Source organism: Mixta tenebrionis (genome assembly GCF_006517625.1).
GTDB classification, from domain to species: Bacteria; Pseudomonadota; Gammaproteobacteria; order Enterobacterales; family Enterobacteriaceae; genus Mixta; species Mixta tenebrionis.
Map to the genome: position 1 here is coordinate 1 of NZ_VHQI01000007.1, position 115343 is coordinate 115343.

A 115343-nucleotide genomic window follows, 5' to 3' on the forward strand; every position below is an offset into this window, starting at 1 on the left:
GGAGTAATTCGGGCCTGACAAGCACTAATTATAAAAAATCACGCAACCGTTCAAATTTCAGCCTGAACGACGATAAACCAGACATTTTTCAGCCTTAAAACAAAAAATGGGCCTTACGGCCCATTTTCTGCGTTTTACTGGTGCGCAACGATAGTCCCATCATGCACGTCGATTTCGATAGTTTTGCCCGGCACCAGGGCGCCGGAGAGTATCTGCTGCGCCAGCGGGTTTTCCACCTGCTGCTGAATCGCGCGTTTTAACGGACGCGCGCCATATACCGGGTCATAGCCATTCTGGCCCAGCAGCGTGAGCGCCTCTTCCGACATATGAACGCTGTAACCGCGTTCTTCCAGCCGTTTATACAACCGCTGCAGCTGGATATTGGCAATTGAGGCAATATGTTTTTCACCCAACGGATGGAACACCACGACTTCATCGATACGGTTGATAAATTCCGGACGAAAATGATGGCCGACAACCGTCATAACCACATCTTTCATCGCTCCGTAATCCAGCTCGCCGAAGCGTTCCTGAATCAGATCGGAACCCAGGTTCGACGTCATGATCACCACGCTGTTGCGAAAATCGACAGTTCGTCCCTGCCCATCGGTCAGGCGTCCATCATCCAGCACCTGTAGCAGAATGTTGAACACATCCGGGTGCGCCTTCTCTACTTCATCCAGCAGGATGACGGAATAAGGCCGACGACGCACCGCTTCGGTAAGGTAGCCGCCCTCTTCATAGCCAACGTAGCCCGGAGGCGCCCCCACCAGCCGCGAAACGGAATGTTTCTCCATAAATTCCGACATATCGATACGCACCATCGCATCGTCGCTGTCGAACAGGAAGTTAGCCAGCGCCTTACACAGCTCGGTTTTACCGACGCCGGTCGGCCCGAGGAACAGGAAAGAGCCAATAGGACGATTCGGATCGGACAGACCGGCGCGGCTACGGCGAATCGCATTGGAAACCGCTTCGACCGCTTCATCCTGCCCGATAACGCGACGATGCAGATCCTGCTCCATGCGCAGCAGTTTCTCACGTTCGCCTTCCATCATGCGCGCGACTGGTATTCCGGTCCAGCGCGCCAGCACATCAGCGATTTCCACATCGGTAACGCGGTTACGCAGCAGGCGCATGGTTTTTCCTTCCGACTGCGTTGCCGCCGCCAGCTGTTTCTCCAGCTCAGGAATCTGCCCGTATTGCAGTTCAGACATACGCGCCAGATCGCCGGAGCGCCGCGCCTGCTCCAGCGCGATTTTCGCCTGCTCCAGCTCCGCTTTTATTGTCTGAGTGCCGGAGAGCGAGGCTTTTTCCGCCTTCCATTCTTCTTCCAGCTCGGCATATTCGCGCTCTTTCTGGTTGAGTTCATCCTCCAGCATCTCCAGGCGTTTCTGGCTGGCTTCGTCGGACTCTTTTTTCAGCGCCTGCTGTTCCAGCTTCAGCTGAATAACGCGCCGCTCCAGGCGATCCAGCGGCTCCGGCTTAGAGTCGATCTGCAGACGAATGCTGGACGCCGCCTCGTCAATCAGGTCGATTGCTTTATCCGGCAGCTGACGATCGGCAATATAACGATGCGACAGCGTTGCTGCGGCAACAATGGCCGGATCGGTAATCTGTACGTGATGATGCAGCTCATAACGCTCTTTCAAACCGCGCAGGATAGCGATGGTATCCTCTACGCTCGGCTCTGCGACGAACACTTTCTGGAAACGACGTTCTAGCGCTGCATCCTTTTCAATGTACTGGCGATATTCATCCAGCGTCGTTGCGCCAACGCAGTGCAGCTCGCCGCGCGCCAGCGCAGGCTTCAGCATATTGCCGGCATCCATCGCGCCATCGGCTTTACCCGCGCCGACCATGGTATGCAGTTCGTCAATAAACAGGATAACGTTGCCTTCCTGTTTGGCCAGATCGGTCAGGACGCCTTTCAGACGTTCTTCAAACTCGCCGCGATATTTAGCGCCCGCCACCAGCGCGCCCATATCCAGCGCCAGTACGCGACGGCCTTTTAGCCCTTCCGGTACTTCGCCGTTGACGATACGCTGCGCCAGGCCTTCGACGATCGCAGTTTTACCTACCCCCGGCTCACCAATCAGCACCGGGTTATTTTTAGTACGGCGCTGCAGCACCTGAATGGTGCGGCGGATCTCTTCATCACGCCCGATAACCGGGTCCAGCTTGCCCTGTTCGGCGCGCTCGGTAAGATCGATGGTATATTTTTTCAATGCCTGGCGCTGATCTTCAGCCCCCTGATCGTTCACGTTTTCCCCTCCCCGCATTTGTTCGATAGCTTTGGTCAGCTTGTCATTAGTCGCGCCGGCGGATTTCAGTAAATCGGCCAGCGAACCGCGCGAGTCGAGGGCGGCCAGGACAAATAATTCAGATGATATAAAGTTATCGCCGCGCTTCTGCGCCAGCTTGTCGCACAGGTTAAGCACCCGTACCAAATCGGCGGAAGGCTGGACGTCGCCATCGGCCCCTTCTACCTGCGGCAGACGACTGATAGCCTGCTCTACGCTGTTACGTAATCCTGCAACATCCACGCCTGCGGTAGTCAGTAACGGGCGAACGGTGCCGCCCTCCTGACCGAGCAGCGCGCTCATCAAGTGAAGAGGTTCTATGAACTGGTTATCGCGCCCAAGGGCGAGGGATTGAGCATCGGCGAGCGCAAGCTGGAATTTGTTAGTAAGACGATCCAGACGCATGTTTCCTCCCAATACAGGTCAAAATGCTACTGGAGATAAAATGAGGTCTGCCCTCAGAATTTCAAGATGTTCAACCTCTATTATGGTGAAAAAAAGCGCACCCTGGATCGTCTTGTTGCGTAAGGTTATATCAGCCAAATCAAACTTGCCATACGACCGGTAGTACCGCTGCGTCGCCAGGAGAAAAAATGCGCGGAATCGCGCCAGGTGCAGCGCCCGCCGCCGCTAATCGAGACAACGCCCTGCGCGCTCAAACGCTGACGCGCCAGTAGCCAGAGATCGGCATAAAACTTCTCTCCGCTGTCGCGGAAAGCGAGATCGGCCGCCGGATCGCGGGCGATAAACGCCGCCCTGACTTCCGCGCCGACTTCAAATGCTTCTGGCCCTATCGCCGGCCCCAGCCAGGCATGGATTTCCTGCGGCGGCGCGGAAAACTGCTGCAGCGTATTCTCCAGCACGCCGGCGCACAGGCCACGCCAGCCCGCATGGGCGGCGGCGACCTGTTTGCCATCGAACGAGCAGAACAGCACCGGCAGGCAATCCGCCGTCATTACCGCACAGACGGTTTCAGCCTGATTGCTCCAGACGGCATCGGCACGGCGCTCCGTTGAGGTCGCCCCATCGAGACGTACTACGTCAGTGCCGTGCACCTGCTCCAGCCAGTAAGGCATGGCGGGTAAACCAGCAAGGGTGATTAACCGCTGGCGGTTGGCCGCGACGTCTTCGGGCCGATCGCCTACGTGATCGCCCAGATTAAGCGAGTCCCAGGGCGCCGCGCTGACGCCGCCGCGACGTGTAGTGCTGCAGGCGCGCACCGACGCCGGCGCGGGCCAGTCAGGAACAATCAATTCGCTCATAGCCAGTCCAGCTGATCTTTAAAGGCTTCGGTATCCGCCTTCAGCGCTTCGATCAGATCGACCATATCCTGCGGCAGCGGCGCGTGCCATTCCATCTCAATACCGGTAATCGGATGGTAGAGACGCAGCATGGTAGCGTGCAGCGCCTGACGATCGAAACCGCGCAGCGTGGCGATAAACGCATCGGAGGCGCCCTTCGGCGGACGCGGACGTCCGCCATAGAGCGGATCGCCCACCAGCGGATGGTTAATATGCGCCATATGTACGCGAATCTGGTGGGTGCGTCCGGTTTCCAGACGCAGACGCAGGCGGGTATGCGCGCGGAAGTGTTCCATTACCCGATAGTGCGTTACCGCATGTTTTCCCATCGGATGGACGGCCATGTGGGTACGCTTGGTTGAGTGACGGCTAATCGGTTCATCAACGATACCGCCGGCGGTCATATTGCCGATCGCTACCGCTTCATACTCACGGGTGATTTCCCGCAGCTGTAGCGACTCAACCAGATGGGTTTGCGCCGGTACGGTTTTCGCCACCACCATCAGCCCGGTAGTGTCTTTATCAAGACGATGCACAATACCGGCACGCGGCACGTCGGCAATTTCCGGATAGTGGTGCAACAGCGCGTTAAGCACCGTACCGTCGGGATTGCCGGCGCCGGGATGCACCACCAGATCGCGCGGCTTGTTGATTACCAGAATGTCTGCATCTTCATAGACGATATTCAGCGGGATATCCTGCGCTTCCCAGCGCATCTCTTCTTCTATCTCAGCCTGTATTGCCACGGCTTCGCCGCCCAACACTTTTTCCTTCGGCTTATCAACGATATTACCGTTGACGCTCACCCGGCGGTCGAGAATCCACTCTTTTATGCGCGAACGCGAATAATCAGGGAACAATTCCGCTAAAGACTGATCTAAGCGTTGTCCGAGTTGCGATTCGGAAACCGTTGCGGTGAGTTTTACTTGTTGTGCCATAAACAGCTTCTTCGTTAACGTTGGGTTTTCACGGCGGTGCCGTTTAATATAATGTGCTATCGTACCTGGTCACTATTGGAAGCTTAATGGACAGCTTTCGCAATAACACACTCTGAGGATAATCAAATCGTCATGACGCGTATGAAATATCTGGTGGCTGCAGCCACGTTGAGCCTGGCTCTTGCGGGTTGTTCAAGCTCTAAGGATCAAGTGCCTGACAGTCCGCCTTCTGAGCTTTATGCCACGGCTCAGCAAAAACTGCAGGACGGTAACTTTAAAGGCGCAATAACGCAACTGGAAGCGCTGGATAACCGCTATCCATTTGGTCCTTACGCCCAACAAGTTCAGCTGGATCTGATCTACGCCTACTATAAAAATGCCGATCTGCCGATGGCGCAGGCCGCCATTGACCGTTTTATGCGCCTGAACCCAACCCATCAGAACATCGATTACGTTCTGTATATGAAGGGCCTGACGGATATGGCGTTAGACGATTCCGCGCTGCAGGGCTTTTTCGGCATCGATCGTTCCGATCGCGATCCGGAGCATGCCCGTGTCGCCTTCCGCGATTTTTCCCAGCTGCTGCGCAACTATCCAAACAGCCAGTATGCGGCCGATGCGCGTAAGCGCCTGGTCTATCTGAAAGATCGCCTGGCGAAATATGAACTCTCCGTGGCGCAATTCTACACGAAACGTGAAGCTTATGTCGCGGTCGTCAATCGTGTGGAGCAGATGTTGAAAGATTATCCCGATACACAGGCCGCGCGTACGGCTCTGCCGCTGATGGAAAATGCCTACCGCAAACTGCAGCTGAATGCCCAGGCGGATAAAGTAGCGCAGATCATCGCCGCGAATCAGGCCTGATCCAGTACGGCTCAGCCCCTGCGGCTGAACATTAAAAAAGCAGCCTTCAGGCTGCTTTTTTGATGATAAAATCGACGAAATTCGCACTTTCGTGCCGTGTTAACCTGTCGAGTGTGACGCCTGAAGCGTCATCCGACAAGCTGATTCAGCACATTTACCGTGGCCCCTCACAGATTTCATTTCCTTGACAAAAAGTGACAATTTAATGTGACAACGATCACAAAAATAAGCTAGTTTCAAGGTATGCTGAAGTTACTACGACGGAAATGACAGTGAGGTAAACATGATGATTGTGAATATTACCAGCAAACAAATGGAAATCACCCCGGCTATCCGCCAGCATGTCGAAGACCGTCTCTCTAAGTTAGAAAAGTGGCAAACTCACCTGATTAATCCCCATATCGTTCTGTCAAAAGAGCCGAAAGATTATGTCGTCGATGCGACTATCAGCACGCCTAACGGTCCGCTGGTCGCCAGCGCCAGACATGAAGATATGTATGCCGCGATTAATGAGCTGCTAAATAAACTGGAGCGCCAGCTGAATAAAGTTCAGCACAAAGGTGAAGCGCGCCGCGCCGCCGTCAGCGTGAAAGATTTAGCGCCGCTTAGCGAAGAATAATTCCCGGCGCCCGTTTTATTACGGGCGTCACCGCCGTACTGACGCGCCAGCCGGCGCGTTTTTTATTGACAGTGGCAAAACGCTACGGTTACTTTAACCGCATCAGCGCAAAACAGGCACCGCTATGAACCCGACGTTTTTCTTCGCTTTCTTTTTTACCTTCCCCTGACCAGGGAGGCGTTTCGTCGTAGAAAAAGAAAGCGAAGACGAACTACAAAGCCTCCCCCGACGGGAGGCTTTTTTATTATGGACATCTGACAGGTAAAGTTATGACACCAGAAAATCCGTTACTGACCCTGCGCGATAAGATCAGCGCTATTGATGAAAAATTGCTGGGGCTGCTTTCTGAGCGGCGCATGCTGGCTATCGAAGTAGCGCAAGCGAAAATGGCTACCCATCGTCCCGTGCGTGATATCGATCGTGAACGCGATCTGCTGGAACGTCTGATTACCTTAGGACAGGCCCACCAGCTGGACGCTCATTTTATTACCCGCCTGTTCCAGCTGATTATTGAAGATTCCGTCCTGACGCAGCAGGCGCTGCTGCAAAAACACCTTAATCAAACCGATCAACAGTCGGCGCGCATCGCCTTTCTCGGTCCGAAAGGATCGTATTCCCATCTGGCGGCGCGTAAGTATGGCGCCCGTCATTTTGCTCACGTTATCGAAAGCGGATGTCAGAAGTTTCAGGACATCATTAATGAGGTGGAAAGCGGCCAGGCGGACTACGCCGTGTTGCCGATTGAAAACACCAGTTCCGGTTCGATCAATGAAGTTTACGATCTGCTGCAGCAAACCAGCCTCTCTATCGTCGGCGAGATGACGGTGCCCATCGATCACTGCGTGCTGGTAGCCGGCGCTACCGATCTACAGCAAATCGAGACGGTTTACAGCCATCCGCAGCCTTTCCAGCAGTGCAGTCAGTTTATTAATCGCTTCCCTCAGTGGAAAATTATCTACACCGAAAGCACCGCGGCGGCAATGGAAAAAGTCGCGGCGCTTAACTCGCCAAAAGCGGCGGCGCTGGGCAGCGAAGCAGGCGGCGCGCTCTATCAGCTTCAGGTGCTGGAACGTAACCTGGCGAACCAGCAGCAGAATATTACTCGCTTTATTATTCTGGCGCGTAAGCCGGTTGACGTTTCCGAACAGGTGCCGGCGAAAACCACGCTGATCATGGCTACCGGCCAGCAGTCGGGCGCGCTGGTAGAGGCGCTGCTGGTGCTGCGCCAGCATAATCTGATTATGAGCAAGCTGGAATCGCGACCTATCAACGGCAACCCCTGGGAAGAGATGTTCTATCTCGACGTACAGGGCAATCTGCGTACTCAGCAGATGCAGCAGGCCCTGCAGGAATTACGCGCTATTACCCGCTCGCTAAAAGTGCTGGGCTGCTATCCCGGCGAGAATGTGGTGCCGGTAGAGCCATAACAGACCGATCCGCCAGCTTTTTCGGCTGGCGCCGATAGTTACCTGCGCCGGGTTATTTTTGCCGCCCGATCGTTATATACTAAAAAACATAACGATTTAATGAGGCTCACCATGCGCAAACTTACTCCTCTGCTTTTCTGCCTTTCACTTTTTTCTCTGCATGTTTATGCCGGGCGACAGGTTGTCGATCAGCTGGGCCGCCGGGTGACTATTCCCGATCGCGTCGATCGCGTGGTAGTTCTACAACACCAGACGCTTAATCTGCTGGTGCAGCTGGGCGCTACCGACAAAATCGTCGGCGTTCTCAGCAACTGGAAACAGCAGCTCGGCGAAAACTATCAGCGGCTGGCGCCAGCGCTGGCCAGTATTCCCGCCCCAGGCGATCTGGCCCATGTCGATCCTGAAGCGCTGGTCGCGCTTCATCCACAGGTAGTGTTTGTGACCAACTATGCGCCTCTCAGTATGATCGAACATATCCAGAGTCTGGGCATCCCTGTTATCGCCATTTCGCTACGTAGCGGCAGGCCTGAACAGCTGGCAAAGCTGAATCCGGTGCTGGAAGATGAGGAACAGGCCTACGATCGTGGATTAAAAGAAGGGATCCGGCTGATCGGCAATATTATTAATCGTCCTGAACAGGCAGAGGAGCTGATTAACGCCGCTTTCAGCCAGCGGCAGCTGGTGCAGGCGCGCCTGCGCGCAATTCCAGCCGGTCAGCGCGTACGGGTTTACATAGCTAACCCGGAGTTGACCACCTACGGTTCCGGTAAATATACCGGCCTGATGATGGCCCATGCGGGCGCGCTTAATGTCGCGGCGGCGGTGAACGGCTATAAGCAGGTATCAATGGAGCAGATAATCGCATGGAATCCGCAGGTTATTCTGGTGCAAAACCGCTATCCGCAGGTAATTAACGAAATTAAGACACAGCCCGCCTGGCGCGTGATCGATGCGGTACAGCATCAGCGGGTATGGCTGATGCCGGAATATGCCAAAGCCTGGGGCTATCCGATGCCTGAAGCAACCGGCCTCGGTGAGCTCTGGCTGGCTAAAAAACTCTACCCGAAAAAATTCAAAGATATTGATATGCAGCAGCAGGCAGATAACTGGTATATGCGTTTCTATCATACCCATTATGACGGCGGTAACTAATGTCGCGCTATCGTTCCATTGCGCTCATTAATATTTTTTAAAACTTAAAATCACCATATAAACAATAAGTTATATTAAGCACTGCGGTTTACCGCCGCCTTCCGCCACGGTTATGCCAGGCTTAACGGGCTGCTAATCATCGGGGTTAGCGAGCGGCAATAAGGAGGCGAAATGGAACGTTTCAGTAACAAAGTGGTTATCGTTACCGGTGCGGGTTCAGGTATTGGCGCAGCAAGCGCGCAGCGTTTTGCTGAAGAAGGAGCCAGCGTAGTGCTGGTTGGCCGTACCAGGGAGAAACTGAACAATACTTTCTCCCGGTTGAAAGCGGGCGACCATCTGGTTGTGGTAGCCGATGTCTCTAAACGCGAAGAGGTTGAAGCGCTGGCCGGCCAGGTAGAACAGCACTACGGGCGTGTTGACGTGCTGCTTAATAATGCCGGAGTGAATACCTCAGGGAAAATTCATCAGGCCAGTGACGAAGACTGGAAAAAGGTGATGTCCACCGATCTGGATGGCGTGTTTTATTGCACGCGCGCCTTTTTGCCGGCCCTGCTGCAAAACGGCGGCAACATTGTAAATATCTCTTCCGTTTCCGGGCTTGGCGGCGACTGGGGCATGAGTATTTACAATGCTGCCAAAGGCGCCATCACTAACTTTACCCGCGCGCTGGCGCTGGATTACGGTAAGGACGGCGTGCGGGTGAACGCTATTTGTCCGGGGCTGACGCTTACCGACATGACGGAAGAGATGAAGCAAAACGATCGGCTGATGGCAAAATTTAATGAGCGCATCGCGCTGGGAAGAATGGGCGCAGCGGAAGAAGTTGCAGCGGCGATCGCCTTTCTCGCCAGCGACGATGCCCGCTATATTACCGGCGTCAATCTGCCGGTTGACGGCGGCATCACCGCCTCGAACGGACAGCCGCCGCAGGCCTGACAGCAAACGGCCCGCCCTGTGGCGGGCCATCCTTCACCTCAAACCCGGTTATCGTTGGCGGAACGCAGCAGCGAACGGCTCTCGCGCATAAAGCGCGGCGCGTAATCGCCAAACCAGCGTTCAACTTTGCGGAAGCTTTCAATAAATCCCGGCTTATCGTTTTGCTCCAGCAGAGCTATCGCCTCGCCAAAGCGCTGATAGTAACGCTTAATCAGCGCCAGATTGCTTTCAGAAGACATAATAATATCGGCATACAGCTGTGGATCCTGAGCAAACAGCCGTCCTACCATCGCCAGCTCCAGGCGATAGATCGGCGACGACAGCGCCAGCAGCTGCTCAAGCTGCACATTTTCCTCCGCCAGATGCAGGCCATAAGCAAAGGTAGCGAAATGGCGCAGCGCCTGAATAAACGCCATATTCTGATCGTGCTCAACGGCGCTGATACGATGCAGGCGGGCGCCCCATACCTGTATCTGTTCCAGAAACCATTGATAGGCTTCCGGCTGACGGCCATCGCACCAGACTACAACCTGCTTCGCCAGGCTACCGCTATCCGGACCAAACATTGGATGCAGGCCTAATACCGGGCCGGAATGCGCTGCCAGCATCGCCTGTAGCGGACGATTTTTCACCGAGGCGATATCAACCAGAATACATTCTTCAGGCAGCGGCGGCAGCTGCGCGATCACCTGCTCGGTAAGATGTATCGGCACGCTGACAATCACCATTCCGGCATCCGCCAGCAGCGCCGGCGCCTGCGCCCACTCCTCTTTATCGAGAATTTTCACCTGATAGCCGGAGAGCGTCAGCATCCTGGCAAACAGCTGCCCCATGCGCCCTTTACCGCCGACGATTACAATCGGGCGCATTTCCGGGCAGAGCGTTTTAAAGCCTTTATCATTTTCGCTGGAGTAGGATTCGCGCATCACGCGACGCAATATATCCTCAATCAAATCGGGCGGTACGCCCAGCGCCTCTGCCTCCTGGCGCCGCGAAGCCAGCATCGACGCTTCGCGCTCCGGCACATAAATCGGCAGGCCATAGCGGCTTTTTACTTCGCCAACCTCAGCGACCAGCGCCAGCCGCTGCGCCAGCAGATCCAGCAGCGCCTTATCGACTTCATCAATTTTATCGCGCAGCGCGGTTAATTCAGCCACCATCGGGGTTACTTCTCCTGTGACAAACGCGCCGTCAGCACGCCGCTTAAATCCTGATGTATCCGACGCAGCAGCTGCCCGGTGCTCTCCCAGTTAATACAGGCATCGGTTACCGACACGCCGTAGCGCATTTCGCTGCGCGGCTGCTCGGAAGACTGGTTGCCCTCATGCAGATGGCTCTCCAGCATCAGCCCGATAATAGAGCGGTTGCCGTCCCTGATTTGCGCCACGGCGGATTCAGCCACGCCGGGCTGACGGCGGTAATCTTTGTTTGAATTACCATGGCTGCAATCTATCATCAGCGCCGGACGGAGTCCCGCTTTCGCCATCTCTTTTTCGCACTGCGCCACATCTTCCGGACTGTAGTTAGGCGCTTTACCGCCGCGTAAAATCACATGTCCGTTAGGGTTGCCCTGCGTCTGTAACAGACAGACCTGGCCGCCCTGATTAATGCCGACAAAACGGTGCGGCATGGCGGCGGCGCGCATTGCATTAATCGCCGTACCAAGGCTGCCGTCGGTGCCGTTTTTGAATCCTACCGGCATGGAAAGGCCCGATGCCATTTCGCGATGGGTCTGCGATTCGGTGGTGCGGGCGCCAATGGCGGCCCAGCTAAACAGATCGCCCAGATACTGCGGGGTATTAGGATCGAGCGCTTCCGTCGCTAACGGCAGCCCCATTTCCACCAGGCTCACCAGCAGCTGACGCGCGATATGCAGACCGGCTTCCACATCAAATGAGTTATCCATATAAGGATCGTTGATTAGCCCTTTCCAGCCGACGGTGGTGCGGGGTTTTTCAAAATAGACGCGCATGACGATATAGAGCTGATCCTTCAGCTGTTCAGAGAGATCTTTCAGTTGACGGGCATAAACAAGGGCCGCTTCCGGATCGTGAATAGAACAGGGGCCGCAAACAATTAGCAGGCGAGGATCTCTGCCGGCAATAATGTCGGCAATGGTTTGCCGCGCGGCGGAGACCTGCGCTTCAAGCTGCGCGTTAAGCGGAAATTTTTCTTTCAGCTGCGCCGGCGTAATCAAAACCTGTTCTTCTGCGATATGCACATTGTTCAGCGCGTCTTTCTGCATTTTACGATCCTCATCTCATCCTGGGCATGTTCGTCATAGCGATGTGTCGACTAATGTAACATGTAAAGTACAGCCAGACACCATATCGTACATATTTTTTACCAGTAAAATTTTCCAAAAAAGCATATTCAATATAATTTATTGATTTTATTTATAAAATATAAAACCAAACACCACCGCCACACAGGCGTAATGTAAACTAAAAATTACACCAGGCTGTAAAGCGCGATAAGCATGACCGGCCTCGCAACCATGCCGGCAAAAATAAGCGACACTAGCCTTTACTCATTTATCATGCGGCAGCAGCCATTGCCGCCCCATGTCCGCTGGAGAAACTATGAATATTTATCTGCGCCCTCTGCTGGCTTCCGACGCGCAGGAGTATGCCGATGCCGTACATGAAACCTTGCCGCAGCTGCAGTCGTGGATGGCGTGGGCGCATAAAGATTATTCGGCGCAGGAAGCGGCAGCGTGGTTCAGCTGGCTCGATCGACAGCGCGAAAAAGGCGAAGCAAACGAGATGGGTATTTTTTCTGTGGAGGATAACCGCTTGCTTGGCGCTGCAGGTATTCGCTACGCGCACGATGACGTGGAGCTGAGCGCTATTGGTTACTGGGTACGAGCGAAAGAACAGCGTAAAGGCGTGGCGCGTAACGCGGTATTGCTGCTGGCTCAGGAAGGTTTCCGTCACCCCGATATCAATACGATTGAAATTCTTGTGGCGGAAAACAATGTTGCCAGCCGCGCCGTAGCGCGCAGCTGCGGCGCCCATTTAAGCGAAATGCGCTATGGGCTGATCGTGCTGGCGGATGGGCCGGTGATGACCGCTATCTATCACTTACGCCGCGAAGATATGCCCGGCGACTAAATCCCTCCGCTCAAAACGGAGGGACTTAATTACATTTTCGAGCGCAGCCACCAGCTGGTTAAAATAAAAATTATCACTGCCAGAAAGATTTCTATTTCCCGATCCCATTTATCAGCAGCGAATAGCCTGAGATAAAGCAAACAGCATAAAAATTGAACTGCACATAACAGAATAAGGGTCAACCAATATGGCGATTTGTTCCCATTGATATTTATTATATTTATTGGATACTTAAAATAACACACTACAAACCATTATTTGAATATCTGTTCAAATCCATTTACTATATTTTATATAAACATAGGCAACAACCAAAATCCAAAGTATAACAAAAAACACAGTATAAAATGGGGTAAGAAGAATGATAATATATATTCCTGCTATAGTAATTATAACAGGAACCAGATAGAAGAAAGACTGTAATAGCCATAACACCAGTCGCTTCACTTTTTCAATATCTCATATAAAGCATCTGAAACCACATCTGGGTTATTATCACCAGATCTTATCTGATAAATGATTTTAGTCATGGATGGCTCAATGAGAAAGTATAACATTTCAATACCCTCTTCATATAGCAAATGGTAATATTCACTATCCTGGTACTTAAGCTTGTTTACTGCCAGCGAGGCCAGCTGAGCTTTGCCGTAGTAGCTAAGACTGGTAACAAACCACGATGAAAATTTATTTACTCTTGCAACATGAGAAGCTTTGAATTCGGCAGAATTCACTATCAGCTTTGCAATAGTAGCTGCCAGAGCCATCTTACTGATTTTATTCGCTGCAGTGTGAGCGGCTAATCCAAATGTTTCCTGAATAAAAGCCACCAATTTGTTAGCATTATTGGTATCAATTCTTTTCAAGGTTTTTTGAAAATAAATCTGCACCATATCTAGTACAACATCTTCACGCCGATAAATTTCCATTACCGAAAGAAGCAAGCGATAGTCTTCCTTTCCCATGTTCTGGCAAACATTACGATAGTCTTCATCAGGTATAAGGCATGACCCATAATTAATGACTCTCTCTCCTCCCATTTTTACATTGTTAATTGTAGATATCAGATTTTTATTGACTTGTGCCATTCCTCTTGTTAAAGCTAAAGCAAAGCGTTTCTTGGCTTGCATTTGTAACTGAAGGTAGGTTTGTGGCATATTCACTGCCTTCCGAAAAATTAGTATTGTTCAATAATTTATCATTACAGGATTAAAGGGCAAGTATCATCATGGCAAAAAGAAAGAAAATATTAATTTACTCATTAATAATCATTATTTATATTCTAATAATACCAGAATTTATTATTCGCACGATTAAATCGGATTATATTTTATGGCTGAGCCATATAATAAGTTTAGGAGGGGTGCTAAATCCACTTATGTCAGTAACAATTTTTATGATATGTATTTCAATTTTGCTGGCTATTTTAACCTTATTTATTGCAAAAAGATTTTTTCGGGCTAGATCACCCTCTAATAATGAATAAAATTTTCTCCTAAGCGGCTTGATGTAGCGCTGACAGTAAGCGTTCTGTACGGCAGTGGTGCAAGTAATAGTCCCCCTTCTCGCACCGCTTCTGATACTACGACGACTGGTTTTGACCATAAGATTTTCTTTTTCTCATTCGACCTATAGTTTCTGAACCATCCCCATTACCCATAAAAAAGGGGCTGGCATCACGCCAACCCCTTGTTTGCTATTAACTTTAAGATGTCGCTTACGCGAGCCCTTAGTTAAGACGCTCTTTGATACGAGCTGCTTTACCAGTACGCTCACGCAGATAGTACAGTTTCGCTTTACGCACGGCACCACGACGTTTCACGGTGATGCTGTCAACGACCGGAGAGTGAGTCTGGAATACACGCTCAACGCCTTCGCCGTTGGAAATTTTGCGAACAGTGAATGCAGAGTGCAGACCGCGGTTACGAATAGCGATAACCACGCCCTCGAATGCCTGCAGACGCTTTTTAGAACCTTCAACGACCCATACTTTCACTTCCACCGAGTCACCCGGACGGAAAGAAGGTACGTCCTGCTTCATCTGCTCTTGTTCAAGTTGCTTGATAATGTTGCTCATAATTAAATCTCTTATCCTGGGTAAACTGATCGTACCGGAAGATTAACCTTCCGCATCATCGTTTTGTTGCGCGTTGAATTCCCGCTGGAATTCGCTGAGCAACTTTGCTTGCTCTTCAGTCAGAGCCAGGTTTTCCAGAAGTTCAGGTCTTCTAAGCCAGGTACGGCCAAGCGACTGTTTCAGGCGCCAGCGGCGAATTTCAGCATGGTTGCCCGACAGCAATACTGACGGAACCTCCAGCCCTTCCAACACTTCAGGGCGGGTATAGTGCGGACAATCCAGCAAACCATCAGAAAACGAATCTTCATCGGCTGACGCCTGCTTGCCCAGCACGCCGGGTATAAACCGGGCGACCGAATCAATCAACGTCATTGCTGGCAGTTCGCCACCGCTGAGAACGTAATCCCCAATCGACCATTCTTCATCGATCTCGGTTTGGATCACGCGCTCATCGATCCCTTCATAGCGTCCGCATACCAGAATTAACTTCTGCTGCGTCGCCAGTTCGCAAACCCCATTCTGATCGAGTTTGCGCCCCTGAGGTGACAGATAAATCACCTTAGCGCCCTCTCCCGCCGCCGCTTTCGCTGCGTGGATGGCGTCCCGTAAGGGTTGCACCATCATCAGCATTCCCGGTCCGCCGCCGTAAGGACGATCGTCTACGGTACGGTGCCGGTCATAAGTGAAGTCACGTGGACTCCAGCTCTGAATGCTGAGCAGGCCATTTTTTACTGCCCGGCCAGTTACCCCGTAATCGGTAATCGCGCGAAACATCTCTGGAAAAAGGCTGATAACACCGATCCACATAGCGCTCGCCGTTGCATTACCGTTTTGTTCGGAGGTCAAAAACCAGGATCCCAATCTACTTCAATGGTGCCGGTAGTGAGATCGACTTTCTTGATAACCTGTTCATCAAGAAACGGAATTAACCGCTCTTTCACACCGAACGCATCTTTCAGGTTTGCCTTAACGACCAGTACGTCGTTCGAGCCGGTTTCCATCAAATCAATGACTTTACCCATTTCGTAGCCGTCGATGGTAACTACCTGGCAACCCATAAGGTCTTTCCAGTAGTAATCACCCTCTTCCAGCGCCGGCAACTGCGAGGAGTCGACCAGAATTTCACAATTGGTCAACTGAGCCGCCGCATCACGATCGTCAACGCCTTTGACTTTGATGATCATGTCCTGATTGTGGTGCTTCCAGCCTTCCAGTTCAATCTGCTGCCATTTTCCGGCGCGCTGAATAAACCACGGCTGGTAGTCAAAGATGCTGTCGGCATCTTCGGTGGAAGAAAACACTTTGAGCCAACCCCGGATGCCGTATGCGGCTCCCATCTTACCCAGCGTAACTGGATTAACGGGAGGCTGTGTGGCGAGTTGTTTGCTCATGCTAACCACCGTGACAGATTAAGCTGCTTTTTTAGCTTCTTTGATCAGCGCGTTAACGCGATCTGACAGCGTTGCGCCCTGGCCAACCCAGTGCTCAATGCGGTCCAGGTCCAGACGCAGCGCTTCAGCCTGACCAGATGCGATCGGGTTGAAGAAGCCTACGCGCTCAATGAAACGACCATTGCGTGCGTTGCGGCTGTCAGTAACGACAACCTGATAGAACGGACGCTTTTTCGCGCCGTGACGTGCCAAACGAATTGTTACCATAACATCCTCTTCAGTTAATAAAACAACCGGGCCCCATCGAGGAACGGGGCCCGGGTGTCGTATATAAAAAGCCCGAAAATTTTACTCATTTTGGCGCAAAAAGCAATCTAAACTGAGCAAGCTTGCGGACTTTTCTGTAAAGCGCCTTAACGCCCAGGGAAGCCTGGCGGCATCATCCCCTTCATACCGCGCAGCATTTTCGCCATGCCGCCCTTTTTCATTTTTTTCATCATGCGCTGCATATCATCGAACTGCTTCAGCAAACGGTTTACATCCTGCACCTGCATGCCGGAGCCGGCGGCGATACGGCGCTTGCGCGAGCCTTTGATAATTTCCGGTTTTTCACGCTCTTTGCGCGTCATGGAGTTAATCATCGCCTCCATGCGCACCAGCACCTTGTCATCCATCTGCGACTTTACGTTGTCCGGCAGCTGACCCATGCCGGGCAGCTTGCCCATCAGGCTGGCCATACCGCCCATGTTGCGCATCTGCTTTAGCTGCTCAAGGAAATCGTTCAGATCGAAGCCGTCGCCTTTCTTCAGCTTGTTCGCCAGCTTCTCAGCCTGCGCGCGATCGACTTTGCTCTCGATATCCTCAATCAGCGACAGTACGTCGCCCATGCCGAGAATACGCGAAGCAAGACGGTCCGGATAAAACGGCTCCAGCGCTTCGGTTTTCTCGCCCACGCCCATAAACTTAATCGGCTTGCCGGTGATATGACGAATCGAGAGCGCCGCGCCGCCGCGGGCATCGCCGTCGACCTTGGTCAGAATCACGCCGGTTAACGGCAGCGCTTCATTAAACGCTTTAGCGGTATTCGCCGCATCCTGACCGGTCATGGCATCGACGACAAACAGAGTTTCCACCGGGTTAATCGCGGCGTGTACCTGTTTGATTTCGTCCATCATCGCTTCATCAACGTGCAGACGACCGGCGGTATCCACCAGCAGCACGTCATAAAACTTCAGTTTCGCTTCTTTCAGCGCATGGTTAACGATATCGACCGGCTTCTGGCTGACGTCGGACGGGCAGAAATCAACGCCTACCTGCTGCGCCAGCGTCTCCAGCTGTTTAATCGCCGCCGGGCGATAGACGTCCGCCGACACCACCAGCACTTTTTTCTTATGCTTTTCGCGCAAAAATTTGCCGAGCTTGCCGACGCTGGTGGTTTTACCGGCGCCCTGCAGACCAGCCATCAGCACTACCGCCGGCGGCTGAGCGGCAAGGTTCAGCGCGTGATTTTCCGAACCCATCGCCTCAACCAGCTCGTTACGCACGATCTTAACGAACTCCTGGCCCGGCGTCAGGCTCTTGTTCACCTCATGCCCAACCGCGCTCTCTTTCACGCGATTAATAAAGTCGCGAACTACCGGCAGCGCCACATCCGCTTCCAGCAGCGCCATGCGCACTTCACGCAGGGTTTCTTTGATGTTTTCTTCGGTCAGCCTTCCGCGGCCGCTGATATTGCGCAGGGTTTGCGACAATCGATCGGTTAAGTTATCAAACATTGTCTCTCGCTCACGATAAAACAGAGCCGCCTGGGCGACATAGAATGCGGCGGATTATAACACGAAGCCTTGCCGATCTCTGCTATCGACAATGAGAACGTTTGGAGCAAACTCCGGCTGGCGCTATACTGCTTTTTTCTTCATCTTCCCGATATTTGACCACATTCTATGTCTGCTTTTGCGATTCTGGCGCTTTTTGCCTACTCATTTAGCCTCGCGCTGATTGTGCCCAGCCTGCTGAGGAATAACGGCGCCTGGCGACGCATGGCCGTGCTGTGCGCGACGCTGGCGCTGATCGCCCACGCGGTAGCGCTGCAGCAGCGCATCTTCGTTAATGGCGGTCAGAACCTCAGCCTGCTTAACATCGGCTCGCTGGTCAGCCTGCTGATCGGCATCATTATGACCATCGTGGCGGCGCGCAATCGCGGCTGGCTGCTGCTGCCGATTGTGTACAGCTTCGCGCTGATCAATCTGGCGTTCGCCACCTTTGTGCCCAACGCCTTTATTACCCATCTGGAAGCCACGCCGGGCATGATGATTCACATCGGTCTGGCGCTGTTTGCCTATGCCACGCTGATGATCGCCGCGCTCTATGCGCTACAGCTGGCGTGGATCGACTACCAGCTGAAAAATAAGCGCCTGGCCTTCAGTAACGATATGCCGCCGCTGATGACCATTGAACGAAAAATGTTTCATATCACCCAGGTTGGCGTGGTGCTGCTGACGCTGGTGCTTTGTACCGGCCTGTTTTATATGGATAAACTGTTCGCGCCGGAAAACGTCGATAAGGCGGTGCTGTCGATTATCGCCTGGTTTGTTTATGTGGTTCTGCTGTGGGGACACTATCATGAAGGCTGGCGCGGTCGTCGCGTCGTCTGGTTTAACTGCGGCGGCGCGCTGCTGTTAACCATGTCCTATTTCGGCAGCCGCGTATTACAGCATCTGCTTACCCACTGACTGGCAATTACAAGGATCCCGCGTTGGAGCACATTTCAACCACTACTCTGATTATTACCCTGGTTGTGATGATTCTGGTCTCTGCCTACTTTTCCGCTTCCGAAACCGGCATGATGACCCTGAATCGCTATCGGCTACGCCATAAGGCCCGCAGCGGCAATCGCGGCGCGCGGCGCGTCGAAAAACTGCTGCGCCGCCCCGATCGGCTAATAAGTCTTGTACTTATCGGCAACAACCTGGTGAACATTCTCGCCTCTGCGCTGGCTACCATCGTCGGCATGCGCCTGTACGGCGATGCAGGCGTGGCTATCGCCACCGGCATACTGACCTTTGCGGTACTGATTTTCGCTGAGGTGCTGCCGAAAACGATCGCGGCGCTCTATCCGGAAAAAGTGGCCTGGCCAAGCAGCCTGCTGCTGGGGCCGCTGCAGGTCGTTATGATGCCGCTGGTATGGCTGTTGAATACCATTACCCGTCTGCTGATGCGCCTGATGGGCATCAAGGCCGACGGCTCGATCAGCGCCGCGCTAAGTAAAGATGAGCTGCGTACCATCGTCTATGAATCGCGTTCGCTGATGTCGCGCCGCCACCAGGATATGCTGCTGTCAGTGCTCGATCTGGAGAAAGTCAACGTTGACGATATCATGGTGCCGCGCAATGAGATTGTCGGCATCAATATCAATGATGACTGGAAATCGATCGAACGGCAGGTATCCCATTCACCGCATGGCCGCATCGTACTGTTTCGCGATTCGCTGGATGATGCCGTCGCCATGCTGCGGGTACGTGAAGCCTGGCGCATGATGACGGAAAAGCGCGAGTTCACCAAAGAGAACCTGCTGCGCGCCGCCGATGAGATCTATTACGTGCCGGAAGGGACGCCGCTTAACGTGCAGCTGGTGAAATTCCAGCGCAACAAGAAGAAAGTGGGCCTGGTGGTAGATGAATATGGCGATATTAAAGGCCTGGTGACTATCGAGGATATTCTCGAAGAGATCGTCGGCGACTTTACTACCTCCATGTCTCCGTCACTGGCGGAAGAGGTGATGCCGCAGAGCGACGGCTCGGTGCTTATTGAGGGCAGCGCTAACGTGCGGGAAATCAATAAGGCCTTTAACTGGCGGCTGCCGCAGGAAGAAGCGCGCACCGTTAACGGCATGCTGCTGGAAGAGCTGGAGGAGATCCCGCAGCCCGGCACCCGAGTTCAGATAGAAAACTACGATATTGATATTCTCGACGTGCAGGACAATATGGTGAAGCAGGTGCGGGTTACGCCGCAGCAGCCGCTGAAATCCACCATCGGCTCCTGAAGGAAAAGGCCGCGTCAGCGGCCTTTTTTCTGCTGCATCAGCATCAGTGAATTTCCAGCTCTTTCAGCTTATCCTGCGCCAGCGCCAGCTCGTCATTGTGGTTAACGCGCACGTCATGCTCAATGATATGCCGGGCGATATCTTTCGCCTCGTCCAGCGAGTGCATCTGATAAGTGCCGCACTGATATTCATTCAGTTCCGGGATCTGATTTTGATCCTGCACCTTGAGCACGTCATTCATCGCCGCTTTCCAGGCGTCAGCGACGCGCTGCTCGGCTGGGGTGCCAATCAGGCTCATATAGAAACCGGTGCGGCAGCCCATCGGGGAAATATCGATAATTTCCACGCCATCGCCGTTCAGGTGATTACGCATAAAGCCAGCAAACAGATGTTCCAGCGTATGGATGCCACGCTCCGGCATCACCTCTTTATTCGGCACGCAGAAGCGCAGATCGAAAACGGTGATGGCATCGCCATGGGGCGTATTCATAGTTTTCGCAACGCGTACCGCCGGTGCGGCCATGCGCGTATGGTCGACGGTAAAACTGTCCAGCAATGGCATATTGTTACCTCAGCTAAAAAATTTTTTATGAACGATGAAACTTTTCCATTCGGCGTGCGTCTGAATATATGAAAGACGCGCATTTGTTATCATCATCCCTGACAACAGAGATGTTAATTTGGCCACAGCGATGTGGCCTTTTTCTTTTCTACCCTTTTTTCCCCGCCAGGAACGCCTCAAAGCTTAACGTATCCGCCGCTTCCAGCTGCTGTTGCGCACTGCGCGAACGCAACGCCTCCTGGGTAAAATCTTCCGGCTTCAGCACTTCCAGCGGTTCTTCCTTCAGCATCTGACGATACTGCTCGGAAAGCGCCAGTCCGGTGCCGCTGATGCCGTTATCCAGCATTGCCTGCAGAATACGAGCGGAATAGGTTAGCGAAGGATCGTCAAAAGAGGCCGCCAGCCGATCGCAAACCTGCTGATACTCCGGCGTATCGGACTGACGATCGAGCACTTCCGCCACGCGGCTGAGATCGGCAAACAGCGCCTTGCCCACTTCCGTTAGCGGCTGGCGCGCGTCTTCGCAGCCTATGCCGATTGTCTGTCCCGGCTTGCGTCCTTCCAGAATCACGCGATTCCAGTTTTTACGCGTGCACAGCAGCTCGGCGCTGCTCATTTCCGGCGCATCAGCAAGGGTACACCAAATCAGGAAGAGATCGAGGAAGCGCACCTGGGTTTCATCCACGCCGACCGGTGAAAACGGGTTGATATCAAGCGAACGTACTTCGATATATTCAATGCCGCCGCGCGCCAGCGCATCAGAGGGCGCTTCACCCGCGCGGGTCACGCGTTTAGGGCGAATTGGCGCATAAAGCTCATTTTCGATTTGCAGCACGTTGGTATTAAGCTGCAGCCAGTTACCCTCTTCATCCTTCACGCCCAGGCGCGCATACTCTTCAGAAGGGGTTTTGATCGCCTTTTTCAGCGCATCGACATAGCCTTCCAGCGTATTAAAAGTAATGCCCAGACCGCTTTGCGACTTGTTGGTATAGCCGAGATCGCTTAAGCGCAGCGAAGTGGCATAGGGCAGCCAAAGCATGCCGCGCTCGTTGCGCTCAAAGGGCAGATTGCTCTCTTTGCCCTGCAGAAAGGTAGAACAGATGGCAGGCGAGGCGCCGAACAGATAGGGGATCACCCAGCCAAAGCGGTAATAGTTGCGGATCAGGCGTAAATAGCCGGCGGAAATCACCGCCCTGCCGCTTTCCTCATCCTGCACGCCAGCCCAGGCCTGCCAGAAAGAGAGCGGCAGTGAGAAGTTATAGTGCACGCCGGAGATAGTCTGCATCAGCGCGCCATAGCGATTTTTCAGGCCTTCGCGATACAGCGTTTTCATCCGCCCAATATTGGAGCTGCCATATTGCGCCAGCTGGATATCATCGCTGTTTTCGATAATGCAGGGCATACTGAAAGGCCACATGCGCTCCTCGCCCAGCTCACGCGCCACGTGACGATGGATATCGCGCAGGAAAGCCAGCAGGTGATCGATATCCCGATCGACCGGGGTGATGAATTCCAGCAGCGATTCAGCGAAGTCTGTGGTAATCCATTTGTGGGTCAGCGCTGCGCCAAGATGCGCCGGGTGGCCCGTTGTGGCAAGTTTACCGTCTGGCCTGACACGCAGCGTTTCACGCTCAATGCCGCGGCCAATACCTTTCAGGGCGTCAGGGTGAGCTTCCAGCCAGGAAAGCGCCTGTGATACGTCCGGGATCAAAATGACCTCCCGCTCAGAGAATAATTTATTTTTGTTCAGCATAATGTTTAACCGTAGCCCCGATTTCGAGTGAATCAATGCCACCACGCCATGCCCTGTAAAGTTGCGGTCGCAACCACCACGTAACGCAGGGTTTTCCCGATAGCCAGAAACAGCACTACCGGCAGCCATGAGAAACGCAACCATCCCGCCAGAACGCACAGCAGATCGCCAATCAGCGGTAACCAGCTGAAGAGCAGCGCTGCAGGACCCAACCGACGCAACCACGCTATTGCCGTGTCATGCCATCGCCCACGCCGTAACGGCAGCAGGCGTCCAAGAATCACGTTTGTTAATCCGCCGAGCGTGTTCCCTACGGCTGCGGCAAAAACCAGCCCTGATACCGGGGTTGTTCCATTCAGTAACAGGGTTGCCAGCAGCAGCTCAGAGCTGCCCGGAAGCAGCGTAGCGCTCAAAAAGCTGCTGGCGAATAACGAGCCGTAGCTCAGCATCTCGTTCACAGCAGGCGCACGTCTACCGCATCCATACCGGCGGCCTGCGCGGCCTGCAAACCAAAATCGGCATCCTCGAATACTACGCATTTTTCCGGCGCCACGTTCAGCAACGCGGCGCAGCGCAAAAAGGTATCAGGTTCAGGCTTGTGGCGCTGAACGTCATCCGCGCCGACGATAGCGGCAAAATAGTGATGCAGGTTCAGATGCTTTAGTAACGCATCCGCCATCTTATGTTCGCTGCCGGTCCCCACCGCCATCGGTTTACGGCCGTGATACGCCTTAACCACCTCAATCAACGGCAGCGGGCGTACGCTGTCAAACAGCATAATCTCCACCGCCGCGGTTTTTTCCGCCGCCAGCTGGTAAGGATCAAGATCCGCCTGATGGCTGTCGATAATAAACTGCGCCACGCGCCACGTTGGCGAGCCGTTTAAGCCGATAACGACGTTTTCGTCAAAGGACAGGCCATAGCCAGCCAGCACATGCGCCCAGGCCTGTCGATGCGTCTGTTCGGTATCCAGGATAGTACCGTCCATATCGAAAATCAGTCCGTCATAGCAATCGTACATACCCTCTCCCGCAATGGATTAGTGCTCCAATACTTTAACGCAAAGTCCGCAGGTTGTCGCCGGTAGCTATGAACAGCAAATGCTTTGAATCTATTGAGAAATTCAGAAATCAGAAAAAGGTCAGAGGGTTAGCGGGCCTGAATAAAGCACAAACGGGAACATGGCGATCAGGAAAACGGCAGTCTGAAGAGAATAAATTAATAAATCAGTAGCTGAGGAAACGCTACAGGAAAAGAGAAAAACAGCAGGAGAATTTCAGAGGATAGCGTGGTTAACAGGGAAGATGGTGCATCCGGGAGGATTCGAACCTCCGACCGCTCGGTTCGTAGCCGAGTACTCTATCCAGCTGAGCTACGGATGCATCGGAAAAACAAGAGGGAACTGCAACTACCTGAGGAAATACGCGAGAAGATAATCCGTTCTTCTGAGAAGATGGTGCATCCGGGAGGATTCGAACCTCCGACCGCTCGGTTCGTAGCCGAGTACTCTATCCAGCTGAGCTACGGATGCATCACAAATTCTTGTATAACGCAGGGTGCTAACAACTCACCGTGATACAGGCTGCTAATACTGTATCTGATACTACCACAACCTTGAGATGGTGCATCCGGGAGGATTCGAACCTCCGACCGCTCGGTTCGTAGCCGAGTACTCTATCCAGCTGAGCTACGGATGCATCATTAAATGGCGGTGAGAGAGGGATTCGAACCCTCGATGCAGCTTTTGACCGCATACTCCCTTAGCAGGGGAGCGCCTTCAGCCTCTCGGCCATCTCACCTAACGCGTTCTTGCGAACTGTGCTGCTGAACTTTGTTTCCGCTCATCGGCACTGCGTGGCGCACATATTACTTTCCCGGACTTATAAGTCAAACAATTTTTCCCAACAAATGTTTGTTTGCACAAAAGCCACGCAATTCGCATATTTTGCCGACAAAAGGGGTGATTTATCAACAGCGAAACAAGGAAAAATTCAACAAACAAAGATAAACGGGGAAGAAAAAACAGGAGGGGCAAAGTGACATTGCGCCTCACTGCCCATGCGGGAGTGAGGCGCGCGATTCGCTATGGCTGGCTTTATTGCGGCTGGCTCTTTTCAGCTTGTATGCGCTGATAGATCTCTTCGCGGTGTACGGAAACTTCTTTCGGCGCATTCACACCGATGCGCACCTGGTTACCTTTAACGCCCAGTACCGTTACCGTCACCTCATCACCAATCATGAGGGTTTCACCAACTCGACGAGTTAGAATAAGCATTCTTTGCTCCTTGAAAGATTAAAAGAGTCGGGCCTGTCGGGTCCCCGGCATTATCCATCATATAGCGCTAAACGTAGATGATGACAAACAGATCAAAGCATCCTGTCACGCCAGTACATTCTGCTGATAGTTAGTTTAGCCGAAATCATAACCCTCATCCTGACTTTGTTATTACAGAGTACGGATTGCATTAAAAAGCGCCAGCGGAACGGGTCCACGGCGCTTCCGTACTGCTTTTTTATTGCTTATAGCCTGGCGCTGACCCAGGATTCAACGCTGGCTAATGCTGCAGGCAGCGCCTGCGCATCGGTACCGCCCGCCTGCGCCATATCCGGGCGTCCGCCGCCCTTGCCGCCGACCTGCTGAGCTACGGAGCCAATCAGCTCACCCGCTTTCACGCGATCGGTAAGATCCTTCGTCACCCCGGCAATCAGAGAGACTTTCCCCTCCGCCACCGTGGCCAGCACAATCACCGCTGAGCCCAGCTGGTTTTTCAAATCATCAACCATGGTACGCAACAGTTTCGGTTCAACGTTGCTCAGCTCGCTAACCAGCAGCTTAACGCCGTTAATATCGCGTGCTTTACTGCTCAGCGAAGCGCTTTCCTGCACCGCCTGCTGATCTTTTAACTGCTGCAGTTCTTTTTCCAGCGCGCGCGCATGTTCAATCGTCGCCCGCACTTTCTCGTTCAGATTGCTGCTGTTAGCCTTCACCAGCTGGGCAATATCCTGCAATTGTTCCGCCTGCGCGTGAACCTGCGCCAGCGCCGCCTCGCCGGTTATCGCTTCGATACGGCGCACGCCTGCCGCGGTACCGGATTCAGAAGTGATACGGAACAGGCCGATGTCGCCGGTGCGGCTGGCATGCGTACCGCCGCAAAGCTCGGTAGAGAAATCGCCCATGCTGAGCACGCGCACGCGCGCATCATATTTCTCGCCAAACAGCGCCATCGCGCCCTTCGCTTTCGCCGCCTCCAGATCCATGATGCTGGTTTCAACGGGAAGGTTGCGGCGAATCTGCGCGTTGACGATATCCTCAACCTGACGAATTTCCTGCGCTTTCATCGCTTCGGTATGCGAGAAATCAAATCGCAGGTATTTATCGTTCACCAGCGAACCTTTCTGCGCGACATGATCGCCCAAAACCTGACGCAGCGCCGCATGCAACAGGTGCGTAGCAGAGTGGTTAAGGCGAATGCGGGCGCGACGCGCCTCGTCAACCTGCGCATCAAGGCGATCGCCGATACGCAGATGACCAGAGGTCAGCCTGCCGATATGCCCGATAGCCTGACCATATTTCTGCGTATCGCTGACGCTGAACTCGGCATTATGACCTTTTAACCAGCCGGTGTCGCCAACCTGACCGCCGGACTCGCCGTAAAAGGGCGTCTCATCCAGCACAATCACCCCTTCCTGACCGGCGGCAATCTCTTCAGCGGGCTGACCGTTAACGTAGATCGCGGTAATCGCCGCCTTCAGCGCCAGGCTGTCATAGCCTTTAAACGCAGAGGCCGCGTCGATGCTGATAACATTGCTGTAATCAACGCCGAAGCCGCTGGCTTCGCGAGCGCGCTGGCGCTGCTGCTCCATCGCGGCTTCAAAGCCCTGCTCATCGATCTTCAGGTTGCGTTCACGGCAAACGTCAGCGGTTAAATCCGCCGGGAAACCAAAGGTATCATACAGACGGAATACGGTTTCGCCGCTCAGCGTATCGCCCTGCAGGTTCGCCAGTTCTTCATCCAGCAGCGCCAGGCCGCGCTCAAGCGTTCGGGCAAACTGCTCTTCTTCGCTTTTCAGAATTTGCTCAACGTGCGCCTGCTGACGTTGCAGATCTTCGCTGGCGCTGCCCATCACTTCGATCAGCGGTCCTACCAGCTTATAGAAAAAGCTGCCTTTCGCGCCCAGCATGTTGCCGTGGCGCACTGCGCGACGGATGATGCGGCGCAGCACGTAGCCGCGGTTTTCGTTAGACGGGATAACGCCGTCGGCAACCAGAAAGGCGCAGGAGCGAATATGGTCAGCGATAACGCGCAGCGATTTATTGCTGAGATCGGTAGCGCCAGTCACGTCGGCAACGGCCTTAATCAGCGTCTGGAACAGATCGATTTCGTAGTTGGAGTTCACATGCTGCAGAACCGCGGCGATACGCTCCAGCCCCATGCCGGTATCAACCGAAGGCTTCGGCAGCGGCAGCATAGTGCCGTCAGGCTGACGGTTAAACTGCATAAAGACGATGTTCCAGATCTCAATATAGCGATCGCCATCCTCTTCAGGGCTGCCTGGAGGGCCGCCCTGAATATGATCGCCGTGATCGTAAAAAATCTCAGTGCAGGGACCGCACGGGCCGGTATCGCCCATCTGCCAGAAGTTATCTGACGCGTAAGCGCTGCCCTTATTATCGCCGATACGGATAATACGCTCCGGCGGCACGCCGATTTCTTTAGCCCAGATATCATAAGCTTCGTCATCGGTTGCATATACGGTTACCCACAGGCGCTCTTTCGGCAGGTTGAACCAGGACGCAGAGGTCAGCAGTTCCCATGCAAAGTTGATGGCCTCTTTTTTGAAATAGTCGCCGAAGCTAAAGTTGCCCAGCATTTCAAAGAAGGTGTGATGACGAGCGGTATAACCTACGTTTTCCAGATCGTTATGCTTACCACCGGCGCGCACGCAGCGCTGCGAAGTGGTGGCGCGCGAGTAGCTGCGCTTATCCTGACCAAGGAAAACGTCTTTAAACTGGTTCATCCCGGCGTTGGTAAACAGCAACGTCGGGTCGTTATTAGGTACGAGGGAGCTGCTGGCAACAACCTGGTGTCCCTTGCTATGGAAAAAATCGAGAAACGTTTGACGGATCTCAGCAGTACTCTTGCTCATAAATATCCTGGAATACGCTAACGAAGGTTCTTCCCTTTGCACCGGGCGGGCGTTCGTTCCACACGGCAGCGTGAAGAGTTACCAACAAAAAGTGGGAATAAGATAAATTTTCTTCCGTGGGAAGTAAAATCCCATCTCGACTCAATCGCTATAATTTCGAAAAATTGCCTGAATATCTTCCATGAAGAAGCCCTTAGCCTGCAAATAACGTTGTACTTTAGCCTTTTCCTTCCATTCCTGCGGCAGCGGCAAACCGAACTTACGTTCGGCCACCTCGAAAGCCTGTGCGGCCCAGTCAATTTCCGCTTCGGCCAGCGCGCTCGCTGCCAGCTCACGCCCGATGCCTTTCTGCGCCAGCTCCATTCGGATACGCTGCGGCCCATAGCCTTTGCGGCTGCGGCTGGCGACAAAACGTTGGGCGAAGCGCGCATCGTCGAGCCACTGATGTTCATAACACCAGGCGATAACCTGCTCCAGCAGCTCCGCAGGAATTTCTTCATCCTGCTCGCCGGGGCGGAAGGCTGCCGCGCGCGCCACAGACTGCGTAATTTTACGACGAAACTCCGCTTCGCTGTGATCGCGCTGCGCCAGAATACGCGTGGCGCGGTCCAGCAGGCGAGCGAAAGTAACCGGAGGTGCGGGTTTCTCAGTCATGATGCTTCCGTCAGGTCTGAAATTCAGGATGAGAGGTAACGAGTGAGGGTAACGAGAATTGAAGCGGGATACAAAGGATAAGAGAAAAAACCCCGGTCAGTTTGCGCTGACCGGGGTTGTGATTAGAAATCTTCGTTAGTTTCGGCGGCGTCTTCACGATCGTCCGCAGAGAAATCCGCTTTCCCTTCATCAGGGTTGTTCAGCAGCATTTCGCGCAGCTTCTGCTCGATTTCATTCGCCACGGCGCTGTTCTCTTTCAGGTAGTTGCTGGCATTCGCTTTACCCTGACCAATCTTGTCGCCATTGTAGCTATACCAGGCGCCCGCTTTTTCGATCAGCTTGTGCTTCACGCCCAGATCCACCAGCTCACCGTAGACGTTAATCCCTTCACCATACATGATCTGGAATTCCGCCTGCCTGAACGGCGCTGCGATTTTGTTCTTCACAACCTTCACGCGGGTTTCGCTACCCACCACATTATCGCCCTCTTTGATAGCGCCAATGCGGCGGATATCAAGACGAACGGAGGCGTAGAACTTCAGCGCGTTACCGCCGGTAGTGGTTTCCGGGTTACCGAACATCACGCCAATCTTCATACGGATCTGGTTGATAAAGATCAGCAGCGTATTGGACTGCTTCAGGTTACCGGCCAGCTTACGCATCGCCTGGCTCATCATACGAGCGGCCAGACCCATGTGCGAATCACCGATTTCGCCTTCGATCTCCGCTTTCGGCGTCAGTGCCGCAACGGAGTCGACGATGATAACGTCGACCGCGCCGGAACGCGCCAGCGCATCACAGATTTCCAGCGCCTGCTCGCCGGTATCCGGCTGCGAACAGAGCAGGTTATCGATATCCACGCCCAGTTTTTTAGCGTAAACCGGATCCAGCGCATGTTCAGCATCGATAAAGGCGCAGGTTTTGCCCTTACGCTGTGCGGCGGCGATCACCTGCAGCGTCAGCGTGGTTTTACCGGAAGATTCCGGACCATAAATTTCAACAATACGGCCCATCGGCAGGCCGCCTGCGCCAAGGGCGATATCAAGCGAAAGCGAACCGGTAGAGATGGTTTCCACATCCATGGTGCGGTCTTCACCCAGGCGCATGATGGAGCCTTTACCAAATTGTTTCTCAATTTGGCCCAGCGCTGCAGCCAGAGCCTTTTGCTTGTTTTCGTCAATAGCCATTTCTACTCCTAATCATGCTGGGGTAAAGCACGCCACGATGGTGGACAATGCTCTCGTTCGTTGGACAGTAATTATACTGTATAATCATACAGTATCAAGTCAAATTTTAAGAAAATCGTCATGTAATATTTGTAACGCCATCGCCACGGCCTGGCGGCGAACCGCGTCACGATCCCCCTGAAATATATGGCGTTTTGCCACTACCTGGCCGGCAGCGCTGGCGAAGCCGAACCAGACGGTGCCCACCGGTTTTTCAGCGCTGCCGCCGTCCGGCCCGGCGATGCCGCTCACCGCGACAGCGAAGTCGGCACTGGCCTCTTTCAGCGCGCCGGCGGCCATCTCTTTTACCACCTGCTCGCTTACCGCGCCCCACTGTTGCAGGCTGGCTGCCGTAACGCCTACCATCTGCTGCTTCGCATCATTACTGTAGGTAATAAAGGCGCGTTCGAACCAGGCGGAGCTGCCCGCCACGTCGGTTAATACTTTTGCAATCCAGCCGCCGGTACAGGATTCGGCGGTAGTTACCGTCGCTCCGCGCTGCCGTAGCCGCTGGCCGGTAAGAATACTTAACTGCTTTAGCCGATCGTCATTCATAGTTTTATCCGTTCTGGCACTCTCTCAACGTTAGCAATAAACCGGACGTCAGGCGTACCGTTTTTCTATTTTAGCGCAGCCGGAAGCGCAATTTTGCGAGACAGCTTCCTGCGTTATATAGGGGCTAAAAGCGGGTTAACAAGGCGCTAAAAAATATTATCAAGCCGGCGGCCGCCTTGTAGCGCAGCCCGCGGTCGAATCGGCGCTGCGCTATTCTCCGTCGCGCATTCAGCTAAAAACGAAAATTGCGATCGTGGTTCGATTATTGTGCTGTCCGCTGTGACACTTTTTAGCCATAAAGTTTAGGTTAAAACATCGTTTCATTTTATAAGGTGGAGAAACATATGGAGTCACAGCCTCAATTCTCAGGCGTCTGGTGCCCTTCGGTTACGCCTTTTACCCGCGACAATCAGCTGGATTTAGCGGCGCTGGGCGCCCATTTTGCCCGGCTGGACGCCTCCGGCATCGATACCATTTTGCTGATGGGCAGCATCGGTGAATTCGCCTCATTAACCCAGGCGGAGCGCAGGCTACTGTTGAAAGAAGCGCGCGCTATGTCGCGGCTGCGCATGGTGGCGAATGTATCCAGCCTCTGCCGCGCCGATATGCTGGAGCTGGCGCGCCTGGCCTGGGAGTGCGGCTACGACGCCGTTATGGTGCTGCCGCCGTGGTATTACGGGCAAACCCGTCAGCAGCTGCTGAGCTACTATCGCCAGCTGGATGCCGAACTGGGCGGCAAATGGTTCGCCTATAATTTTCCGGCGCGCACCGGCTGCGATTTAGATGCGGCGCTGATTAGCGAGCTGGCCGCCGAACTGCCGCAGTTCATTGGGATAAAGGATACGACGGATTGCCTCTCCCACAATCGCGCATTAATAGAAGAAACGAAAAAGGTGCGATCGGATTTCGCGGTGCTCTCCGGCTATGATGAATACCTGCTGCCTAACCTGCTGGCCGGCGGGGCGGGCGTCATCAGCGGCCTGAACAATCTGGTGCCGGCGATGTTTGCTGGGGCGATGCGCGCATGGCAGGCAGGCGATCTTGCTGCGCTTACCCAATTCCAGCAGCGTATCGGCAAGCTGATGGCTATTTACACCGTAGGCGACGATTTTGTTACCACCATTAAAACCGCAGTGGCGCGTAAGTTCGGTTATATGACGCCGCTTTCGCGCAATAGCGGCGGCGCGCTCAATAACGCGCAGTGCGAGGCCATCGACATGCTGTTTAGCTGATAACGCAGCAGGCAGCGAGGCGGGCCATGCTTGCTGTCAACGCAGCGCCCGCTCTCACCGGCTAATAGCTTAGATCTTTTTCACAAACTCAGATTTAAGCTTCATTGCGCCAAAGCCGTCGATCTTACAGTCGATATTATGATCGCCCTCAACCAGACGAATTCCTTTCACTTTCGTACCGATCTTCAACGCTGATGAGCTGCCTTTCACCTTAAGATCTTTAATCACCGTAACGCTGTCGCCATCCGCCAGCAGCGTACCGTTCGCATCGCGCACAATCAGCCCATCATCCTGCGCCGCATCCAGCGCCTGCTGCGACCAGATATGCCCACATTCGGGACAGTTCAGGGCATCGCCATCCTGCCAGGTATATTCAGAGTGGCATTCAGGACAAGAAGGTAAAGTCTGCATTACAACCTCATAAAGTCAGTACCCGGACGGGTAAACAAAAAAAGGCGGCTATTCTATAACCTTATCTTTGCTGGGGGTAGTTTTTATTACTGTTGAGGCGCTCCGCCGCTTTTAACGGTCCAGCAAGCGCATATCACAATACGACAGCCAGCTGGCTGATAACAGGGGAAATTATTTCCGTCACGATAATAAAGCGCGCCTGTAAAAATATTATTTTTCATTGCCTTACTTAAAAAATCTCCATTAATCAGCGCTATGTTAATACAAAACGGCAATATTTGTTAAAAAAGATAACTAATTTCAAATTAAATAAAACCATGTTTTATCTACTTACATCACAATTTTACGCAGATCCCTTTGTTAATATTGAACGCCTCAGAACAAACCAGGGATGTCATTCGTATGGCATATCTTAAATAACAGCGACTAAGTAAATAACTTAAGTGAAAACAGAATAATTAGTCTGTTGCCTTATTGGCTGCAGGTATCGTTGTGCCTGATGCCGCATAAAAACGAGGCGGCACGATAGCAGCCTTTTATTTTCATTAAATATAAAATTAATAATTTAACAGGGAGCAAATATGGATCATATTATCAACTTATTAGGTACGCCGGCGATTATTATCGCTTTAATTGCTTTTCTGGGTTTGGTTCTGCAAAAAAGTTCGCTTACCGATATTATTAAAGGCACGCTGCTTGCCTTTATCGGTTTTGTATTAATTAAAACCGGCGGCGGCATTCTTGGCGGCGTGTTGACCATGTTCAGCGATATATTCACTAATGCTTTCGGCCTGCAGGGCGTGGTGCCCAGCAACGAAGCCATTATGGCATTAACCATTGATACCCTGGGCAGGCCGGCCGCGTTTATTCTGTTCTTCGCCATGGTAATAAACGTACTGTTGGCGCGCTTCACCCGCTTCAAATCCATTTATCTCTCACTGCACCTGATTGTTTTTATGTCTTTCTCCGTTACCGCGGCGCTGGTCGGGCTGGGCTACAGCGAACAGTTCGCCATCATTTTTGGTTCGGTAGTTATCGGCGCATATATGGCGGTTTTCCCGACCATCCTGTCACGCTTTAGCCGTAATATTATTGGCCATAATGATTACTGTATCGCTCATGCCGCCTCCAGTTCCTATATTATTGGTTCATACCTGGGGAAATGGTTCGGCAATCGCGCCATCAACGTAGAAGAAGTAAAAGTTAGCGGCAAACTCAGTTTTCTGAAAAACCCTGACGTAGCGACTTTTATTACCATGTTTTTCCTGCTGGGCGTCTCTTCCATTTTCGCTGAACCGGAATTTCTTAATAAGGTGCTGGCGAATAAGCCTTATATCGTCTGGCTGCTGGAAAAATCAGCCACTTTCGCGGGCGGGCTGTATATCGCCAAAAAAGGCGTGGTTATGTTTACCGAAGAGATCGTACCGGCGTTCAAAGGCTTCTCGCAGGCGGTGGCTCCCGGCTCTGTTCCGGCGGTAGATCCAATGGTTCTGTTTGACAAATCTCCGAACGCTGTGCTGATCGGCTTTATCGTCAGCTTTGTCGCCGAGCTGTTTTGCGTCGCACTCTTCCCGTTTATCGGTCTGCCGATCATTGTTCCGGGCATTATGGCCAGTTTTATTACCGGCGGCAGCGCGGCCATCTTCGGCAACGCGACGGGCGGCCTGCGCGGCGCGTTAATCGCCAGCTTCGTTAATGGCCTGCTGCTCTGTATTCTCCCGGCGCTGGTGCTGCCGCTGTTCAGCCATCTGGGCGTTAACGGCGTGACCTTCGCTGACCAGGACTTCACCTTCCTCTCCGCTATCATTAAATATACTTTTGGTCTGGCGCATTAATCATCCGTCCCTGTCTCAGACAGACGTAGCGCCGGCTGCGTCTGTCGTTTCTTTGCCGGCTGGCGCCGGCTGCCTGTTTGATTTTCCCGCTCCTGTCCGCATCGCCGCCGGGCGTCATAGCAGAAAATCTGCTGAAAATGCTTTCAGGCCACAGGATCACACAACAGATAAACTTTGCGGCAGGCCTCCAGATTTTACCTGTGACAGCCCGTTAGTCGCTGGGCTAGTATAGCGCTGAAAAAGATTCTGATATCCGCAGCGCCGCCGGTTAACCGTAAACTCCCCGGTTTTCATCAGCATCGTCTTTTAATCTTGCTCGCTGGCTGCCATGATTGCGGCCGCTTCGCATCACCCGGATTCGCCTGCTGGTTTAACCAGCCGTCAGGATCGGCATTCCGACTCAGCAGGCAGGGTAAACCGGCGGCTTTCAGCAACGGCGGCGGGCAGGATAGTTTACCCACAGCGGCCATTCAGGTTTCGCCGGCGACGAAAGGCAATGATTGAATCTCAGGCAATGTGATACTTAATAAACATAACTAAAATCACAATATTTTTTAAATTCAATGGATTAATTACACTATGTCGACAATTGAGAATAAAAATCTGGATTCACATACGCCGATGATGCAGCAGTATCTGCGTCTGAAGGCGCAGCATCCTGACATCCTGCTGTTCTATCGCATGGGCGATTTCTACGAGCTGTTCTACGACGATGCGAAACGCGCCTCGCAGCTGCTGGATATATCCCTCACCAAACGCGGCGCATCTGCCGGCGAGCCGATTCCGATGGCGGGCGTGCCCTACCATGCGGTAGAAAACTATCTGGCAAAGCTGGTGCAGCTGGGCGAATCGGTGGCGATCTGCGAACAGATCGGCGATCCGGCGCAGAGCAAAGGCCCGGTGGAGCGCAAAGTGGTACGCATCGTAACGCCCGGCACTATCAGCGACGAAGCGCTGCTCAACGAGCGGCAGGATAACCTGCTGGCGGCCATCTGGCAGGATGCGCGCGGCTTCGGCTACGCCACGCTGGATATCAGCTCCGGACGCTTCCGCCTCACCGAGCCGGCCGATCGCGAGGCGATGGCGGCCGAGCTGCAGCGCACCAACCCCGCCGAACTGCTCTATCCTGAAGATTTCGCCGCGCCGGAGCTGATTGAAAATCGTCGCGGCATGCGACGGCGTCCGCTATGGGAATATGAACTGGATACCGCGCGCCAGCAGCTTAACCTGCAGTTCGGCACGCGCGATCTGAACGGCTTCGGCGTTGAGAATGCGCAGCTGGCGCTGCGCGCCGCCGGCTGCCTGCTGCAATATGTTAAAGATACCCAGCGTACCTCCCTGCCCCATATCCGTTCCCTGACGATGGAGCGCCAGCAGGACAGCATCATTATGGATGCGGCTACACGCCGCAACCTGGAGATCACCCAGAATCTGGCGGGCGGCGTCGATAACACCCTGGCGGCAGTGCTGGATAAAACGGTCACGCCGATGGGCAGCCGCATGCTGAAACGCTGGCTGCATACGCCGGTCAGAGATCGCAAGGTAATAACCCAGCGACAGGAAAGCATCGCCGCGCTACAGGAGTTAAGCGGCGAGCTGCAGCCGGTACTGCGTCAGGTCGGCGATCTGGAGCGTATTCTCGCGCGTCTGGCGCTGCGTACCGCCCGCCCGCGCGATCTGGCGCGTATGCGTCACGCTTTCCAGCAGCTTCCCGCACTGCACGCGCTGCTGGAAAACAGCGATGCCGGACATCTGCCCGTACTGCGCGAGCAGATGGGCCGATTTGACGAGCTGCGCGATCTGCTGGAGCGCGCGGTGATTGAGGCGCCGCCGGTGCTGGTACGCGACGGCGGCGTAATCGCGCCGGGTTATAACGCCGAACTGGATGAGTGGCGCGCGCTGGCCGATGGCGCAACCGACTATCTCGATCGGCTGGAGATTCGTGAACGTGAAAAGCTGGGGCTGGATACGCTGAAGGTTGGCTTTAACGCGGTGCATGGCTATTACATTCAGGTCAGCCGCGGGCAGAGCCACCTGGTGCCGATGCACTACGTGCGTCGCCAGACGCTGAAGAACGCCGAACGCTATATTATCCCTGAGCTGAAAGAGTATGAAGATAAGGTGCTCACCTCTAAGGGCAAAGCGCTGGCGCTGGAGAAGGCGCTCTACGATGAGCTGTTCGATCTGCTGCTGCCGCATCTGGAGGCGCTGCTGCAAAGCGCTGCAGCGCTGGCGGAGCTGGATGTATTAACCAACCTGGCGGAGCGCGCCTGGACCTTAAACTATACGCGTCCAGCCTTAAGCGATAAGCCCGGCGTGAAGTTGATCGGCGGGCGTCATCCGGTGGTTGAACAGGTATTAAAGGAGCCGTTTATCGCCAATCCGCTGTCGCTGTCGCCGCAGCGCCGGATGCTGGTAATAACCGGGCCTAATATGGGCGGTAAAAGCACCTATATGCGTCAGACGGCGCTGATTGTGCTGCTGGCCTGCATCGGCAGCTTTGTGCCCGCCGAGCAGGCGACCATCGGGCCGGTCGATCGCATCTTTACCCGCGTCGGCGCGGCGGACGACCTCGCCTCCGGACGCTCTACCTTTATGGTGGAAATGACCGAAACCGCTAATATCCTGCATAACGCCACCGAACAGAGCCTGGTGCTGATGGATGAGATCGGACGCGGCACCTCCACCTACGATGGCCTGTCGCTGGCCTGGGCCTGCGCCGAAAGCCTCGCCAGCCGCATTAAAGCGATGACTCTGTTCGCCACGCACTACTTTGAGCTGACCACGCTGGCGGAAAAAATGGAAGGCGTCGCTAACGTGCACCTGGACGCGGTGGAGCACGGCGATACCATCGCCTTTATGCACAGCGTACAGGAAGGAGCGGCCAGTAAAAGTTACGGTCTGGCGGTCGCCGCGCTGGCCGGAGTGCCAAAGGAAGTAATTAAACGCGCGCGTCAGAAACTTAAAGAGCTGGAAGCGCTCTCCGGCAGCGCGGCGGCCGGCAATGCCGACGGCCCGCAGCTGCCGCTGCTGGTAGAGGAAACCTCGCCGGCGGTTGAAGCGCTGGAGGCGCTGGACCCCGATACGCTTTCGCCGCGCCAGGCGCTGGAGTGGATCTACCGGCTGAAATCGCTGCTCTGAGCGGCGACTACTGCTGGCGTAGGCAGCCCGCTGTAGCCGCGCAGAATAGCGAGCTATAGCGGGCCTGTTTAAACCATGACCGGCTTCTCCGGCGAACCTGGCGTCGTGGTTTGAGCGGCGGATTAGCGAGGGAGTAGCGTATGGCGCAGCAGATAGTTTGTTGAATCTTCGCTTTTCGGGCGCAGCTTTGCCGGCGCGGCCATGATCGACAGGCAATAAAAAAGCGGTGGCTTATCGCCACCGCTTTTCGCATCACCTTAGGGCTTCACACCATTACTCGCGGAACAGTGCTTCAATGCTCAGACCCTGCGCCTGCAGAATTTCACGCAGACGACGCAGGCCTTCAACCTGAATCTGGCGTACACGCTCGCGGGTCAGACCGATTTCGCGGCCCACATCCTCAAGCGTCGCCGCTTCATAGCCCAGCAGGCCGAAACGACGCGCCAGCACTTCACGCTGCTTGGCGTTCAGTTCAAACAGCCACTTGACGATGCTCTGTTTCATATCATCGTCCTGGGTGGTGTCTTCCGGACCGTTGTCTTTCTCATCGGCCAAGATATCCAGCAGCGCTTTCTCAGAATCACCGCCCAGCGGCGTATCAACTGAGGTAATGCGTTCGTTGAGACGCAACATACGGCTTACGTCATCAACCGGTTTATCCAGCTGCTCGGCGATCTCTTCCGCACTCGGCTCATGATCGAGCTTGTGCGACAGTTCACGCGCGGTGCGCAGATAAACATTCAGCTCCTTAACAATGTGAATCGGCAGGCGAATGGTACGGGTTTGGTTCATAATTGCCCGTTCAATCGTCTGACGAATCCACCACGTGGCGTATGTTGAAAAACGGAACCCGCGTTCCGGATCGAATTTCTCAACGGCACGTATTAAGCCAAGGTTGCCCTCTTCAATCAGGTCCAATAGCGCCAGACCACGATTGCTGTAACGACGAGCAATCTTCACCACCAGTCGCAAGTTACTTTCGATCATACGGCGGCGAGAAGGTACATCTCCTTTCAGCGCACGGCGAGCGAAGAACACCTCTTCCTCTGCCGTTAACAGTGGTGAATAACCAATCTCGCCGAGATACAGCTGCGTCGCATCTAAAACGCGTTGCGTCGCACCCTGTGACAACAACTCTTCTTCAGCCAGTTCATTATCACCAGGTTCATTTTCAACAAGAGCCTTCTCGTCAAAAATCTCAGCTCCGTTCTCGTCGAATTCCGCGTCTTCGTGTAACTCGTTAACTTTCAGCGTATTCTGGCTCATAAGCGGCTCCTACCCGTGATCCCTGGGCAGAACTTCAAGGCTCTGCCCGTTTATCGCTGCGGTAAATAACGCAACGGGTTGACGGATTTCCCCTTGTAACGAATTTCAAAATGCAATCTAACTGAACTGGTTCCGGTGCTACCCATAGTAGCTATCTTCTGCCCCGCCTTAACTTCTTGTTGTTCCCGGACCAGCATCGTGTCGTTATGGGCGTAGGCGCTCAGGTAGTCATCATTATGTTTGATGATAATCAGGTTACCGTAACCACGCAGCGCATTACCTGCATACACTACGCGTCCGGAAGCCGTGGAAACCACAGGTTGTCCACGTGAACCGGCGATATCAATACCTTTATTACCGCCTTCAGCGGCAGAGAAGTTATCAATAATCTTACCGTCGGTAGGCCAACGCCAGCCCGCCACCGGAGTGGAACTGGATGTCGTACTGCTTACCGTCGGCGGCGCGGTAACCGGGGCTGTCGTCGTTGCAACAGTTGTTGTCCCCGTTGAAGGCAGCATTTTGCCCCCGCCTGATTTTCCTGAATCATCAGAATACGTAATAACAGGTTGCTGCGCAACTGTAGGAGATTTTATTTGTGAAGAACCAGGAGAATTCGGAACGCCGCCCTGGGTAGCATCGGCTACGGTAATCGCATTGCCGCCGGTAATTGGCGAGCCGGAACCGTTGCCAACTTGTAAAGTCTGACCTACGTTAAGGCTATAAGGCGCTGCGATACTATTTCGCTGCGCCAGATCGCGGAAATCATTGCCGGTAATCCAGGCAATATAAAACAGCGTATCGCCGCGTTTTACTGTATAAGTATCACCGCTATAGCTACCTTTGGGAATATTCTCATAACTGCGGTTATATATAATGCGACCGTTTTGCGTAATTACATTAGCATTATTGCTGTTAGCGCCTGAGGCAAATACAGGTCTGGCTGGTACTGAACCATTCGGCATTCCGCCGGAAGGCACGGCGCCGCTGCCTGCCGGCGCACGGCTGCCGACGGTGCTAATCGGGGCTTGAGTGTTATCATCAGAAGTACAGCCCGCCAGCCAAAATCCAACCAGTGAAACGGCCGCAATGCGGCTTAATGTAAAAAGTGGGCTTCCCGTGCTCATTTATCCCCCGTGATAACAAACCTGTGACGAGCTCTGAAACTCCGGACGCAGCCTGCTGCGCCCGACCATCTGCTGCTGGCCGCTGAAAAGGCTGATACTAACAACAACCTAAGCGCGGTGCCATGCGTCAGTTGTGAAGAAGTGCGTAGTTCGCCGCGGCCGGCCTCAGGCTAAATCGCCTTTTACCAGCGGCACAAAACGTACCGGCTCAATGGTATCGACGACAAATTCGCCGCCCTTACGCCGAATACGCTTCAGCTGCTGCAGCTCTTCTCCTACCGGCAGCACCATGATGCCGCCCTCATCCAGCTGCGACATCAGGGCGGTTGGGATCTCCGGCGGCGCCGCGGTAACAATAATAGCGTCAAACGGCGCGCGTGCAGGCCATCCCTCCCAGCCATCGCCGTGACGTGTGGAAACGTTGTGCAGATCAAGCTGCTTCAGGCGGCGCTTCGCCTGCCACTGCAGCCCTTTAATACGCTCAACGGAACAGACATGATCGACCAGATGCGCCAGAATAGCGGTCTGATAGCCGGAACCGGTGCCGATCTCCAGCACGCGTGACGCGGGCTTCAACTCCAGCAGGGCGGTCATTTTCGCCACCATATAGGGCTGCGAAATGGTCTGCCCTGAACCGATAGGCAGCGACATATTCTCCCACGCCTTATGCTCCAGCGCCTCATCAACAAAGCGCTCGCGCGGCACCTCGCCGATCGCTTTGAGCAACAGCTCATCCTCAATGCCCTGCTGACGCAGCTGCTCCAACAGAGCTTCGATGCGTTTGCTTACCATAGCGCCTCGACTCCGGCTTTCACTAACCAACCGGCGACTACCTCCTGCGCCGGATGCGCGGTCAGGTCAACATGCAGAGCGGTAACGGAAACGTAGCCTTCATCAACCGCGGCAAAATCGGTATCCGGTCCGGCGTCATGTTTTTCTCCCGGCGGGCCGATCCAGTAAAGGGTGTTGCCGCGCGGGTCCTGCTGCGGGATCACTTTATCGGCGGGATGGCGGCTGCCGCAGCGGGTCACGCGAATTCCCTTAATCTGCTCAAGCGGCAGATCGGGAACATTAATATTGAGTATGCGTCCGGTACGCAGCGGTTCACGCTGCAGCCCGCGCAGTATGGCGCAGGTCACCGCCGCGGCGGTGTCATAATGCTGCTGACCATCGAGAGATACCGCCAGCGCCGGCAGACCGAGATGACGCCCTTCCATCGCCGCCGCTACCGTTCCGGAGTAGATAACGTCATCGCCAAGGTTAGGGCCGGCATTAATGCCTGAAACCACGATATCTGGTCCCGGACGCATAAGCGCATTCACACCGAGATAAACACAGTCGGTCGGCGTGCCCATCTGGACCGCAATGTCCCCGTTGGGATAGGCAAAGGTGCGCAGCGGCGTTTCCAGCGTCAGGGAATTAGAGGCGCCGCTTCGGTTACGGTCGGGCGCCACGATCTGCACGTCGGCAAATTCGCGCAGCGCTTTCGCCAGCGCCTGAATACCCGGCGCATGGATTCCGTCATCGTTACTCAGCAATATCCGCATCGTTACCTTCCTGTTCGAAAAGTTCCCGCACGATGCTGGTGGCGAAGCTGCCTGCCGGTAGCCAGAAGCTCAGTTCCAGCGTGGCGTCATCACGCCAGCTCCAGCGCATATCGCGCGGGATCACCAACATTGCCCGCCGGGCAGCCTCAACGCGCTCGCGCTCCAGCAGGGCGATTAAATCCGCATCGTCGGCCAGGCTCTGCTGTTCCAGCTCCAGCGCCGCATCCCGGCTTCCCCACTCCCCGCGTCCAGGCAGCGGCGCGGTAATGCGCAGCTCATTATTATCGATGCGCTGCTGTAGCTGCGGCAGTTCTTCTGCTACCGCTACAAACCAGCTGCCGCGCCCGGTAAGCTGTAGGGCATCGCCGGGCAGCGCCTGCGTCAGGCTACCCTGCTGCGCCAGCCGATCGCTAACCACCTGATTGAACAGCGCGCTGCGCGCGGCGGAGAGCAGAAAACTGCGCTTGCTGCGTTCACGAATGCGGATGGCATCGCTCGCCCAGCGTTTGGCCTGATCGAGGTTGTTGCCCTGAATACCAAAGCGTTGCTGGCCGAAATAGTTCGGCACGCCGCCGCTGGCAATACGTTGCAAACGCTCTTCCAGCGCGGCGCGATCGCTGATATGACGCAGCACCAGCTGGAAAGCGTTGCCTGCCAGCGCGCCGGTGCGCAGCTTACGCTTGTGGCGCGCCTGCTGCAAAATTTCACAGCCTGCGAGCGAAAAAGTAGAGAAGTCGGGCGTCTCTTTGCCCGGCAGGCGCAGGCAGAACGTCTGCTCGGTTACCGCGTGACGATCTTTCATCCCGGCAAAGCTCACCTCGCGCGGCGGAATAGCGGCGAATTTCGCCAGCGCATCCGCGACAAAACGGGTATTGCAGCCGGTTTTACGCAGGCGCACCAGCAGATGTTCGCCTTCGCCATCGGCCTGGTAGCCTAAATCTTCGATCACCACGAAATCTTCCGGACTGGCCTTAAGCTGCCCCTGGATTGCCGGCCTGCCGTACAGCCACTGCCATTCTGGTAGAGTCATTACGCCTCCGCCTTAATCAGCAGCGCCACCGCCTCGCAGGCGATGCCTTCGCCGCGCCCGGTAAAGCCCAGCTTTTCCGTGGTAGTCGCTTTTACATTGACCTCGTCCATATGGCAGCCTAAATCTTCAGCGATATGGATGCGCATCTGCGGCACGTGCGGCAGCATCTTCGGCGCCTGGGCAATGATGGTGACGTCGACATTGCCGATGCGATAGCCTTTCGCCTGAATACGGCGCCACGCCTCACGCAGCAGTCCGCGGCTGTCCGCGCCCTTAAAGGCGGGATCGCTATCGGGAAACAGCTTGCCGATATCGCCCATCGCGGCAGCGCCCAACAGCGCATCCGTCAGCGCATGCAGCGCCACGTCGCCGTCTGAGTGGGCGATAAAACCTTTATCGAACGGAATCCGCACGCCGCCAATAATCAACGGGCCTTCGCCACCGAACGCATGGACGTCAAAACCGTGACCAATACGCATCATGCGTACTCCTTGTTATTTAATTGAGTGAGATAAAACGCCGCCAGCGCCAGATCCTCCGGGCGAGTGACCTTAATATTATCGCTGCGGCCGGCTACCAGTTCGGGATGATAGCCGCAATATTCCAGCGCCGAGGCCTCATCGGTAACGGTGGCGCCCTCGTGCAGCGCGCGCGTCAGACACTGGCGCAACAGCGCCAGCGGAAACAGCTGCGGCGTCAGCGCATGCCAGAGCGCTTCGCGTTCAACGGTATGGGCTATCGCATCTTTGCCCGGTTCGCTGCGCTTCATGGTATCGCGCACCGGCGCGGCGAGAATGCCGCCGACGCGGCTGTGTCGGCAGATGGCCAGCAGGCGGTTTAAATCCTCCGCCGCCAGGCAGGGACGGGCCGCATCATGCACCAGCGCCCACGCCGCGTTGCCAGCCGCCGCCAGGCCAGCCAGCACCGAATCGGCGCGCTGTTTACCGCCGGTAACCGTCTCAATACGGCTATCGCTGGCGAGCGGCAGCTGTTGAAAATAGTCGTCATCCGGGCCGAGCGCCACTATCACCCGGTTAATCGCCGGATGCGCCAGCAGGCTGGCGATGCTGTGTTCCAGAATGGTGGCGTGACCAATAGTCAGGTACTGCTTGGGGCGCCCGGACTGCATACGGCTGCCGATGCCGGCAGCGGGCACCACGGCGATAATATCCGGCCAGGCGTCAGTTAGTGTGGTCATTGCTATCGTTGTTGGTTCGGCAGGATCCGCTGCCCGTTACGTTTATTTTGATCCGACACCAGGCGATAGAAAGTCTCGCCGGGCCTAATCATTCCCAGCTCATTGCGCGCGCGCTCTTCAATCGCTTCGGAACCGCCGTTAAGATCGTCGATTTCAGCAAACAATTGATCGTTGCGCGCTTTTAATTTGGCATTACTCGCCTGTTGTACCGCAACGTCATCGCTGACGCGGGTGTAATCATGAATCCCATTCTTGCCCAGCCACAGCGAATACTGTAGCCAGACCAGCAATGCAAGTAACAGCAGCGTCAGTTTTCCCATCCCCGCCCCCTGAAAAACGGCTCAATCATCCCATAACTTTTCGCCGGACTCCACTGTGCAGGCGAAATTGCGCCGCTTTCTCTCCAGGGTGCCTGAAAAAGCCGCAGCGGGTAAAATTTTGTAACGCGCGGTCGCGTTTGATCATCGGTTGACGCCGCTTAGCCGCCGTCGATCGCGCAGCGGCAGCGCACGCCAGAAAACCATGACGGACGTTACCAGCCGGTAAGCCAGGAGAAAAGCATCCAGAATAAACAAACCACAGTCGCCAGCGTTAACAGCAGCGTCCAGATGAGCTGGCCGCGCAGCAGCAGCCCATAGGCGATGCCCGTCAGCACCGCAACCGGCAGCAGCGCCAGGAAGAAAGGCCAGGTATAGAGCAGAAAAAACAGCGTGTTGGAACCGTACATTACGAAGGGAATAGCCAGGGCGCACCAGTAAGAAACGAAACCGATAACGCCGCCGGGCAACGACCAGGCGCGATCGTCCTGGTGGTGTTCATTTTTACCGGCCAGCAGGGGCGTAACATTATGCATAGGTATCCTGTTGTTGCGCGTAGCGGCCCGCTATCAGGCGGTTCGCCGCTGCAATCTCAGGCTTTGATAATATCGCGCCCGCGTAGCAGATCTAACAGTTGCGCCGTTAATATTGTTACCAATTGTTCGCCGTCAAGCTGAATTTCCGGCCGCGCCGGCGCTTCGTAATCCGCATCGATACCGGTAAAATCAGGCAGCTCGCCGGCACGCGCTTTTTTATACAGTCCTTTGGGATCGCGCGCCTCGCAAACGGCCAGCGGCGTATCAACAAATACCTCGATAAACTGGCCCGGCGCCAGCAGCTCGCGCACCATCTGGCGCTCGGCGCGATGGGGCGAGATAAAAGCGGTCAGCACTACCAGCCCGGCATCTACCATCAGCCGCGCTACCTCGCCGACGCGGCGGATATTCTCCCGACGATCGGCGTCGCTAAAGCCTAAATCACGGCAAAGCCCGTGGCGCACATTGTCGCCGTCGAGCAGGTAGGTGCTGACGCCCAGCTGATGCAGCGCCTGCTCCAGCGCCCCCGCTACCGTCGATTTGCCGGAGCCGGAAAGCCCGGTAAACCAGAGCACCGCGCCCTGGTGACCGTGCTGCCGCTCGCGATCGGCCTGCGCTACCGCATGGGCGTGCCAGACCACATTTTCATCATGCCCCGCCATCTTATTTCTCCAGACTACGCAGATCGCGCGCTTCCCAGTGCGGGAAGTGACGACGGATCAGGGCGTTCAGCTCCAGCTCAAAGGCGGAGAAATCACCGCGTCCGCTGCCGGCAATATCCTGCCGCGGCTGGCGGATCATGCCCGCGCCGACGGTAACGTTGGTCAGACGATCGATAAAGATCAGCCCGCCGGTCACCGGATGTTGCTGATAGGGATCGATCGCTAAGGGTTCATCAAAGGTTATATTGACCAGCCCGATGCCGTTCAGCGGCAGCGCTTCAACTTCACGGTTATGGGTCAGGTTGTTGATATCGACCTGGTAGTCGATGCTCTCAACGCGCGCGCGCGTTTTCTTGCCGGCGATTTTCACGTCAAAGCTCTGCCCTGGCGTCAGCGCCTGCTCCGCCATCCAGACCACATCCAGCGAGGCGCCCTGCACGGCGGTCAGCGTCTCTTCCGCCGCCACCAGCAGATCGCCGCGGCTGATATCGATCTCATCGCTCAGTACGATGGTTATCGCTTCGCCCGCTCCCGCTTCCGGCAGATCGCCATCGAAAGTCACGATACGCGCCACGGTCGATTCCACGCCAGACGGCAGCGCCTTTACGCGCTGTCCGACGCGCAGGAGGCCGGAAGCCAGCGTGCCCGCATAGCCGCGAAAATCGAGATTAGGACGGTTAACGTACTGTACCGGAAAGCGCATCGGCTGGCTTGCCACCACGCGGTTCACCTCTACCGTTTCCAGCACGTCCAGCAATGTTGGGCCGCTGTACCAGCTCATCGCCGCGCTCTGCGTCGCCACGTTGTCGCCTTCCAGCGCCGACATCGGTACAAAGCGGATATCCAGATCGCCCGGCAGCTGCGCGGCAAAATCGAAATAGTCCTGCTTAATCTGCTCAAAGCGCTGCTGGCTGTACGCCACCAGATCCATCTTATTGATCGCCACCACCAGATGTTTAATCCCCAGCAGCGTGGAGATAAAGCTGTGGCGGCGCGTCTGATCCAGCACGCCCTTGCGCGCATCAATCAGCAGGATCGCCAGATCGCAGGTTGAGGCGCCGGTCGCCATATTGCGCGTGTACTGTTCATGTCCCGGCGTGTCGGCGATAATAAATTTGCGCTTTTCGGTAGAGAAGTAGCGATAGGCGACATCGATGGTGATGCCCTGCTCGCGCTCCGCCTGCAGGCCATCCACCAGCAGCGCCAGATCGAGCTTCTCGCCCTGGGTGCCGTGACGCTTGCTGTCATTATGCAGCGAGAAGAGCTGATCTTCATAGATCTGACGCGTATCGTGCAATAATCGCCCGATCAGCGTACTTTTGCCGTCGTCCACGCTGCCGCAGGTAAGAAAACGCAGCAGGCTTTTGTGCTGCTGCGCATGCAGCCAGGCTTCTACCCCGCCCTGATCGGCGATCTGTTGTGCAATAACGGTATTCATCCGGCCTCTCCTCAGAAATAACCCTGACGTTTTTTCAGCTCCATTGAGCCAGCCTGGTCGCGGTCAATAACGCGCCCCTGTCGCTCGCTGGTGGTGGAAACCAGCATCTCTTCAATAATTTCCGGCAGCGTCCGCGCCGAGGATTCCACCGCGCCGGTCAGCGGCCAGCAGCCCAGGGTGCGGAAGCGCACCATGCGCGGCGCCACCTCTTCGCCCGGCTGCAGATCGATACGCTCATCATCGATCATCATCAGCATGCCGTCGCGCTCCAGCACCGGACGCTCCGCCGCCAGATAAAGCGGCACGATGTCGATATTTTCCAGGAAGATGTACTGCCAGATATCGAGCTCGGTCCAGTTGGAGAGCGGAAAAACGCGAATGCTTTCGCCTTTATTAATCTGGCCGTTGTAGTTGTGCCACAGCTCAGGACGCTGGTTTTTCGGGTCCCAGCGGTGAAAGCGATCGCGAAAGGAGTAAATACGCTCTTTCGCGCGTGACTTCTCTTCGTCGCGCCGCGCGCCGCCAAAGGCAGCGTCAAAGCCATATTTATTCAGCGCCTGTTTCAGCCCCTCGGTTTTCATGATATCGGTATGTTTGGCGCTGCCGTGCACAAAGGGGTTAATGCCCATCGCCACCCCTTCCGGATTGCGGTGCACGATCAGCTCGGCGCCGATCTCTTTTACCGTGCGGTCGCGGAACGCATACATCTCTTTGAATTTCCAGCCGGTATCCACATGCAGCAGCGGAAACGGCAGCGTGCCGGGCCAGAACGCCTTACGCGCCAGATGCAGCATCACTGAGGAATCTTTGCCGATGGAGTACATCATTACCGGGTTGCTGAATTCAGCCGCCACTTCGCGGATAATATGGATGCTTTCCGCCTCCAGTTGACGCAGGTGAGTCAGTCGTTTTTGATCCATAATTGTTCCTTAAGCCAAATTCACAACGGCGGCGTCACGTCCCGCCTGCTGCGCTGAATGTTGAAACCAGGCCAGCTGCGCGTGGAGGTTTACCACCTCGCCAATCACCAGCAGCGCGGGCGTCGGCGCCTGCTGCGCCAGCCGCTCCAGTTCGGCCAGCGTACCGGTCAGCACCTGCTGATCCTGGCGCGTGCCGCGCCCGATTACCGCCGCCGGGGTGGTTGCCGCCCGTCCGTGGGCGATCAGCTGCTGAGCGATTTCCGCCGCCTTGACCGTTCCCATATAGATCGCCAGCGTCTGACGCGCGCGCGCCAGCGAGGCCCAGTCAATGGCGTCGCCGTCGGCGCGGCAGTGGCCGGTAATAAACAGCACGCTCTGCGCGTAATCGCGGTGGGTGAGCGGAATGCCGGCATAGGCGGTGGCGCCGGCGGCGGCGGTCACGCCCGGCACCACCTGAAAGGAGATGCCCGCCTCCTGCGCCGCCTGTAGCTCTTCGCCGCCGCGCCCGAAGATAAAGGGATCGCCTCCTTTCAGACGCACCACGCGTTTTCCCTGCTGCGCCAGCTCAACCAGCAGGCGATTGGTCTCTTCCTGCGCCACCGAATGGGCGCCGGCACGCTTGCCGACGCACAGGCGATCGGCGTCGCGCCGAACCAGATCGAGAATCTCGTCGCTTACCAGATGGTCATACAGCACCACATCCGCCTGCTGCATTACCTGTAGCGCGCGCAGCGTCAGCAGCCCGGCGTCGCCCGGTCCGGCGCCCACCAGAATAATTTCGCCCTGCTGCGTCGCCGTTTCCGTTAGCTGCGCATCCAGCGTTTGTTTAGCGCCCTGCACGTTGCCCGCCGCCATCTGGCTGGCGAACAGGCCGTTAAAGGCGCGCTCCCAGAAGCGACGGCGATCGGACATCTTGCTGAAGCGCTGTTTAACCTTATCGCGCCACGCTCCCGCTACCTGCGCCATCTGCCCCAGATTAGCGGGCAGCAACGCCTCCAGCTTTTCACGCAGCAGGCGCGCCAGCACCGGCGCGGTGCCGCTGGAGGAGATCGCCACCACCAGCGGCGAACGATCGACGATCGACGGGAAGATAAAGGTGCATTTCGGCTGGTCATCCACCACGTTGACCAGCAGCCTACGCTGCTGTGCGGCTTCAAAGATGCGGGCGTTCAGTTCACTGTCGTCGGTAGCGGCGATCGCCAGGTAGACGCCATCAAGCTGCGAAACGTCAAACTGCCGCGCCAGCCAGGCGACCTGCTGATTCTCCGCCAGCGCCTGCAGCTCAGCGCAGAGTTCGAGCGCGGCGATGCGCACTTCGGCGCCGGCGCGCCGCAGCAGCTCAATTTTGCGCGCCGCCACGTCGCCGCCGCCCACCACCAGCACCGGTTTCGCGTTGAGATCGGCAAATATAGGGAGATAGTCCACGTCGGCCTTACATTGAATAACAAAAAGTTAACGCGACTATACGACTGCTGCTTCAGGCAGATGAAATTACGAATTGGAATGAGTAGTTACTGAATGGAATAACGCCGCGGCAAAGCTTCGCACAAAAGATGCTTAAACAACGAGATTCCGGGCATTTAAGAACGAATGAAATTGTCTAATACGCATCACAATTTCATACTAGCGGGGCAAAATTTTTTTCTCTTCAGCGTCATCGGATGACGTTTAAGGATACTGGTATGTTTTCCCTACTCCGCCTGACTGCGCTTGCCACGCTGCTCAGCTGCGGTATCAGCCTGCCGGCCGCTGCCCATTCGCCGGCCCCCGGACAGTTCGCCGAACAGCAGTTACGCCACATCGCCGTTTTATTCCCCGGCCGTATGGCAGGCAGCCCGGCGGAACTGCTCACCGCCGATTATCTTCAGCAGCAGTTTCTCGCCCTGGGTTACAAAAGCGATAAGCGCGATTTCAAAACCAAAGCGCCCTGGCGCGGCAATGATGGCCAGATGCAATGGCGCAACCTGACCGCCACCTCCGTTATTGCCGCGCGCGCCGGTAAGGCGCCGCAGGAAATTCTGGTTGTTGCTCATCTTGATACCTGGCGCCCGCTTAGCGAAGCCGAAGCTGAAAACAACCTCGGCGGTCTGCGCCTGCAGGGCGCGGACGATAACGCTTCCGGCCTCGGCGTAATGCTGGAGTTGGCGCAGCAGTTAAGCAAGCGGCCGCTGCATTATGGCGTGCGTTTTGTTGCGCTGAGCGCCTCGCAGCACGAGCTGCACGGCAGCGAAGATTATATCGCGCGCATGAAACCTGCCGAGCGCAAAAATACGCTGCTGGTGATCGATCTCAATAGCCTGATCGTCGGCGATAAGCTCTATTTCAACAGCGGCGAACATACCGCTTCCGCGGTCATCAAACAGACCCGCGATCGGGCGCTGAATATCGCCTGGCGCGCCGGGATTAACGCCGCCACGCGTCCGGCGCGCAGCGCCGTCGGGCCTGAGCCGAACGCCTTCGATCGGGCGGATTTTCCACTGTTGACGGTGGAGGCCGCCAACTGGGCGCTGGGAAAGAAAGATGGCAGTCAGCAGCGCGCCGTATCGCCGCACTTCCCGCAGGGCACCAGCCATCATCAAACCGAACTGGATAATCTGGACTATCTTGATCGATGGCTGCCGGGACGCATTACCGCGCGTACCCGCGACAGCGTGCGCATTCTGCTGCCCTTGCTTAGCGAGCTGGCTAATCCCCCCCAGGCCAAAAAGGAAACCTGATGTACATTATCAGTCTGAGCTACCATCGTCCGATCGAAGAAGTTGAAGCGCTGCACGATGCGCATATTGCGTGGCTGAAGCGTTATTTCGCCGCGGAGGTGTTTATCGCCGCCGGCCGTAAAGATCCGCGCAGCGGCGGCGTGATCATGGCGAAAGATATCGATCGCGCCCGGCTGGATACCATTCTGGGCGAAGATCCCTTTGTCGCGGTCGCGCATTATGAGGTGACGAAAGTCAATATCACCCTCACCGCAGAGGCGTTGCAGGCGCTCAGGGATAGCTGAAGCGCGGCATAAAAAAAGCGGCATCGCTGCCGCTTATTACTGTTGTCAAAGCCGTAAAACGCTTATTCATGCAGGCCGCATTCACGCTTCAGGCCGAAGAAGCGCGTCTCTTCTTCCGCCATACCCGGCTCCCACTTGCGCGTGGTGTGGGTATCGCCAACGGAAAGGTAGCCCTCTTCCCACAGCGGATGATAGTGCAGGCCGTGCTGTTGCAGATAGCGGTAAACCTGCCGGTTATCCCAGTCGATTATCGGCAGGATCTTAAACACCCCGCGCTGTACCGCCAGCACCGGCAGATGAGCGCGGCTGCCGGACTGCTCGCGCCGCAGGCCGGCGAACCAGCTCTGCGCGCCCAGCGTTTGCAGCGCCCGGTTCATCGGCTCCACCTTGTTGATCTCGTTATAGCGCTCAATGCCTTCCACGCCCTGCTCCCACAGTTTTCCATAGCGCGCTTCCTGCCACGCCGGCGACTGCACGGCGCGGAATACCTGCAAATTCAGGCCCAGCTTTTCCGTCAGCTCGTCGATAAAGCGGTAGGTTTCCGGAAACAGATAGCCGGTATCGGTCAAAATAACCGGAATATCTGGCCGCTGGCGCGTAACCAGATGTAGCGATACCGCCGCCTGAATGCCGAAGCTGGAGGAGAGCACAAACTCACCCGGCAAATTTTCCAGCGCCCAGGCCACGCGATCTTCGGCGCAGAGCGCTTCCAGCTGCGTGTTCACTGCGGCTAACGCCATGATACGTTCCGGCTTCGGCAACGCATTCAAGGCTGCAAGATCGAGTTCAGACATCGTCTCCTCCGTTTATTCCCAGAAATCCCGCGCCGGATCGACAATCGGTTTGATGATGCCGGCACGAATAGTGAAATCACCGAAGCCTTCCCCCGGCGCGCGCTCCAGCGCCCAGCGTCCGACCAGCTCATCAATATGCGCCAGGATCTCCTCTTCGGTAATATTTTCGCGATACATGCGCGGAATACGCGTGCCGATGCGGTCGCCGCCGAGGTGCAGGTTGTACCGCCCCGGCGCCTTGCCCACCAGCCCCAGCTCCGCCAGCATCGCACGCCCGCAGCCGTTCGGACAGCCGGTGACGCGCAGGACGATATGCTCATCGCCGACGCCGTGTCGCGCCATAATCGCCTCCACGCGGGTAACAAAGGCGGGCAGAAAACGCTCCGCCTCCGCCATCGCCAGCGGACAGGTAGGAAACGCCACGCAGGCCATGGAATTTTCACGCTGCGCAGTAACGGTTTCCATCAGCGCGTGCGCACGGGCAATCTCTTCAATGCGTGCTTTTTCACTTTCCGGCACGCCCGCCACGATCAGATTCTGGTTGGCGGTAAGGCGGAAATCGCCCTGGTGCACCTTCGCTATTTCAGCGACGCCGCTCTTCAGCGGACGGCCCGGATAATCAAGCAGGCGTCCGTTCTCAATAAACAGCGTCAGGTGCCATTTATTGTCGATGCCTTTGACCCAGCCGAAGCGGTCGCCGCGCGTGGTGAACTCATAAGGTCGAATCGGGCCGAAAGTGATGCCGGCGCGCCTCTCCACTTCCGCCTTAAAGGTCTCAACGCCGACGCGCTCCAGGGTATATTTGGTTTTGGCGTTTTTACGGTTGGTGCGGTTGCCCCAGTCGCGCTGGGTAGTCAGCACCGCTTCCGCTACCGCCAGGGTTTTATCCAGCGGCAGGAAGCCGAATTCGCTGGCGGTGCGGGCGTAAGTCTCTTTATTGCCGTGCTCAACGGAAAGCCCGCCGCCGACCAGCAGGTTAAAGCCGATCAGCCGACCATTTTCCGCAATGGCGATGAAGTTCATGTCATTGGCGTGCAGATCGACATCGTTATGCGGCGGCACCACCACCGTGGTTTTAAACTTGCGCGGCAGATAGGTGGCGCCGAGGATCGGCTCCTCTTCGGTAGTCGCAACCTTCTCTTCATCCAGCCAGATTTCCGCATAGGCGCGGGTGCGCGGCAGCAGATGCTCGGAAATTTTCTTCGCCCATTCCCAGGCTTCCTGATGCAGCGCCGACTCGATCGGGTTCGAGCTGCACAGTACGTTACGATTCATATCGTTAGCGGTGCCGATGGCGTCCAGCCCTGCCTCATGCAGCATCTGGTGCGCCGGCTTAACGTTTTTCTTCAGGATGCCGTGGAACTGGAAGGTCTGGCGATTGGTCAGACGCACGCTGCCGTACAGCGTATTTTCCGTGGCGAACTTTTCAATCGCCAGCCACTGCTGCGGCGTGATGATGCCGCCCGGCAGGCGGCAGCGCAGCATCATGGCATGACGCGGCTCCAGCTTCTGCGCGGCGCGCTCGGCGCGTATATCGCGGTCATCCTGCTGATACATGCCGTGAAAGCGGATCAGCAGAAAGTTATCGCCGCTAAAGCCGCCGGTCAGGCCATTCTGTAAATCTTCCGCAATGGTGCCGCGCAGAAAACGGCTCTCTTTTTTCATGCGCTCCGCATCGGAGAGTTTTCCTTCGACGACCAGCGGCCCAGGATATTTTTCGCTCATTAGTAGACGTCTCGCTGATAACGGCGCTCAATGCGCAGCTCACTTAAAAATTCATCGGCGGATTCAGGATCCATACCGCCCTGCTCCGCCACCACCTCCAGCAGCGCCTGCTCGACATCTTTCGCCATGCGGGCGGCGTCGCCGCACACATAAATATGGGCGCCCTCCTGCAGCCAGCGCCAGAGTTCCGCGCCTTTTTCGCGAATCTTGTCCTGTACGTAGACTTTATGCTGCTGATCGCGTGACCAGGCCAGATCGATGTTGGTCAGCAGGCCATCTTTGACATACTTCTGCCACTCCACCTGATAGAGAAAATCTTCGGTAAAGTGCGGGTTGCCGAAAAACAGCCAGTTTTTGCCGCTGGCGCCGTCGTTTTCGCGCTGCTGCATAAAGGCGCGAAACGGCGCGATGCCGGTGCCCGGCCCAATCATTATTAGCGGCGCGCTGGGATCGGCGGGCAGGCGGAAGTTATCGTTATGCTCGATAAAAACGCGCACTTCGCCCTCTTCCGCCAGCCGATCGGCCAGATAGCTGGAAGCGCCGCCGGCGCGCGGGCGTCCGTCAATGTCATAGCGCACCGCGCCGACGGTAATATGCACCTCGTTTTCCGTTTCCGCCTGCGACGAGGCGATGGAATAAAGGCGCGGCGTCAGCGGGCGCAGCAGCGACAGCAGCTGCTCCGGGTTCAGCTCGCCGGGCGCGTGGCGCACCATGTCGACGATCGGCATCGTCTGCGCATAGTGCTGTAGCTGCGCTTTATCCGCCGCCAGCGCCAGCAGCGCCTCATTACGTACCAGCTTCGCGTACTGCTCGACAATCTGCGGCGTATTGACCGTCAGTTCAAAATGCTGCTGCAGCGCCAGCGCCAGGGGCAGCGTCTGCCCTTTCACCTCAACGCTCTCGTCGCCGCGCAGCCAGAGCAGCCCGGTCAGCTCTTTGACCAGCGCCGGATCGTTTTCATACCAGACGCCAAGCGCATCGCCCGGCTGATAGCGCAGCCCGGCAGCGCCCAGATCGATTTCAATATGGCGAACATCTTTATCGGAGTGGCGCCCGGTAATTTTCTGATTGACCGCCAGCGTGGCGACCAGCGGCTCGTCACGGGTGTAGGGCGTAGAAAATACGTCGTTAACGCTGCCGCTTGCCGTTGCCGCCGCCTGCGCAGGGGTTTGTGCCGGCAGACGCTGCTGCAGCAGCGCGACTACCGCCTGGCGCCACTGCGCTGCATCGGCGGCGTACTCCACATCCGCATCAACGCGATCCAGCAGGCGCTCGCCGCCCAGCTCGCCGAGGCGGCGGTCGAAATCTTTGCCCGCCTTGCTGAAAAATTCATAGGAGGTATCGCCAAGACCAAATACCGCAAACGCCGTATCGCTCAGCTGCGGCGCTTTTTTCGACATCAGGTACTTATGCAGCGCTACCGCCTCTTCCGGCGGATCGCCTTCGCCCTGCGTCGAGGTGACGATCAGCAGCAGCTTTTCCTGCGCAATCTGCTTGAATTTGTAGTCGCCGGCGTTAACCAGCTTCACGTTAAGCTTCGCCGCCAGCAGATCGTCGCGCAGCTGTTCCGCCACCCGCCGGGCATTACCGGTTTGCGAGGCGGAAAGCAGCGTAATGGCGGGCGCTTCAGCAGGAACGGCGGCTGGCTGAGCGGAAGCCGCGGCGGCTTCAGGGGTCTGGTTGACCCGCCCCCAGAAATAGCCGGAAATCCATGCCAGCTGCGTAGTTGATAAATCATTGGTCGCCGCCTGCAAGCGGGCGAGCTGCTCCGCATTCAGCGGGAGCAAAGAACCTGGGGGGGCCTGAGTCGTCATTGCTTTGAAATTTCCAGTATCAAAGGTTCCAAACCGTTCCAAGACGGGAGAGAAGACAGGTTACCGAGTCACCTGATAAGCGGTAAATAAAGGTTGGCAATAATAAATAACAAAAATGACTAAACACTTTTAGCGATATAGCTTACTGTTTTAACCGTTTTTAAATGATCATAGTTATCAACACATTAGCTAAGCTGGCGGATCTAACGGTTGCTGAAGGCGGTTAAAGAGGGCGAAACGGATGCGAAAAAACTCATTTTCCGGTAGACTTCGCCGGTTTTTGCTACAGTTGAGACCGCGATCATGGCCACCACGCTTTTTAAAGATTTCCAGTTCGAAGCCGCACACCATCTGCCGCACGTACCTGAGGGCCACAAATGTGGACGTTTACACGGGCACTCCTTTCTGGTGCGTCTTGAAATTACCGGCGATGTCGATCCCCATACCGGCTGGATTATGGATTTCGCCGAGCTGAAGGCCGCCTTCAAACCGGTGTACGATCGCCTCGATCACTACTATCTGAACGATATTCCGGGGCTGGAAAACCCCACCAGCGAAGTGCTGGCGGCGTGGATCTGGCAGCAAATGAAGCCGGTTGTGCCGCTGCTAAGCGCGGTAACGGTCAAAGAAACCTGCACTGCCGGCTGCGTGTATCGCGGCGAATAGTCCCTTATTCGCCCGGCCGTTAACACTCCTTGCGGCCAAGCCAGCGCTCTTTTTGCAGCGCGGCTTCAATGGCGATATCCAGTACCGGCGAAGGGGGAAGCCAGTTGGCTTTGCCCAGCGACTGCATCTCAGCCAGCAGCGGGTTATCCTCGCCGGAAACGGAATCCGCCAGCAGCTCTCCGGCAATGGTCTGCTTGGTAATGCCCGCGCCGTTACAGCCGCCCGCCGTATAAAGAAAATTATTTATCTTGCCCCATAGCGGCGCGCCGTTGCGGGTGACGCTAATGGTGCCGGACCAGCAGTGGCTGAAGCTGACGTCACTTAGCTGCGGATAGACTTTAGCGAAAAACTGGCGATGTGAACGGATGGCGCGCTCGGTTTGAGCAGCGGTTACGCGCCCGCGCAGGGCGGGAACCACATGCTGACGCAGCAGGAAGCGGCGATCCGCAGTAAACCTCAGCGTAGCGCCCGCGATGGCGTTAACCGGCGTCAGGCCCCAGCTTTCCATTTGCGGCAGCCGGGCCAGCTGCTGCTCGCTAAGCGGCGGCGTCAGGCTGGCGAAGGTCGCCATCGCCGCCTGGCGTCTGATGCCGGGCAGCAGGTTCGCCGAGAGCGCATTGGTCGCCAGCATTATCTTCGGCGCCCGCACCAGTCCCGTTGGCGTATAAACCGTGGCGAGACGATCGTAGCTGATATCCAGCGCCGGGCTGTGGTAGTAAAGACTGACGTTTTCCGGCAGCGTCTGCGCCAGGCCCGCTACCAGCAGCGCTGGATTCACCAGCACCGTATCCGGAGTAAAGATGCCCTGCTGATAGAATTGCGTTCCCAGCCGATCGCGCAGCGCCTGCGCATCCAGCCGCTGATAGCTTTCGCCCATCTGCTCCAGGCTGGCGCAGTAGTCCTGCAGTATCCGCTCCTGCCCGCTTGCCGCCTGGCAATGATATTTACCGGCCTCTTCCCAGTCACAGGCGATATGGTGCTCATCCACCAGCTTTTTCAGGCGCGCCTTGCCCGCCTGCAGCAGCTTGCGCCAGGCGTGCGCCTTTTGCAGTTCTGCGGTTGAGCTGCCGATATTGTGCGGAAGGCCGATGATAAAGCCGGAGTTCCTGCCGGAGGCGCCTTCATAGGCCGTACCGGCCTCCAGTACTACGATTTTCTTTTCAGGATGCAGCGTTGCCAGCCGCCGGGCAAAAGCCAGGCCGGCAAAACCCGCGCCGATAACCACCCAGTCGGCGTCAACCGCGGTAGTCAGTGCAGGAAACAGCGCAGGCTGCGGATGCTGGCTCAGCCAGCCGGATATATTCTGATTAAGCGGTATCGCGTTCATAGCCCTTCCTTTGGTGAGGTTACTCCAGAACTGGAGTGTACCACCCGCAGGCAGGGGCGTTAATCAGGCGATATTAAGGTATTTATGCGTTTGCATTGAGAGGCGCCAGTTGCGGGCGATACAGGTAGCAATACAAAGCCGCGTGGCATCCTCTTTCTGGCTGATCGGCTGCAGCGCGACGATACGCGTCTTACTGTCCGACAAACCGGCCAGCAGCGCATCCAGCGCATCGATATCGCGCTGGCGGGCAACCGGATGTTTAATCTCATCGGCGCGCAGCAGCGCCTGCTCCAGCACGTCGTAGCCGCCGCGCATATTCACTTTAGGCGAGACAGTGACCCAGGTTTGCGACGTGCAGCGCACCGGATGGGTGCCGCTGGTTTCAATCTGGCAGCTGAAGCCCGCCTGCTGTAGCGCTTCGGTCAGCGGGGTGAGATCGTGAATGCAGGGTTCGCCGCCGGTAATTACCACGTGGCGGGCGGTCCACTGCTGCTCAGCGATGGTTCGCAGCAGCGCATCGGCATCGGCGGCGCCCCAGGCATCGCTTTCCACGGTTTTAATCAGAATATCGCCCAGCGAAGTTTCCCGATCGGCCAGTTTGTCCCAGGTATGTTTGGTATCGCACCAGCTGCAGCCCACCGGGCAGCCCTGCAGGCGGATAAAGATTGCCGGAACGCCGGTGTAATAACCTTCGCCCTGCAACGTCTGGAACATTTCATTAATCGGGTACTGCATGATGGCCTCGCGCTGGACAATAAGGCCGCAGATTATGGCAGATGAAAGGAGGGACGCCAAACGCCATTGACCAAAAAGACACAAACTGAAAACAAAAAAGCCCCGTCAAAACGGGGCCTGCAGGCACAGCGGCGAATCTCTTCACCGCTTAGCGGGTCAATTACTGACCTTTGATTTCTTTAAGACCGTTGAACGGCGCTTTCGCACCCAGCGCTTCTTCGATACGAATCAGCTGGTTGTATTTAGCAACGCGGTCAGAACGGCTCATAGAACCGGTTTTGATCTGGCCAGCCGCAGTACCTACCGCCAGGTCAGCGATGGTAGCGTCTTCGGTTTCGCCTGAACGGTGAGAGATAACGGCGGTGTAGCCGGCATCTTTCGCCATTTTGATGGCAGCCAGGGTTTCGCTCAGGGAGCCAATCTGGTTGAATTTAATCAGAATGGAGTTAGCGATACCTTTTTCGATACCTTCTTTCAGGATTTTGGTGTTGGTTACGAACAGGTCGTCGCCCACCAGCTGGATTTTGTCGCCCAGCACTTTGGTCTGGTAAGCGAAGCCTTCCCAGTCAGATTCGTCCAGGCCATCTTCGATGGAAACGATCGGATACTGTTTGGTCAGATCTTCCAGGAAGTGAGTGAACTCTTCAGAGGTGAACGCTTTGTTGCCTTCGCCAGCCAGCACGTATTTACCATCTTTGTAGAACTCAGAAGCCGCGCAGTCCATCGCCAGGGTAATGTCTTTGCCCAGCTCGTAGCCTGCTGCTTTTACCGCTTCAGCGATAACCGCCAGCGCTTCGGCGTTGGAACCCAGGTTCGGCGCGTAGCCGCCTTCGTCGCCAACAGCGGTGTTCATGCCTTTGCCTTTCAGCACTTTTGCCAGGTGATGGAAGACTTCAGAACCCATACGGATAGCTTCTTTAACGCTGGAAGCGCCAACCGGCTGGATCATGAATTCCTGGATGTCGACGTTGTTGTCGGCATGTTCACCACCGTTGATGATGTTCATCATCGGCAGCGGCATAGAGAATTTGCCCGGCGTACCGTTCAGTTCAGCAATGTGCTCATACAGCGGCATGCCTTTTGCTGCGGCTGCAGCTTTGGCGTTAGCCAGGGAAACCGCCAGAATCGCGTTAGCACCGAAGTTAGATTTGTTTTCAGTACCGTCCAGGTCGATCATGATTTTATCGATGTTCGCCTGATCTTTGGCATCTTTGCCCAGAATGGCTTCAGCGATCGGACCGTTTACTGCCGCAACTGCTTTAGTGACGCCTTTGCCCAGGAAGCGTGATTTGTCGCCGTCACGCAGTTCCAGCGCTTCGCGAGAACCGGTAGAAGCGCCTGACGGCGCGGCAGCCATACCGACAAAACCGCCTTCCAGATGAACTTCAGCTTCAACAGTCGGGTTACCACGTGAGTCGATGATTTCGCGACCGATGACTTTAACGATTTTGGACATTAGTTTTTCCTCAGTACAAGTTAAGCTAAAACTCAGACAAACAGCGCGCGAACCTGCGCGCGCCGTTATGAAACTCTTACTTCACTTGATGCTTCTGGTACTCGCTTGCCGCCTTCACAAAGCCGGCAAAGAGCGGGTGACCATCGCGCGGCGTTGAGGTGAATTCCGGGTGGAACTGACACGCAACAAACCACGGGTGGTTCGGATTTTCAATAATTTCAACCAGCTGGTTATCGCCAGAGCGCCCTGCGATACGCAGGCCGGCCGCTTCAATAGGTTTCAGCAGCATGTTGTTGACTTCATAACGATGACGATGACGTTCAACAATGGTTTCGGAGCCGTAAAGCTGGCGCACCAGGCTGTTTTCCGTCAGCTGGCACTGCTGGCTGCCGAGACGCATGGTGCCGCCCAGATCGCTCTGTTCGCTGCGTACTTCCACATTGCCGTTTTCGTCACGCCATTCGGTGATTAACGCCACCACCGGATATTTACAGTCTGGCACAAATTCAGTGGAGTTGGCGTCCGCCATACCGACGACGTTACGAGCGAACTCCATCAGCGCCACCTGCATGCCCAGGCAGATGCCCAGATAGGGAATGTTGTTTTCACGCGCATACTGGGCAGTCAAAATTTTGCCTTCAATACCGCGCGGGCCGAAGCCGCCAGGCACCAGGATCGCATCCAGGCCTTTCAATACTTCCACACCGCGAGATTCTACATCCTGCGAGTCGATTAGCTTGATGTTTACCGTAACGCGATTTTTCAGGCCGCCATGTTTCAGCGCTTCGATGACCGATTTATACGCATCCGGCAGTTCAACATATTTGCCCACCATACCGATGGTGACTTCGCCGCCAGGATTGGCCTCTTCGTAGACGACCTGTTCCCATTCAGCGAGATTCGCTTCCGGCACGTTCAGGCTGAATCGTTTACAAATATAATCGTCCAGCCCCTGTGATTTCAACAGGGCAGGAATTTTATAGATGGAATCAACATCTTTCAGCGAGATAACCGCTTTTTCCGGTACGTTACAGAACAGCGCGATTTTGGCGCGTTCGTTGGCCGGTACGGCGCGATCGGAGCGGCAAATCAGCACATCCGGCTGGATACCGATAGAGAGCAGCTCTTTTACCGAGTGCTGAGTAGGCTTGGTTTTTACTTCGCCCGCCGCGGCCATGTAGGGGACCAGCGTCAGGTGCAGATAAAGGGTGTGTTCGCGTCCTACATCAACCGCCATCTGGCGGATAGCCTCAAGGAACGGCAGCGATTCGATATCACCGACGGTACCGCCGATTTCTACCAGCACCACGTCATGGCCTTCGCCGCCTTCAATGATGCGTTCTTTGATGGCATTGGTGATATGCGGAATGACCTGAATGGTAGCGCCAAGGTAGTCGCCGCGGCGTTCTTTGCGCAACACCTCAGAATAGATGCGGCCAGTGGTAAAGTTATTGCGACGCGTCATTTTGGTGCGAATGAAGCGTTCGTAGTGGCCTAAATCGAGATCGGTTTCAGCGCCATCATCGGTGACGAATACTTCACCGTGCTGAGTGGGGCTCATGGTACCCGGATCGACGTTGATGTACGGGTCCAGCTTCATGATGGTCACGTTCAGGCCACGCGCCTCAAGAATGGCTGCGAGGGAGGCTGCGGCAATGCCTTTACCCAGAGAGGATACGACCCCGCCGGTCACAAAAATATAGTTCGTTGTCATGCTGAACCTGAGAGTTGAGGTTTAAAGACGGTGGAATAACCAGGACGGGAAAACAGTATACCGGATTCACCTCCCCCCTACAATTGATCATTCTCCGCCGCCGCGACTGCTCGTGACGGCATACCTTAACGAAGCCGATCGCAAAAAGGGTTGATTTGCGTCATGAGCGATACGCATTTTCCACCAAAAGCTGAAACGAGTAAGCGAAAAGCTGTTTTGCCAGGCTGATGCAGTATTTTATGCTGGCAAATCGGGGGATTAACTCAGGTTAGCGGTCAGTCGGGGCCGGGCGAGCTGATGGCATTAAAAACTATCCTGAGCGGATTAGACAAAGAGCGGTTCAGCGACAGAATGGATGGTGTTAAAAACTAACCGGGGCCGGTCAGGCAAAGCGCGGGTCACGGCGGGATAGATGGTGTTAAAAACCGCCCGGAGCCGGTCAGGCAAAGCGCGGGCCAACGGCAGAATAGATAATGTTAAAAACCGCCCGGAGTCGGTCAGGCAAAGCGCGGGCCAACGGCAGAATAGATAGTGTTAAAAACCACCCGGAGCCGGTCAGGCGAAGAGCGGGCCAGCGGCGGAACGGCATGAATCCATCCTGGAGCCTCCGCCCGCGCCGTCCATGGCGCGGGAGGTCCGCCTTATGTCCCGCGCTTCGCCCTCCCTTAAGATCGGACTAGCGAAACCTGACCTCAGGAAAACATCATAAAATGGTTATAACTAGCTCCCTGTGCAGACAAACCTTCAACATCTATCTTTGTTTAGCTCCGGCAAATTATCACCTGAAGTCAGGGAAGCGGGGAAAGGCCGCAAAGTAAAGCCTCCGCGTCAGGGATGACGCGGCGGAGTCTCCAGGGATGGATTGACGACGTCTTTACGTCGCGGCCTTTCTCCCGCTGACGGCTGCGGAGCGGTTTTAATGAGTATCAAAAGATCTCCCGACGGATGACATAAACGCGCGAATTCCATCACGGGCAAAACTCAACAATCCATCGCCTGAAGTCTGGGAAGCGGGGAAAGGCCGCAAAGTAAAGCCTCCGCGTCAGGGATGACGCGGCGAAGACTCCAGGGATGGATTGACGACGTCTTTACGTCGCGGCCTTTCTCCCGCTGACGGCTGCGGAGCGGTTTTTAAAACCCACCGCCTCTACCGGCTGGACGCCTTCTCACCGGCTTTCACCTGCTGCCAGGCGGCCTCCATCTGATCCAGCGACGCCTCGCTCATCACCATCCCCTGCGCGGCTATAATTTGCTCAACCTGACGAAAACGACGCTCAAACTTCACGTTCGCCTTCTGCAAAGCCGTCTCCGCCTTCGTGCCCAAATGCCGCGCCAGATTTACAGTGGCGAACAGCAAATCGCCGACTTCCTCCTCCAGCTTCGCTTCATCCACCACTGCCTGCTGCGCCTCGTGCATCACCTCATCAATCTCTTCATGCACCTTATCCACCACCGGCCCCAGCGACGTCCAGTCGAAACCGACATTATGACAGCGCTTCTGGATCTTCTGGGCGCGCATCAGCGCGGGCAGCGCCTGCGGAATATCGTCCAGCGCCGAATGCTGCTCCTTCTTCGCCCGCTCCTGCTGCTTAATCTGCTCCCAGTTACGCAACGCCTCCTCGCTTCCCGCCACCTGCGCATCGGCAAAAATATGTGGATGACGCCGCTCCAGCTTATCGGCGATGCCGCGACAGATATCCTCAAAGCTAAAACGCCCTTCTTCCTGCGCCAACTGCGCATAGAACACCACCTGAAACAGCAGATCGCCTAACTCAGCGCGCAGATCTTCATAATCCTCGCGCTGAATAGCATCCAGCACCTCATAGGTCTCTTCCAGCGTATAGGGAGCAATGGTGGCGTAAGTTTGCTGACGATCCCAGGGGCAGCCGTGTTGCGGATCGCGCAGGGTCTGCATAATAGCCAGCAGACGATCAAGAGCAGTCATAATAAAACCTTAGGTAATAAGCGGATACCGGCATGAACGTAACAGGCGCGTTCATGCCGGTCAATTAATGCAGACGTCGGGCGTCGATGATATCAGGCACCTGATTCAGGCGCGCCAGCACGCGCCCCAGTACCTGCTGATTGTAAATCTCAATATCCATATCAATAGTTGCCAGCTGCTTACGCGTATCGCTGCGGCTCGATACGCCCAGCACATTAACCTTCTCATTGGCGAGAATAGTGGTAATGTCGCGCAGCAGCCCGCTACGATCGTTAGCCGTTACGCGCACCACCAGCGAATAGCCGCTGGAGTAGCTCTCGCCCCATACCGCGTCAACTATACGCTCCGGCGCGTGGGACATCAGCTCCGCCAGCTGATCGCAATCGGCACGATGAATGGAAATACCGCGCCCCTGGGTAATAAAGCCCACGATATCGTCGCCCGGAATCGGCTGACAGCAGCGGGCAATATGGTGCATCAGATTGCCTACGCCCTCGACCACCACGCGCCCGCTCTCTTTACCGGAGCGCGGCGGCGTATGAGATTTTTGCGTCAGCTGGCGCAGCGCTTCGCGATCTTCCTCCTCGGCGCTCGGCTTATTCAGCTTCGCCTGCAGAAAATTCACCATCTGATTAAGACGAATATCGCCGCCGCCAATCGCCGCCAGCAGCTCATCAAGCGTGGTGACGTTATAGCGCGGCAGCAGCAGCTTCTCCGCCTCTTTCAGACTGATATCCAGATGGCTCAGCTCGTTATCGAGAATCTGCCGCCCCGCCGCAATATTCTTATCGCGATCCTGTTTACGGAACCAGGCATGAATTTTCGAGCGCCCGCGGCTGGTAGTCACATAGCCGAGATTGGGATTCAGCCAGTCGCGGCTGGGATTCGGCTGCTTCTGGGTAATGATTTCAATCTGATCGCCCATCTGCAGCTGATAGGTAAAGGGCACGATGCGTCCGCCGATTTTAGCGCCGATACAGCGGTGGCCGATATCGCTGTGGATATGGTAGGCAAAATCAAGCGGCGTAGAGCCAGCCGGCAGATCGACCACGTCGCCTTTCGGCGTAAACACATAAACGCGATCGTCAAACACCTGGCTGCGCACCTCTTCCAGCAGCTCGCCGGTGTCCGCCATCTCTTCCTGCCAGGCGATCAGCTTACGCAGCCAGGCTATCCGCTCCTCATGGCCCTGCGCGCCGCGCGTCTGGCCGCCGGCTCCCTCTTTATACTTCCAGTGCGCGGCAACGCCCAGTTCCGCATCTTCATGCATCTGTCGCGTACGGATCTGAATCTCTACCGTTTTGCCGCCCGGCCCCAACACCACGGTGTGGATCGACTGATAGCCGTTTGGCTTCGGATTCGCTACGTAATCATCAAACTCATCCGGCAGATGGCGATAGAGCGTGTGTACAATGCCCAGCGCGCCGTAGCAGTCCTGCAGACGTTCGGCAACAATACGCACCGCGCGCACGTCAAACAGCTCATCAAACGCCAGCGACTTTTTCTGCATCTTGCGCCAGATGCTGTAGATATGCTTCGGACGCCCGTAAACCTCCGCCTTCACCCCCTCGCGCGCCATCTCCGCGCGCAGGTTCTCGACAAAGGATTCAATATACTGCTCGCGATCGATGCGGCGCTCGTGCAGCAGCCGGGCGATGCGCTTATATTCATCGGGATGGAGATAACGGAAGCAAAAATCCTCCAGCTCCCACTTCAGCTGGCCGATGCCGAGGCGGTTAGCCAGCGGCGCATAGATATTGGTACACTCCTTGGCCGCCAGCACGCGCTCATCTTCCGGCGCATCCTTCATTTCACGCAGATGGGCGATACGTTCCGCCAGCTTAATTACCACGCAGCGGAAATCCTCTACCATCGCCAGCAGCATCCGGCGCACGTTATCTACCTGCTCTGAGGCCATCGAATCGTTATGGATGGCTTTCAGCTGGCGAATGGCGTCCATATCGCGCACGCCGTGCACCAGCGAAACGATCGCTTTGCCGAAGGTTTCCTCCAGCGTCTCCTCGGAAACTACGTTGGCATCCGCCAGCGGGAACACCAGCGCAGCGCGCAGGGTATCGTTATCCATGCTGAGCATCGAGAGAATTTCCACCATCTCAATGCCGCGCCACAGCAGCAGCGACTGTTCGGGATGCGCCTGCGTGGCGGCCTCGCAGTAGCGCCAGGTATCGGCCAGACGTTCACTTGATTGCGGATTAACGATCCCCAGGCTGGTGATCCATTGATCGAGCGCGAACTCGCCAGCCGTATTCAAATGTGCGCTTCTTACCGCAACCATAACCTCTCCTGGCAACCTGTAAAGATACTTACGTTTTACTGAATAACACCATGGATTCAAGGTGGCTCGTCTGCGGGAACATATCGAGCATCGCCACCCTTTCCAGGCGATAACCGGCCGACAGCAGCACCTGGCTGTCCCGGGCAAGTGTAGTTGGGTTACAGGAAACATAAACCACGCGTTGCGGCGCGAGTTTAGCGATATGCTGCATTACGCCGCCCGCACCGGCACGCGCGGGGTCCAGTAACACCTTATCAAAACCGTGCGCCGCCCAGGGCTGACGCGTTACATCTTCTTCCAGGTTCTCATGAAAAAAAGTGATGTTTTCCAGACCATTCAGCCTGGCATTATACGCACCTCGCGCCGTTAAAGCTGCTACACCCTCCACACCCACGACATTTCCTGCAATTTTTGCGGCTGGAATTGTGAAATTTCCCATGCCGCAAAACAGATCCAGCAGGCGATCCTGCGGCTGCAAATCGAGCCATGCCAGCGCCTTCGCCACCATTTTTTGATTTACCGCGTCGTTCACCTGAATAAAATCGCGCGGGTTAAAAGTTAACCTCAGCTGATGAGACTGATAACAGGGCCAATCGCCGCTTACCTGCTCCGTCTGTTCGCTATCCGCCGCCAGAAACAGCGCCAGCCCGTGCTGATACGAAAACCGTTCCAGCTTTTGCCGATCCGCGGCGCTTAGCGGATCGAGATGGCGCAGCACCATCAGCGGGCCGTTGTCCGCCCGCACCAGCTCAACGTGCCCCAGCCGCCGCACCGCCTGTAGCGATGCCAGACATTCTCTTAGCGGCAGCAACAGGCTTTCCAGTTCAGGCTGCAAAATGGGGCAACAGTCGATCGAAACCAGCTCACTGGAAGCGACCTTGCGAAAGCCCATCTGCAGGGTCTGCGTTTTGGCCTGATACTGCAGGCCAAGGCGGGCGCGGCGGCGATAGCCGTAGGCCGCGTCGCCGATAATCTCATCCACCGTCGTCTGTCGCCCGGTCTCGCGCGTCAAAAGATGAGCCAGCGCGTCGGCCTTGCTCTGCTGCTGCAGCGTCTGGGAGGCGTGCTGCTGCTGGCAGCCGCCGCAGGTGCCGAACCAGCGGCAGCGCGGCGCGACCCGCTCCGGGCTGGGCTGCAAAATACGCTGCGCTCGTCCGCGGGCGTAGTGGCGTTTATCCTCCAGCAGCGCCACCTCTACCTGCTCGCCCGGCAGCGCGCCGCTGACAAACAGCGTTTTACCCTGATGACGCGCCACGCCCTGCCCGAAAGCATCGAGTTCGTGAATAGTGACGGTTATTGTTTGCCGGGTCGTCACACGCCGTTTTGCGGAGTAGAATTGCGCCATAGTGGAATAGGATCTCTGAATAATTGCTACGCGAAGTGATGCCTGCTTTGCCGCATCACTGCCCGTAGGGAATTGTCTCATACCGGACTATCATGACCAAATACAGCCTGCGGGCAAGGATGATGATTTTAATACTGGCGCCGACCCTGATGATTGGTCTGCTGCTCAGTACATTTTTTGTGGTGCATCGCTACAATGAACTACAGCGGCAGCTGGTTGATGCCGGCGCCAATATTATCGAGCCGCTGGCGGTTTCCAGTGAGTATGGCATGACGTTTCACAGCCGCGAATCGGTGCGTCAGCTGGTCAGCCTGCTGCACCGTCGCCACTCTGATATCGTGCGCGCCATCACAGTGTTTGACGATAAAAATCAGATTTTCGTCACCTCCAATTATCACCTCAATCAGAACCAGCTGCGCCTGCCCAGCGGCGCCAGCCTGCCAAGCCTGACGATGATTGAGCGCCACGGCAACGCGATGGTGCTGCGCACGCCGGTAGTCTCTGAGAGCTACTACCCCGATGAGTCGCCGGGACGGGACGCCAAGCCGACCGGCAATCCGCTGGGCTATGTGGCGATCGAGCTGGATTTACAGTCGGTCAGGCTACAGCAGTATAAAGAAATCTTTGTTTCCACCCTGCTGCTGCTGTTTTGCCTCTGCATCGCCATGATGTTCGCCTATCGGCTGATGCGCGACGTAACCGGGCCGATACGCAATATGGTCAGCACCGTAGACCGTATTCGCCGCGGCCAGCTCGATAGTCGGGTTGAGGGCTATATGCTGGGCGAGCTGGATATGCTGAAAAACGGCATCAACGCCATGGCGATGTCGTTAACCGCCTACCACGAAGAGATGCAGCAGAATATCGATCAGGCGACTTCCGATCTGCGCGAAACGCTGGAGCAGATGGAGATTCAAAACGTCGAGCTGGATCTGGCGAAGCGACGCGCGCAGGAAGCGGCGCGTATCAAATCCGAATTCCTCGCCAATATGTCGCACGAACTGCGCACGCCGCTTAACGGCGTGATCGGCTTTACGCGGCAAACGCTGAAAACGCCGCTCACCTCTACCCAGCGCGACTACCTGCACACCATTGAACGCTCGGCCAATAACCTGCTCAGCATCATTAACGACGTGCTCGATTTCTCCAAGCTGGAGGCGGGCAAGCTGGTGCTGGAGTCGATTCCTTTCCCGCTGCGCGCCACGCTGGATGAAACCCTGGTGCTGCTGGCGCCTTCGGCCCACGATAAAGGGCTGGAGCTGACCATCAACGTCCAGAGCGAGGTGCCGGATAATGTGATTGGCGATCCGCTGCGTTTACAGCAAATTCTGACCAACCTGATCGGCAACGCGGTGAAGTTTACCGAGCGCGGCAATATCGATATTCGCGTTGAGAAGCGCGGCCTGAGCAACAACAGCGTCGAGCTGGAAGTTCAGGTGCATGACAGCGGCATCGGCATTGCGGAACGGCAGCAGTCGCAGCTGTTCCAGGCGTTCCGTCAGGCCGACGCCAGCATTTCGCGCCGCCACGGCGGCACCGGGCTCGGCCTGGTGATTACGCAAAAGCTGGTTAACGAGATGGGCGGCGAAATCGCCTTTCACAGCCGGCTGAATCAGGGATCCACCTTCTGGTTTCACGTCAGCCTGGCGTTAAACCCCAACGCCGCCAGCGATCCGCGCGCGCTGGACGATCTGCGCGGCAAGCGGCTCGCCTATGTCGAAGCGAATCCGGCGGCGGCGCAGGCGGCGCTGGATATGCTGAGCACCACGCCGCTGCAAATCAGCTACAGCCTGACGCTGGAAGGATTGACGGAATCGCACTATGACATGCTGCTGGTGGGGCTGCCCATCAGCCAGCGCGCCGAAAGCATCACCTCGCAGGCGTTTATCAACAGCCTGACGGCACGCGCCGACTGCGTCATCATGGCGCTGCCCAGCCAGATGCTGTTGCAGGCGGAACAGTTGAAAAGCAACGGCATCGACGCCTGCCTGTGCAAGCCGGTTACCCGCACGCGGCTGATACCGATTATGCTCGATCTGCACGCGCGCAAACGCTATGACCTGCCCGCGCGCGCCCTGCTGCCGCTGACGGTGATGGCGGTGGATGATAATCCGGCCAACCTGAAGCTGATCGGCGCTTTGCTGGAAGAGCAGGTGGAGCATATCGTGCTGTGCGACAGCGGCGAAAAAGCCATTGCGCTGGCGCAGCAGCAGGAACTGGATATTATCCTGATGGATATTCAGATGCCGGAAATCGACGGTATTCGCGCCAGCGAGCTGATTCGCGAACTGCCCCAGCATGCCAGCACGCCGATTATCGCCGTTACCGCTCACGCTATTGACGGCGAGCGCGGGCATCTGATTAAAGCCGGCATGAATGACTACCTCGCCAAACCGATAGATGAGATAAAACTAAGCCATCTGCTGGCGCGTTACTCCTCCTCGCTGCAGCAGCCAGCGCTGGAGGCGCCGGTCATTTCGCCCTCTCTCGACTGGCAGCTGGCGCTGCATCAGGCCGCTAACAAGCCCGATCTGGCGCGCGATCTGCTGCAGATGCTGCTCGATTTCCTGCCGGAAGTGCGCGAACAGGTTGAACAGTGCCTGGCGGAAAATCGCCTGCACGGGCTACAGGAAATCATTCATAAGCTGCACGGCAGCGCCAGCTACAGCGGCGTGCCGCGTATGAAGCAGCTGTGTCGACAAATAGAACACAGCCTGCGGCTCAGCGGCGACGTCGCCTCGCTGGAGCCAGAGCTGTTAGAACTGCTGGATGAGATGGAGAATGTGGCGCGGGAGGCGCGCCACATATTGAGTCAGGCCTGATCGAGCATCCGGCCGATTTTCAGGGTGGCGGCGATATTACGCGCCGTCATACGTACGTTTTGCGCGGCGTTATCCAGCGCCTCTTCCAGCGTACAGATGGAGTAGATAACGCTGTAAACCGCATCCAGCCCGTGCTGATGCACAATGCCGACGTCGGCGGTCAGGCTGCCGGCAATGCCGATTACCGGTTTGTTGTAGCGCTTCGCTACCTTCGCCACGCCGATCGGCACCTTGCCATGCACGGTTTGGCTATCGATACGCCCTTCGCCGGTAATCACCAGCGCGGCATCCCGCACCAGCGCGTCCAGACCCAGCGCCTCGGTAACGATTTCAATGCCGCGCCGCAGCTCCGCGCGGCAGAAAGCGTGCAGCGCCGCGCCCATGCCGCCCGCCGCGCCGCCGCCGGGAACGCGCAGCACGTCAATATCCAGGTCGCGCTGGATAACCGCCGCGTAGTGCTCCAGCGCCGCATCCAGCCGCGCCACCAGCTCAGGCGTCGCCCCTTTCTGCGGGCCGAAAACGGCGGAGGCGCCCTCTTTCCCGGTAAGCGGGTTGGTGACATCGCAGGCCACTTCAAAGCGGCACTGTTGTAAACGCGCATCCAGGGTACTGATATCAATACGCGCCAGCTGCGCCAGCGCGCCGCCGCCATAGCAGATCTGCTCATCTTTTTCATTGAGCAGCTGCGCGCCTAAAGCCTGCATCATGCCGGCGCCGCCGTCGTTGGTGGCGCTGCCGCCAATGCCGATAATAAAACGTTGAACGCCGCGATCCAGCGCGTTGCGGATCAGCTCGCCGGTTCCCCACGAGGTGGTTACCAGCGGATCGCGCTGCGCGGAGGGCACCAGCTCCAGCCCGCTGGCCGCCGCCATTTCAATAAACGCGCAGCTCTCATCGCCGGACAGGCCGTAAAACGCCTCTACCGGTTCGCCCAGCGGCCCGGTGACGGACAGCCTGACGATTTTTCCCTGCGTCGCCGCCACCATCGCCTCCACGGTCCCCTCGCCGCCATCTGCCACCGGCAGCTTGACGTACTGGGCATCGGGGAAGATCGCACGAAAGCCGTTTTCAATCTCCGAAGCGACCTGCAGGGCGGATAAACTTTCTTTATACGAATCCGGTGCAATAACGATTTTCATAAATAGTCCGAGCGCTGTTGAGCTGGCCGCAGCCAGAGAACGAAGCCGGTCAATCTGACCGGCGACATAACCGGGCGGCTGACTAGCGTGAAACTTCAACCTTCGCTAATTTTTCATAATAGCAGGCCAGCGCGCTGTGGTCGGAAGTGCCCATGCCATCAGCCTTCAGCGCCTGCATCATTTCCATTACCGCGGCGGTCAACGGCAGCTGAGCGCCCACGCCGTGCGAGGTATCCAGGGCGTTGCTGAGATCTTTAATATGCAGATCGATACGGAAACCCGGCTTAAAGTTGCGATCCATCACCATCGGCGCTTTAGCGTCCAGCACCGTACTGCCTGCAAGACCACCGCGGATGGCCTGATAAACCAGATCCGGGTTCACGCCCGCTTTGGTCGCCAGCGTTAACGCTTCGGACATCGCCGCAATATTCAGCGCCACGATCACCTGGTTAGCCAGCTTGGTCACGTTGCCCGCGCCGATTTCGCCGGTATGCACCACGGAGCCAGCCATCGCCTTCATCAGATCGTAATGGGCGTCGAACACCGCTTTATCGCCGCCGACCATCACGGAAAGCGTACCGTCGATCGCTTTCGGCTCGCCGCCGCTGACCGGCGCATCCAGCATTTTGATGCCTTTTTTCGCCAGCGCTTCAGAGATTTCGCGGCTGGCCAGCGGCGCGATGGAGCTCATATCGATCAGCACCGTACCGGCTTTCGCACCGTCGATGATGCCGTTTTCGCCCAGCGCCACTTCCTTCACATGGGGCGAGTTCGGCAGCATGGTAATGATGACCTCACACTGTTCAGCGACTTCTTTCGGCGTTTTCGCTGCGGTCGCGCCCAGCTTAACCAGCTCAGCTTCGTTTTCCGCGCTGAAGTCGCGTACCACCAGTGAATAGCCCGCCTTCAGCAGGTTTTTACTCATCGGTTTGCCCATGATGCCCAGGCCAATAAATCCAACTTTCATCATCATTCTCCTCGTAAATTATTTTTTGAAACGATCGCAAAGCGCCTGCGTCGCAGCGCGGAAGACGCCCAGATCGCTGCCTACGGCGACAAAGGTCGCGCCCCACTCCAGGTAGCGGCGCGCATCCGCCTCCACCGGCGCCAGAATGCCGCTCGGCTTACCGCCAGCTTTGGCGCGTGCAAAAATATGCTGAATCACTTTCTGTACTTCAGGATGGGACGGCTGTCCCAGATAACCGAGCGCGGCGGAAAGATCGCCCGGACCGACGAAAATGCCGTCCACGCCGTCAACGGCAATAATGCTGTCGAGGTTATCCACGCCCTGCTGGCTTTCAATCTGCACCAGCACGCTGATATTGCTGTTGATATCGCGGTTATAGTCCGGCAGGGTGCCGTACATATTGCTGCGGTGCGCTACCGATACGCCGCGGATGCCGGCGGGCGGATAACGCGTAGAGGCCACCGCCCGGCGCGCTTCTTCTTCGCTTTCCACAAACGGAATCAGGAAGTTATAGAAACCGATATCCAGCAGACGCTTAATAATCACCGGCTCATTGCAGGGCGGCCTGACCACGGCCGCGCTGCTGCTGCCTTTCAGCGCCATCAGCTGCGGCACGAAAGTGGTGACGTCATTCGGCGCGTGCTCGCCATCCAGCACCAGCCAGTCAAAACCCGCCAGGCCCAACACTTCCGTTGTAATGGGATTAGCCAGCGCACACCAGCTGCCGATCAACGTTTCACCGCTCAGCAGGCGCTGGCGAAAACGGTTGGGATAGGATGAGTGACTCATTCTGTTACCTCTCAGTTAGGCGCGCTTAGCGCACCAGGCATGGCTGTTTATTGTTAAAGGTCCAGTTCGGAATCAGGAACTGCATCGCCTGCGCATCGTCGCGCGCGCCCAGACCGTGCTGCTTATACAGCTCGTTCGCTTTCATTACCTGATCCATATCCAGCTCAACGCCCAGGCCCGGTTTCTGCGGCACCTGCACCAGGCCGCCTTTGATTTCCAGCGGCTGTTTGGTCAGGCGCTGGTTGCCTTCCTGCCAGATCCAGTGGGTATCGATCGCCGTAATGGCGCCAGGCGCGGCGGCGGCAACGTGGGTAAACATCGCCAGCGAAATATCGAAATGGTTGTTGGAGTGCGAGCCCCAGGTCAGGCCGAACTCATGGCACATCTGCGCCACGCGCACCGAACCCTGCATGGTCCAGAAGTGCGGATCGGCCAGCGGGATATCGACCGACTGCAGCGATAGCGTATGCCCCATCTGACGCCAGTCGGTAGCGATCATATTGGTGGCGGTCGGCAGCCCGGTGGCGCGACGGAATTCCGCCATCACTTCACGCCCGGAGTAACCCTGTTCGGCGCCGCACGGATCTTCCGCATAGGCCAGCACGTTGCGCAGCTGCTTGCCGAGGCGAATCGCCTCTTCCAGCGACCAGGCGCCGTTAGGATCGAGGGTAATGCGCGCTTCCGGGAAACGTTTCGCCAGCGCGGTAACCGCCTCAGCCTCTTCGCTGCCGGCCAGCACGCCGCCTTTCAGTTTAAAATCGTTGAAGCCATATTTTTCGTAAGCCGCTTCCGCCAGACGCACCACCGTTTCCGGGGTCAGCGCCTCTTCATGGCGCAGGCGATACCAGTCGCAGCTGGCGTCCGGCTCGCTCTGATAGGGCAGCGTGGTTTTACGACGATCGCCGATGTAGAACAGATAGCCCAGCATTTCAACCTGGTCGCGCTGCTGCCCGTCGCCCAGCAGGCTGGCGACGTTAACGCCAAGGAACTGCCCCAGCAGATCGAGCAGCGCCGCTTCGATGCCGGTTACCACATGGATAGTGGTGCGCAGGTCAAAAGTCTGATTACCGCGTCCGCCCGCATCGCGATCGGCAAAGGTGGTGCGCACTTTGCCGAGCAGGTTTTTATATTCACCGATGGTATGACCGATAATCAGCGCCGCGGCTTCTTCCAGCGTCTGGCGAATTTTTTCGCCGCCGGGGATTTCACCTACGCCGGTATGGCCTGCGTTATCTTTGATAATCACGATGTTGCGGGTAAAGAACGGCGCGTGGGCGCCGCTCAGGTTGAGTAGCATACTGTCGTGACCGGCAACCGGGATTACCTGCATTTCAGTAATTTTTGGCGTAGCGTTCTGTTGGCTCATGGTCGATTCCTTGTGCTTACTTACGCCCGAACACCGGGCGCTTGCGATCAAATTTCCAGCCGGGGATAAGGTACTGCATCGCGGTCGCGTCATTGCGTGCGCCACCCGGCAATTTTTTATAGAGTTCATGCGCCTGCTGCAGGCGCTCCCAGTCCAGCTCAATGCCGAGGCCGGGCTTCTCAGGTACGGCAATCTTGCCCTGACGAATCTGCAACGGCGCTTTAGTCAGGCGCTGATCGCCCTCCTGCCAGATCCAGTGCGTATCAATGGCGGTAGGTTTACCCGGCGCAGCCGCGCCGACGTGGGTAAACATCGCCAGCGAAATATCGAAGTGGTTATTGGAGTGGCAGCCCCAGGTCAGGCCCCACTCGTCGCAGAGCTGCGCCACGCGCACCGCGCCGCTCAGCGTCCAGAAATGCGGATCGGCGAGCGGGATATCGACGGCGTTCAGCATGACCGCATGCTGCATTTCGCGCCAGTTGGTGGCGATCATATTGGTGGCGACCGGCAGGCCGGTGGCGCGGCGAAACTCCGCCATCACCTCGCGCCCGGAATAACCCTGTTCGGCGCCGCAGGGATCTTCCGCATAGGTGAGAATATCCTGCGTGCCTTTGCAGAGTTCAATCGCCTCATCAAGCAGCCAGGCGCCGTTGGGATCGACGGTGATGCGCGCCTCCGGGAAACGTTTTTTCAGCGCGCGCGCCGTCTCAATTTCCTGCTCGCCCGGCAGTACGCCGCCCTTCAGCTTGAAATCTTTAAAGCCGTAGCGATCCTGCGCCGCCTCGGCCAGCCGCACTACCGCATCGCTATTCAGCGCTTCCTGATGACGCAGGTGATACCACTGATGCGTCGCCTGCTCGCCGCTGAGATAGGGCAGATCGGTTTTGCGCCGGTCGCCGATATAGAACAGATAGCCCAGCACCGTTACTTCGTCGCGCTGCTGGCCGGGGCCGAGCAGTTCCGCTACCGGCACCTTAAGGAACTGGCCGAGCAGGTCGAGCAGCGCCGCTTCCAGCGCGGCCACCGCATTGACGCGCAGTTCAAAAGTCCAGGCGCCTTTACCGAAAGTATCGAAATCGGCGTGCTGGTTGCCTTTGTGCACCTGCTGCACCAGCCGGTTCATACGGCCCACTTCATGACCAACCACCTGCGGGATGGCGTCGGTCAGCGTCTGATAAATGGTTTCTCCGCCTGGCGCCTCGCCCAGCCCGGTATGGCCGGCGCTGTCGGTCAGCACCACGATATTGCGGGTAAAGAAGGCGCTGTGGGCGCCGCCGATATTGAGCAACATACTGTCGTAACCAGCGACCGGTACTACCTTCATATCAGTAATGACGGGCGTGCTTTGCGTACTCATCATCGTTCCTCAGGCTGTTTTTTTCAGTTCGATACGTTTGATATCGCCTACCAGCACCAGATAGCTAAGCACCGCTACCAGCGCATGGATGCCGACATAAATCAGCGCGCCGTTATAGGAGCCCGTTGAGGCGATGATGTAGCCGATAGCCACTGGCGTAACGATGCCGGAGATATTACCGAACATATTGAACAGACCGCCGCTCAGGCCGCTGATCTCTTTCGGCGCGGTATCCGCCATCACCGCCCAGCCCAGCGCGCCGATGCCTTTGCCGAAGAAGGCGGTCGCCATAAAGAACACCACCACCCACTCGGTTTCGACGTAGTTACAGGTCACCATAGAGATGGAGAGCAGCATACCCAGCACGATCGGCGTCTTACGGGCGATATTCAGCGAGCCGGTTTTACGCATCAGCCAGTCGGAAATTACGCCGCCGAGCACACCGCCCATAAAGCCGCAGATGGCCGGGATGGAGGCGATAAAGCCCGCTTTCAGAATCGACATGCCGCGCGCCTGCACCAGATAGACCGGGAACCAGGTAATAAAGAAGTAGGTCAGGGCGTTGATACAGTACTGGCCAAGATAGATACCGAGCATCATGCGCGAGGTGATCAGCTGGCGAATCTGCGCCCACTTCTCGCCCCGGCTCAGTTTCGTTTGCTCTTTCTTCGCATCCATATTGATCAGCGCGCCGCCTTTTTCCATATACTCCAGTTCGGCGCGGTTAACGCTCGGATGATCGTTCGGATCGTGAATGACTTTCAGCCAGATAAAGCTGATGATGATGCCAAGACCGCCCATAAACCAGAACACATGCGCCCAGCCCACCTGCGCGGTCAGCCAGCCCATGATCGGCGCGAAGATAACGGTGGCGAAATATTGCGCCGAGTTAAAAATCGCCACGGCGGTGCCGCGTTCATGCGCGGGGAACCAGGCGGCGACGATGCGGCTGTTGCCGGGGAAGGATGGCGCCTCGGCCAGCCCCACCAGGAAGCGCAGCGTAAAGAGCGCGATAATCACGCTGAAGCCTTCAAAAATATCGACGAATCCCTGTAACAGGGTAAACAGCGACCAGATAAAGATGCTCCAGAAATAAACGCGTTTCGAACCAAAACGATCGAGCAACCAGCCACCGGGGATTTGCCCGATAACGTAAGCCCATGAGAACGCAGAGAAGATATAGCCCATGCCGACCGGATCGAGTCCGATATCCTTCGCCATTTGAGAACCGGCAATGGATAAGGTGGCGCGGTCGCCATAGTTGAATGAGGTGACGATAAACAGCATCACCACGATCCAGTATCGTGCGTTAGTCCTTTTTTCTACGGCACTTTCCGCCTGGCTGTATGAATTCATGATGCACTCCTGAAATATAGCGGTACGCTACTTTCCACTCTGACTGCATACACAACATGTTGAGTATCAGAATGAGGTTGGGTTAAACACGGTGATTATTATTCGTTAGCAAAAACGGTTATATACAGCGCAGCTGATCCACCTGTCGTCGAGCTTGGGGAAAAGTATATGGAGCGCACCTCGCCAATTCACTGGACGAACGCCCCACATTTAGCGCCTTAATACGTTTAAATTAATGCAGTTGCCTAATCGACTGCGGCATTGCTCACGAATTCATCTTTTTCAGGGGCATCAACAGGAAGCCAGAGCGGCTGCGGGTTGGGTTTGTGACCATCTTCACTTGCACTTGTAGCGTCGCCAGAAAAGAAGGCGTAACAGGCGGATAAAATCGTTCATTTGCATAATGCTGGCTGGGTTTTCCCTCCTTATACTGGCTGACAGCAAAAACAGTAATACCGTATGCGCCTGCGCCGTTTCCCCTTTTGACTTTTCCGTTTACTGGAAACCGAAACAATGAAAACGATTCGTGAAGAAACACCGCGTTATATTCGGGTGCACGCCGATGATAATGTTGCGATCGTGGTAAATGACAACGGCCTCGCTGCGGGCGCCGTTTTCCCATGCGGGCTGCAACTGACAGAGCATATACCGCAGGGGCACAAAGTGGCGCTGACGCCTATCGCCCGCGGCGCGGCGATACGTCGCTACGGCGAAATCATCGGCTATGCGCTGCGCGATATCCCGCAGGGCAGCTGGATTGAAGAATCGCTGGTGGCATTGCCGGAAGCGCCGCCGCTGGAGAGCCTGCCGCTGGCGACGCGCGTTCCGGAACCGCTGCCGCCGCTGGAAGGCTACACCTTCGAAGGCTACCGCAACGCCGACGGCAGCGTCGGCACCCGCAACCTGCTGGGCATCACCACCAGCGTTCACTGCGTGGCGGGCGTGGTGGACTATGTGGTTAATATTATCGAGCGCGAACTGCTGCCGCGTTACCCGAACGTCGATGGCGTGGTCGCCCTCAATCATCTGTACGGCTGCGGCGTGGCGATTAACGCGCCTGCGGCGGTAGTGCCGATCCGCACTATTCATAACCTGGCGCTGAACGCCAACTTCGGCGGCGAAGTGATGGTGGTCAGCCTCGGCTGCGAGAAGCTGCAGCCGGAAAAACTGCTGGCCGCCAGCGGCGACGACGTGCAGGCAATATCGATAGGCGAAGAGGATATTGTGCGTTTGCAGGATGAACGTCATGTCGGCTTTGAAGCGATGGTGCAGGAGATCCTGCGCGTGGCCGATCGCCACCTGCAGCGGCTGAACCAGCGCCAGCGCGAAACCTGCCCGGCCTCCGAGCTGATTGTCGGCATGCAGTGCGGCGGCAGCGACGCCTTCTCCGGGGTTACCGCTAATCCGGCGGTCGGCTTCGCCTCCGATCTGCTGGTGCGCTGCGGCGCGACGGTAATGTTCTCTGAAGTCACCGAAGTTCGCGATGCGATCCACCTGCTGACGCCGCGCGCGGCAGACGTAGCGACCGGAAAACGGCTGCTGGAGGAGATGGCCTGGTATGATGAATACCTGAGCCAGGGGAAAACCGATCGCAGCGCCAACCCCTCGCCGGGCAACAAAAAAGGCGGCCTGGCGAACGTGGTGGAAAAAGCGCTCGGCTCCATCGCCAAATCGGGACGCAGCGCCATTGTCGAAGTGTTATCGCCGGGCCAGCGCCCGACCAAACGCGGCCTGATTTATGCGGCGACGCCCGCCAGCGATTTCGTCTGCGGCACGCAGCAGATGGCCTCCGGCATCACGCTGCAGGTATTTACCACCGGACGCGGCACGCCTTACGGCCTGGCGGCGATTCCGGTAATAAAAATGGCGACGCGCACCGCGCTGGCGACGCGCTGGCACGATCTGATGGATATCAATGCGGGAACTATCGCCACGGGCGAGGAAACCATTGAGCAGGTGGGCTGGCGTCTGTTTGAAATGATTCTGGATATCGCCAGCGGGCGGCAGCAAACCTGGTCCGACCGCTGGGGTATTCGCAACGCGCTGGCAGTATTTAACCCGGCCCCGGTAACCTGAGGCCGAATAGCGGAGCGGAAAGTATCAGAGCAGCTTGCCCCAGTTTTCCACCCAGGGCGAGGTGACGCTTTCCGGCTCCGGCGTTTCCATCGCATCAACCAGCAGCAGCTCGCCAATCCGCGTTGCGCCCTGCTCCTGCAGCTGCGCATCGAAGGTTTTTCCCGCGCCGCAGAAGTTTTCATAGCTGCTGTCGCCCAGCGCAATTACGCCGTAGCGCAGCTGAGGCTGATGGCCCAGCTTCTCTTTAACCGCATGGTACAGGCCGGCGATGCTGTCCGGGAAATCGCCCTGTCCGGTGGTGGAAGTAACAATCAGCGCGGCTTTATCGCTGTACTGCCGCCAGTCGTCGAGGCTGGCGTCCTCAAAAATCGTTACCTCATGCCCCTGCTCGCGCAGAATGGGCTCAGCCTCTTCCGCTACCAGCAGCGCGTTGCCGTAAACCGTGCCGACGAAAATACCTATCTGCGCCATAACCTTCTCCCTTATTGTGGTGTCCTATCCTGACCTGGCTGTGGATCAAACTCAACCCTGGGAAGATCGGGGAGACAGTGCTGCCAGCCAAACTGCTGCATCAGCCGCTGCCAGACGGCGTCCAGCCCGGCGCGAATCACTAACGGCTCGCCGGTTACCGGATGATTAAGCGCCAGGCTGCTGGCGTGCAGCATCAGGCGGCCACAGCCGAAATGCTGCGCCGCGCCGCGATTTTGCCGCAAATCGCCGTGGGTGGTATCGCCAATAATCGGATGGCGCAGATGGGCAAGATGACGCCGTAGCTGATGCTTGCGTCCGGTAGCGGGCTGCAGCTCAATCAGGCTGTAGCGCGCCGTCGCGTAGCGTCCGATAGCGACCGGCTGTTCCGTAATCGCCAGCCCGCGCCAGTCGGTAACGGCCTGCTGCGGCCCCTTATCCGGCGCGGCGTACTTATCGCCAATCTTATCCAGTTCCTCGGTAAGCGGATAATCGAGCCGATCGGCGCCCTCCAGCCAGCCGCGCACTACGGCGTGATAGGTTTTCACCATCCGGTGCTGTTCAAACTGCTGCGCCAGCAGGCGCCCCACCTCGCTGGAAAGCCCCATCAGCAGCACGCCGGAAGTAGGACGATCGAGACGGTGAGCGGTAAAAACGTGCTGACCGATCCGATCGCGCACCGTTTGCATTACCACGACTTTTTCTTTGCGGTCCAGCCAGCTACGGTGCACCAGCCAGCCAGCAGGCTTATTCACCGCTACCAGCCACTCATCCTGATAGATAATTTCCGGCATTAGCGACCTGCGGCGACAAACAGCGCATCGAGCGCGTTAAGATGCCCCAGCAGCTCCTCGCGGCACGCTATATCCGCCGTCAGCGACATCTCATAATAGGGCGCGATAGCGAAGTTCTGCGGCAGCGCCGCGCCGGCGTCCAGCAGCGCATGCATCCGCGGGATCAACACCCACTGCAGCCACTCCAGCGGCTGCATGGTATCGAGAAAAAAGGGCTGCGTGCTGGCAAAAGCGGCGGCGGCGGGCGCATCGCTCTGCCACAGCGCCTGCGCTTTCAGTAAGGCTTCAACCGCCAGTAAACCCTGGCGAACCTGATGTTCTCGCTGCATGGGCATCCTCACAACGGGGGAAATTTTCGGGGCGGCAAGCATAGCATCGGCGGGCGGCGGGGAAAATGCGCGGCACAAAAAAAGGGAGCACTGTTTTACAGTGCTCCCGGTTCGTTTGCAGCTATCCTGCTACTTCGACGCTCCCTGCTCTTCCTTGAAAACTTTTCCCTTTTGTCTTCCTGACATATCGCCTTCCTGGCGATGATCCTTTGGCTTTCCTGGCCCGCCTGTCATCCTGACCGGCTCCCATTCTCCATCCTGGAGGTGTCCCTGTCGTCCCATCCTGGAACTTACCGCTTCATCCTGAAGCTATCCTTTTAACGCAACATCCTTTGCGGAACCATCATCCTGATGAACGCCTTCCATGACGTTTTCCAATCCACGGATTCCCTTTCCGATGAAGCTCATTTTGCCTTAGCCGGCCCAGGAAACAAGCTACCTTTTCCTTTAACAACAACTCCTGGTATAAGTCTGAAAACCCTGGCATCACTAAGTTTATGATTTACATTATCTTCACAAAAAGAACTTCTGATTTTCTGCTTTTTGTCCTGGCGATCTCTTACAGTCGTTGTGAGACATATCTCACAAACCCACAAGGCAATCTCTTAAAAACGGTCACTAAACGGTTGTAAATTATTGAGAAATGTCTGAATATTCGCTGCCAGAATTTGGCGTTTTGGCGTTCCCAACGTTTCAAGAATAACTTCTCCGTTTAGATTACACAGAGAAATCACATCCAGATCAGATTCAGTGGTTGCAATGAAAAGCGTCGGAGTTTGTTTCAGACGCCTTTTCATCACTAAATGCCCAATCAGGTTTTCCTGAACACGCACAAAATCGTCCTCACTCCAGATCTGAAGTAGCGTGATGGGTTGCCGATCCAGCATCGCTGGCATATCGCCCGCATATTGCGTTGTATAATAACTCACCAGCGCGGGCTGCAGCTGCAGATCCAGCGCCCGCTCCACTGCGGCCAGATGCGGCTCGCCGTCAAAAGGCCGCGGCTGCCATATTACGCCATCGTCGCGCTGCTCTACCACGCAGGGGGAAGGAATACCGTAAAGCTCCTTGCTGAAAGGAAGATGCCCACGCTGCTGTTGCCACTGCTGGCAGTAACGCTGGGTAAACGCCCTGAGCGCAATAGCGGTCTGATCATTCATTTTTTTACTCCAGGCCGTCTGGGTTACACTTACAGCCTTTATTTTCCGTTTCTTGTTACAGGAAAGACGCATGCGCCTTTCCGGGTGGATTTGAGGTTACGCTATGTCTTGCTACGAACAACATCAGGCGCTTGCCGGCCTGACTCTGGGAAAACCCACCGCCTATCAGGATCGCTATCAGCCAGACCTGCTGCAGGGGGTTCCCCGTTCGCTTAACCGCGAGCCGCTGGGGCTTTATCCCGATAATCTGCCTTTTCATGGCGCAGATATCTGGACATTGTATGAGCTCTCCTGGCTGAACGCGAAAGGCGTGCCGCAGGTCGCCATCGGCGAAATCTCGCTGCGGGCTGACAGCCTTAACCTAATCGAGTCGAAGAGTTTCAAGCTATATCTTAACAGCTTTAATCAGACGCGCTTCGCCGACTGGGGCGAGGTGCGCCAGACGCTGCAGCGCGATCTTAGCGCCTGCGCTCAGGGCGAGGTCAGCGTAGCGCTGTTTCGCCTGCAGGAGATCGAAGGCCAGCCGATAAGCCAGTTCGACGGCATCTGCATCGACGAACAGGATATCAGCATTGACGATTATCAGTTCAACGTCGATTACCTTGCCGACGCTGCAGGCGCAGAGATAGTGGAAGAGACGCTGACCAGCCATTTGCTGAAGTCCAACTGCCTGATTACCCATCAGCCGGACTGGGGCTCGGTACAGATTCGCTACCGCGGCCCGCGCATTAACCGCGAGGCGCTGCTGCGCTATCTGGTCTCGTTCCGCCACCATAATGAATTTCACGAGCAGTGCGTCGAGCGCATTTTTAACGATCTGCTGCGCTTCTGCCGTCCGCAGACGCTGACGGTTTACGCGCGCTATACGCGCCGCGGCGGGCTGGATATCAATCCGTGGCGCAGCAATACCGATTTCCAGCCGGGCCATACCCGTCTGGTGCGCCAGTAAACTGCGGCGCGGCTCGCAGGACGCTCTTTTGTGACAGGAATCAGTTGAGAAACTACGCAGGAGAAGGCTACTCTGACGGACAGCGGCGGCAGCGCGCCACCGCTCAGGGATTTTCTCGTCACCGTGCGGCATTGCCGGCGGCACGGTGTCACTTATCACCCCGGCGGGTGTAAAGGAGCTCACTTGATTACACATATCAGCCCACTCGGCTCGATGGATTTGCTCTCGCAGCTGGAAGTCGACATGCTGAAGCGTACGGCCAGCAGTGACCTCTACCAGCTGTTTCGTAACTGTTCTCTCGCGGTACTTAATTCCGGCAGTCAAACCGACAGCAGCCATGAACTGCTCTCCCGTTTCGAAAACTTCGATATCAACGTGCTGCGCCGCGAGCGCGGCGTTAAGCTGGAACTGATTAATCCGCCGGAAGAGGCGTTTGTCGATGGACGCATTATCCGCTCCCTGCAGGCCAACCTGTTTGCCGTGCTGCGCGATATTCTGTTCGTCAACGGCCAGCTTTCCACCGCCGGCCGCTTTCACCAGCTCAATCTGGAAAAATCAGCGCACATCACCAACCTGGTCTTTTCTATTCTGCGCAACGCGCGCGCGCTGCATATCGGCGAAGATCCTAATATGGTGGTCTGCTGGGGCGGTCACTCCATTAACGCCGCCGAATACCAGTACTGCCGTAACGTCGGTACCCAGCTCGGCCTGCGTGAGCTGAATATTTGTACCGGCTGCGGGCCGGGGGTAATGGAAGCGCCGATGAAAGGCGCCGCCGTGGGTCATGCGCAACAGCGCTACCGCGAAGGGCGTTTTATCGGCCTGACCGAACCCTCAATCATCGCGGCGGAGCCGCCTAATCCGCTGGTGAACGAACTGATTATCATGCCGGACATTGAAAAACGTCTGGAAGCCTTTGTGCGTATCGCGCACGGCATCATTATTTTCCCCGGCGGCGTCGGTACGGCGGAAGAGCTGCTTTATCTGTTGGGCATTCTGATGAACCCGGAGAACAGCGATCAGGTACTGCCGCTGATTCTTACCGGGCCGAAAGAGAGCGCCGACTACTTCCGCGTGCTGGATGAATTTATCGTCAATACCGTTGGCGAACAGGCTCGCCGCTATTACCGCATCATTATTGACGATGCGCCGGAAGTGGCGCGCCAGATGAAAAAAGCGATGCCGCAGGTAAAAGAAAACCGGCGCGAAAGCGGCGACGCCTACAGTTTTAACTGGTCGCTGCGCATCGAGCCCGATTTACAGGTGCCCTTCCTGCCGACCCATGAAAATATGGCGAACCTGAACCTTTATCCCCACCAGTCGCCGGAAAAACTGGCCGCCGCGCTGCGGCGCGCGTTTTCCGGCATCGTGGCGGGCAATGTGAAAGAGGTGGGGATTCGGGAAATCAGGCAGAAAGGCCGCTATAAGCTGCACGGCGATCCGGCGATAATGCGCCGCATGGATGATTTGCTGCAGGGCTTTGTCGCTCAGCACCGCATGAAACTGCCGGGCACCGCCTATATCCCCTGCTACGAAATTATCAAATAATCACGGTACGGGCGGCATGACGCGGCCCGTCTTTTATTATGACTATTCACTTACTGATTGTTGACGCGCTAAACCTCATCCGCCGCATCCACGCCGTGCAGGGCAGCCCGTGCCGGGAACGCTGCGTTGCCGCGCTGCATCAGCTGCTGGCCCATACGCGCCCCAGCCATGCCGTTGCGGTTTTCGACGATGAACTACGCCGTGAAGGCTGGCGACATCAGCTGCTGCCCGATTATAAAGCGGGCCGCCCGCCGATGCCGGAGGATCTCCAGCAGGAGTTGCCGGCCCTTCAGGAGGCGTTTCGTCAGGCTGGCGTCGCCTGCCGGGCCGCAGAAGGCGATGAGGCCGACGATCTGGCCGCCACGCTGGCGGTAAAAGTGGCGCAAAGCGGGCATCAGGCTACTATCGTTTCCACCGATAAGGGATACTGTCAGCTGCTGGCGCCGGAAATTCGTATCCGTGACTATTTTCAGAAGCGCTGGCTCGATCAGCCGTTTATCGATAGCGAATTTGGCGTCTCGCCGGCTCAGCTGACCGATTACTGGGGCCTGGCCGGCATCAGCAGCAGCAAAATTCCAGGCGTTGCGGGCATCGGTCCTAAAAGCGCCAGCCAGCTGCTCCAGCAGTTCGGCTCGCTTAAGGCGATTTATCAACAGCTGGATGCCGTACCGGAAAAGTGGCGTAAAAAGCTGACGGAACAGCGCGATATCGCCTTTATCAGCCAGCAGGTCGCTACGCTACGTACCGATCTGCATCTCAACGGCAACCTGAAAGATTTACGCTATATGGCAGCAAATAAGCCGCATTTCTGAATGGCGCAGAACGGAATATAATCGGTTACGTGCTACGATATTAAATAAGCGCAAAAAAAAATGCTGGTCGCGTGACCAGCATCAGGCTATATGGAGAATATACTCGACATAATTCGCATTGCATTAAGCGGCTATATCCTGAAACTTCGAATACTTATCCTGAAGGATAATAATTCGGCAAGAGATGCCAGCGCCTGACGCAGCTTAAATTATCAGGAGTATATGGGACGATTACTTAGAGGTAGGACCGCAGCCGCCAATTACCTTAGAAATAGAGATGGCCGGATGCAATAAGTAATCATAGTCACAGTTTTTCTCTTTATTATAGACGCTGCCGGTGCAGCCGCTCAGGGTAGCAACCACGGCTGCCAGGACAGCAATTTTAATAGCCTTATTCATTATGAGTTCCTTTTTTGGAAGACAATTCCATCAAAAACAGAAAGATGACACGTAAAGTGCCAGCGCTGGTAATAAAACAACAAACCGGAAAAGGTGTCAACTCAATAAGCTGATAAATATGGCACGGGGCAACATAAAATTTATCCGCCATGCTTAATATCACAAAAAGCCGGCTAATATAGCCGGATTATTGTACAGAAAAATTAATTGTATAAGCTGGAATGAAGCGAGGAAAATAACTGACGCAGAGGAAACAGGTTAGTCAAAATATAATTTCATCGCTAACCAATTAATTTACGGCGCCGCGTTATCCGCCCGCGCCGATAAAATAATATCGCGCATTCAGCGCTCGTCACGGCGCCCCGGCTGCGCGCCCCAAATACGGCGTATATGTACCGTTACCTCTTCACGATCGTGATAAAGCTGACGCGCCTGAATCTGGGCGTTAATACCGTTTTCCTGCAGCTTTTCCTGCACCATCGCCAGATTCTGCGTTACCTCTTCGTAGCGTTTTTTCATTGGCAGCTTCAGGTTAAAGATCGCCTCACGGCACCAGCCGTTAATCAGCCACTCCGCCATCAGGCTGGCGACGCGCACCGGTTTTTCCACCATATCGCATACCAGCCAGCTGATATTGCTGCGCGTCGGGCGAAACTTAAAGCCGTCCTCACGGTGGTGCGTCACCTGCCCGGTCTCCATCAGGCTCGGCGCCATCGGACCATTGTCCACCGCATGCACCATCATGCTGCGTTTCACCAGCTGGTAGGTCCAGCCGCCGGGACAGGCGCCCAGATCGACCGCATACATGCCGCTCGCCAGGCGTTCGTCCCACTCGTCGGCGGGAATAAAGACGTGAAACGCCTCCTCCAGCTTCAGCGTGGAGCGGCTTGGCGCGTCAGACGGGAATTTAAGCCGCGGGATACCCATAAAGAACGGCGAATTGTTACCGGGAAAAGAGTAACCAACGTAGCAGTGGCCGGAAGCGATAAAGAACACGTGCACCACGGGCCGCTTCGCGCTCTCATAGTTCAGCAGGATATTTTGCTGACGCAGCGCCGCACGCAGCGGAACGGTGAACTTACGACAAAATTTCAGCAGCTCTTTCGCTTCGTTGGTGTCCGGCACCTCAACCCGCAGCTCGCCGCCCTTCTCTACCGCGCCGTTCAGCATCGCAACGATGGGCGCAATGCGGTCTTCAGGCGGCAGATCGCGCAGCAGCTCGCCAACCACCAACATTTGACGGGCGAAAATCAGTTCGCTGAAAGGCAGCTCGCGCGCCAGCTTATCGGCATCGGTCGCCTCGTAGCACTCAAACAGCACGTAGCCCGCATTCTCTTTTACCCTGGCAAAACCATAAATCTCGCGCTGCGCCGCCTTATCGGTAATTTCCGCCGCACACTCTTTCTCAAACCCGGAACGGCAATACAACAACACTTTATTCATGGCGATCGGCCTTTCTCTTCAGACGCAGCGCGCCAATTAACATTAAAATCCAGCCGATCAGAAAGCAGGTGCCGCCGATCGGCGTAATAAATACCCACATTTTCAGGTGGGAAAGCGCCAGGCAAAAAAGGCTGCCGCTGAACAGCACCACGCCCAGGGCAAGAAAGGCGCTGCTCCAGTAAAACCAGATATTCGCACGGCGCAGCATCGCGGCGGCCAGGCCGATAATCGCCAGCGTATGCCAGGCCTGGTAATCCAGTCCGGTATGAATCCAGGCCATTTCGGTCGGACCAAGAGACTGACTAAGTACGTGCGCACCAAATGCGCCAAAAGCGACAAAGAAAAAACCGCTGATGGCTGAAAAAATCAACATTGCACGACTGGACATCGAACGATCCTCGTTAACATAACGCGCCGGGTCACTCCGTCGCGGAAAAATAGGTTAGCTGGCGTAGCGGAAGCGGAATTTTTCTTGCTCGCTTGCGGCTTTCGCCAGGATCCACTGCCGAAAGGCGGCTATTTTACCCAGTTCTGCCTGGCTGTCATGACAAACCAGATAAAAAGCGTTTTTACTGACCAACACATCATTAAACGGGCAAACCAGGCGCCCCGCTTCGATTTCGCTTTGCGCCATTACGTTGTTTGCCAGCGCCACGCCCTGACCATGGATCGCCGCCTGTAATACCATAGCGCTGTGGCTGAAAATCGGCCCCTGCTGAACGTTAATGTGCTGCAAGCCTAGCTGACGAGTATAGGATTGCCAGTCGCGCCGCGACGCATCATGCAGCAGAGTAACATGCTCAAGATCGGCGGGCGTTTTCAATGGCTTATCTCCGATCAGCAGCTGCGGAGAGCAGACCGGCAGCAAATACTCGGCGTACAGTTTTTCTACGCGCAGTCCCGGCCAGTTGCCGCGCCCGTAGAAGATCGCCACGTCCACGTCGTCAGCCAGCTTCTCTTCCTCTCGATCCACCGCCTGGATACGCACATCGATCCCCGGATAAGCTGAGTTAAAGCTGGAAAGGCGCGGCACCAGCCACTGAATAGCGAAGCTCGGCAGCAGGCTTACGGTCAACGCCCCTTTCGCGCTGCGCGCCTGTAGCTTGCGCGTGGCGTCATTGAGCGCGGAGAAAATCTCTTTAATATCCAGATAGTAGCTTTGACCTTCCTCGGTCAACAGCAGCGAACGATTACGCCGCCGAAACAGCTTCAGACCAAGAAAATCTTCCAGAGATTTAATTTGATGGCTGACCGCGGCCTGCGTAACAAACAGCTCCTCAGCCGCTTTGGTAAAGCTGAGATGACGCGCTGCAGCATCAAAAACGCGCAAAGCATTAAGTGGTGGAAGACGTTTTGACATGGTATCCAGGTCTTGGCTGAAATAGTTTGACGCAACCGCTTAAGGACGGTTTACGTATTAGATTTTTTTATCCGAGCCATTATAAATTGTCCGTTGAGTAAGCTCCAGCAAATACCTATAGTTGCCGCACTTCCTGAGCCGGAACGAAAAGTTTTCAGAATAAGCAGGGAACTGCTGATGTCGGAGGGCTTTTGGCTTGTGGTCGTGATGTTGTGTTTGCAATTTGATCTGACGCTTTTCGGATCGGGTAGCGTAGCTACCATTTATTCCTGTAGATTTACCCTGTCTGTCCATAGTGATTTTAACAGCACCGCAAACTGCGGTGCTTTTTTTTGGCTGCGGTTTACTGCCCCATCTCAACCATTTCTTTCACATCGGCACGGTTAATTTGCTGCTCATTGCCATAGGCGTCTTTATAGCTGATCATACCGGTATCATCATCTACCATAGGCTTACCATCGGCAACAATGGTGCGACCGTCATTGGTGTGCATCACGTAATTGCTGGAGCAGGCTGCTAAGGTAAAAGTCATGGCGCAAGCGGCCAGTACTGCGGCGAGTTTTTTCATTTTTCATCTCCTTGCAGATCAAATGCGATAGCCCCTCCGCCAGCGACCGCAGCGCGCCTCTGGCCGCTGCCTGCGCGACGCGACGGAGAGTAAACAGTTTAAACCTTGCCTATTGAGCATAACGGGTTTTTGCTGTATCGCCAGCAGCTTAGCCGAATTTCATCCTGCTCCTGGGCCGTCAAAGCCATACACTTACCGAATGAGAACAGCATGACCTTATTTAATCCTGCGTATTTTCGCCAGCAATTCCCGGCGCTGGCCGATGCCGGCGTCTATCTGGACAGCGCCGCCACTGCGCTAAAGCCGCAGGCGGTAATCGACGCAACGCAGCACTACTACAGCCTGAGCGCCGGTACCGTCCACCGCAGCCAGCATGCCGCCGCGCGTAAGCTTACCGAACGTTACGAAAGCGCGCGGGCGCAGGTTGCCCGTCTGATCAACGCGCCTGACGCGCGCAGCATCATCTGGACGCGCGGCACCACCGAAGCGATCAACCTGGTGGCGCAAAGCGCGCTGCTTCCTCTGCTGCGGCCGGGCGATGAGATTCTGGTCAGCGAGGCGGAGCATCATGCCAACCTGGTGCCCTGGCTGATGGTGGCGCAGCAGAGCGGCGCGCGCGTGGTGAAATGGCCGCTGGGCGCGGATCGGCTGCCCGATATGGCGCAGCTGCCCGCCCTGCTGAATGAAAAAACCCGCCTGCTGGCGCTGGGGCAGATGTCCAACGTTACCGGCGGCCAGCCCGATCTGGCGCAGGCGATCCGCCTTGCTCATGCGGCGGGCGCAAAAGTGATGGTGGACGGCGCGCAGGGCGTGGTGCACTGCCCGCCTGACGTACAGGCGCTGGATATCGATTTTTACGCTTTCTCCGGCCATAAACTTTACGGCCCGATGGGCATTGGCGCGCTGTATGGCAAAGCGGAGCTGCTGGCGGCGATGTCTCCCTGGCAGGGCGGCGGCAAGATGCTGAGTCAGGTCGATTTCTCCGGCTTTACGCCACAGCCGGTTCCCTGGCGCTTCGAGGCGGGCACGCCGAACGTGGCGGGCGTTATCGGCCTGAGCGCGGCGCTGGAGTGGCTGGAACAGATCGATATGCAGGCGGCGGAACGCTGGAGCAGCGACCTTGCGGGGCTGGCTGAGGAGCAGCTGCAGCAGATTCCCGGCTTTCGCAGCTTCCGCTGCGGCGCATCCAGTCTGCTCTCTTTTGATATCGCCGGCTTGCACCACAGCGATATCGTCACGCTGCTGGCGGAAAGCGGCGTGGCGGTGCGCGCCGGTCAGCACTGCGCTCAGCCGCTAATGGCGGCGCTGGGCGTCAGCGGCACGCTGCGCGCCTCTTTCGCGCCCTATAATACCAGGCAGGATGTCAATGCGCTGGTACGCGCCATCCAGCACGCCTTTACCCTATTGACCGAGTAACTATTATGACGCTTATCGCCCCGCATCCCTTTGCAGAACTGATTACCGTAACGTCGTTGAAAGAGAAGTTTGCCGCCTGTCACGGCTGGGAAGAGCGCTATCGCCAGTTAATTTTGCTGGGGAAACAGCTGCCGCCGCTGCCGGAGGCGCTAAAAAGCGCGGAAATTGAGCTGAGCGGCTGCGAAAACCGCGTCTGGCTTGGACATCAGCGTCTGGCTGACGGCACGCTGCACTTCTATGGCGACAGCGAAGGCCGCATCGTACGCGGCCTGCTGGCGGTGCTGCTTACCGCGGTGGAGCGACAGCCCGCTGATGTACTGCTGGCGCAGGATCCGCTGCGGCTGTTTGACGAACTGGGGCTGCGCGAGCAGCTCAGCGCCTCACGCAGCAGCGGGCTGGATGCGCTGGCGCAGGCGGTGCGCGCAGCGGCTAGCGCTGACGCGCCGCCTTCGCCATCATCTTCTTAAGCGCGTGCGACACCGCCATAAAGCCGAAAGTGGCCGTTACCATGGTAGCGGCCCCGAAGCCGGAGGCGCAGTCCATGCGCTTCGGCCCTTCTGCCGTGCTGCGCGAAGCGCACACGCTGCCGTCCGGCTGCGGATAAACCAGCGCTTCGGTAGAGAACACGCAGTCGATACCCAGTTTGCCTTTGCTGTTCTTTACTACGCCAAAATCCTGCTTCAGGCGTTCGCGCAGTTTGGCCGCCAGCGGATCCTGAATGGTCTTCGCCAGATCGGCCACCTGAATCTGTCCCGGATCGATCTGTCCGCCCGCGCCGCCGGTGGTCACTACCGGGATCTTATTACGCCGACACCAGGCGAGCAGCGCCGCCTTAGGCCGCACGCTGTCAATGGCGTCGATCACATAGCTGTAGCCGGCGCTCATTAGCCCGGCGGTATTATCGGGCGTAATAAAATCATCCACGCAGTGCACCGTGCATTCCGGGTTGATCGCCAGAATGCGCTGCGCCATCACTTCCGTCTTCGCCTTGCCGACGTTGCCCTGCAACGCATGAACCTGCCGGTTGGTGTTAGTGATGCAGACATCGTCCATATCGATCAGCGTAATGGCGCCGATGCCGGTACGCGCCAGCGCTTCCGCCGCCCATGAGCCAACGCCGCCAATACCAATAACGCAAATATGCGCGTCGGCAAAAAGCTGTAATGCCTCCTGACCATAGAGACGCGCCGTGCCGCCAAAGCGCTGCCGCCAGGCGTCAGAGAGAACTCTCATCAATTAACCTTTGTTGATTTGCTGTCGGCGGGCCAGAACGGCCCGCGACGAAAAGTTTACCGGCTGGCGTTAACCAGCATTGCACTATTATGGCCGTTTTGCGCCTTGCTGAACAGCGTACCGCCCGTGCCCGGCGCGGCGCGCAGGACCCAAACGCGCCCGTAGTGATTAAAGAAGCCCGCCATATGGCCCGCCTCCGGGCCGATGCCCTGATAGATATCGAAGTGCTGCCCCTTAATCGCGCCGCCGACATCCAGCGCCACCATCAGACGCATCTCATACTTGCCGGTAAATTTACCGTCCTGATTCAGCAGCGGCACCTCCGCCAGCAGCGCCGTTCCCGGCGGGATCAGCGCGCGATCCGCCGCTACCGATGCTTTGGCAATCAGCGGCACCGCGCTGGCGCCGCGCACCGGCGTAAAGTTTTCCGGTTTGAAGAAAACGAAAGAGTTATTGGTTTCCAGCAGCGCGCGCACTTCCTGCGGGCTGTGTCTGTCAGCCCAGGCGCGGATCGCCTGCATCGACATATCTTCCCGCTTCACTTCACCGCGATCGATCAGCTCTTTGCCCACGCTGTGGTAGGCCCAGCCGTTTTTGCCCGCATAGCCGAAGAACATCAGCGGGCGCCCGTCGCCGTAGTCAACGTAGCCGCTGCCCTGCACGTCCATAATAAAGTTATCCATCAGCGAATTGCTGTAGCCGATGATATAGCGATCGTCCAGCGCGCCGCGGTAGATTTGCGCCCGGCTCGGCAGCTTGCGTCCTTTACTGCGCGGCGGCATACGATAAAGCGGGTACTGGAATTCGCCCTGGCGCGTATAGCGCGCCTGAATCACCGGCGTGTAATACCCGGTAAACTGCACGTTACCATAGTTATCCACCCCTTCCATCTGATAGGCATCCAGCCCAAACAGCTGCAGCTGGCGCGTATCTCCGCCGGAGAGCAGCCAGTTTTCAATCGCGCTGTAGGTATCACTTTGCTTGCGATATAAAGAAGAAGAGGCGAAGCGGATTTCACTTACCTGATCGCCAAAATCTTTGCCGTTTACCGGACGCCCTTTGGCGTTCGGCTGATTCACCAGCGTCAGCGGGCTATCGATTTTGCCATCTATATATTGCTGACCGCGATCGGTCGGCCTGGAGGAACATCCCGCCAGCAGCGCTAACAGCGCGCCGGCCGCTACATACTTTGCCCAACGTCCTTTCATTCTCATCTCACCTCAGCTGCCTGCCGGGCAAGATAGCAAAGGGGTAATGAGAATGAAATGCGTTGCCGGAAAAAGAGTCATCGATATCGGGTAAGAAAACGGCTGATAGTGGAATTATTCGACAGATAGTAGAATCTTCCTGGTTAATATGCAAAAAAGGGTTGCATCATAAATCGGTAAGAGTATAGTGCGCATCCACGGACGCGGGATGGAGCAGCCTGGTAGCTCGTCGGGCTCATAACCCGAAGGTCGTCGGTTCAAATCCGGCTCCCGCAACCAATTAAGCAGTACAAAGCAAGCTTGTCGTGACGGAAGCGACAACATCCTGACGCGGGATGGAGCAGCCTGGTAGCTCGTCGGGCTCATAACCCGAAGGTCGTCGGTTCAAATCCGGCTCCCGCAACCAACATTAAAACACCCTCAAGGGTGTTTTTTTGTATCTGGCGTTTATTAAAGCGGACCAGAGCAAATGACAAGCATCCACCCCGGCCCGCCAGCTATTTATGCTGCGCCAGCGCCGCCCCTTTTGAGAAATAAGCCTTAATCCCGTTTAAAATCGCCTCCGCTACCTGTTGCTGATAGCGAGCGGTGCGCAGCTTGCGCTCTTCTGCCGGGTTGCTGATAAACGCGGTCTCTACCAGAATCGAAGGGATATCTGGCGCCTTCAGCACCGCAAATCCCGCCTGATCGACGCTGTTTTTGTGCAAATGGTTAATTTTACCGATGCGCGTCAGCACCTCTTTGCCGAATTTCAGGCTGTCGCTAATGGTTCGCCGCTGCACCATATCGAACATCGTATGGTCAAGATAGCGATCGCCGCTTTTGCTGACGCCGCCGATTAAATCGGATTCGTTCTGCGTCTGGGCGAGAAAACGCGCCGCTGTCGAGGTGGCGCCTTTGGTGGAAAGCGCAAAAACCGATGAGCCGCGCGCCGCGCGGCTGGTAAAAGCGTCAGCATGGATGGAGACGAACAGATCTGCCCGCTGCTTACGCGCCTTCGCCACGCGCACCTTAAGCGGAATAAAGACATCTTCATTACGCGTCATATAAGCGCGCATATTCGGCTCTTTATCGATCAGCGCCTTCAGGCGACGGCCGATTTTCAGCACGATATCCTTCTCTTTGGTTTTATGCAGGCCGTGCGCGCCGGGATCCTCGCCGCCATGCCCCGGATCGATCATGATGACGATAGGGCGATCGCGCCCTGCCCGGCCGGGCAGCGGCGCTTCCGCAGGCTGCGTGCGCCCCAAATCGCCCTGGTTATAATCCTTCAGCAGCGCCAGCAGCGGATCGTCCTGGCTGTCGTAGGCCGCATAGAGATCGACCACCAGACGGTGCTTAAAACCGGCGACCGGAGAGAGGGTAAACAGGCGCGGCGCCACGTTCTGCTTCAGTTCCAGCACGATGCGTACCGTATCACGATCGAACTGCCCGACACGCGCCGTTTTAATAAAGGGATCGTTCTTCTGCACCAGCTGCCCAACGCCTTTCAGTACGTGATTCAGCTGCAGATGCTCAATATCAATAACCAGCCGCTCAGGATGGCTGAGAGCGAACTGCTTATATTTCAGGGCTACGCTGGATTCAATCGTCAGGCGAGAATAGCTGGAAGAAGGCCAGATGCGCACCGCCACAATATGACTGTTGGCCGCCAGCCCTACCCGACTGACGCTCAGTAACCACATCGCTCCAGCGCCCTGCAGCAGCCGACGACGGCTGATAACGGGATTTGTTTCGGACATGCCGCTCCAGATACTGTGTTCTGTATAAAAAAAGCCAGGAAAAAAAATGTGGCGAAAACTTTAACCTATTCACTTTTACACTGTCACCCGGAAAAAGCCATAAAATGCAGCCTGTTAACCTTATCGGCAGATTGTATAAGGTGTTAAATTGCGGTAAAAGCCGCTTGCACTCTTCGCTGCAAAAGAATAAAAATACAAAAAAACCGAATATTCATGCAAAAGAGGGTCTGCCGTGAAGGAACGTAGCACTGCACTGGTTCAGGGTTTTCGCCATTCCGTTCCCTGGATCAACGCCCACCGGGGGAAGACATTTGTCATTATGCTGGGCGGCGAAGCCATTGAGCACGAAAATTTCTCCAGCATCGTGAACGATATCGGGCTGCTGCACAGCCTGGGCATCCGGCTGGTGGTGGTTTACGGCGCCCGCCCGCAGATTGATGCCAGCCTGGCGGAGCATCAGCTGGAGCCGGTTTATCACAAGCATACGCGCGTCACCGATGCGCAATCGCTGGAACTGGTGAAGCAGGCCGCCGGCCAGCTGCAGCTTGATATTACCGCTCGTCTCTCCATGAGCCTGAGCAATACGCCGCTGCAGGGCGCGCATATTAATGTCGTTAGCGGCAATTTTGTTATTTCACAGCCGCTGGGCGTGGATGACGGCATCGATTATTGTCACAGCGGGCGCATTCGCCGCATCGATGAAGAAGCGATCCACCGTCAGCTGGATAATAACGCGATCGTGCTTATCGGGCCGGTGGCGGTCTCGGTGACCGGCGAGAGCTTCAACCTGACCTCGGAAGAGGTGGCGACGCAGCTGGCGATTAAGCTAAAGGCGGAGAAAATGATCGGCTTCTGCTCCGAACAGGGCGCAACCGATGATGCCGGCAATATTATTTCCGAGCTTTTTCCCAACGACGCCCAGGCGCGTATTGAAACGCTGGAGCAGCGGGGCGATTATCTTTCCGGCACGGTACGCTTTCTGCGCGGCGCGGTAAAAGCCTGTCGCAGCGGCGTACGACGCAGCCACCTGATCAGCTATCAGGAGGATGGCGCGCTGTTGCAGGAGCTGTTCTCGCGCGACGGCATCGGCACCCAGATCGTGATGGAGTCCGCCGAGCAGATTCGCCGCGCTACCATCAACGATATCGGCGGCATTCTGGAGCTGATTCGCCCGCTGGAGCAGCAGGGCATCCTGGTACGCCGCTCACGCGAGCAGCTGGAGATGGAGATCGACAAGTTCACCATTATCGAACGCGACAATCTGACCATCGCCTGCGCGGCGCTTTATCCCTTTCCTGACGAGCAGATCGGCGAAATGGCCTGCGTGGCGGTACATCCCGACTATCGCAGCTCATCACGCGGCGAAATATTGCTGCAGCGTATCGCATTACAGGCGCGACAGCTGGGGCTGAAAAAGCTGTTTGTGCTGACTACCCGCAGCATTCACTGGTTTCAGGAGCGCGGCTTTACGCCGGTGGATATTGAACTGCTGCCGGAGAGCAAAAAGCAGATGTATAACTATCAGCGCCGTTCGAAAGTGCTGATGGCCGATCTGACCTGACGCTCTGGCGCTACGCGCCAGAGCCGCGAAGAAATCAGAGATCGGGCGCGCTTAGCCGTTCCACTAAACCGCTGCGCCGCTGGGTACGCACCGCTACCGCGCGGGCAAAGATCTGCCGATCGGTATAGAGCGTCAGCTGACGGCGCGCGCGCGTAATGGCGGTATACACCAGCTCGCGCGTCAGCACCGGCAGGTAGTGATTCGGCAGCACCAGCGCGGTATGGTCAAATTCAGAGCCCTGCGATTTATGCACCGTCATCGCCCAGGCGGTATCGTGCGGCGGCAGGCGGCTTGGCTGCACCGCCTTGATCGAGCCGTCCGGCAGCGGAAAATAGACTTTTAACGTATTCCCGGCGTCATTCATCGCCACGCCGATGTCGCCGTTAAACAGCCCCAGCGCGCTGTCGTTGCGCGCAATCATTACCGGGCGCCCGATATACCAGCGGCTCTGCGCCAGCGGACGACGGATTCGCCGCAGCTTCAGTAATAGCCGTTCGATACGCTCATTGAGCCCCGCTACGCCAAACGGCCCCTCACGCAGCGCGCACAGCAGCCGGTAGCGGGAGAAGGCGGCCAGCACCTCTTCCGGCGCCGCGCCGCGCTGTAGCAAAGTAAGATACTCTTCATAACCCGCCACGCCCTGCTCCAGCAGCTGCTGATAATGCTCCGCGCTGCTCAGCTCGCTGCGGCGAATATCGTCAAAGCCGGCGCGAAACACCTTATCCGCCGCCTGCGCATCTCCGGCGTTGACCGCCTGCGCCAGCTGCCCAATGCCGGAACGGGCATCGAAGCGATAGCTCTTTCGCAGCAGACAAATGCTGTCGCGCACGCCGGGCATTCCCGCGCCGTCCGCGCCGTCCAGCTCGCAGCCGGTAAGCTGACGCAGCTGCCTGGCCCGCGCCACGCTGTAGCCCGCTTCGGCGCAGCGGCAAATATCGCCCAGCACCGCGCCCGCCTCTACCGAGGCCAGCTGGTCGCGATCGCCAAGAAAAATAACGCGCGCATGCGGCGGCAGCGCGGCGATCAGATTAGCCATCATCGGCAGATCCACCATTGAGGCTTCATCCACCACCAGCACGTCCAGATGCAGCGGATTACCGGCATGGTAACGCAGACGCTGGCTGTTCGGCTGCGCGCCCAGCAGGCGGTGCAGCGTGGTCGCCTCTTCAGGAAAAGCGGCGCGTTCCGTCTCGCTTAGCGGCAGGCTCTGTAACGCTTTGCCCAGCGACTCGGTCAGTCGCGCCGCCGCTTTGCCGGTAGGCGCGGCCAGCCGGATACGCATTTTTTGCTGCGAAAGACGAATCAGCGCCGCCAGCAGCTTAGCGACGGTAGTGGTTTTCCCGGTGCCCGGCCCGCCGGAAATAACGGAAATATGACGCGTAATCGCCACGGCGGCGGCGATTTTCTGCCAGTCGTCGGGGCGATCGCCGAACAGCTCGTTCAATACCCGCTGTAAATCAGCGTACTCGAAGGCGGGCGCAGGCTGTTCGGCAGCGATAAAGCGTGCCACGCTGCCTTCGCCGCGCCACATGCGGTGCAGGTAGAGACGCTGCTGCGCCACAACCAGCGGCGTCGGCCTGGAGCCGTCGCTTACCGCATGGCTCCGCTGCAACAAACTCTCCCACTCTTCCGGCTCACCCGCCGCCTGCCAGATTTCCGCCGCCAGTTCCGGCTGGCGTCCGTCAAACAGCTGCCCCGCGCGTAAGTGATCGAGCGGCAGGCAGACATGCCCTTCGCCCGCTTCGGCGCTGACGCAGGCCGCCGCCAGCATTAAGGCCGGCTGCGTATCGTCCGCCAGCATATGGGCAAACTGTAAATCCAGCGCGCGTATCAATCGTTTTTCTACCGCCTCGCGCAGCAGCTCGCTCATTTTTCTCATTTCGCTTCCACCTTGTCTCCGCTAAACAGGCTATCCAGCGCCATGACAAAATCGGCGGAAGGACGGTGGTGAAACACGCCGTTTTCACTGGCGCTGCCGTCCATCCCACGTAAAAACAGATAAAACACGCCGCCAAAGTGGCGTTGATAGTCGTAATCTGCAACACGATGGCGCAAATAGCGATGCAGCGCCAGCGTATAGAGCTGATACTGCAAATCGTAGCGGTGGCTAATCATCGCTTCAGCCATCGCCTGCGGCGTGTAGGCCGCGCTCTCTTCGCCCAGCCAGTTCGATTTATAATCGAGCAGATAATATTTATCCTGCCAGCAGAAGACCAAATCGATAAAGCCCTTGAGCATGCCCTGTACCTGCTGAAAGTTCAGCTCCGGCGCGCGAGCCGACAGCGCATCGTGCTGGCGCATGACCGCATCGAGCGCTGGCGCGGTCAGCAGCTGATGCATCGGCAGCCAAAACTCCAGCTCGACCAGATAGCGCCCCGGCGTCAGCTGCGCGAGGCTGACGCCGTTCTGATGCAGCGGCGTTTGCAGCACGCGCTGGATCCAGTCGCGCAGCATCGGCAGCCACTGTTCGCCAAAGCCCGCCAGCTGTAGCTGCTGCGCCAGCCACGCCTCATCCGGCGGCTGGCTAAAATCGAGCGTCTCAAACAGGCCGTGCAGGAAAGTACCGGGCGAGGCGCCGCGTGGAAAGGCATGCGGCGTGAGCGCAGGCGCGACCACCTCTGCCGTCTCGCCCGCGGCATCAATATCAAAGCGCGGCGTTAAATCGAGCGCCACCGAAGGCCCGTGCTGCTGCAGCCCGGAGTAGCTGGTTACGCGCCAGTGGTCCTGTAACTGGCGCGAAATCGCCGGACAGGTCAGCTCCGGCAGGCCTTCTCCCTCCGGCTGCCAGCTGCCTTCCTCCACCGCTTGCGGCACGGTTACCGCTACCGCGTCATTAGTTAGCTCATGCAGCGCCTGCTGTAATGCGCTGGCGTTTAGCGCCTCGCCGCGCTGAATCAGATAGCCGACGGCGCTTTTATGCAAATCGCTGTTGCCCTCTTTTTTGCGGTTGCCCTTAATCAGCGGCGCGATACCGATGCTGCAATGATAAACGGAGCGGGTCAGCGCGACGTACAGCAGACGCAAATCCTCCGCCAGCCGCTCCTGCTCGGCTAATTCAAGGCTCTCTTCATCGTCGCTGAGATCCAGCAGCGCCTGGAAAGTTTTACGGTCATGATAAAGCCCCTGCGCCGCCTCGCGGAAGTTAGCGGCAAAGGGCAGCCACACCAGCGGATACTCCAGCCCTTTGGCTTTATGTATCGTCACGATTTGCACCAGATGACGATCGCTCTCCAGACGCAGCTGCTGGCTGGCCGCCTGATGGTTAGGCTGCGCGATTTGCTGCGCCAGCCAGCGCACCAGCGCATGCTCGCTGTCCAGCTGCGCCGACGCCTCCTGCAACAGTTCGCCCAGATGCAGCAGATCGGTCAGCCGCCGTTCGCCGCTCTCCGAGGCCAGCAGGTTTTCCGCGATATACCGCTGTTTCATCAGCTCGCGCAGCATCGGCAGTACGCCGCGCTGCTGCCAGCGCAGGCGGTAGGCTGCGAACTCTTCCACCAGCGCATCCCAGCGCTCTTCATCCTGGCTCATGGCGTCAATGGCGGCGGCATCCAGCCCCAGAATACTGGTCGCCAACGCGCTGCGCAGCGTGCGTTCCAGCTCCGGCGCCAGAACCGCCTGCAGCAGCCACAGCAGCTCGCGCGCTTCAGGAGTGGTAAAAACGCTGTCGCGGTTGGAAAGGTAAACCGAAGGAATATTGAGTCGGTTCAGCGCATCGCGTATAACCGCCGCCTCATTGCGGCTGCGTACCAGCACGGTAATATCGGCGGCGCTGACCGGCCTGCGCTCGCCCTGCTTGCCAATCAGCGCCTCGCCGCGCAGGCCCGCCTGTAGCCAGTGCAGAATGTTGGCGGCGCATTGGCTCGCCATCCATTGTTGGTACTCACTAACCCCTACGCCGTCGCCAGGCTGAAGCCAGAAGCGCAGCGCAGGCTGTTGCGCCCCTGCAAGCTGAAAGGCGCGCGTTTCATTAGGCGGCGCGGCATTCACCTCGATAAAGGGTATTTGCGTAAACAAAAAGGGATTATCCAGCCGGGAAAAAAGCTGGTTTACGCTGGCTACCATTGCCGGCGATGAGCGCCAGTTGGTATCCAGTGTGTAGTGGGCGCTAACTTCACTTCGGGCGCGCATATAGGTAAAGATATCAGCGCCGCGAAATGCATATATCGCCTGTTTGGGATCGCCAATCAACAGCAGGGCGTTTTCCGGCTGCCCCACGTAGAGGCGCCGGAAAATCCGGTACTGCTGCGGATCGGTATCCTGAAATTCATCAATCAGCGCAACCGGATAGCGGGCGCGAATCGCCTCTGCCAGCAGATCGCCGCCCGGCTGATGCAGCGCTTCATCAAGGCGGCTCAGCAAATCGTCAAAGCCCAGCAGCGCGCGCAGTTTTTTCTCACGGCGCGTTGCCAGGCGGATCTCCTCCAGCGCGCGGGCAATCACCAGATCGCGCAGCGACAGCGGCTCTGAGAGAAAGGCCTCCACCGCGTCAAACAGCGCATGACGCGGCGGCTCGCCCTTTTTGGTTTTCTCCAGCAGCACGCTCTGGCGAAAGCGCGCCAGATCTTTTGGCACCCCGTAGCCCTGCGTCTCTTCGGCCACCCAGACGGCAATGTTATCCAGCCAGTTAGGTAAGTGCTTGCTACTGTAACTACGCTTGTCCACGCCTGATTTTTCAATCAGCTCGCGCAGCTCGCCGGCCGCTGCCCGCCACTGCGCTTTCAGCGCCTCAATACGCGCCACGATTTTTTCATGGCGCTGCGCCAGCGTCTCTTCGCCATCGGGCGCATATTTTAACGCCGGCGACTCGCCGTGCAGCCAGGGCGTCAGGGTCGCCAGCAGCTGCTCCGGCCCGGTCCACTCCTGGGCGATAACTTTCGCAATCGCCAGCGGCAGCGGATAACAGTGGCGCCGCCAGAAATCGGCGGCGGCCTGACGGCGCAGCGCCGATTCGTCTTCAATCAGCTGCTGTTCAAACAGCATGCCCGATTCGAAGGCGTTCAGATTCAGCATGCGTTGGCAGAAGCCGTGGATAGTAAAAATCGCCGCCTCATCCATCTGACGTTCAGCCGCCAGCAGCAGCGCGGCGGCGTCGGCAGGATCGCTAATTTCGTTCAGCAGCGCCGCCAGCACCGGGTTACCGCTGCCGCCGCGTACGCAGGCCAGCCGTAGCTCATGAATATTCTGCCGAATACGCCCGCGCAGTTCCGCGGTTGCCGCTTCGGTAAAGGTTACCACCAGGATTTCTTCAACCGAGAGCGGGCGATGAAAGGCGTTATCCTGCCCAAGACCAAGCAACAGCCTCAGATAAAGAATGCCGATAGTAAAGGTTTTCCCCGTTCCTGCTGATGCCTCGATGAGCCGCTCCTGACGGAGCGGCAGCGTCAGCGGATCGAGCCGCTGCGGGTTGGTATCACTCATTTCTTCTCGCTTGTCACCGGCAACGATTGTTGCAGGCTGCTGACGTTCGGCCAGGTTTTCCAGCCCTGCGGTGTTGCGTAGTCAGCTTTATCATGCTGGCTGCCGGAAACCTGTGACAGCATCGCCAGGCCCTGCTTAGCAATCACCGCCCGGTGGAAATAATCCGCCAGGCTCTGCGGCGTCAGCGCTTTAATCTGTTCAATAACCTTGTCACGCGAATCAAAGGCGTAATTTTCCCGGTCAAAATCTTTGCTGTAGCGCCCCGCCTCTTCATTCAGCGTTTGCGGACGCTGCTGCAGCTCATTAATCAACGCCGCCTGGTACTGAGCGAAATCCTGCTGGCTCATGGCGCGCAGACGCCGCTCGGCGTCAGGATAAAAGGCTTCATAGCGCTGCAGCAGCAGCGCAGGCTGTTTGCTGTTGCTCTGCAGCAGAAAACCGATGCCCCACTGACGCCCTACCGGGATCTGGAAAGTAAACAGGGCGTAGCCGAGCTGTTCCTGTGTACGCAGCTGGTTATAGAACCAGGGCTGGATAATCTGGCTTAACAGCACGCTGTTGGCAATGCTTTGATGCTCGCTGTAGCCGGTCGGCACATACACCGCGGCCAGCGCGGAATCGCTGCTGCTGCCCGCCTTTTGCAGATTCGCGCGCAGCGGCTGGCTAATCGTAACGTATTCGCTATGCCACCAGCTATCTCCCTGGCAGTTAAGCTGCCGTTTGACCTCGCGCGCCAGCGTTTCCACCTGCTGCGGCGTCATATTGCCTACCACCAGCATCTCCGGCGTCGCCTGCTCCAGCAGCATGCGGCGATAGTCGATTAACTCCTGCAGGCTAATGGAGGCCAGCAGTTTACGCCGCTCGCTGCGCTCGGTATAGGGCAGCTGCGACAGCATCTGCACCGGCTGAATCGCCAGCTCGAAGGCTTTGCCTTTTTCCGCCGCGTCAAGCCGCTCTTTATACCAGGATTTCGCCTGCGCCAGCAGATCCTCCGTCGGCGTATAGCTGGCGTAGCCGTCCAGCAGCGTCGTCAGCAGCTTCGGCAGACGCTGAGTAAAGCCGCTGGCGGTGAGGGTAACGCCGTCATTTTCGCTGGTGGAGAAACTAATGCCGCCAACCGCCGCCTGCGAGCTAAGTTCATCCAGCGCCACGCCCGCCAGATAATCATTCAGAGCGAACAGCACCTGATTGCGCGCGCTGTTCATCGCCGCCTTGTTGCGCAGCGCCAGCGTAATACTGGCTTTCGGCTCGCTGGCGTAGTAGCGGCTCGGCATATAAAACACGCGCAGGCCCGGCTCGTTCACCAGCTGCTGCGGATGAGTCGCCGGCTTATCTGACGGCGGGATCAGGCTGAAATCGTCGGGAATATAGGGGTTCAGCGTCGGCAGCGACAGCGAAACGGTCGCGGCCATCTGCTGCCAGCGCTGAAACAGCCCGGCGCTGATTTTATCCACCTGGTAAGGCGCATCGACAAAATAGGCCGTCTTGTTATGCGGCTCGTCAGGACTGATATACCAGATACGCGCATTCTGCGGCGTCATGCCGGCCAGCCGCGCGCGAATTTCCGCCGGATCGTAGCGATCGGCCAGATAAGGCGCATCCAGCGTATGCTCTACCGGCACGCGCAGCATGGTGTCCACCAGCCATTCGATATAGTCCATATCGCGGGTAATAGAGGGATAGCGGTAATCGATATCCAGCACGTGCGCCATTTCATCGAAATAGCGCTTATCAATGCCCTGCTGACGCAGCAGATCGAGATAGCTGAAAATTGCCGCTACCACGCGATCGCGCTGGGCCAGACCTTTATCCGTCAACGAGACGTTTATCGCGAACACGCCGCCGTTGCGTACAATCATCGGATCGGCGCCGGCATCGACCGAATCAGCCAGCCCCTGACTTTGCAGCCAGTCGGAAAGCGTATTTTTGCTGCGGTTGCCGATAAGATAGCTGATAAGGGTATCGGTTTTACTGCGGAACCGATCGCTATTGTTATCGATACGAAACTCTATCCGCAGCTGTTTGCGCGGCTGCGCCGGCACATAATGAATAATGATGCCCTTCTGCTTATCGGTAACCGCCGGCACATTGATAACCGGTACGCTGGCCTGATGGTTTTTTACCCGCCCAAAGGTTTGCGCGGCGATAGCCGCCAGCTCAGGCAGCGGTTTGTTACTGTAAATCACCGCCTTCATCAGGTTCGCCGAGTAGTGCTGCTGATAAAACGCAACCAGCGCGCCGTGCAGCTTGCTGTCGGGCTTATCGCTCAGCGTTTCCAGGTTGCCGCCGGAAAAGCGGGCGGCGGGATGAGCCGGATTCAGGGTTTCTGCCCCCACCTGCCCGATGCGGTGGCCGTCGCGCGAGCGCGCCATGGTCATTTCCGCATTAACCGCGTTGCGCTCCCGATCGGCATTAAGCGGATCGAGCAGCGGTTCCGCTATCGCGTCCGCAAGGCGATCGACCGCCGGCGCCAGCGCGTCATTTTCCACTTCCAGATAATAGGCGGTGCGATAAGAGGCGGTGCTGGCATTGTGGCTGCCGCCGTGCTTTTTCAGGAACTCCGCCAGATTATCAGGCTGGGGATAGCGTTTTGATCCCATCAGCACCATATGTTCAAGGTAGTGAGCCAGCCCCAGCTGCCGATCGGGATCGTCCAGCGAGCCGATGGGCAGCGTCAGCGCCGCCAGCGATTTAGTGGCCTGCGGATCGGAAACCAGTAATACCGTCATGGCGTTATCCAGCCGGATGGCCTGATAGTGACGCGGATCTTTATCGCTTTTATTGATCCTTTGTTCGATCGGCTGCCAGCCCTGTTCGGCCCTGACGGCCTGGCCGGAAAGCGTGAACATCAATAACAAACTGGCTGTCCAGACAGCGTACTTTCGCATGTATACCCCTTGAGTTTTATCCTTTCCTTTTCCAACGCGCACTTCGCTGGCCAAAGCAACTATCACCAATTAACGGATGAACGCTCACAATGACCGGACCGCGGTTATTACCTTCCCTCGGCAGCGGCCCGGCTACTACTCATTTTCCTGCATATCGCTGCGGTTAAAGCGCAGCAGCGGCAGCAGCCACTGCTCGGCGGCGGCGCAAATGGCGTCAAGCTGAGGCGCCTCCAGCGTGCGGAACAGCCGCTGCAGATAAGGATCGCTGCCCTCGCCTTCCAGCTGATAGTTGCCCTGCCAGGCGGTAAGCAGCTTCGCTTTTGCTTTAGCCTGGGTCGCCTCATCCATCAGCATCAGATCGTTTTTGGCGTCGTAGCTCGCCTCCAGCCAGGCGCCGCCGCTTTTCGGCAGCAGCAGCAGCGGCGCGCACATGCCGTCGCGGTAGCCTTCGACATAGCGGGCCAGCCAGTTTTGCGCCTGCTCCGGCTCAATAGCGTCAAAGCTCCAGCGGCTCTCTTTACGCCCCAGCATATGGCTCTTTCCCTGGCCGCCCATAGCGCACCATGCCAGATGCTCCAGCCATAGCGCCAGACCATCGGCAAAATTCAGCACGCCCGGCCGCCAGCGCAGCAATCCGCTCTGCTGCACCTGCGGCAGCCAGCCGTTCAGCCGCACCCCTGCCGCCGTCAGATCGATCTCTACGCTGCGGCTTTCGGCGCGTAGCTCCCTGACCTGTTCGGCCAGCGGCGCCATCTCCTCCTGCTGCGTTTGCCAGAACAGCTCGCCGAAGGCGCCATAGGGCAAGACGCCCGCCGCCCGATGATGATGAAATAACCGCTGCGTATCCTCTTCTTCGATCAGCGCGTTCAGCAGCTGCGCGTTGATTTGGTAGCGATCGAGCGCATCCAGCACGAACGGCTCGGCATCCGGCAGCTCGGTCTGCTCCAGCGCAAAGCTGACGCCAAGACGCAGGGTAAAAAAGGCGCGCACCGGATGGCGCCAGAAGCGCAGCAGCTGCTCGAAGCTCAGCTCATTAAGGGCCGGCGGCGGCAGCGGCTGCATAAACGGCGGATGCGGCTCGCCGCTGCCGCGTGCCGCCGGAAGCCACTCCTGGGCGAAGCTGCGGTGCTCAGCCTGCGGCGCAAAGTTTCGCGGATCGAACGGCATACGGCTGTGCAGACAGTGCAGATGCGTCAGCACCCGCCGGGCGCTGCTGTCCACATCCAGCTGCTCATCGCCCGGCAGATGAAAACTTTGCGCAATGTAATCCACCAGTTCAGTGACCAGCACAGAGGGATATCGTTCCGTATTATCCTGAATCGAGCGTCCGATATAGCTGATATAGAGGCGCTGCTGCGCCGACAGCAGCGCTTCCAGAAACAGAAATCGGTCGTCGTCGCGGCGGCTGCGATCGCCTTTTTGCGGCTGCTGCGCCATCAGATCAAAACCCAGCGGCGGCAGGACGCGCGGATAGACGCCGTCATTCATCCCTAACAGGCACACCACGCGAAACGGCACCGAACGCATCGGCATCAGGGTACAGAAGTTAACCGGCCCCGCCAGAAAACGCTGGCTGATCCGCTGCTGATCGAGCCGGGCGGCCAGCTCATCGCGCAGCAGCGCCGCCGGCACGGCATCGTCGTAGCGCGCCTGCAGCCCATAGGCCATAACCTGCTGCCACTGCTCTTCAATTAACATCAGCGCGGCATCGGTATTAACGTCAACGGCAAAGAACGCCTGCAGCATTTCCCGGCACAGCGGCTGCCAGTCAGTAAGCGCGCGCGGCTGGGCCAGTATCTGGCGCCAGTGGTTAAGCTGCATCAGCAGCTCCGCCAGATTACCGGCCAGTTCGGCGATCAGGCCGCTTGACTCATCATAGGGCAGGATGCCGTCCCAGTGGCCGTGTTCGCTCTCCAGCGCGTAGCCGAGCAGCATGCGGGTAATGCCGAAGCGCCAGGTATGCTGGCCGGTAGGCGGCAGCTCCAGCTCGCGTACGTTGTCATCATCCAGCCCCCAGCGAATGCCCGACTCTTCAACCCACATGCGCAGGCGACGCAGCCCCTCTTCATCAATAGCAAAGCGCGCCGCCAGCGCCGGCACCTCCAGCAGCGCCAGCACCTCCTCACAGGCGAAGCGGCTTTCCGGCAGACCAAGCAGGTTGATAAACGCCATAATCGCCGGATGGGCAAAGCTGGCGCGCCGATCCGAAATCGCAAAAGGCAGATAGCGATCCGCCGGCGCATTGCCAAATACCGCCTGGATATAGGGCGTATAGGCGTCGATATCGGCCACCATCACGATAATATCGCGCGGCGTCAGGGTCGCATCCGCCTCCATCATCGCCAGCAGCCGGTCCTGCAGCACCTCGACCTCGCGCTGCGGGCTGTGACAGACATGCACTACAATAGAGCGATCCTGCGGATCGAGGCGCCGCTTCTTATCGCTGCTGTTCAGCTCTTCGGCGTTCAGGCCGATAACCGCGTTATCTTCCAGCTCCAGCAGGTCGCGCTGCATCGCATGCAGCAACGTATCGTCCGGCACCTCAACGAAGGCGTCGATTTCCCGCGCCTCCATCTGCGCCAGCAGGTAGAGGTTATCGCGCCCCAGCTTGCCCCAGGAAGCGAGCAGCGGATTAGTCAGCTGCTGTTCGCCCGCGTCGTTAAACAGCGAGGAAGCCTGCTCCGGATCGCGGAACAGCGCGATCTCCTGCTGCTGTTGATGATGACGGCGACGACGGCTCTGCAGCTTCGCCAGAAAAGCGTAATCCTGAATATCGCCCCAGTAGTGGCGGCAGGGATTAGTAAACAGCAGGTGTATATCGATATGTTTACCCAGCGCCTGCAGCGCCTGCAGATAAACCGGCGGCAGCGCTGAAATGCCGCAGATAAAGAGGCGATCGGGCAGGCCCGCCGGGCGCGCGCTGCTGTTTTCCAGCTGCTGAATAAAGCGGGCGTAAAGATTGGCGCGATGCCACTCCGGCTGCCCCAGTTCGCGGGTATACTCCACCAGCCTGGCCCAGAGCGGCGCCTGCCACTGCTGCGCTTCGCCCAGCCCTTCAATACGTTTTCCCTGCTGCCAGCTGTTCAGCCACTCCGGGCGGTAGACCAGATACTGGTCATAAAGATCGGCGATGCGCGAGGCGAGCTGAAACAGCTTGCGCTTGTCGTCGTCGTCGTTGAGATAGTGCTGCAGCGGGCGGAAGGCCTCTTCACGCAGCAGGCCCGGCAGCAGCGTCATCAGCTTCCAGCTCATGCTGGCTTTATTAAAGGCGCTCTCTTTCGGGATGCCGGGCAGCACGCGCACAAACATATCCCAGATAAAAGTGGCCGGCAGCGGGAAGGCGATGTTGGCGGCGATGCCGAACTGCTGCGCCAGCTGCATTTGCAGCCACTGCGCCATGCCGGGACTTTGCACCAGCACCACTTCAGACTGAAAAGGATCGCGTAACGGTTCGTTCTCAATCAGATACGCCGCCAGCGACTTCAGAATATCGAGCTGGTTGGAGTGATAAACCGTAAACATGTTGGCTCCTGTTCAGTGCTGCTACTGCGCGTCAGCGCGGGGACACTCTACCCCTTACATCGACTAATGCAACCGCGGCGCTTAAAAAGCGGCAGAATCACTCATTACAGCGCAGCTGGCTTAGCGTTACGGCGGGCTGCGCAGGGCCGGAGACCGTCACCTGCCACAGCTGACATCCTGCCGGGCCGGGCAGACGCTGCAGGCTGGTTTGCCAGCCCGCCGGCGCTTCCCCCTGCAGACGCAGCGCGGCGGCGCGCCACGCTTCCCGCAGCTGCCACTGCCGGTAAAACCCTTCCGCCAGCCGCTGCTGATAGTGCAGCAGCGTGGTTAAACTGATGGCTAACAGCAGCAGCGCCAGCAGGGTTTCCACGATGCTAAAGCCCCGCTCAGCGCGCATCGGGCGTACAGTCCCCGGCGACGGAGAGCGGGCAGAAATCAAGCCAGCCGTGTGCGGCCGGCAGCCAGCGCCCGTTCCCGCTGCGCCGCAACCGCTGCCACAGCGCCAGCGCCTCCTGCGTTTCTGCCAGCGCCGCGCCGCGCAGCAACGCTTCGTCATTATCCAGCGGCAACAGGCACGCCTGCCAGCCGAAGCGCGTCTGCTGCCGGCAGCGCCAGCCGCTGCCGGGCGGCCAGTCGAGGCGTTCTCCCCAGGCCAGCGCCGACAGCGCCTGATGATAATCGATCAGGTAGCGACGCTCATCGGCTACCAGCGACAGCGCCGCGGCAAGCTGCTGGCGCGTGGCGTGCAGCAGCGCCGAACCCAGCAGCAGCACCAGCAGTACCATCGCTATCGCCATGCCGCCGCGCTGGCTCAGCGCTGATTGCGGGCGCTGACCAGGCTGTGCAGCGTAACGGATGCATGCGGAAACGCCAGCGATGCGCCGCCAAGAGACAGCGCCACCTGTGAAGCGCGGCGGGTAATAGTGAATGTATGAACGCTCAGCATGGTCGGATCGGAGAGGCTCTCCCAGCCGCCGCCCTCGCAGCTGGCGACGCCGCGCTGCATTTCCAGCCGCTGACTGCGCAAGCGGTAGCCGTACCATTCGCTTTCCTCCTTTTCCGGCCCTTCCCAGCGGCCGTTGCTGTTTTCATCCCACCTGACCAGCAGACAGCGCTGACCAACGATCAGCGACGGGCCGGCGCAGACGCCGTGACAGTAACCCGCACGGCGCACGGCTTTTTCCAGCACGTTCAGCATCTGCTGAAGCTCTTCCTGCAGGCGCAGCTGGCTTTGCAGCTGTAAATTTTGCCGCTGCAGCTGCGGCAGCAGGCGCAGCGCGCCCAGCATCACTACGCCGCTCAGCGCCAGCGCTACCAGCGTTTCAGCCAGGCTAAATCCAGCGTTTTTTAGCGGCACAGGCTCACCTCACAGAGCCGGATACGGCCGCGCGCGGAAATAATGATGCGCCAGCGCAGCGCGCCTTCGCCAAAGATGATGTGCCCCGCTCTGGCGACGTTACGCCGGCCATAAAAGCCGGGGTTGCCTTCGATAGCGAAGATACGCACCTGCGGATACGGCGCCAGCAGCTGCATGCGCTGCCCGGCGCGGCAGCCTGACGGCGGCGGCGGCCCGCTGCCAAGGCACCAGCGATCGCCCTCCAGCAGCCACAGCTGACGATCGCGGTTATGCCAGCCGGCCCAGGCGCGCACGTTGTGCAAAAACTGCTGCAGCTGCAGTGCCGTCTCACGCATACGCTGGTGCCGTTGCCACTGCTGCCAGCCGCTAAACGCCGCCAGACTTAACAGGCTGACAATGGTCAGCGTTATCAGTAATTCCGGCAAGGTAAATCCCTGACTCTTTAAGCTTTTCATCGTGACATTGTGGCGAACAGAACCCGTCGCGCCACCGCTACCGGCTGCTGTTGCGCGACGGCTTCCCGTACTTTTTACGCGCTTGCATTACCTGCGCCAGCTGATGTGATAAAACTCGCAGAGCCGTTACACCGTTGCGGATCAATCGGCGAAGGCCGCACTAAAAATGGGCGATGCTGCACAATCGTTGGATTTTTGTTAATACATAATGACCACAACGCCGCAGTTCTGCCCCCTGCAGGCGGCTGCGCACGCCGCTTAAACCTGGCATAACTACTGCTTTATTAATCAGCTAACAACCTGCGCTTTGCTGACAGCCGGTTAACACAGAGGCCGCCAGATGATAACTGCTTCGCCGATCGCCCATATCGAAAGCACCTTTGCCGAACAGACGCCCGGCGGCAAACGCATCGCCAGCTGGCAACAGCAGCGCCGTCCGGCCGATCGCGATGCGCGTTCATTAACTCTGGAGCTGCAGGCCATTACTCAGGTTTGCCACCTGACGCGGAGCGAAATATTCCAGCGCATCAGCTGGCGGCCAGCCGGCGCTTATTCCACCATTGCGCGCCAGTTCTGCCGCTTCGCCTGCGGGCGCCAGATCCCGCTGGCGCTGGTTACCGATATCTGGCGTTCGTGGGCGCGCGGCTGGCGGAGAGACTGGCGGTTAATCGCCGGCTACAGCTGGGGTTTGGGCAATTTGAACATTAACCAGAGGAATAACAGATGACGCAAGAGGTTGAACTGGTGGATCTGACCGCGCGCTTTCCGCAGCTGGAGATCGACCTGAAATATGCCACGGCGGATAACCTTACCGGCTACGCCATCTATCAAGACGCACGCTGTCTGTTGCATCCCGATGCGGCAAAGGCGCTGGCGCGCAGCGTGGAAATCGCCCGCCTGGCGGGGCTGGCGCTGGTGGTGTACGACGCCTATCGGCCGCAGCTGGCGCAGCAGCATCTCTGGCTCGCCTGCCCCGATCCGCAATATGTGGTGGCGGTAACGCTGGGCTCCAACCACAGCCGCGGTACGGCAATCGACGTTACGTTGCGCGATGAGGCGGGTCAGCTGCTGGATATGGGCGCGGCGTTTGATGAGATGCATCCGCGCTCGCGCCTCTGGAGTCCGGAGGTGGCTGCGGCGGCGCAGCGCAACCGCCTGCTGCTGAACGCCATAATGCACGGCGGCGGCTTTGTCGGCATCCACAGCGAATGGTGGCATTTTGAACTGCCCGACGCCGTGCGCTATCCGCTGCTCCGCGACCGTTTTAGCTGTGCTTCCCTGCCGGCAACCACAACCGTCCAGCCGATTTAACCAGCAGATCGCCATGAAAAATTTTCGATAATAATGACTGGACGCTAACCTGGCCCGCCTGTCAGCGTCTGGTGCGGTATAAAACCGCCGACGGCAAAGGCTCTACCGAGGTGGAAGGAGATCCGGCGCAGGGCTGGCAGGCCTCTGACGCTCAAAAAGAATGGGCTTTCCGGCTTGATCCGGCGGCCAGCGGCGCGGGGCGCGCTGCTGGCATGCCGGGGTTATACCGCCACCGGCGCCTTAATCGCCGGATGCGGATCGTAACCCTCAATCTCAAAATCCTCGAAGCGGTAATCAAACAGCGAGGCGGGCCTGCGTTTGATCACCAGCTTCGGCTGCGGGCGCGGCTCACGCGTCAGCTGTAAGCGCGCCTGTTCCAGATGGTTGCTGTAGAGGTGCGTATCGCCGCCGGTCCAGACAAAATCGCCCGGCTGCAGATCGCACTGCTGCGCCATCATATGCACCAGCAGCGCGTAGCTGGCGATGTTGAACGGCAGGCCGAGGAACACATCGCAGGAGCGCTGATAGAGCTGGCAGGAGAGCCTGCCGTCCGCCACGTAGAACTGGAAGAAAGCGTGGCACGGCGCCAGCGCCATCCGATCCAGCTCGCCGACGTTCCAGGCGGAAACGATGATGCGGCGCGAGTCAGGATCGTTTTTCAGCTGCTCCAGCACCTGCGCCAGCTGGTCGATCTGACGCCCGTCCGCCGCCCCCCAGCTGCGCCACTGTTTGCCATATACCGGCCCCAGATCGCCATTTTCATCGGCCCACTCATCCCAAATCGAGACGTTGTTTTCCTTAAGATAGGCGATGTTCGTATCACCTTTCAGGAACCACAGCAGCTCATGGATGATGGAGCGTAAATGGCAGCGCTTGGTGGTGACCAGCGGAAAACCATCTTGCAAATTGAAGCGCATCTGGTGACCAAAAATCGACAGCGTGCCGGTGCCGGTACGATCGTTTTTCGGCGCGCCCTCGTTCAGCACTTTTTCCATTAATGCCAGATACTGCTTCATTTTTGTTCACCTGCCTGTTGCTGCGGACGACGACGATACGCCCAAATCATCATAATTACGCCGGCCAGAATCATCGGAACCGACAAAATTTGCCCCATGCTGATGCCGCCAAACAGGCCCAGCTGAGCATCGGGCTGACGGAAGAACTCCACGATAATGCGGAACGCGCCGTAGCCGATTAAAAACAGACCGGAAACGCTGCCCATTGGACGCGGTTTGCGGATAAAGAGGTTCAGGATAGCGAACAGCACTACGCCTTCCAGCAGCAGCTCATACAGCTGCGAAGGATGACGCGGCAGGACGCCGTAAGTCGCCAGCAGCGACTGCCATTCAGGGTGCGTCGCCACCAGCGCCGCGTCTTCGCTGCGCGAGCCGGGAAACAGCATCGCCCAGGAGAAATTCGGCGCCACGCGGCCCCACAGCTCGCCGTTAATAAAGTTGCCGAGACGCCCGGCGCCCAGCCCAAACGGGATCAGCGGCGCGATAAAATCCGCCACCTGGAAAAAATGGCGTTTGGTGCGGCGCGCAAATACCAGCATCACCACGATAACGCCGATCAGGCCGCCGTGGAACGACATGCCGCCGTCCCAGACCTTAAACAGATAGAGCGGATTATCCAGAAACAGCGGCAGGTTATAAAACAGCACGTAGCCGATGCGACCGCCGAGAAAGACGCCGAGAAAGCCGGCGTAGAGCAGGTTCTCCACCTCCTCTTTTTTCCAGCCGCTGCCGGGCTTATTGGCGCGGCGCACCGCCAGCCACATCGCAAATACGAACCCAACCAGATACATCAAACCGTACCAGTGCAGGGAGATGGGGCCGATGGAGAAGATCACCGGATCGAATTGGGGGAAAGCCAGGTAGCTATTCATCTTTCACCATTTAAGTCATCCGTCCACGGGCTGGACGCTGGATAGTTCACTCCATGCGCGCCGCGTACAGCGCAGCGCTACTCAACCGGGAAAACCGGCCGGGCATGATAGCATAGCCGTTTTCTGACAGGTTTATGGAAATGTAAACGCGGATAAACCGCTTCAGAGACCGCCGCGAATCAGCCCGCCTAAACCGCGACGCTCCATAAAGGCGGCGATGTGGTTGCGCACCTCGGCGGCGGTTTGCGCCTGTAGACTACGGGCGCTCAGCGCCTGCGCCTCTGCGCTGTCGATATGGCGCAGCAGGTACTTCACGCGCGGCACGTTTTTACCGTTCATGCTGAGATGGTGGTAGCCCAGCCCGACCAGCACCACTACGCACATCGGATCGCCCGCCATTTCGCCGCACAGACAGAGATCGATATGCGCCGCGCGCGCCGCTTCGGCAATCGCTTTCAGCGCCTGTAACATCGCCGGATGCAGCGAATCATACAGGTTCGCCACGCGCGTGTTGTTGCGATCCACCGCCAGCAGATACTGAGTAAGATCGTTGGTGCCGACTGAGATAAAATCGACGCGTGAAGCGAGGTGCGGGATCATAAACAGCATCGACGGCACTTCTATCATAATGCCGATGCGCGGTCTGGGAATGGCGTAACCGAGCATCTCTTCCACTTCCTGCGCCGCGCGATCGATCAGGCGGCGCGCCTCGTCAACTTCGTCAATGCTGGTGATCATCGGCAGCAGAATGCCGAGGTTGCCGCTGGCGGCGTTGGCGCGCAGCATGGCGCGCACCTGCACCAGAAAGATCTCCGGCTGATCGAGCGTCAGGCGAATGCCGCGCCAGCCCAGGCAGGGGTTCTCTTCGCTGATCGGCATATAGGGCAGCTGCTTATCCGCGCCGATATCGAGGGTGCGCAGCGTAACCGGCTTATTAAGAAACAGCTGCAGCATACCCTGATACTGCGCCACCTGCTCCTCTTCCGACGGAAAGCCGTTTTGCAGCATAAACGGGATTTCGGTGCGGTAGAGGCCGATGCCGTCCACCCAGCTATCCATCGCCCGTTCGTGCTCGGCGCTAAGGCCGGCGTTAAGCATTACCTGAATGCGTTCGCCGCTTTTCAGCTCGGCGGGCTGTTCCACGTCATCTTCCGCCAGCCGGCTCAGCGCGTTCTCTTCGCTGACCAGCCGCTGATATTCCTGGATCAATACCGGTTCAGGATCGATCAGCAGCTCGCCGCGATAGCCGTCGACGATCAGCAGCCGTTTATTAAGCAGATCCGGCAGGATATCGGCGCCCATCACCGTCGGGATCCCCATCGCCCGCACCAGGATCGCCGCGTGCGAGTTCGCCGCGCCGTCGCGCACCACCACGCCCGCCAGACGCTCCTGCGGCAGCTCCGCCAGAGTGGTGGCGGTCAGCTCGTCGGCTACCAGCACAAAGCGCTGCGGCCAGGCGTTGGTGCCCTGCAGCGTATCGTCAAGGTGAAACAGCAGCCGCTGCCCAAGCACGCGCAGATCGCCGGCGCGCTCGCGCAGGTAGCTGTCCTGCAGGCTGGCGAACTGGGCGGCGAATTTTTCGATCACTTTCTTTACCGCCCATTCCGCCACCGATCCGCTCTCGATCTCAGCAAACAGATCCTGCTTGAGGCGCGCGTCGCTTAACAGATGAGAATAGAGATCGAAGATCGCGGCGCTCTCTTTCTGCACGCTGGCGCTGAAGCGTTTACTGAAGCGGCGGAACTCGTTGCTCGCCTCGTCCATCGCCAGCGACAGCCGTTCGCGCTCGCGTCCGACGTCGAGCGTCGAGGCGGCAAACACATGCTCAAGCGAAGGCTGGGAGTTATCCACCCAGCCGGGCGCCACCGCCACGCCGGGAGCGGCCGCCAGCGCCCGCACGCGCTTCTGGCGAAACTGCCCGAACAGCTGGCTCAGCTGCGACTGGGTAATCAGCGTCGCCATTTGCGTGGCGAGGGTAACCAGGAAGGATTCTTCGCTTTCGTCAAACTGGCGATGTTCGCGCTGCTGCACTACCAGCACGCCAAGCAGCTGACGACGCGTAATAATAGGCACGCCGAGGAAGGAGCGGAAGCGCTCCTCTTTTACCGCGGGGATATATTTGAAGCTAGGATGACTCTGGGCGTCGGCAAGGTTAATCGGTTCCGCCAGCCGCCCCACCAGCCCGACGACGCCCTGATCGAAGGCCAGCGTGACGATTTTGCCGCGCGGCTTTTTCAGCCCGCGCGTCGCCATCAGGTAGTAGCAACGACGCTCGTGATCGGCGAGATAGATGGAGCATACTTCGGTTTCCATGGCGAAACAGATCTCATTCACCAGGATTTCCAGCGCCTCATCAAGGCGCGGCGCGCCAGCCACTTTCTCTACAATCTCACGCAACTGAGTCAACATCATCAGCGTGGCTTAACCTCTCTTTCGTCGATAAGCAGGCGTATTGCGCTGCGTTGCACTCTCCTGCAAGGGCATCACGACGCTGGCGAACTCCTTCATCACGCGGCGGTAAACGTCGCGCTTGAAAGAAACCACCTGGCGAACCGGATACCAAAAGCTGACCCAGCGCCAGCCATCGAATTCCGGCGTACTGCTGGTTTGCATATTGATATCGGCATCACTGCTCATCAACTGCAGAAGAAACCACTTCTGTTTCTGGCCGATACACACCGGCTTCGTGTCCCAACGCACCAAACGTTTTGGTAACTTATAGCGTAACCAGTTACGGGTAGAGGCAAGCAGGCGAACATCTTTACGGTGCAGCCCCACTTCTTCAAACAGCTCGCGGTACATCGCCTGCTCCGCGGTTTCGCCAGGGTTGATGCCTCCCTGTGGAAACTGCCAGGAGTGCTGTCCAAAGCGCCGGGCCCACAATACCTGTCCCTGCCTGTTACAAATTACGATACCAACATTTGGGCGGTAGCCATCATCGTCGATCACGGGACTACCTCAAACTGAAATTCAGATTGTCTGATTGTTTCATACTCCTTACAGGCGGTAAACCACTGCTTGTGGCTGTGCATAACGCATAACATTGGGATAACTCACAGATTTCATCATAGTTATAAACAGGAACTGGATAAAACGGCCGATTTTATTCACTTTTTCTGTGGATAGCTTTGTGCAGAACATGGTAAACCAGCGGGAAAAAGCGTTAAAACATCTGTGACCGGGTTCAAAGTTTAATAGCATAATTACTTGTTTATAAAGGTTATAGCCCATGATAACGGCTCTGTATCGCGCCGTAAGTCGATCGTCTTCAGGCAAAAGATCCTTTGCTGGCGAAAGATCAAGCAGCGGCGTTTTTATCCACAGATTATGCCATAAAGTTACGCACAAAATGCGCCGGCCCAGTAAAAAACGGCGCCGTCAAGGCTGTAAATGAAACCAGTAGTGGTAAAAAAGATGAGTTATCCCATATTTCTGTGGATAACTACCGGTAAGATCCTGTTCATTGCCGGTGACAATGTGGGTAAAAGGGTGAAGCAGGCCAGCGCGCGCCGGGGCGCGCCTGATAAAAAACCAAGGCTAATCATGCTATTATTTCCGCGCGTTTTCCGCTGCGCCGCTGCGGCGAATACCTCCGGCGGACGTGGTTATTTTTTGAGCAATTTAAAGGTAGCTGAATGGAGCCTCGATTTTTAGTCGCGCCGCCGCCGGATGAAGCGACCCTGCTGACGCGGGCGCAGTCGCTGGCGGGATATACGCTGGGCGAACTGGCGCAGCAGGCCGGCATCGTCACGCCCACCGATTTACGACGTGATAAGGGCTGGGTGGGCATGCTGCTGGAGATGCATCTCGGCGCCAGCGCCGGCAGCAAGCCGGAGCGTGATTTTGCCCATCTTGGCGTGGAGTTAAAAACCATTCCGGTCGACGCTCAGGGACGTCCGCTGGAAACCACCTTTGTCTGCGTCGCGCCGCTAACCGGCAACAGCGGCGTAACCTGGCAGAACAGCCACGTGCGCCATAAATTAGCCAGGGTGCTGTGGATGCCGGTAGAGGGAGATCGCGCGCTGCCGCTGGCGTCGCGTCGCGTCGGCGCCCCGCTGCTCTGGAGCCCGTCGCCGGAAGAAGAGGATCTGCTGCGGCGCGACTGGGAA

The 115343-nt window shown here is 57.0% G+C and carries 101 protein-coding genes, 6 tRNA genes, 1 pseudogene and 1 other annotated feature (1 of these 109 running past the window's edge); of the genes and pseudogenes, 30 read left to right on the plus strand and 78 right to left on the minus strand.

The genetic code is table 11. The features are described from left to right. Positions 1 to 134 precede the first annotated feature (134 nt). The 3 genes from clpB to rluD all read right to left on the minus strand — a co-directional run bounded on the left by clpB (position 135) and on the right by rluD (position 4542). On the minus strand, positions 135 to 2720 hold the full coding sequence (gene clpB / locus FKM52_RS12370; protein WP_181407932.1) for an ATP-dependent chaperone ClpB: 2586 nt from the start codon (positions 2718 to 2720) through the stop codon (positions 135 to 137). Between the two features lie 113 nt (positions 2721 to 2833). Further along, a complete protein-coding gene (gene yfiH / locus FKM52_RS12375) occupies positions 2834 to 3565 on the minus strand; it encodes a purine nucleoside phosphorylase YfiH (protein WP_141176492.1) in 732 nt (243 codons plus the stop codon). Then, the gene (gene rluD, locus FKM52_RS12380; protein ID WP_141176493.1) at positions 3562 to 4542 is read right to left on the minus strand and encodes a 23S rRNA pseudouridine(1911/1915/1917) synthase RluD; all 981 of its coding nucleotides are present in this window, start codon (positions 4540 to 4542) and stop codon (positions 3562 to 3564) included. Before rluD ends, yfiH begins: the two co-directional genes overlap by 4 nt. Before the next feature lie 132 nt (positions 4543 to 4674). Here rluD and bamD point away from each other — a divergent pair, with 132 nt between their 5' ends. The 6 genes from bamD to budC all read left to right on the plus strand — a co-directional run bounded on the left by bamD (position 4675) and on the right by budC (position 9540). Continuing rightward, positions 4675 to 5406, plus strand: a complete 732-nt coding sequence (bamD, locus tag FKM52_RS12385) for an outer membrane protein assembly factor BamD (RefSeq protein WP_141176494.1) — start codon at positions 4675 to 4677, stop codon at positions 5404 to 5406. A 286-nt stretch (positions 5407 to 5692) separates the two neighbouring features. Beyond that, the gene (gene raiA / locus FKM52_RS12390) at positions 5693 to 6025 is read left to right on the plus strand and encodes a ribosome-associated translation inhibitor RaiA (RefSeq protein WP_141176741.1); all 333 of its coding nucleotides are present in this window, start codon (positions 5693 to 5695) and stop codon (positions 6023 to 6025) included. A gap of 123 nt (positions 6026 to 6148) precedes the next feature. After that, positions 6149 to 6271, plus strand: a sequence feature (Phe leader region). Next, positions 6150 to 6194, plus strand: a complete 45-nt coding sequence (locus FKM52_RS22230; protein ID WP_373996400.1) for a hypothetical protein — start codon at positions 6150 to 6152, stop codon at positions 6192 to 6194. It overlaps the preceding feature by 45 nt. A gap of 23 nt (positions 6272 to 6294) precedes the next feature. Further along, the gene (gene pheA / locus FKM52_RS12395) at positions 6295 to 7452 is read left to right on the plus strand and encodes a bifunctional chorismate mutase/prephenate dehydratase (RefSeq protein WP_141176495.1); all 1158 of its coding nucleotides are present in this window, start codon (positions 6295 to 6297) and stop codon (positions 7450 to 7452) included. A gap of 111 nt (positions 7453 to 7563) precedes the next feature. After that, a complete protein-coding gene (locus tag FKM52_RS12400) occupies positions 7564 to 8604 on the plus strand; it encodes an ABC transporter substrate-binding protein (RefSeq protein ID WP_181407933.1) in 1041 nt (346 codons plus the stop codon). 171 nt (positions 8605 to 8775) lie between these two features. Further along, the gene (gene budC / locus FKM52_RS12405; protein WP_141176497.1) at positions 8776 to 9540 is read left to right on the plus strand and encodes a meso-2,3-butanediol dehydrogenase; all 765 of its coding nucleotides are present in this window, start codon (positions 8776 to 8778) and stop codon (positions 9538 to 9540) included. A gap of 38 nt (positions 9541 to 9578) precedes the next feature. Here the strand turns inward: budC and tyrA are convergent, their stop codons facing one another. Next, positions 9579 to 10700 carry a bifunctional chorismate mutase/prephenate dehydrogenase gene (tyrA, locus tag FKM52_RS12410; protein ID WP_141176498.1) on the minus strand — a complete coding sequence of 374 codons (1122 nt, stop codon included), beginning with the start codon at positions 10698 to 10700 and terminating at the stop codon, positions 9579 to 9581. Positions 10701 to 10705: 5 nt separating this feature from the next. Continuing rightward, positions 10706 to 11785: a 3-deoxy-7-phosphoheptulonate synthase gene (locus tag FKM52_RS12415; RefSeq protein WP_141176499.1), complete on the minus strand. Its 1080-nt coding sequence runs from the start codon at positions 11783 to 11785 to the stop codon at positions 10706 to 10708. Between the two features lie 337 nt (positions 11786 to 12122). Between FKM52_RS12415 and FKM52_RS12420 the strand changes: the two genes are divergently transcribed. Then, positions 12123 to 12653, plus strand: a complete 531-nt coding sequence (locus tag FKM52_RS12420; RefSeq protein ID WP_141176500.1) for a GNAT family N-acetyltransferase — start codon at positions 12123 to 12125, stop codon at positions 12651 to 12653. Positions 12654 to 13096: 443 nt separating this feature from the next. Here the strand turns inward: FKM52_RS12420 and FKM52_RS12425 are convergent, their stop codons facing one another. The 6 genes from FKM52_RS12425 to ffh form a co-directional block, all read right to left on the minus strand. Then, positions 13097 to 13807: a hypothetical protein gene (locus FKM52_RS12425; RefSeq protein WP_181407934.1), complete on the minus strand. Its 711-nt coding sequence runs from the start codon at positions 13805 to 13807 to the stop codon at positions 13097 to 13099. A 572-nt stretch (positions 13808 to 14379) separates the two neighbouring features. Then, a complete protein-coding gene (gene rplS, locus FKM52_RS12435) occupies positions 14380 to 14727 on the minus strand; it encodes a 50S ribosomal protein L19 (protein WP_141176502.1) in 348 nt (115 codons plus the stop codon). Between the two features lie 42 nt (positions 14728 to 14769). After that, positions 14770 to 15534, minus strand: a complete 765-nt coding sequence (trmD, locus tag FKM52_RS12440) for a tRNA (guanosine(37)-N1)-methyltransferase TrmD (RefSeq protein WP_181407935.1) — start codon at positions 15532 to 15534, stop codon at positions 14770 to 14772. A 35-nt stretch (positions 15535 to 15569) separates the two neighbouring features. Further along, positions 15570 to 16118, minus strand: coding sequence for a ribosome maturation factor RimM (gene rimM, locus FKM52_RS12445; protein WP_141176504.1), 549 nt, complete (start codon positions 16116 to 16118; stop codon positions 15570 to 15572). An 18-nt stretch (positions 16119 to 16136) separates the two neighbouring features. Continuing rightward, complete coding sequence (rpsP, locus tag FKM52_RS12450) at positions 16137 to 16385, minus strand: 30S ribosomal protein S16 (RefSeq protein WP_033739514.1); 249 nt, start codon at positions 16383 to 16385, stop codon at positions 16137 to 16139. A gap of 146 nt (positions 16386 to 16531) precedes the next feature. Beyond that, on the minus strand, positions 16532 to 17893 hold the full coding sequence (ffh, locus tag FKM52_RS12455) for a signal recognition particle protein (RefSeq protein ID WP_141176505.1): 1362 nt from the start codon (positions 17891 to 17893) through the stop codon (positions 16532 to 16534). Positions 17894 to 18061: 168 nt separating this feature from the next. On the opposite strand from ffh, the gene FKM52_RS12460 reads away from it, so the two are divergent. After that, positions 18062 to 18850, plus strand: a complete 789-nt coding sequence (locus FKM52_RS12460; protein ID WP_141176506.1) for a cytochrome C assembly family protein — start codon at positions 18062 to 18064, stop codon at positions 18848 to 18850. Positions 18851 to 18873: 23 nt separating this feature from the next. After that, positions 18874 to 20160 (plus strand): HlyC/CorC family transporter, encoded by a 1287-nt coding sequence (locus FKM52_RS12465; protein ID WP_141176507.1) that lies wholly within the window; start codon positions 18874 to 18876, stop codon positions 20158 to 20160. A gap of 43 nt (positions 20161 to 20203) precedes the next feature. Here the strand turns inward: FKM52_RS12465 and luxS are convergent, their stop codons facing one another. The 13 genes from luxS to pncC form a co-directional block, all read right to left on the minus strand. Beyond that, complete coding sequence (luxS, locus tag FKM52_RS12470; protein ID WP_141176508.1) at positions 20204 to 20722, minus strand: S-ribosylhomocysteine lyase; 519 nt, start codon at positions 20720 to 20722, stop codon at positions 20204 to 20206. A gap of 148 nt (positions 20723 to 20870) precedes the next feature. Beyond that, a complete protein-coding gene (gene gshA / locus FKM52_RS12475; RefSeq protein WP_141176509.1) occupies positions 20871 to 22475 on the minus strand; it encodes a glutamate--cysteine ligase in 1605 nt (534 codons plus the stop codon). Between the two features lie 32 nt (positions 22476 to 22507). Continuing rightward, positions 22508 to 22933 carry a YqaA family protein gene (locus FKM52_RS12480; RefSeq protein ID WP_141176510.1) on the minus strand — a complete coding sequence of 142 codons (426 nt, stop codon included), beginning with the start codon at positions 22931 to 22933 and terminating at the stop codon, positions 22508 to 22510. Further along, on the minus strand, positions 22930 to 23496 hold the full coding sequence (gene yqaB, locus FKM52_RS12485) for a fructose-1-phosphate/6-phosphogluconate phosphatase (RefSeq protein ID WP_141176511.1): 567 nt from the start codon (positions 23494 to 23496) through the stop codon (positions 22930 to 22932). The genes FKM52_RS12480 and yqaB overlap by 4 nt, the downstream gene beginning before the upstream one ends. 284 nt (positions 23497 to 23780) lie before the next feature. Then, positions 23781 to 23857: transfer RNA gene (locus FKM52_RS12490), tRNA-Arg, on the minus strand. Positions 23858 to 23929: 72 nt separating this feature from the next. Continuing rightward, positions 23930 to 24006 (minus strand) — tRNA-Arg (locus tag FKM52_RS12495). 89 nt (positions 24007 to 24095) lie between these two features. Then, positions 24096 to 24172: transfer RNA gene (locus tag FKM52_RS12500), tRNA-Arg, on the minus strand. A gap of 9 nt (positions 24173 to 24181) precedes the next feature. Next, positions 24182 to 24274, minus strand: a tRNA-Ser gene (locus FKM52_RS12505). Between the two features lie 296 nt (positions 24275 to 24570). After that, a complete protein-coding gene (gene csrA, locus FKM52_RS12510) occupies positions 24571 to 24750 on the minus strand; it encodes a carbon storage regulator CsrA (protein ID WP_038624529.1) in 180 nt (59 codons plus the stop codon). Between the two features lie 245 nt (positions 24751 to 24995). Next, on the minus strand, positions 24996 to 27623 hold the full coding sequence (gene alaS, locus FKM52_RS12515) for an alanine--tRNA ligase (protein ID WP_141176512.1): 2628 nt from the start codon (positions 27621 to 27623) through the stop codon (positions 24996 to 24998). A gap of 141 nt (positions 27624 to 27764) precedes the next feature. Further along, positions 27765 to 28277 carry a regulatory protein RecX gene (locus FKM52_RS12520; protein WP_141176513.1) on the minus strand — a complete coding sequence of 171 codons (513 nt, stop codon included), beginning with the start codon at positions 28275 to 28277 and terminating at the stop codon, positions 27765 to 27767. Between the two features lie 122 nt (positions 28278 to 28399). Further along, positions 28400 to 29464 (minus strand): recombinase RecA, encoded by a 1065-nt coding sequence (recA, locus tag FKM52_RS12525; protein WP_141176514.1) that lies wholly within the window; start codon positions 29462 to 29464, stop codon positions 28400 to 28402. 99 nt (positions 29465 to 29563) lie between these two features. After that, the gene (gene pncC / locus FKM52_RS12530) at positions 29564 to 30058 is read right to left on the minus strand and encodes a nicotinamide-nucleotide amidase (protein WP_141176515.1); all 495 of its coding nucleotides are present in this window, start codon (positions 30056 to 30058) and stop codon (positions 29564 to 29566) included. Positions 30059 to 30402: 344 nt separating this feature from the next. Here pncC and FKM52_RS12535 point away from each other — a divergent pair, with 344 nt between their 5' ends. After that, a complete protein-coding gene (locus FKM52_RS12535; protein ID WP_141176516.1) occupies positions 30403 to 31290 on the plus strand; it encodes a dihydrodipicolinate synthase family protein in 888 nt (295 codons plus the stop codon). A 69-nt stretch (positions 31291 to 31359) separates the two neighbouring features. Here FKM52_RS12535 and FKM52_RS12540 read toward each other — a convergent pair whose 3' ends face one another. Then, positions 31360 to 31701 carry a zinc ribbon domain-containing protein YjdM gene (locus tag FKM52_RS12540; protein WP_141176517.1) on the minus strand — a complete coding sequence of 114 codons (342 nt, stop codon included), beginning with the start codon at positions 31699 to 31701 and terminating at the stop codon, positions 31360 to 31362. Between the two features lie 581 nt (positions 31702 to 32282). On the opposite strand from FKM52_RS12540, the gene FKM52_RS12545 reads away from it, so the two are divergent. Together FKM52_RS12545 and mutS are read left to right on the plus strand one after the other, a co-directional pair. After that, positions 32283 to 33536 carry a PTS ascorbate transporter subunit IIC gene (locus FKM52_RS12545; RefSeq protein WP_141176518.1) on the plus strand — a complete coding sequence of 418 codons (1254 nt, stop codon included), beginning with the start codon at positions 32283 to 32285 and terminating at the stop codon, positions 33534 to 33536. A gap of 579 nt (positions 33537 to 34115) precedes the next feature. Then, entirely contained in the window at positions 34116 to 36677 is a 2562-nt protein-coding gene (gene mutS, locus FKM52_RS12550; RefSeq protein ID WP_141176519.1) for a DNA mismatch repair protein MutS, read from the plus strand. Positions 36678 to 36950: 273 nt separating this feature from the next. On the opposite strand, the gene rpoS is transcribed toward mutS, so the two are convergent. The 13 genes from rpoS to cysG all read right to left on the minus strand — a co-directional run bounded on the left by rpoS (position 36951) and on the right by cysG (position 48140). After that, the gene (rpoS, locus tag FKM52_RS12555; protein WP_141176520.1) at positions 36951 to 37943 is read right to left on the minus strand and encodes an RNA polymerase sigma factor RpoS; all 993 of its coding nucleotides are present in this window, start codon (positions 37941 to 37943) and stop codon (positions 36951 to 36953) included. A gap of 50 nt (positions 37944 to 37993) precedes the next feature. Further along, positions 37994 to 39067: a murein hydrolase activator NlpD gene (nlpD, locus tag FKM52_RS12560; RefSeq protein ID WP_141176521.1), complete on the minus strand. Its 1074-nt coding sequence runs from the start codon at positions 39065 to 39067 to the stop codon at positions 37994 to 37996. Positions 39068 to 39232: 165 nt separating this feature from the next. Continuing rightward, a complete protein-coding gene (locus tag FKM52_RS12565) occupies positions 39233 to 39859 on the minus strand; it encodes a protein-L-isoaspartate(D-aspartate) O-methyltransferase (protein ID WP_141176522.1) in 627 nt (208 codons plus the stop codon). Beyond that, positions 39853 to 40614, minus strand: a complete 762-nt coding sequence (surE, locus tag FKM52_RS12570; protein WP_141176523.1) for a 5'/3'-nucleotidase SurE — start codon at positions 40612 to 40614, stop codon at positions 39853 to 39855. Before surE ends, FKM52_RS12565 begins: the two co-directional genes overlap by 7 nt. Then, a complete protein-coding gene (gene truD, locus FKM52_RS12575) occupies positions 40595 to 41644 on the minus strand; it encodes a tRNA pseudouridine(13) synthase TruD (protein ID WP_141176524.1) in 1050 nt (349 codons plus the stop codon). Before truD ends, surE begins: the two co-directional genes overlap by 20 nt. Continuing rightward, a complete protein-coding gene (ispF, locus tag FKM52_RS12580; RefSeq protein WP_141176743.1) occupies positions 41644 to 42123 on the minus strand; it encodes a 2-C-methyl-D-erythritol 2,4-cyclodiphosphate synthase in 480 nt (159 codons plus the stop codon). Before ispF ends, truD begins: the two co-directional genes overlap by 1 nt. Beyond that, positions 42123 to 42842 (minus strand): 2-C-methyl-D-erythritol 4-phosphate cytidylyltransferase, encoded by a 720-nt coding sequence (gene ispD, locus FKM52_RS12585; protein WP_141176525.1) that lies wholly within the window; start codon positions 42840 to 42842, stop codon positions 42123 to 42125. The genes ispF and ispD overlap by 1 nt, the downstream gene beginning before the upstream one ends. Positions 42843 to 42844: 2 nt before the next feature. Next, complete coding sequence (ftsB, locus tag FKM52_RS12590) at positions 42845 to 43162, minus strand: cell division protein FtsB (RefSeq protein WP_141176526.1); 318 nt, start codon at positions 43160 to 43162, stop codon at positions 42845 to 42847. Between the two features lie 212 nt (positions 43163 to 43374). Continuing rightward, positions 43375 to 43695: a DUF3561 family protein gene (locus tag FKM52_RS12595; protein ID WP_141176527.1), complete on the minus strand. Its 321-nt coding sequence runs from the start codon at positions 43693 to 43695 to the stop codon at positions 43375 to 43377. Between the two features lie 56 nt (positions 43696 to 43751). Continuing rightward, a complete protein-coding gene (cysC, locus tag FKM52_RS12600) occupies positions 43752 to 44357 on the minus strand; it encodes an adenylyl-sulfate kinase (protein ID WP_141176528.1) in 606 nt (201 codons plus the stop codon). A 1-nt stretch (position 44358) separates the two neighbouring features. Further along, positions 44359 to 45795 (minus strand): sulfate adenylyltransferase subunit CysN, encoded by a 1437-nt coding sequence (gene cysN, locus FKM52_RS12605; protein WP_141176529.1) that lies wholly within the window; start codon positions 45793 to 45795, stop codon positions 44359 to 44361. An 11-nt stretch (positions 45796 to 45806) separates the two neighbouring features. Then, the gene (cysD, locus tag FKM52_RS12610; RefSeq protein WP_141176530.1) at positions 45807 to 46715 is read right to left on the minus strand and encodes a sulfate adenylyltransferase subunit CysD; all 909 of its coding nucleotides are present in this window, start codon (positions 46713 to 46715) and stop codon (positions 45807 to 45809) included. A 9-nt stretch (positions 46716 to 46724) separates the two neighbouring features. Further along, the gene (cysG, locus tag FKM52_RS12615) at positions 46725 to 48140 is read right to left on the minus strand and encodes a siroheme synthase CysG (RefSeq protein ID WP_141176531.1); all 1416 of its coding nucleotides are present in this window, start codon (positions 48138 to 48140) and stop codon (positions 46725 to 46727) included. A gap of 257 nt (positions 48141 to 48397) precedes the next feature. On the opposite strand from cysG, the gene FKM52_RS12620 reads away from it, so the two are divergent. Together FKM52_RS12620 and FKM52_RS12625 are read left to right on the plus strand one after the other, a co-directional pair. Next, positions 48398 to 49432: an aminopeptidase gene (locus FKM52_RS12620; protein ID WP_141176532.1), complete on the plus strand. Its 1035-nt coding sequence runs from the start codon at positions 48398 to 48400 to the stop codon at positions 49430 to 49432. Beyond that, positions 49432 to 49716 carry a YciI family protein gene (locus tag FKM52_RS12625; protein WP_141176533.1) on the plus strand — a complete coding sequence of 95 codons (285 nt, stop codon included), beginning with the start codon at positions 49432 to 49434 and terminating at the stop codon, positions 49714 to 49716. Before FKM52_RS12620 ends, FKM52_RS12625 begins: the two co-directional genes overlap by 1 nt. A 62-nt stretch (positions 49717 to 49778) precedes the next feature. Here the strand turns inward: FKM52_RS12625 and FKM52_RS12630 are convergent, their stop codons facing one another. The 3 genes from FKM52_RS12630 to cysJ are packed head-to-tail and all read right to left on the minus strand — an operon-like array spanning position 49779 to position 54049. After that, positions 49779 to 50510 (minus strand): phosphoadenylyl-sulfate reductase, encoded by a 732-nt coding sequence (locus FKM52_RS12630; RefSeq protein ID WP_141176534.1) that lies wholly within the window; start codon positions 50508 to 50510, stop codon positions 49779 to 49781. A gap of 12 nt (positions 50511 to 50522) precedes the next feature. Continuing rightward, positions 50523 to 52235 carry an assimilatory sulfite reductase (NADPH) hemoprotein subunit gene (gene cysI, locus FKM52_RS12635; RefSeq protein WP_141176535.1) on the minus strand — a complete coding sequence of 571 codons (1713 nt, stop codon included), beginning with the start codon at positions 52233 to 52235 and terminating at the stop codon, positions 50523 to 50525. Continuing rightward, positions 52235 to 54049, minus strand: a complete 1815-nt coding sequence (cysJ, locus tag FKM52_RS12640; RefSeq protein WP_141176536.1) for an NADPH-dependent assimilatory sulfite reductase flavoprotein subunit — start codon at positions 54047 to 54049, stop codon at positions 52235 to 52237. Before cysJ ends, cysI begins: the two co-directional genes overlap by 1 nt. Positions 54050 to 54352: 303 nt before the next feature. Here cysJ and queD point away from each other — a divergent pair, with 303 nt between their 5' ends. Continuing rightward, entirely contained in the window at positions 54353 to 54715 is a 363-nt protein-coding gene (gene queD / locus FKM52_RS12645) for a 6-carboxytetrahydropterin synthase QueD (protein WP_141176537.1), read from the plus strand. Positions 54716 to 54734: 19 nt separating this feature from the next. Here the strand turns inward: queD and FKM52_RS12650 are convergent, their stop codons facing one another. From FKM52_RS12650 to rlmD, 7 genes are all read right to left on the minus strand, one after another. Further along, a complete protein-coding gene (locus FKM52_RS12650) occupies positions 54735 to 56042 on the minus strand; it encodes an NAD(P)/FAD-dependent oxidoreductase (RefSeq protein WP_141176538.1) in 1308 nt (435 codons plus the stop codon). Between the two features lie 63 nt (positions 56043 to 56105). Beyond that, a complete protein-coding gene (gene queE, locus FKM52_RS12655) occupies positions 56106 to 56777 on the minus strand; it encodes a 7-carboxy-7-deazaguanine synthase QueE (protein WP_141176539.1) in 672 nt (223 codons plus the stop codon). 160 nt (positions 56778 to 56937) lie between these two features. Continuing rightward, entirely contained in the window at positions 56938 to 58233 is a 1296-nt protein-coding gene (gene eno, locus FKM52_RS12660; protein ID WP_141176540.1) for a phosphopyruvate hydratase, read from the minus strand. 76 nt (positions 58234 to 58309) lie between these two features. Next, on the minus strand, positions 58310 to 59947 hold the full coding sequence (gene pyrG, locus FKM52_RS12665; RefSeq protein ID WP_141176541.1) for a glutamine hydrolyzing CTP synthase: 1638 nt from the start codon (positions 59945 to 59947) through the stop codon (positions 58310 to 58312). 1147 nt (positions 59948 to 61094) lie between these two features. After that, entirely contained in the window at positions 61095 to 61892 is a 798-nt protein-coding gene (mazG, locus tag FKM52_RS12670) for a nucleoside triphosphate pyrophosphohydrolase (RefSeq protein WP_141176542.1), read from the minus strand. Between the two features lie 64 nt (positions 61893 to 61956). Further along, positions 61957 to 64188, minus strand: coding sequence for a GTP diphosphokinase (relA, locus tag FKM52_RS12675; protein WP_141176543.1), 2232 nt, complete (start codon positions 64186 to 64188; stop codon positions 61957 to 61959). 28 nt (positions 64189 to 64216) lie between these two features. After that, complete coding sequence (gene rlmD, locus FKM52_RS12680; protein ID WP_141176544.1) at positions 64217 to 65533, minus strand: 23S rRNA (uracil(1939)-C(5))-methyltransferase RlmD; 1317 nt, start codon at positions 65531 to 65533, stop codon at positions 64217 to 64219. Positions 65534 to 65625: 92 nt separating this feature from the next. Between rlmD and barA the strand changes: the two genes are divergently transcribed. Continuing rightward, a complete protein-coding gene (barA, locus tag FKM52_RS12685; protein ID WP_141176545.1) occupies positions 65626 to 68355 on the plus strand; it encodes a two-component sensor histidine kinase BarA in 2730 nt (909 codons plus the stop codon). Here barA and FKM52_RS12690 read toward each other — a convergent pair. The 6 genes from FKM52_RS12690 to FKM52_RS12715 all read right to left on the minus strand — a co-directional run bounded on the left by FKM52_RS12690 (position 68346) and on the right by FKM52_RS12715 (position 75329). After that, positions 68346 to 69494: a glycerate kinase gene (locus FKM52_RS12690; RefSeq protein ID WP_141176546.1), complete on the minus strand. Its 1149-nt coding sequence runs from the start codon at positions 69492 to 69494 to the stop codon at positions 68346 to 68348. The genes barA and FKM52_RS12690 overlap by 10 nt on opposite strands. An 82-nt stretch (positions 69495 to 69576) precedes the next feature. Next, complete coding sequence (gene garR, locus FKM52_RS12695; RefSeq protein WP_141176547.1) at positions 69577 to 70467, minus strand: 2-hydroxy-3-oxopropionate reductase; 891 nt, start codon at positions 70465 to 70467, stop codon at positions 69577 to 69579. Positions 70468 to 70479: 12 nt separating this feature from the next. Next, positions 70480 to 71250, minus strand: a complete 771-nt coding sequence (gene garL, locus FKM52_RS12700) for a 2-dehydro-3-deoxyglucarate aldolase (protein ID WP_141176548.1) — start codon at positions 71248 to 71250, stop codon at positions 70480 to 70482. Between the two features lie 25 nt (positions 71251 to 71275). Further along, positions 71276 to 72616: a glucarate dehydratase gene (gene gudD, locus FKM52_RS12705; protein WP_141176549.1), complete on the minus strand. Its 1341-nt coding sequence runs from the start codon at positions 72614 to 72616 to the stop codon at positions 71276 to 71278. A gap of 16 nt (positions 72617 to 72632) precedes the next feature. Next, positions 72633 to 73973, minus strand: coding sequence for an enolase C-terminal domain-like protein (locus FKM52_RS12710; protein WP_141176550.1), 1341 nt, complete (start codon positions 73971 to 73973; stop codon positions 72633 to 72635). Positions 73974 to 73982: 9 nt separating this feature from the next. After that, positions 73983 to 75329, minus strand: coding sequence for an MFS transporter (locus FKM52_RS12715; protein ID WP_141176551.1), 1347 nt, complete (start codon positions 75327 to 75329; stop codon positions 73983 to 73985). A 513-nt stretch (positions 75330 to 75842) separates the two neighbouring features. On the opposite strand from FKM52_RS12715, the gene garD reads away from it, so the two are divergent. Continuing rightward, on the plus strand, positions 75843 to 77405 hold the full coding sequence (gene garD / locus FKM52_RS12720; RefSeq protein ID WP_141176552.1) for a galactarate dehydratase: 1563 nt from the start codon (positions 75843 to 75845) through the stop codon (positions 77403 to 77405). A 24-nt stretch (positions 77406 to 77429) separates the two neighbouring features. On the opposite strand, the gene FKM52_RS12725 is transcribed toward garD, so the two are convergent. The 4 genes from FKM52_RS12725 to syd form a co-directional block, all read right to left on the minus strand. Continuing rightward, positions 77430 to 77876, minus strand: coding sequence for a flavodoxin (locus tag FKM52_RS12725; RefSeq protein ID WP_141176553.1), 447 nt, complete (start codon positions 77874 to 77876; stop codon positions 77430 to 77432). An 11-nt stretch (positions 77877 to 77887) separates the two neighbouring features. After that, positions 77888 to 78667: a tRNA pseudouridine(65) synthase TruC gene (gene truC / locus FKM52_RS12730; protein WP_141176554.1), complete on the minus strand. Its 780-nt coding sequence runs from the start codon at positions 78665 to 78667 to the stop codon at positions 77888 to 77890. Beyond that, positions 78667 to 78996: a YqcC family protein gene (locus tag FKM52_RS12735; protein WP_141176555.1), complete on the minus strand. Its 330-nt coding sequence runs from the start codon at positions 78994 to 78996 to the stop codon at positions 78667 to 78669. The genes truC and FKM52_RS12735 overlap by 1 nt, the downstream gene beginning before the upstream one ends. A 605-nt stretch (positions 78997 to 79601) precedes the next feature. Next, entirely contained in the window at positions 79602 to 80156 is a 555-nt protein-coding gene (syd, locus tag FKM52_RS12740; protein WP_141176744.1) for a SecY-interacting protein, read from the minus strand. Positions 80157 to 80259: 103 nt separating this feature from the next. Between syd and queF the strand changes: the two genes are divergently transcribed. From queF to xni, 3 genes are all read left to right on the plus strand, one after another. Then, positions 80260 to 81105, plus strand: a complete 846-nt coding sequence (gene queF, locus FKM52_RS12745) for an NADPH-dependent 7-cyano-7-deazaguanine reductase QueF (RefSeq protein WP_141176556.1) — start codon at positions 80260 to 80262, stop codon at positions 81103 to 81105. 183 nt (positions 81106 to 81288) lie between these two features. Continuing rightward, positions 81289 to 82653: a nucleotide 5'-monophosphate nucleosidase PpnN gene (ppnN, locus tag FKM52_RS12750; protein ID WP_141176557.1), complete on the plus strand. Its 1365-nt coding sequence runs from the start codon at positions 81289 to 81291 to the stop codon at positions 82651 to 82653. A gap of 38 nt (positions 82654 to 82691) precedes the next feature. Next, entirely contained in the window at positions 82692 to 83465 is a 774-nt protein-coding gene (gene xni, locus FKM52_RS12755) for a flap endonuclease Xni (protein ID WP_141176558.1), read from the plus strand. A 231-nt stretch (positions 83466 to 83696) separates the two neighbouring features. Here xni and FKM52_RS12760 read toward each other — a convergent pair whose 3' ends face one another. The 5 genes from FKM52_RS12760 to FKM52_RS12780 all read right to left on the minus strand — a co-directional run bounded on the left by FKM52_RS12760 (position 83697) and on the right by FKM52_RS12780 (position 87235). Beyond that, the gene (locus tag FKM52_RS12760) at positions 83697 to 83864 is read right to left on the minus strand and encodes a YhfL family protein (protein ID WP_141176559.1); all 168 of its coding nucleotides are present in this window, start codon (positions 83862 to 83864) and stop codon (positions 83697 to 83699) included. 342 nt (positions 83865 to 84206) lie between these two features. After that, positions 84207 to 85307: a 23S rRNA (cytidine(2498)-2'-O)-methyltransferase RlmM gene (gene rlmM / locus FKM52_RS12765; protein WP_141176560.1), complete on the minus strand. Its 1101-nt coding sequence runs from the start codon at positions 85305 to 85307 to the stop codon at positions 84207 to 84209. Further along, positions 85300 to 85695: a DUF423 domain-containing protein gene (locus tag FKM52_RS12770; protein ID WP_141176561.1), complete on the minus strand. Its 396-nt coding sequence runs from the start codon at positions 85693 to 85695 to the stop codon at positions 85300 to 85302. Before FKM52_RS12770 ends, rlmM begins: the two co-directional genes overlap by 8 nt. Before the next feature lie 54 nt (positions 85696 to 85749). Continuing rightward, a complete protein-coding gene (gene gcvA / locus FKM52_RS12775; protein WP_141176562.1) occupies positions 85750 to 86667 on the minus strand; it encodes a glycine cleavage system transcriptional regulator GcvA in 918 nt (305 codons plus the stop codon). Positions 86668 to 87010: 343 nt separating this feature from the next. Beyond that, positions 87011 to 87235, minus strand: a complete 225-nt coding sequence (locus FKM52_RS12780; protein WP_141176563.1) for a YgdI/YgdR family lipoprotein — start codon at positions 87233 to 87235, stop codon at positions 87011 to 87013. A gap of 210 nt (positions 87236 to 87445) precedes the next feature. Between FKM52_RS12780 and csdA the strand changes: the two genes are divergently transcribed. Both csdA and csdE read left to right on the plus strand, forming a co-directional pair. Beyond that, complete coding sequence (csdA, locus tag FKM52_RS12785; protein WP_141176564.1) at positions 87446 to 88651, plus strand: cysteine desulfurase CsdA; 1206 nt, start codon at positions 87446 to 87448, stop codon at positions 88649 to 88651. 5 nt (positions 88652 to 88656) lie between these two features. Then, positions 88657 to 89118, plus strand: a complete 462-nt coding sequence (csdE, locus tag FKM52_RS12790) for a cysteine desulfurase sulfur acceptor subunit CsdE (protein ID WP_141176565.1) — start codon at positions 88657 to 88659, stop codon at positions 89116 to 89118. Here csdE and tcdA read toward each other — a convergent pair. After that, positions 89081 to 89884 (minus strand): tRNA cyclic N6-threonylcarbamoyladenosine(37) synthase TcdA, encoded by an 804-nt coding sequence (gene tcdA / locus FKM52_RS12795; protein WP_377090283.1) that lies wholly within the window; start codon positions 89882 to 89884, stop codon positions 89081 to 89083. The genes csdE and tcdA overlap by 38 nt on opposite strands. A 56-nt stretch (positions 89885 to 89940) precedes the next feature. Beyond that, on the minus strand, positions 89941 to 91092 hold the full coding sequence (mltA, locus tag FKM52_RS12800) for a murein transglycosylase A (RefSeq protein ID WP_141176567.1): 1152 nt from the start codon (positions 91090 to 91092) through the stop codon (positions 89941 to 89943). A gap of 202 nt (positions 91093 to 91294) precedes the next feature. Between mltA and FKM52_RS12805 the strand changes: the two genes are divergently transcribed. Further along, positions 91295 to 91371, plus strand: a tRNA-Met gene (locus tag FKM52_RS12805). 50 nt (positions 91372 to 91421) lie between these two features. Then, positions 91422 to 91498: transfer RNA gene (locus FKM52_RS12810), tRNA-Met, on the plus strand. A gap of 91 nt (positions 91499 to 91589) precedes the next feature. Here the strand turns inward: FKM52_RS12810 and amiC are convergent. Continuing rightward, positions 91590 to 92834, minus strand: coding sequence for an N-acetylmuramoyl-L-alanine amidase AmiC (gene amiC / locus FKM52_RS12815; protein WP_141176568.1), 1245 nt, complete (start codon positions 92832 to 92834; stop codon positions 91590 to 91592). Between the two features lie 232 nt (positions 92835 to 93066). On the opposite strand from amiC, the gene argA reads away from it, so the two are divergent. Further along, the gene (gene argA / locus FKM52_RS12820) at positions 93067 to 94395 is read left to right on the plus strand and encodes an amino-acid N-acetyltransferase (protein WP_141176569.1); all 1329 of its coding nucleotides are present in this window, start codon (positions 93067 to 93069) and stop codon (positions 94393 to 94395) included. 34 nt (positions 94396 to 94429) lie between these two features. Here the strand turns inward: argA and recD are convergent, their stop codons facing one another. The 8 genes from recD to FKM52_RS12860 form a co-directional block, all read right to left on the minus strand. Next, on the minus strand, positions 94430 to 96274 hold the full coding sequence (gene recD / locus FKM52_RS12825; protein WP_141176570.1) for an exodeoxyribonuclease V subunit alpha: 1845 nt from the start codon (positions 96272 to 96274) through the stop codon (positions 94430 to 94432). Continuing rightward, complete coding sequence (recB, locus tag FKM52_RS12830; protein WP_141176571.1) at positions 96271 to 99813, minus strand: exodeoxyribonuclease V subunit beta; 3543 nt, start codon at positions 99811 to 99813, stop codon at positions 96271 to 96273. Before recB ends, recD begins: the two co-directional genes overlap by 4 nt. Further along, positions 99810 to 102701, minus strand: coding sequence for a pitrilysin (ptrA, locus tag FKM52_RS12835; protein WP_141176572.1), 2892 nt, complete (start codon positions 102699 to 102701; stop codon positions 99810 to 99812). The genes recB and ptrA overlap by 4 nt, the downstream gene beginning before the upstream one ends. Before the next feature lie 135 nt (positions 102702 to 102836). Further along, positions 102837 to 106223, minus strand: coding sequence for an exodeoxyribonuclease V subunit gamma (gene recC / locus FKM52_RS12840; RefSeq protein WP_141176573.1), 3387 nt, complete (start codon positions 106221 to 106223; stop codon positions 102837 to 102839). Between the two features lie 97 nt (positions 106224 to 106320). After that, positions 106321 to 106620, minus strand: coding sequence for a prepilin-type N-terminal cleavage/methylation domain-containing protein (locus FKM52_RS12845; RefSeq protein WP_141176574.1), 300 nt, complete (start codon positions 106618 to 106620; stop codon positions 106321 to 106323). Beyond that, complete coding sequence (locus FKM52_RS12850) at positions 106610 to 107020, minus strand: DUF2509 family protein (protein WP_141176575.1); 411 nt, start codon at positions 107018 to 107020, stop codon at positions 106610 to 106612. The genes FKM52_RS12845 and FKM52_RS12850 overlap by 11 nt, the downstream gene beginning before the upstream one ends. 14 nt (positions 107021 to 107034) lie before the next feature. Beyond that, positions 107035 to 107580, minus strand: a complete 546-nt coding sequence (locus tag FKM52_RS12855) for a prepilin peptidase-dependent protein (protein ID WP_141176576.1) — start codon at positions 107578 to 107580, stop codon at positions 107035 to 107037. Further along, complete coding sequence (locus tag FKM52_RS12860; RefSeq protein ID WP_141176577.1) at positions 107571 to 108035, minus strand: prepilin-type N-terminal cleavage/methylation domain-containing protein; 465 nt, start codon at positions 108033 to 108035, stop codon at positions 107571 to 107573. The genes FKM52_RS12855 and FKM52_RS12860 overlap by 10 nt, the downstream gene beginning before the upstream one ends. Before the next feature lie 340 nt (positions 108036 to 108375). Here FKM52_RS12860 and FKM52_RS12865 point away from each other — a divergent pair, with 340 nt between their 5' ends. The 3 genes and pseudogenes from FKM52_RS12865 to FKM52_RS21995 all read left to right on the plus strand — a co-directional run. Further along, on the plus strand, positions 108376 to 108762 hold the full coding sequence (locus tag FKM52_RS12865; RefSeq protein ID WP_141176578.1) for a hypothetical protein: 387 nt from the start codon (positions 108376 to 108378) through the stop codon (positions 108760 to 108762). Next, positions 108759 to 109346 carry a D-alanyl-D-alanine dipeptidase gene (gene ddpX / locus FKM52_RS12870; RefSeq protein ID WP_141176579.1) on the plus strand — a complete coding sequence of 196 codons (588 nt, stop codon included), beginning with the start codon at positions 108759 to 108761 and terminating at the stop codon, positions 109344 to 109346. The genes FKM52_RS12865 and ddpX overlap by 4 nt, the downstream gene beginning before the upstream one ends. Positions 109347 to 109372: 26 nt before the next feature. Then, positions 109373 to 109522, plus strand: a pseudogene (locus tag FKM52_RS21995) (ABC transporter substrate-binding protein); the annotation flags it as partial. A 45-nt stretch (positions 109523 to 109567) separates the two neighbouring features. Here the strand turns inward: FKM52_RS21995 and thyA are convergent. The 4 genes from thyA to rppH form a co-directional block, all read right to left on the minus strand. Continuing rightward, positions 109568 to 110362 (minus strand): thymidylate synthase, encoded by a 795-nt coding sequence (gene thyA / locus FKM52_RS12875; RefSeq protein WP_141176580.1) that lies wholly within the window; start codon positions 110360 to 110362, stop codon positions 109568 to 109570. After that, the gene (lgt, locus tag FKM52_RS12880) at positions 110359 to 111234 is read right to left on the minus strand and encodes a prolipoprotein diacylglyceryl transferase (RefSeq protein ID WP_141176581.1); all 876 of its coding nucleotides are present in this window, start codon (positions 111232 to 111234) and stop codon (positions 110359 to 110361) included. Before lgt ends, thyA begins: the two co-directional genes overlap by 4 nt. Positions 111235 to 111396: 162 nt before the next feature. Beyond that, positions 111397 to 113643: a phosphoenolpyruvate--protein phosphotransferase gene (gene ptsP / locus FKM52_RS12885; protein ID WP_141176745.1), complete on the minus strand. Its 2247-nt coding sequence runs from the start codon at positions 113641 to 113643 to the stop codon at positions 111397 to 111399. Positions 113644 to 113655: 12 nt separating this feature from the next. Beyond that, positions 113656 to 114183, minus strand: coding sequence for an RNA pyrophosphohydrolase (gene rppH, locus FKM52_RS12890; RefSeq protein ID WP_141176582.1), 528 nt, complete (start codon positions 114181 to 114183; stop codon positions 113656 to 113658). Between the two features lie 441 nt (positions 114184 to 114624). On the opposite strand from rppH, the gene FKM52_RS12895 reads away from it, so the two are divergent. Next, complete coding sequence (locus FKM52_RS12895) at positions 114625 to 114888, plus strand: hypothetical protein (RefSeq protein ID WP_141176583.1); 264 nt, start codon at positions 114625 to 114627, stop codon at positions 114886 to 114888. Continuing rightward, positions 114870 to 115343, plus strand: the 5' portion of a protein-coding gene (gene mutH, locus FKM52_RS12900; protein ID WP_141176584.1) for a DNA mismatch repair endonuclease MutH. It continues 210 nt past the right edge of the window; 474 of the gene's 684 nt are visible here — the first part of the coding sequence; its start codon is at positions 114870 to 114872; the stop codon falls past the right edge of the window. The genes FKM52_RS12895 and mutH overlap by 19 nt, the downstream gene beginning before the upstream one ends.

Coding starts and splice junctions, on each gene's coding strand:
- yfiH (WP_141176492.1), bottom strand. CDS start 3,565: ATGAGCGAATTGATTGTTCCTGACTGGCCCGCGCCGGCGTCGGTGCGC.
- rluD (WP_141176493.1), bottom strand. CDS start 4,542: ATGGCACAACAAGTAAAACTCACCGCAACGGTTTCCGAATCGCAACTC.
- bamD (WP_141176494.1), top strand. CDS start 4,675: ATGACGCGTATGAAATATCTGGTGGCTGCAGCCACGTTGAGCCTGGCT.
- raiA (WP_141176741.1), top strand. CDS start 5,693: ATGATTGTGAATATTACCAGCAAACAAATGGAAATCACCCCGGCTATC.
- pheA (WP_141176495.1), top strand. CDS start 6,295: ATGACACCAGAAAATCCGTTACTGACCCTGCGCGATAAGATCAGCGCT.
- FKM52_RS12400 (WP_181407933.1), top strand. CDS start 7,564: ATGCGCAAACTTACTCCTCTGCTTTTCTGCCTTTCACTTTTTTCTCTG.
- budC (WP_141176497.1), top strand. CDS start 8,776: ATGGAACGTTTCAGTAACAAAGTGGTTATCGTTACCGGTGCGGGTTCA.
- tyrA (WP_141176498.1), bottom strand. CDS start 10,700: ATGGTGGCTGAATTAACCGCGCTGCGCGATAAAATTGATGAAGTCGAT.
- FKM52_RS12415 (WP_141176499.1), bottom strand. CDS start 11,785: ATGCAGAAAGACGCGCTGAACAATGTGCATATCGCAGAAGAACAGGTT.
- FKM52_RS12420 (WP_141176500.1), top strand. CDS start 12,123: ATGAATATTTATCTGCGCCCTCTGCTGGCTTCCGACGCGCAGGAGTAT.
- FKM52_RS12425 (WP_181407934.1), bottom strand. CDS start 13,807: ATGCCACAAACCTACCTTCAGTTACAAATGCAAGCCAAGAAACGCTTT.
- rplS (WP_141176502.1), bottom strand. CDS start 14,727: ATGAGCAACATTATCAAGCAACTTGAACAAGAGCAGATGAAGCAGGAC.
- trmD (WP_181407935.1), bottom strand. CDS start 15,534: ATGTGGATCGGTGTTATCAGCCTTTTTCCAGAGATGTTTCGCGCGATT.
- rimM (WP_141176504.1), bottom strand. CDS start 16,118: ATGAGCAAACAACTCGCCACACAGCCTCCCGTTAATCCAGTTACGCTG.
- rpsP (WP_033739514.1), bottom strand. CDS start 16,385: ATGGTAACAATTCGTTTGGCACGTCACGGCGCGAAAAAGCGTCCGTTC.
- ffh (WP_141176505.1), bottom strand. CDS start 17,893: ATGTTTGATAACTTAACCGATCGATTGTCGCAAACCCTGCGCAATATC.
- FKM52_RS12460 (WP_141176506.1), top strand. CDS start 18,062: ATGTCTGCTTTTGCGATTCTGGCGCTTTTTGCCTACTCATTTAGCCTC.
- luxS (WP_141176508.1), bottom strand. CDS start 20,722: ATGCCATTGCTGGACAGTTTTACCGTCGACCATACGCGCATGGCCGCA.
- gshA (WP_141176509.1), bottom strand. CDS start 22,475: ATGCTGAACAAAAATAAATTATTCTCTGAGCGGGAGGTCATTTTGATC.
- yqaB (WP_141176511.1), bottom strand. CDS start 23,496: ATGTACGATTGCTATGACGGACTGATTTTCGATATGGACGGTACTATC.
- csrA (WP_038624529.1), bottom strand. CDS start 24,750: ATGCTTATTCTAACTCGTCGAGTTGGTGAAACCCTCATGATTGGTGAT.
- alaS (WP_141176512.1), bottom strand. CDS start 27,623: ATGAGCAAGAGTACTGCTGAGATCCGTCAAACGTTTCTCGATTTTTTC.
- FKM52_RS12520 (WP_141176513.1), bottom strand. CDS start 28,277: ATGACTGAGAAACCCGCACCTCCGGTTACTTTCGCTCGCCTGCTGGAC.
- recA (WP_141176514.1), bottom strand. CDS start 29,464: ATGGCTATTGACGAAAACAAGCAAAAGGCTCTGGCTGCAGCGCTGGGC.
- pncC (WP_141176515.1), bottom strand. CDS start 30,058: ATGAATGACGATCGGCTAAAGCAGTTAAGTATTCTTACCGGCCAGCGG.
- FKM52_RS12535 (WP_141176516.1), top strand. CDS start 30,403: ATGGAGTCACAGCCTCAATTCTCAGGCGTCTGGTGCCCTTCGGTTACG.
- FKM52_RS12540 (WP_141176517.1), bottom strand. CDS start 31,701: ATGCAGACTTTACCTTCTTGTCCTGAATGCCACTCTGAATATACCTGG.
- FKM52_RS12545 (WP_141176518.1), top strand. CDS start 32,283: ATGGATCATATTATCAACTTATTAGGTACGCCGGCGATTATTATCGCT.
- mutS (WP_141176519.1), top strand. CDS start 34,116: ATGTCGACAATTGAGAATAAAAATCTGGATTCACATACGCCGATGATG.
- rpoS (WP_141176520.1), bottom strand. CDS start 37,943: ATGAGCCAGAATACGCTGAAAGTTAACGAGTTACACGAAGACGCGGAA.
- nlpD (WP_141176521.1), bottom strand. CDS start 39,067: ATGAGCACGGGAAGCCCACTTTTTACATTAAGCCGCATTGCGGCCGTT.
- FKM52_RS12565 (WP_141176522.1), bottom strand. CDS start 39,859: ATGGTAAGCAAACGCATCGAAGCTCTGTTGGAGCAGCTGCGTCAGCAG.
- surE (WP_141176523.1), bottom strand. CDS start 40,614: ATGCGGATATTGCTGAGTAACGATGACGGAATCCATGCGCCGGGTATT.
- truD (WP_141176524.1), bottom strand. CDS start 41,644: ATGACTCTACCAGAATGGCAGTGGCTGTACGGCAGGCCGGCAATCCAG.
- ispF (WP_141176743.1), bottom strand. CDS start 42,123: ATGCGTATTGGTCACGGTTTTGACGTCCATGCGTTCGGTGGCGAAGGC.
- ispD (WP_141176525.1), bottom strand. CDS start 42,842: ATGACCACACTAACTGACGCCTGGCCGGATATTATCGCCGTGGTGCCC.
- ftsB (WP_141176526.1), bottom strand. CDS start 43,162: ATGGGAAAACTGACGCTGCTGTTACTTGCATTGCTGGTCTGGCTACAG.
- FKM52_RS12595 (WP_141176527.1), bottom strand. CDS start 43,695: ATGCATAATGTTACGCCCCTGCTGGCCGGTAAAAATGAACACCACCAG.
- cysC (WP_141176528.1), bottom strand. CDS start 44,357: ATGGCGGGGCATGATGAAAATGTGGTCTGGCACGCCCATGCGGTAGCG.
- cysN (WP_141176529.1), bottom strand. CDS start 45,795: ATGAATACCGTTATTGCACAACAGATCGCCGATCAGGGCGGGGTAGAA.
- cysD (WP_141176530.1), bottom strand. CDS start 46,715: ATGGATCAAAAACGACTGACTCACCTGCGTCAACTGGAGGCGGAAAGC.
- FKM52_RS12620 (WP_141176532.1), top strand. CDS start 48,398: ATGTTTTCCCTACTCCGCCTGACTGCGCTTGCCACGCTGCTCAGCTGC.
- FKM52_RS12625 (WP_141176533.1), top strand. CDS start 49,432: ATGTACATTATCAGTCTGAGCTACCATCGTCCGATCGAAGAAGTTGAA.
- FKM52_RS12630 (WP_141176534.1), bottom strand. CDS start 50,510: ATGTCTGAACTCGATCTTGCAGCCTTGAATGCGTTGCCGAAGCCGGAA.
- cysI (WP_141176535.1), bottom strand. CDS start 52,235: ATGAGCGAAAAATATCCTGGGCCGCTGGTCGTCGAAGGAAAACTCTCC.
- cysJ (WP_141176536.1), bottom strand. CDS start 54,049: ATGACGACTCAGGCCCCCCCAGGTTCTTTGCTCCCGCTGAATGCGGAG.
- queD (WP_141176537.1), top strand. CDS start 54,353: ATGGCCACCACGCTTTTTAAAGATTTCCAGTTCGAAGCCGCACACCAT.
- FKM52_RS12650 (WP_141176538.1), bottom strand. CDS start 56,042: ATGAACGCGATACCGCTTAATCAGAATATATCCGGCTGGCTGAGCCAG.
- queE (WP_141176539.1), bottom strand. CDS start 56,777: ATGCAGTACCCGATTAATGAAATGTTCCAGACGTTGCAGGGCGAAGGT.
- eno (WP_141176540.1), bottom strand. CDS start 58,233: ATGTCCAAAATCGTTAAAGTCATCGGTCGCGAAATCATCGACTCACGT.
- pyrG (WP_141176541.1), bottom strand. CDS start 59,947: ATGACAACGAACTATATTTTTGTGACCGGCGGGGTCGTATCCTCTCTG.
- mazG (WP_141176542.1), bottom strand. CDS start 61,892: ATGACTGCTCTTGATCGTCTGCTGGCTATTATGCAGACCCTGCGCGAT.
- relA (WP_141176543.1), bottom strand. CDS start 64,188: ATGGTTGCGGTAAGAAGCGCACATTTGAATACGGCTGGCGAGTTCGCG.
- rlmD (WP_141176544.1), bottom strand. CDS start 65,533: ATGGCGCAATTCTACTCCGCAAAACGGCGTGTGACGACCCGGCAAACA.
- barA (WP_141176545.1), top strand. CDS start 65,626: ATGACCAAATACAGCCTGCGGGCAAGGATGATGATTTTAATACTGGCG.
- FKM52_RS12690 (WP_141176546.1), bottom strand. CDS start 69,494: ATGAAAATCGTTATTGCACCGGATTCGTATAAAGAAAGTTTATCCGCC.
- garR (WP_141176547.1), bottom strand. CDS start 70,467: ATGATGATGAAAGTTGGATTTATTGGCCTGGGCATCATGGGCAAACCG.
- garL (WP_141176548.1), bottom strand. CDS start 71,250: ATGAGTCACTCATCCTATCCCAACCGTTTTCGCCAGCGCCTGCTGAGC.
- gudD (WP_141176549.1), bottom strand. CDS start 72,616: ATGAGCCAACAGAACGCTACGCCAAAAATTACTGAAATGCAGGTAATC.
- FKM52_RS12710 (WP_141176550.1), bottom strand. CDS start 73,973: ATGAGTACGCAAAGCACGCCCGTCATTACTGATATGAAGGTAGTACCG.
- FKM52_RS12715 (WP_141176551.1), bottom strand. CDS start 75,329: ATGAATTCATACAGCCAGGCGGAAAGTGCCGTAGAAAAAAGGACTAAC.
- garD (WP_141176552.1), top strand. CDS start 75,843: ATGAAAACGATTCGTGAAGAAACACCGCGTTATATTCGGGTGCACGCC.
- FKM52_RS12725 (WP_141176553.1), bottom strand. CDS start 77,876: ATGGCGCAGATAGGTATTTTCGTCGGCACGGTTTACGGCAACGCGCTG.
- truC (WP_141176554.1), bottom strand. CDS start 78,667: ATGCCGGAAATTATCTATCAGGATGAGTGGCTGGTAGCGGTGAATAAG.
- FKM52_RS12735 (WP_141176555.1), bottom strand. CDS start 78,996: ATGCAGCGAGAACATCAGGTTCGCCAGGGTTTACTGGCGGTTGAAGCC.
- syd (WP_141176744.1), bottom strand. CDS start 80,156: ATGAATGATCAGACCGCTATTGCGCTCAGGGCGTTTACCCAGCGTTAC.
- queF (WP_141176556.1), top strand. CDS start 80,260: ATGTCTTGCTACGAACAACATCAGGCGCTTGCCGGCCTGACTCTGGGA.
- xni (WP_141176558.1), top strand. CDS start 82,692: ATGACTATTCACTTACTGATTGTTGACGCGCTAAACCTCATCCGCCGC.
- FKM52_RS12760 (WP_141176559.1), bottom strand. CDS start 83,864: ATGAATAAGGCTATTAAAATTGCTGTCCTGGCAGCCGTGGTTGCTACC.
- rlmM (WP_141176560.1), bottom strand. CDS start 85,307: ATGAATAAAGTGTTGTTGTATTGCCGTTCCGGGTTTGAGAAAGAGTGT.
- FKM52_RS12770 (WP_141176561.1), bottom strand. CDS start 85,695: ATGTCCAGTCGTGCAATGTTGATTTTTTCAGCCATCAGCGGTTTTTTC.
- gcvA (WP_141176562.1), bottom strand. CDS start 86,667: ATGTCAAAACGTCTTCCACCACTTAATGCTTTGCGCGTTTTTGATGCT.
- FKM52_RS12780 (WP_141176563.1), bottom strand. CDS start 87,235: ATGAAAAAACTCGCCGCAGTACTGGCCGCTTGCGCCATGACTTTTACC.
- csdA (WP_141176564.1), top strand. CDS start 87,446: ATGACCTTATTTAATCCTGCGTATTTTCGCCAGCAATTCCCGGCGCTG.
- csdE (WP_141176565.1), top strand. CDS start 88,657: ATGACGCTTATCGCCCCGCATCCCTTTGCAGAACTGATTACCGTAACG.
- tcdA (WP_377090283.1), bottom strand. CDS start 89,884: ATGAGAGTTCTCTCTGACGCCTGGCGGCAGCGCTTTGGCGGCACGGCG.
- mltA (WP_141176567.1), bottom strand. CDS start 91,092: ATGAAAGGACGTTGGGCAAAGTATGTAGCGGCCGGCGCGCTGTTAGCG.
- amiC (WP_141176568.1), bottom strand. CDS start 92,834: ATGTCCGAAACAAATCCCGTTATCAGCCGTCGTCGGCTGCTGCAGGGC.
- recD (WP_141176570.1), bottom strand. CDS start 96,274: ATGAGAAAAATGAGCGAGCTGCTGCGCGAGGCGGTAGAAAAACGATTG.
- recB (WP_141176571.1), bottom strand. CDS start 99,813: ATGAGTGATACCAACCCGCAGCGGCTCGATCCGCTGACGCTGCCGCTC.
- ptrA (WP_141176572.1), bottom strand. CDS start 102,701: ATGCGAAAGTACGCTGTCTGGACAGCCAGTTTGTTATTGATGTTCACG.
- recC (WP_141176573.1), bottom strand. CDS start 106,223: ATGTTTACGGTTTATCACTCCAACCAGCTCGATATTCTGAAGTCGCTG.
- FKM52_RS12845 (WP_141176574.1), bottom strand. CDS start 106,620: ATGCGCGCTGAGCGGGGCTTTAGCATCGTGGAAACCCTGCTGGCGCTG.
- FKM52_RS12850 (WP_141176575.1), bottom strand. CDS start 107,020: ATGGCGATAGCGATGGTACTGCTGGTGCTGCTGCTGGGTTCGGCGCTG.
- FKM52_RS12860 (WP_141176577.1), bottom strand. CDS start 108,035: ATGAAAAGCTTAAAGAGTCAGGGATTTACCTTGCCGGAATTACTGATA.
- FKM52_RS12865 (WP_141176578.1), top strand. CDS start 108,376: ATGATAACTGCTTCGCCGATCGCCCATATCGAAAGCACCTTTGCCGAA.
- ddpX (WP_141176579.1), top strand. CDS start 108,759: ATGACGCAAGAGGTTGAACTGGTGGATCTGACCGCGCGCTTTCCGCAG.
- thyA (WP_141176580.1), bottom strand. CDS start 110,362: ATGAAGCAGTATCTGGCATTAATGGAAAAAGTGCTGAACGAGGGCGCG.
- lgt (WP_141176581.1), bottom strand. CDS start 111,234: ATGAATAGCTACCTGGCTTTCCCCCAATTCGATCCGGTGATCTTCTCC.
- ptsP (WP_141176745.1), bottom strand. CDS start 113,643: ATGTTGACTCAGTTGCGTGAGATTGTAGAGAAAGTGGCTGGCGCGCCG.
- FKM52_RS12895 (WP_141176583.1), top strand. CDS start 114,625: ATGAAACCAGTAGTGGTAAAAAAGATGAGTTATCCCATATTTCTGTGG.